This is a genomic window from Curtobacterium flaccumfaciens (genome assembly GCF_004361695.1).
GTDB classification, from domain to species: Bacteria; Actinomycetota; Actinomycetes; order Actinomycetales; family Microbacteriaceae; genus Curtobacterium; species Curtobacterium flaccumfaciens_B.
In genome coordinates this window covers 57,400-155,504 of the sequence record NZ_SNVW01000010.1, presented here as the reverse complement: position 1 = coordinate 155,504, position 98,105 = coordinate 57,400, and the positions used below count along the sequence as shown (strand labels likewise).

General features: G+C 71.3%; 105 protein-coding genes and 5 tRNA genes (1 of these 110 running past the window's edge). 76 read left to right on the top strand and 34 right to left on the bottom strand.

All coding sequences use genetic code 11. The annotated features are described in order from the left end of the window. Positions 1 to 163: 163 nt before the first annotated feature. Complete coding sequence (locus EDF64_RS14205) at positions 164 to 616, bottom strand: SufE family protein (RefSeq protein WP_133520626.1); 453 nt, start codon at positions 614 to 616, stop codon at positions 164 to 166. After that, entirely contained in the window at positions 613 to 1,518 is a 906-nt protein-coding gene (locus EDF64_RS14200; RefSeq protein WP_133520625.1) for a sulfurtransferase, read from the bottom strand. The genes EDF64_RS14205 and EDF64_RS14200 overlap by 4 nt, the downstream gene beginning before the upstream one ends. 215 nt (positions 1,519 to 1,733) lie before the next feature. Between EDF64_RS14200 and zapE the strand changes: the two genes are divergently transcribed. The 17 genes from zapE to EDF64_RS14120 all read left to right on the top strand — a co-directional run bounded on the left by zapE (position 1,734) and on the right by EDF64_RS14120 (position 14,873). After that, entirely contained in the window at positions 1,734 to 2,684 is a 951-nt protein-coding gene (zapE, locus tag EDF64_RS14195) for a cell division protein ZapE (protein WP_133520636.1), read from the top strand. Positions 2,685 to 2,861: 177 nt separating this feature from the next. Beyond that, positions 2,862 to 4,136: an ammonium transporter gene (locus tag EDF64_RS14190; protein ID WP_133520624.1), complete on the top strand. Its 1,275-nt coding sequence runs from the start codon at positions 2,862 to 2,864 to the stop codon at positions 4,134 to 4,136. A 285-nt stretch (positions 4,137 to 4,421) separates the two neighbouring features. Beyond that, positions 4,422 to 5,483: a DUF6177 family protein gene (locus EDF64_RS14185; RefSeq protein ID WP_133520623.1), complete on the top strand. Its 1,062-nt coding sequence runs from the start codon at positions 4,422 to 4,424 to the stop codon at positions 5,481 to 5,483. Continuing rightward, the gene (locus EDF64_RS14180) at positions 5,480 to 5,836 is read left to right on the top strand and encodes a hypothetical protein (protein ID WP_133520622.1); all 357 of its coding nucleotides are present in this window, start codon (positions 5,480 to 5,482) and stop codon (positions 5,834 to 5,836) included. The genes EDF64_RS14185 and EDF64_RS14180 overlap by 4 nt, the downstream gene beginning before the upstream one ends. Before the next feature lie 45 nt (positions 5,837 to 5,881). Next, positions 5,882 to 6,241: a DUF6507 family protein gene (locus EDF64_RS14175; RefSeq protein ID WP_133520621.1), complete on the top strand. Its 360-nt coding sequence runs from the start codon at positions 5,882 to 5,884 to the stop codon at positions 6,239 to 6,241. Then, positions 6,238 to 8,355, top strand: coding sequence for a DNA/RNA non-specific endonuclease (locus EDF64_RS14170; RefSeq protein ID WP_133520620.1), 2,118 nt, complete (start codon positions 6,238 to 6,240; stop codon positions 8,353 to 8,355). The genes EDF64_RS14175 and EDF64_RS14170 overlap by 4 nt, the downstream gene beginning before the upstream one ends. Further along, positions 8,352 to 9,191, top strand: a complete 840-nt coding sequence (locus EDF64_RS14165) for a hypothetical protein (RefSeq protein ID WP_133520619.1) — start codon at positions 8,352 to 8,354, stop codon at positions 9,189 to 9,191. The genes EDF64_RS14170 and EDF64_RS14165 overlap by 4 nt, the downstream gene beginning before the upstream one ends. 301 nt (positions 9,192 to 9,492) lie before the next feature. Continuing rightward, positions 9,493 to 9,783: a hypothetical protein gene (locus EDF64_RS14160; RefSeq protein WP_133520618.1), complete on the top strand. Its 291-nt coding sequence runs from the start codon at positions 9,493 to 9,495 to the stop codon at positions 9,781 to 9,783. A gap of 2 nt (positions 9,784 to 9,785) precedes the next feature. After that, entirely contained in the window at positions 9,786 to 10,274 is a 489-nt protein-coding gene (locus EDF64_RS14155) for a hypothetical protein (protein WP_133520617.1), read from the top strand. A gap of 407 nt (positions 10,275 to 10,681) precedes the next feature. After that, entirely contained in the window at positions 10,682 to 11,560 is an 879-nt protein-coding gene (locus tag EDF64_RS14150) for a hypothetical protein (RefSeq protein WP_133520616.1), read from the top strand. A 225-nt stretch (positions 11,561 to 11,785) separates the two neighbouring features. Next, complete coding sequence (locus EDF64_RS14145; RefSeq protein ID WP_133520615.1) at positions 11,786 to 12,064, top strand: RNase A-like domain-containing protein; 279 nt, start codon at positions 11,786 to 11,788, stop codon at positions 12,062 to 12,064. A 3-nt stretch (positions 12,065 to 12,067) separates the two neighbouring features. After that, a complete protein-coding gene (locus EDF64_RS14140) occupies positions 12,068 to 12,415 on the top strand; it encodes a hypothetical protein (protein WP_133520614.1) in 348 nt (115 codons plus the stop codon). Positions 12,416 to 12,449: 34 nt separating this feature from the next. Then, on the top strand, positions 12,450 to 12,641 hold the full coding sequence (locus tag EDF64_RS18285) for a hypothetical protein (RefSeq protein ID WP_166645746.1): 192 nt from the start codon (positions 12,450 to 12,452) through the stop codon (positions 12,639 to 12,641). A gap of 200 nt (positions 12,642 to 12,841) precedes the next feature. Further along, positions 12,842 to 13,351, top strand: coding sequence for a hypothetical protein (locus EDF64_RS14135; protein ID WP_133520613.1), 510 nt, complete (start codon positions 12,842 to 12,844; stop codon positions 13,349 to 13,351). Positions 13,352 to 13,364: 13 nt separating this feature from the next. Next, positions 13,365 to 14,198, top strand: coding sequence for a hypothetical protein (locus EDF64_RS14130; protein WP_133520612.1), 834 nt, complete (start codon positions 13,365 to 13,367; stop codon positions 14,196 to 14,198). A gap of 80 nt (positions 14,199 to 14,278) precedes the next feature. After that, positions 14,279 to 14,524, top strand: a complete 246-nt coding sequence (locus EDF64_RS14125; RefSeq protein WP_133520611.1) for a hypothetical protein — start codon at positions 14,279 to 14,281, stop codon at positions 14,522 to 14,524. 1 nt (position 14,525) lies between these two features. Then, positions 14,526 to 14,873, top strand: coding sequence for a hypothetical protein (locus tag EDF64_RS14120; protein ID WP_133520610.1), 348 nt, complete (start codon positions 14,526 to 14,528; stop codon positions 14,871 to 14,873). 183 nt (positions 14,874 to 15,056) lie between these two features. Here EDF64_RS14120 and EDF64_RS14115 read toward each other — a convergent pair whose 3' ends face one another. Continuing rightward, positions 15,057 to 15,584 (bottom strand): hypothetical protein, encoded by a 528-nt coding sequence (locus EDF64_RS14115; protein ID WP_133520609.1) that lies wholly within the window; start codon positions 15,582 to 15,584, stop codon positions 15,057 to 15,059. Positions 15,585 to 15,627: 43 nt separating this feature from the next. On the opposite strand from EDF64_RS14115, the gene EDF64_RS14110 reads away from it, so the two are divergent. Further along, a complete protein-coding gene (locus EDF64_RS14110) occupies positions 15,628 to 16,284 on the top strand; it encodes a tyrosine-protein phosphatase (protein WP_133520608.1) in 657 nt (218 codons plus the stop codon). Positions 16,285 to 16,403: 119 nt separating this feature from the next. Here the strand turns inward: EDF64_RS14110 and EDF64_RS14105 are convergent, their stop codons facing one another. After that, complete coding sequence (locus EDF64_RS14105; RefSeq protein WP_133520607.1) at positions 16,404 to 17,375, bottom strand: aldo/keto reductase; 972 nt, start codon at positions 17,373 to 17,375, stop codon at positions 16,404 to 16,406. A gap of 100 nt (positions 17,376 to 17,475) precedes the next feature. Here EDF64_RS14105 and EDF64_RS14100 point away from each other — a divergent pair, with 100 nt between their 5' ends. Further along, entirely contained in the window at positions 17,476 to 17,919 is a 444-nt protein-coding gene (locus EDF64_RS14100) for a ChaB family protein (protein WP_133520606.1), read from the top strand. 52 nt (positions 17,920 to 17,971) lie between these two features. Next, positions 17,972 to 18,937 carry a beta-ketoacyl-ACP synthase 3 gene (locus EDF64_RS14095; protein ID WP_133520605.1) on the top strand — a complete coding sequence of 322 codons (966 nt, stop codon included), beginning with the start codon at positions 17,972 to 17,974 and terminating at the stop codon, positions 18,935 to 18,937. 120 nt (positions 18,938 to 19,057) lie between these two features. Here the strand turns inward: EDF64_RS14095 and EDF64_RS14090 are convergent, their stop codons facing one another. The 6 genes from EDF64_RS14090 to EDF64_RS14065 form a co-directional block, all read right to left on the bottom strand. Next, positions 19,058 to 19,975: a hypothetical protein gene (locus EDF64_RS14090; RefSeq protein WP_208108914.1), complete on the bottom strand. Its 918-nt coding sequence runs from the start codon at positions 19,973 to 19,975 to the stop codon at positions 19,058 to 19,060. 72 nt (positions 19,976 to 20,047) lie between these two features. Next, on the bottom strand, positions 20,048 to 20,998 hold the full coding sequence (locus tag EDF64_RS14085; protein ID WP_133520604.1) for a hypothetical protein: 951 nt from the start codon (positions 20,996 to 20,998) through the stop codon (positions 20,048 to 20,050). Between the two features lie 400 nt (positions 20,999 to 21,398). Beyond that, positions 21,399 to 21,767 (bottom strand): flagellar assembly protein FliW, encoded by a 369-nt coding sequence (locus EDF64_RS14080; protein ID WP_133520603.1) that lies wholly within the window; start codon positions 21,765 to 21,767, stop codon positions 21,399 to 21,401. Next, complete coding sequence (gene flgL / locus EDF64_RS14075) at positions 21,764 to 22,645, bottom strand: flagellar hook-associated protein FlgL (RefSeq protein ID WP_133520602.1); 882 nt, start codon at positions 22,643 to 22,645, stop codon at positions 21,764 to 21,766. Before flgL ends, EDF64_RS14080 begins: the two co-directional genes overlap by 4 nt. A gap of 2 nt (positions 22,646 to 22,647) precedes the next feature. Continuing rightward, positions 22,648 to 24,069 carry a flagellar hook-associated protein FlgK gene (gene flgK, locus EDF64_RS14070; RefSeq protein WP_133520601.1) on the bottom strand — a complete coding sequence of 474 codons (1,422 nt, stop codon included), beginning with the start codon at positions 24,067 to 24,069 and terminating at the stop codon, positions 22,648 to 22,650. A 2-nt stretch (positions 24,070 to 24,071) separates the two neighbouring features. Further along, on the bottom strand, positions 24,072 to 24,557 hold the full coding sequence (locus EDF64_RS14065; RefSeq protein WP_133520600.1) for a flagellar protein FlgN: 486 nt from the start codon (positions 24,555 to 24,557) through the stop codon (positions 24,072 to 24,074). Positions 24,558 to 24,981: 424 nt separating this feature from the next. On the opposite strand from EDF64_RS14065, the gene EDF64_RS14060 reads away from it, so the two are divergent. The 14 genes from EDF64_RS14060 to EDF64_RS13995 all read left to right on the top strand — a co-directional run bounded on the left by EDF64_RS14060 (position 24,982) and on the right by EDF64_RS13995 (position 36,500). After that, the gene (locus tag EDF64_RS14060; protein WP_133520599.1) at positions 24,982 to 25,797 is read left to right on the top strand and encodes a sigma-70 family RNA polymerase sigma factor; all 816 of its coding nucleotides are present in this window, start codon (positions 24,982 to 24,984) and stop codon (positions 25,795 to 25,797) included. Positions 25,798 to 25,940: 143 nt separating this feature from the next. After that, positions 25,941 to 26,780, top strand: a complete 840-nt coding sequence (locus tag EDF64_RS14055) for a flagellin (protein WP_070418828.1) — start codon at positions 25,941 to 25,943, stop codon at positions 26,778 to 26,780. A gap of 93 nt (positions 26,781 to 26,873) precedes the next feature. Beyond that, positions 26,874 to 28,271 carry a flagellar filament capping protein FliD gene (fliD, locus tag EDF64_RS14050; RefSeq protein WP_133520598.1) on the top strand — a complete coding sequence of 466 codons (1,398 nt, stop codon included), beginning with the start codon at positions 26,874 to 26,876 and terminating at the stop codon, positions 28,269 to 28,271. 11 nt (positions 28,272 to 28,282) lie between these two features. Then, entirely contained in the window at positions 28,283 to 28,759 is a 477-nt protein-coding gene (gene fliS / locus EDF64_RS14045; protein WP_133520597.1) for a flagellar export chaperone FliS, read from the top strand. After that, entirely contained in the window at positions 28,749 to 29,060 is a 312-nt protein-coding gene (locus EDF64_RS14040) for a hypothetical protein (RefSeq protein ID WP_133520596.1), read from the top strand. The genes fliS and EDF64_RS14040 overlap by 11 nt, the downstream gene beginning before the upstream one ends. A 471-nt stretch (positions 29,061 to 29,531) precedes the next feature. After that, on the top strand, positions 29,532 to 29,876 hold the full coding sequence (locus EDF64_RS14035; protein WP_133520595.1) for a flagellar basal body rod protein FlgB: 345 nt from the start codon (positions 29,532 to 29,534) through the stop codon (positions 29,874 to 29,876). Beyond that, complete coding sequence (locus tag EDF64_RS14030) at positions 29,873 to 30,268, top strand: flagellar basal body rod protein FlgC (RefSeq protein ID WP_070418832.1); 396 nt, start codon at positions 29,873 to 29,875, stop codon at positions 30,266 to 30,268. Before EDF64_RS14035 ends, EDF64_RS14030 begins: the two co-directional genes overlap by 4 nt. Then, the gene (gene fliE, locus EDF64_RS14025; RefSeq protein WP_133520594.1) at positions 30,268 to 30,624 is read left to right on the top strand and encodes a flagellar hook-basal body complex protein FliE; all 357 of its coding nucleotides are present in this window, start codon (positions 30,268 to 30,270) and stop codon (positions 30,622 to 30,624) included. The genes EDF64_RS14030 and fliE overlap by 1 nt, the downstream gene beginning before the upstream one ends. After that, a complete protein-coding gene (fliF, locus tag EDF64_RS14020; RefSeq protein ID WP_133520593.1) occupies positions 30,624 to 32,309 on the top strand; it encodes a flagellar basal-body MS-ring/collar protein FliF in 1,686 nt (561 codons plus the stop codon). The genes fliE and fliF overlap by 1 nt, the downstream gene beginning before the upstream one ends. Further along, positions 32,306 to 33,352 (top strand): flagellar motor switch protein FliG, encoded by a 1,047-nt coding sequence (fliG, locus tag EDF64_RS14015; RefSeq protein WP_133520592.1) that lies wholly within the window; start codon positions 32,306 to 32,308, stop codon positions 33,350 to 33,352. The genes fliF and fliG overlap by 4 nt, the downstream gene beginning before the upstream one ends. Beyond that, entirely contained in the window at positions 33,345 to 34,016 is a 672-nt protein-coding gene (locus EDF64_RS14010; protein ID WP_133520591.1) for a hypothetical protein, read from the top strand. The genes fliG and EDF64_RS14010 overlap by 8 nt, the downstream gene beginning before the upstream one ends. Then, a complete protein-coding gene (locus tag EDF64_RS14005; protein WP_133520590.1) occupies positions 34,013 to 35,365 on the top strand; it encodes a FliI/YscN family ATPase in 1,353 nt (450 codons plus the stop codon). Before EDF64_RS14010 ends, EDF64_RS14005 begins: the two co-directional genes overlap by 4 nt. Then, the gene (locus EDF64_RS14000) at positions 35,365 to 35,796 is read left to right on the top strand and encodes a flagellar export protein FliJ (RefSeq protein WP_133520589.1); all 432 of its coding nucleotides are present in this window, start codon (positions 35,365 to 35,367) and stop codon (positions 35,794 to 35,796) included. The genes EDF64_RS14005 and EDF64_RS14000 overlap by 1 nt, the downstream gene beginning before the upstream one ends. After that, entirely contained in the window at positions 35,793 to 36,500 is a 708-nt protein-coding gene (locus EDF64_RS13995; protein ID WP_133520588.1) for a C40 family peptidase, read from the top strand. The genes EDF64_RS14000 and EDF64_RS13995 overlap by 4 nt, the downstream gene beginning before the upstream one ends. Before the next feature lie 328 nt (positions 36,501 to 36,828). Here the strand turns inward: EDF64_RS13995 and EDF64_RS13990 are convergent, their stop codons facing one another. Next, positions 36,829 to 37,338, bottom strand: coding sequence for a hypothetical protein (locus EDF64_RS13990; RefSeq protein ID WP_166645745.1), 510 nt, complete (start codon positions 37,336 to 37,338; stop codon positions 36,829 to 36,831). Here EDF64_RS13990 and EDF64_RS13985 point away from each other — a divergent pair. From EDF64_RS13985 to EDF64_RS13935, 12 genes are all read left to right on the top strand, one after another. Next, a complete protein-coding gene (locus tag EDF64_RS13985) occupies positions 37,325 to 38,296 on the top strand; it encodes a flagellar hook-length control protein FliK (protein ID WP_166645744.1) in 972 nt (323 codons plus the stop codon). The genes EDF64_RS13990 and EDF64_RS13985 overlap by 14 nt on opposite strands. Positions 38,297 to 38,352: 56 nt before the next feature. Beyond that, complete coding sequence (locus EDF64_RS13980; RefSeq protein WP_133520585.1) at positions 38,353 to 38,796, top strand: flagellar hook assembly protein FlgD; 444 nt, start codon at positions 38,353 to 38,355, stop codon at positions 38,794 to 38,796. Between the two features lie 80 nt (positions 38,797 to 38,876). Continuing rightward, a complete protein-coding gene (locus EDF64_RS13975; protein ID WP_133520584.1) occupies positions 38,877 to 40,052 on the top strand; it encodes a flagellar hook protein FlgE in 1,176 nt (391 codons plus the stop codon). Positions 40,053 to 40,163: 111 nt separating this feature from the next. Further along, positions 40,164 to 40,883, top strand: a complete 720-nt coding sequence (locus EDF64_RS13970; protein ID WP_133520583.1) for a VIT1/CCC1 transporter family protein — start codon at positions 40,164 to 40,166, stop codon at positions 40,881 to 40,883. Position 40,884: 1 nt separating this feature from the next. Next, entirely contained in the window at positions 40,885 to 41,568 is a 684-nt protein-coding gene (locus EDF64_RS13965; protein ID WP_133520582.1) for a response regulator transcription factor, read from the top strand. A 14-nt stretch (positions 41,569 to 41,582) separates the two neighbouring features. Continuing rightward, positions 41,583 to 42,929, top strand: coding sequence for a sensor histidine kinase (locus EDF64_RS13960; protein WP_166645743.1), 1,347 nt, complete (start codon positions 41,583 to 41,585; stop codon positions 42,927 to 42,929). Between the two features lie 127 nt (positions 42,930 to 43,056). Continuing rightward, positions 43,057 to 44,520 carry a ferredoxin reductase family protein gene (locus EDF64_RS13955; protein ID WP_243736397.1) on the top strand — a complete coding sequence of 488 codons (1,464 nt, stop codon included), beginning with the start codon at positions 43,057 to 43,059 and terminating at the stop codon, positions 44,518 to 44,520. Further along, positions 44,517 to 45,041 carry an FMN-binding protein gene (locus EDF64_RS13950; RefSeq protein WP_133520580.1) on the top strand — a complete coding sequence of 175 codons (525 nt, stop codon included), beginning with the start codon at positions 44,517 to 44,519 and terminating at the stop codon, positions 45,039 to 45,041. Before EDF64_RS13955 ends, EDF64_RS13950 begins: the two co-directional genes overlap by 4 nt. A 20-nt stretch (positions 45,042 to 45,061) precedes the next feature. After that, the gene (locus tag EDF64_RS13945; RefSeq protein ID WP_133520579.1) at positions 45,062 to 45,769 is read left to right on the top strand and encodes an FAD:protein FMN transferase; all 708 of its coding nucleotides are present in this window, start codon (positions 45,062 to 45,064) and stop codon (positions 45,767 to 45,769) included. Between the two features lie 163 nt (positions 45,770 to 45,932). Next, the gene (locus EDF64_RS18280; RefSeq protein ID WP_166645739.1) at positions 45,933 to 46,070 is read left to right on the top strand and encodes a hypothetical protein; all 138 of its coding nucleotides are present in this window, start codon (positions 45,933 to 45,935) and stop codon (positions 46,068 to 46,070) included. Further along, a complete protein-coding gene (locus tag EDF64_RS13940; RefSeq protein ID WP_133520578.1) occupies positions 46,067 to 46,999 on the top strand; it encodes an HAD family hydrolase in 933 nt (310 codons plus the stop codon). Before EDF64_RS18280 ends, EDF64_RS13940 begins: the two co-directional genes overlap by 4 nt. A gap of 19 nt (positions 47,000 to 47,018) precedes the next feature. Next, positions 47,019 to 47,513 (top strand): DUF1269 domain-containing protein, encoded by a 495-nt coding sequence (locus EDF64_RS13935; protein WP_133520577.1) that lies wholly within the window; start codon positions 47,019 to 47,021, stop codon positions 47,511 to 47,513. Between the two features lie 94 nt (positions 47,514 to 47,607). Here EDF64_RS13935 and EDF64_RS13925 read toward each other — a convergent pair whose 3' ends face one another. Both EDF64_RS13925 and mtnN read right to left on the bottom strand, forming a co-directional pair. Continuing rightward, positions 47,608 to 48,459, bottom strand: a complete 852-nt coding sequence (locus tag EDF64_RS13925; RefSeq protein WP_133520576.1) for an SDR family NAD(P)-dependent oxidoreductase — start codon at positions 48,457 to 48,459, stop codon at positions 47,608 to 47,610. Positions 48,460 to 48,528: 69 nt separating this feature from the next. Beyond that, positions 48,529 to 49,242 (bottom strand): 5'-methylthioadenosine/S-adenosylhomocysteine nucleosidase, encoded by a 714-nt coding sequence (gene mtnN / locus EDF64_RS13920; RefSeq protein WP_133520575.1) that lies wholly within the window; start codon positions 49,240 to 49,242, stop codon positions 48,529 to 48,531. A gap of 101 nt (positions 49,243 to 49,343) precedes the next feature. On the opposite strand from mtnN, the gene EDF64_RS13915 reads away from it, so the two are divergent. Then, complete coding sequence (locus tag EDF64_RS13915) at positions 49,344 to 49,898, top strand: DoxX family protein (protein WP_133520574.1); 555 nt, start codon at positions 49,344 to 49,346, stop codon at positions 49,896 to 49,898. A 68-nt stretch (positions 49,899 to 49,966) separates the two neighbouring features. Here the strand turns inward: EDF64_RS13915 and EDF64_RS13910 are convergent, their stop codons facing one another. The 6 genes from EDF64_RS13910 to EDF64_RS13885 form a co-directional block, all read right to left on the bottom strand. Continuing rightward, complete coding sequence (locus EDF64_RS13910; protein ID WP_133520573.1) at positions 49,967 to 51,547, bottom strand: Na+/H+ antiporter; 1,581 nt, start codon at positions 51,545 to 51,547, stop codon at positions 49,967 to 49,969. A 277-nt stretch (positions 51,548 to 51,824) separates the two neighbouring features. Further along, complete coding sequence (locus EDF64_RS13905; protein ID WP_208108912.1) at positions 51,825 to 53,393, bottom strand: helix-turn-helix domain-containing protein; 1,569 nt, start codon at positions 53,391 to 53,393, stop codon at positions 51,825 to 51,827. Between the two features lie 118 nt (positions 53,394 to 53,511). Further along, complete coding sequence (locus EDF64_RS13900; protein ID WP_133520572.1) at positions 53,512 to 54,333, bottom strand: anti-sigma factor; 822 nt, start codon at positions 54,331 to 54,333, stop codon at positions 53,512 to 53,514. Next, positions 54,330 to 54,875, bottom strand: a complete 546-nt coding sequence (locus tag EDF64_RS13895; protein WP_243736396.1) for an RNA polymerase sigma factor — start codon at positions 54,873 to 54,875, stop codon at positions 54,330 to 54,332. Before EDF64_RS13895 ends, EDF64_RS13900 begins: the two co-directional genes overlap by 4 nt. 88 nt (positions 54,876 to 54,963) lie before the next feature. Continuing rightward, positions 54,964 to 55,602, bottom strand: a complete 639-nt coding sequence (locus tag EDF64_RS13890) for a class F sortase (RefSeq protein WP_133520570.1) — start codon at positions 55,600 to 55,602, stop codon at positions 54,964 to 54,966. A gap of 14 nt (positions 55,603 to 55,616) precedes the next feature. Further along, the gene (locus EDF64_RS13885; protein ID WP_133520569.1) at positions 55,617 to 56,480 is read right to left on the bottom strand and encodes a DUF4397 domain-containing protein; all 864 of its coding nucleotides are present in this window, start codon (positions 56,478 to 56,480) and stop codon (positions 55,617 to 55,619) included. Between the two features lie 256 nt (positions 56,481 to 56,736). Between EDF64_RS13885 and EDF64_RS13880 the strand changes: the two genes are divergently transcribed. From EDF64_RS13880 to csrA, 13 genes are all read left to right on the top strand, one after another. Further along, complete coding sequence (locus EDF64_RS13880) at positions 56,737 to 57,042, top strand: flagellar FlbD family protein (RefSeq protein WP_133520568.1); 306 nt, start codon at positions 56,737 to 56,739, stop codon at positions 57,040 to 57,042. A gap of 1 nt (position 57,043) precedes the next feature. Further along, positions 57,044 to 57,868, top strand: a complete 825-nt coding sequence (locus EDF64_RS13875; RefSeq protein WP_133520567.1) for a motility protein A — start codon at positions 57,044 to 57,046, stop codon at positions 57,866 to 57,868. A gap of 2 nt (positions 57,869 to 57,870) precedes the next feature. Beyond that, positions 57,871 to 58,800, top strand: coding sequence for an OmpA/MotB family protein (locus EDF64_RS13870; protein WP_133520566.1), 930 nt, complete (start codon positions 57,871 to 57,873; stop codon positions 58,798 to 58,800). A gap of 130 nt (positions 58,801 to 58,930) precedes the next feature. Beyond that, on the top strand, positions 58,931 to 59,809 hold the full coding sequence (locus EDF64_RS13865) for a flagellar motor switch protein FliM (protein ID WP_133520565.1): 879 nt from the start codon (positions 58,931 to 58,933) through the stop codon (positions 59,807 to 59,809). Then, complete coding sequence (gene fliN / locus EDF64_RS13860; protein WP_133520564.1) at positions 59,806 to 60,516, top strand: flagellar motor switch protein FliN; 711 nt, start codon at positions 59,806 to 59,808, stop codon at positions 60,514 to 60,516. Before EDF64_RS13865 ends, fliN begins: the two co-directional genes overlap by 4 nt. Positions 60,517 to 60,524: 8 nt before the next feature. Next, positions 60,525 to 61,058 carry a FliO/MopB family protein gene (locus tag EDF64_RS13855; protein ID WP_133520563.1) on the top strand — a complete coding sequence of 178 codons (534 nt, stop codon included), beginning with the start codon at positions 60,525 to 60,527 and terminating at the stop codon, positions 61,056 to 61,058. After that, the gene (gene fliP, locus EDF64_RS13850) at positions 61,055 to 61,891 is read left to right on the top strand and encodes a flagellar type III secretion system pore protein FliP (RefSeq protein WP_133520562.1); all 837 of its coding nucleotides are present in this window, start codon (positions 61,055 to 61,057) and stop codon (positions 61,889 to 61,891) included. The genes EDF64_RS13855 and fliP overlap by 4 nt, the downstream gene beginning before the upstream one ends. Before the next feature lie 24 nt (positions 61,892 to 61,915). Beyond that, positions 61,916 to 62,191: a flagellar biosynthesis protein FliQ gene (gene fliQ / locus EDF64_RS13845; protein WP_071291453.1), complete on the top strand. Its 276-nt coding sequence runs from the start codon at positions 61,916 to 61,918 to the stop codon at positions 62,189 to 62,191. Further along, positions 62,191 to 62,949 carry a flagellar biosynthetic protein FliR gene (locus EDF64_RS13840; protein WP_133520561.1) on the top strand — a complete coding sequence of 253 codons (759 nt, stop codon included), beginning with the start codon at positions 62,191 to 62,193 and terminating at the stop codon, positions 62,947 to 62,949. The genes fliQ and EDF64_RS13840 overlap by 1 nt, the downstream gene beginning before the upstream one ends. A gap of 4 nt (positions 62,950 to 62,953) precedes the next feature. After that, positions 62,954 to 64,180 carry an EscU/YscU/HrcU family type III secretion system export apparatus switch protein gene (locus EDF64_RS13835; RefSeq protein WP_133520560.1) on the top strand — a complete coding sequence of 409 codons (1,227 nt, stop codon included), beginning with the start codon at positions 62,954 to 62,956 and terminating at the stop codon, positions 64,178 to 64,180. Continuing rightward, positions 64,177 to 66,231 (top strand): flagellar biosynthesis protein FlhA, encoded by a 2,055-nt coding sequence (locus EDF64_RS13830; RefSeq protein WP_133520559.1) that lies wholly within the window; start codon positions 64,177 to 64,179, stop codon positions 66,229 to 66,231. The genes EDF64_RS13835 and EDF64_RS13830 overlap by 4 nt, the downstream gene beginning before the upstream one ends. After that, on the top strand, positions 66,206 to 67,126 hold the full coding sequence (locus EDF64_RS13825; protein ID WP_133520558.1) for a hypothetical protein: 921 nt from the start codon (positions 66,206 to 66,208) through the stop codon (positions 67,124 to 67,126). The genes EDF64_RS13830 and EDF64_RS13825 overlap by 26 nt, the downstream gene beginning before the upstream one ends. 4 nt (positions 67,127 to 67,130) lie before the next feature. Beyond that, positions 67,131 to 67,403, top strand: a complete 273-nt coding sequence (gene csrA, locus EDF64_RS13820; RefSeq protein ID WP_133520557.1) for a carbon storage regulator CsrA — start codon at positions 67,131 to 67,133, stop codon at positions 67,401 to 67,403. Between the two features lie 36 nt (positions 67,404 to 67,439). Here the strand turns inward: csrA and EDF64_RS13815 are convergent, their stop codons facing one another. Further along, on the bottom strand, positions 67,440 to 69,530 hold the full coding sequence (locus tag EDF64_RS13815) for an acyl-CoA dehydrogenase (protein WP_243736395.1): 2,091 nt from the start codon (positions 69,528 to 69,530) through the stop codon (positions 67,440 to 67,442). 213 nt (positions 69,531 to 69,743) lie between these two features. Here EDF64_RS13815 and EDF64_RS13810 point away from each other — a divergent pair, with 213 nt between their 5' ends. Then, on the top strand, positions 69,744 to 71,201 hold the full coding sequence (locus EDF64_RS13810) for a peptide MFS transporter (protein WP_133520556.1): 1,458 nt from the start codon (positions 69,744 to 69,746) through the stop codon (positions 71,199 to 71,201). Positions 71,202 to 71,355: 154 nt separating this feature from the next. On the opposite strand, the gene EDF64_RS13805 is transcribed toward EDF64_RS13810, so the two are convergent. From EDF64_RS13805 to EDF64_RS13785, 5 genes are all read right to left on the bottom strand, one after another. Next, a complete protein-coding gene (locus tag EDF64_RS13805; RefSeq protein WP_133520555.1) occupies positions 71,356 to 71,658 on the bottom strand; it encodes a hypothetical protein in 303 nt (100 codons plus the stop codon). A gap of 551 nt (positions 71,659 to 72,209) precedes the next feature. After that, positions 72,210 to 75,575: an ATP-binding protein gene (locus EDF64_RS13800; RefSeq protein ID WP_133520554.1), complete on the bottom strand. Its 3,366-nt coding sequence runs from the start codon at positions 75,573 to 75,575 to the stop codon at positions 72,210 to 72,212. After that, positions 75,572 to 76,435: a DUF4194 domain-containing protein gene (locus EDF64_RS13795; RefSeq protein ID WP_133520553.1), complete on the bottom strand. Its 864-nt coding sequence runs from the start codon at positions 76,433 to 76,435 to the stop codon at positions 75,572 to 75,574. Before EDF64_RS13795 ends, EDF64_RS13800 begins: the two co-directional genes overlap by 4 nt. Further along, the gene (locus EDF64_RS13790) at positions 76,432 to 77,991 is read right to left on the bottom strand and encodes a DUF3375 domain-containing protein (RefSeq protein ID WP_133520552.1); all 1,560 of its coding nucleotides are present in this window, start codon (positions 77,989 to 77,991) and stop codon (positions 76,432 to 76,434) included. Before EDF64_RS13790 ends, EDF64_RS13795 begins: the two co-directional genes overlap by 4 nt. A gap of 98 nt (positions 77,992 to 78,089) precedes the next feature. Continuing rightward, positions 78,090 to 78,162: transfer RNA gene (locus EDF64_RS13785), tRNA-Val, on the bottom strand. Between the two features lie 246 nt (positions 78,163 to 78,408). Between EDF64_RS13785 and EDF64_RS13780 the strand changes: the two genes are divergently transcribed. The 5 genes from EDF64_RS13780 (at position 78,409) to EDF64_RS13760 (ending at position 81,012) form a co-directional block, all read left to right on the top strand. Further along, positions 78,409 to 78,480, top strand: a tRNA-Gly gene (locus tag EDF64_RS13780). Between the two features lie 82 nt (positions 78,481 to 78,562). Beyond that, positions 78,563 to 78,636, top strand: a tRNA-Cys gene (locus tag EDF64_RS13775). 48 nt (positions 78,637 to 78,684) lie between these two features. After that, positions 78,685 to 78,759 (top strand) — tRNA-Val (locus tag EDF64_RS13770). Positions 78,760 to 79,020: 261 nt separating this feature from the next. After that, a complete protein-coding gene (locus EDF64_RS13765) occupies positions 79,021 to 79,617 on the top strand; it encodes a GNAT family N-acetyltransferase (RefSeq protein WP_133520551.1) in 597 nt (198 codons plus the stop codon). 114 nt (positions 79,618 to 79,731) lie between these two features. After that, complete coding sequence (locus EDF64_RS13760) at positions 79,732 to 81,012, top strand: ice-binding family protein (RefSeq protein ID WP_133520550.1); 1,281 nt, start codon at positions 79,732 to 79,734, stop codon at positions 81,010 to 81,012. Positions 81,013 to 81,130: 118 nt separating this feature from the next. Here EDF64_RS13760 and EDF64_RS13755 read toward each other — a convergent pair whose 3' ends face one another. The 5 genes from EDF64_RS13755 to EDF64_RS13735 all read right to left on the bottom strand — a co-directional run bounded on the left by EDF64_RS13755 (position 81,131) and on the right by EDF64_RS13735 (position 84,359). Next, on the bottom strand, positions 81,131 to 81,526 hold the full coding sequence (locus EDF64_RS13755; protein ID WP_243736394.1) for a VOC family protein: 396 nt from the start codon (positions 81,524 to 81,526) through the stop codon (positions 81,131 to 81,133). 145 nt (positions 81,527 to 81,671) lie between these two features. Further along, complete coding sequence (locus EDF64_RS13750) at positions 81,672 to 81,914, bottom strand: hypothetical protein (protein ID WP_133520548.1); 243 nt, start codon at positions 81,912 to 81,914, stop codon at positions 81,672 to 81,674. A 235-nt stretch (positions 81,915 to 82,149) separates the two neighbouring features. After that, on the bottom strand, positions 82,150 to 83,241 hold the full coding sequence (locus EDF64_RS13745) for a fatty acid desaturase family protein (RefSeq protein WP_133520547.1): 1,092 nt from the start codon (positions 83,239 to 83,241) through the stop codon (positions 82,150 to 82,152). Between the two features lie 129 nt (positions 83,242 to 83,370). Then, positions 83,371 to 84,084, bottom strand: coding sequence for a GAF and ANTAR domain-containing protein (locus EDF64_RS13740; RefSeq protein ID WP_133520546.1), 714 nt, complete (start codon positions 84,082 to 84,084; stop codon positions 83,371 to 83,373). 59 nt (positions 84,085 to 84,143) lie between these two features. Next, positions 84,144 to 84,359 carry a hypothetical protein gene (locus EDF64_RS13735; protein ID WP_133520545.1) on the bottom strand — a complete coding sequence of 72 codons (216 nt, stop codon included), beginning with the start codon at positions 84,357 to 84,359 and terminating at the stop codon, positions 84,144 to 84,146. Between the two features lie 89 nt (positions 84,360 to 84,448). Between EDF64_RS13735 and EDF64_RS13730 the strand changes: the two genes are divergently transcribed. Continuing rightward, positions 84,449 to 84,520, top strand: a tRNA-Gly gene (locus EDF64_RS13730). Positions 84,521 to 84,796: 276 nt separating this feature from the next. Here the strand turns inward: EDF64_RS13730 and EDF64_RS13725 are convergent. From EDF64_RS13725 to EDF64_RS13715, 3 genes are read right to left on the bottom strand one after another with little or no spacing between them, the layout of a single operon-like run. Next, positions 84,797 to 85,054 carry a DUF6510 family protein gene (locus tag EDF64_RS13725; RefSeq protein ID WP_133520544.1) on the bottom strand — a complete coding sequence of 86 codons (258 nt, stop codon included), beginning with the start codon at positions 85,052 to 85,054 and terminating at the stop codon, positions 84,797 to 84,799. Continuing rightward, positions 85,054 to 85,839, bottom strand: a complete 786-nt coding sequence (locus EDF64_RS13720; RefSeq protein ID WP_133520543.1) for an FAD-binding oxidoreductase — start codon at positions 85,837 to 85,839, stop codon at positions 85,054 to 85,056. Before EDF64_RS13720 ends, EDF64_RS13725 begins: the two co-directional genes overlap by 1 nt. Further along, positions 85,836 to 86,429, bottom strand: a complete 594-nt coding sequence (locus EDF64_RS13715) for a molybdopterin-dependent oxidoreductase (protein ID WP_133520542.1) — start codon at positions 86,427 to 86,429, stop codon at positions 85,836 to 85,838. The genes EDF64_RS13720 and EDF64_RS13715 overlap by 4 nt, the downstream gene beginning before the upstream one ends. A 244-nt stretch (positions 86,430 to 86,673) precedes the next feature. Here EDF64_RS13715 and EDF64_RS13710 point away from each other — a divergent pair, with 244 nt between their 5' ends. The 9 genes from EDF64_RS13710 (at position 86,674) to phoA (ending at position 97,981) form a co-directional block, all read left to right on the top strand. Then, complete coding sequence (locus EDF64_RS13710) at positions 86,674 to 88,275, top strand: ABC transporter substrate-binding protein (RefSeq protein ID WP_133520541.1); 1,602 nt, start codon at positions 86,674 to 86,676, stop codon at positions 88,273 to 88,275. Then, entirely contained in the window at positions 88,272 to 89,294 is a 1,023-nt protein-coding gene (locus EDF64_RS13705; protein WP_133520540.1) for an ABC transporter permease, read from the top strand. The genes EDF64_RS13710 and EDF64_RS13705 overlap by 4 nt, the downstream gene beginning before the upstream one ends. Next, complete coding sequence (locus EDF64_RS13700) at positions 89,291 to 90,169, top strand: ABC transporter permease (RefSeq protein WP_133520539.1); 879 nt, start codon at positions 89,291 to 89,293, stop codon at positions 90,167 to 90,169. The genes EDF64_RS13705 and EDF64_RS13700 overlap by 4 nt, the downstream gene beginning before the upstream one ends. After that, positions 90,166 to 91,953 carry a dipeptide ABC transporter ATP-binding protein gene (locus EDF64_RS13695; protein ID WP_133520538.1) on the top strand — a complete coding sequence of 596 codons (1,788 nt, stop codon included), beginning with the start codon at positions 90,166 to 90,168 and terminating at the stop codon, positions 91,951 to 91,953. Before EDF64_RS13700 ends, EDF64_RS13695 begins: the two co-directional genes overlap by 4 nt. Beyond that, the gene (locus EDF64_RS13690) at positions 91,950 to 94,037 is read left to right on the top strand and encodes a CocE/NonD family hydrolase (protein ID WP_133520537.1); all 2,088 of its coding nucleotides are present in this window, start codon (positions 91,950 to 91,952) and stop codon (positions 94,035 to 94,037) included. The genes EDF64_RS13695 and EDF64_RS13690 overlap by 4 nt, the downstream gene beginning before the upstream one ends. A gap of 122 nt (positions 94,038 to 94,159) precedes the next feature. Then, positions 94,160 to 94,798, top strand: coding sequence for a TetR/AcrR family transcriptional regulator (locus EDF64_RS13685; protein WP_243736393.1), 639 nt, complete (start codon positions 94,160 to 94,162; stop codon positions 94,796 to 94,798). A gap of 29 nt (positions 94,799 to 94,827) precedes the next feature. Continuing rightward, complete coding sequence (locus tag EDF64_RS13680; protein WP_133520536.1) at positions 94,828 to 95,241, top strand: SIP domain-containing protein; 414 nt, start codon at positions 94,828 to 94,830, stop codon at positions 95,239 to 95,241. A 138-nt stretch (positions 95,242 to 95,379) separates the two neighbouring features. Next, positions 95,380 to 95,892, top strand: a complete 513-nt coding sequence (locus tag EDF64_RS13675) for a Dps family protein (protein ID WP_243736392.1) — start codon at positions 95,380 to 95,382, stop codon at positions 95,890 to 95,892. Between the two features lie 403 nt (positions 95,893 to 96,295). Then, entirely contained in the window at positions 96,296 to 97,981 is a 1,686-nt protein-coding gene (gene phoA / locus EDF64_RS13670; protein ID WP_133520535.1) for an alkaline phosphatase, read from the top strand. A gap of 45 nt (positions 97,982 to 98,026) precedes the next feature. On the opposite strand, the gene EDF64_RS13665 is transcribed toward phoA, so the two are convergent. Next, on the bottom strand, positions 98,027 to 98,105 hold the final stretch of the coding sequence (locus tag EDF64_RS13665; RefSeq protein ID WP_133520534.1) for a response regulator. 581 nt of this gene lie beyond the right edge of the window; only the last 79 of its 660 coding nucleotides appear in the window; its start codon lies off the right edge, out of view; the stop codon is at positions 98,027 to 98,029.

Sequence of the window (98,105 nt, the reverse complement as noted above, 5' to 3'; positions counted from 1 at the left end):
GCCCCCCGGCGCGGCCTCCCGCGGGCGAGCCCGGGCGGGCCTTCCCCGGGGTTTCCGGGGGGGGGCCCCCCGGGGGGCCCCCCCCCCCCCCCCCGCCCCCCCCCCCGGCGGGGGGGGGGGGGCCCCGCGCCCCCCCCGCCTCCAGGCCGTCGAGCGGTTGCGTCTACGCGACCGCGGCCTGCAGCTTGACCTGTCGCTGGACCCGGCCGAGCATGCCGACCATCCCGCGGATCCGCAGCGGGCTGACCGCCTCGGACAGTCCGAGCGTCAACGGGTAGTCGGCCGGTACGGCGAGCACCTGCTCGACGGTCAGGCCGGACAGGCCCTGCGCCAGGATCGACGCGAAGCCCCGGGTCGTCGGCGCCTCGCGCGGGGCCGTCGCGTGCATGCGGACGACGTCGTCGGGGTCGCCGTCGTCGCCCACCGTCACCGTGATGAAGACGGGGGACTGGCACTCCTCGACGCGTTCGAGTTCGTCCTCGTGCCCCTGCAGTCGTTCGGGCAGTGCCGGGAGCTCGTTCGAGAACTCGAGGAGGAGCTGCAGCCGGTCCTGCTGGGACAGCTCGAGGAAGTCGTCGCGGATCTCGGCGAGGGGCTGGGGGAGTGCGTCGGTCATCGGTTCGGCAGCGTACCCGGCTCGGTGCCGACGGCGATCGGGACGCGGACGGCGCTGCCCCACTCGGTCCACGAGCCGTCGTAGTTGCGGACGTTCTCGTATCCGAGCAGGTGCTGCAGGACGAACCAGGTGTGGCTCGACCGCTCGCCGATGCGGCAGTAGGCGATGACCTCGTCGGCGTCGCCGATGCCGGCGCCGTCGCGGTAGATCGCGTCGAGCTCCTCGCGGGACCGGAAGGTGCCGTCGGGCGCGGCGGCCGTCGCCCAGGGGATGTTGACCGCGGTGGGGACGTGTCCGGCGCGCAGGGCGCCCTCTTCCGGGTAGTCCGGCGCGGTGGTCCGCTCGCCGCTGTACTCGGGCGCGCTGCGGACGTCGATGAGGGGCTTGCCGAGGTGCGCGAGGACGTCGTCCTTGTAGGCGCGGATCTCGGTGTCGATGCGGTCCACGATCGGGTACTCGACCGGCGTGACCGGCGTGGCGTCGGTGGTGATGGCGCGGTCCTCGGCGATCCACTTCGCCCGGCCGCCGTCGAGCAGACGGACGTCCTCGTGGCCGAACAGCGAGAAGACCCACAGGGTGTACGCGGCCCACCAGTTGTTCTTGTCGCCGTAGATCACCACGGTGGTCTCGCGGCCGATGCCCTTGCTGCCGAGCAACGCTGCGAAGGCCTCGCCGTCGACGTAGTCGCGCAGCACCGGGTCGTTGAGGTCGGTGTGCCAGTCGATCTTCACGGCACCGGGGACGTGTCCGGTCTCGTAGAGCAGGACGTCCTCGTCGGACTCGACCACGACCAGGTCGGGGGTGTCGGCGTCCAGCTGGTCCTGCAGCCACTCGGTGGAGACGAGGCGCTCGGGGTGGGCGTAAGCGGTGAACTTCTCGGACGGGTCGACCGGTGCGGTCATGGTGGGGTACCTCCAGGGTGCGGGCGACGTGCTCCGACGGATCGTCGGTGCGGCACCGGGACTAGGATCGGTCGTCGGTGCCTCTGGGCAACGGTACGCGGACGTCCCGTCGCCTCCTGCAACGTGACACCGCACGACATGCTTCCCGGAGGGCCTCGCAGTTGCCACAGCCAGCTCGTCTCGTCGACCGTGACCCGCAGGTCACCCCGCAGCAGATGGCGGCGTCGCTGGTCCCGCCGCCCCAGTTCGCGGACGCGTCGTTCAGCTCGTACCGGCCGGACCCGGACTACCCGTCGCAGGCCTCGGTGCGTGACGCGGTCGAGGCGTTCGTCGCCGCCGGACCGACCGAGGCGCCCCGCCGCGGGCTGTTCGGGCGCCGCAAGCAGGCGAGCGAGCCGGCCGCCACGTCCGGCGTCTACCTCGACGGCGGCTTCGGCGTCGGCAAGACCCACCTGCTCGCTGCCGCGTACCACGCCGCCACCGGCCGGAAGACGTTCGGCACCTTCATCGAGTACACGGCGCTCGTCGGGGCCCTCGGCTTCCAGGGCACCGTCGAGCTGCTCCGGGGCACCGCGCTCGTCTGCATCGACGAGTTCGAACTCGACGACCCGGGCGACACGATGGTGATGACCCGGCTCATCAAGGAGCTGTCCGAGTCCGGCACCCGCTTCGCCGCGACGTCGAACACCCCGCCGGGGGCCCTCGGCGAGGGACGCTTCGCCGCGCAGGACTTCCTCCGCGAGATCCAGGCGATGTCCGACCGGTTCGACACCCTGCGCATCGACGGCCTCGACTACCGCCGCCGCGCGGTCGACGAGTCGGCCCGGGTGGTGTCCGACGTGCCGGGTTCGCTGCCGTCGGGCACCGTCACGCTCGACGACTTCCGCACCGTGGTCGAGCACCTCGGCTCCGTGCACCCCTCGAAGTACGTCGCGATGGTCGAAGGGCTCGACGCCGTGGGACTGACCGACGTGCAGGCGTTCACCGACCAGACCGACGCGCTCCGCTGGGTGGCGCTCGTCGACCGGCTGTACGACGCCCAGGTCAGGATCGTGGCGTCCGGCACCCCGCTGGACCAGGTCTACCCGGAGTCGATGCTGGGCGGCGGGTACCGGAAGAAGTACCTCCGCGCCGCCAGCCGCGTCGTCGCGCTGTCCCGTGCCTGATCGTCTGCACGCCCCTCGTTCAGGGGACTGACCGGGGTACGAAACACGACGTTTACACGGAGCGCCCTCGCGTTACACCCGCGAAACACTTCGTGCTCCCTCGTGAAACCTCACGTCGCCAGACTCGTCACACCCGAAGCGGTCCAAGAGCCGTTGGTGCAATCGAGAGGTGAACAGATGCTTGATCAGGGCAACACGACGTTCGTGTTGGTCATGGCGGCGCTGGTGTTGTTCATGACACCCGGCCTGGCCTTCTTCTACGGCGGTCTGGTGAAGGCCAAGTCCGTCATCAGCATGATGATGATGTCCTTCGGGGCGATCGCCCTGGTGAGCGTCCTCTGGGTGCTCTACGGCTACGCGATCGCCTTCGCCAACCACGGTGACGGCACGGCGGTCTCCGGTGTCGTCGGCTTCTTCAGCATCGACTGGAACCAGATCGGCCTCGGCCAGGCGTTCGAGGAGGCCAAGGCCTCCACGATCAACGCCGCGTACCCCTCGATGGCGTTCGTCGGCTTCCAGGCCACCTTCGCGATCATCACGGTCGCGCTCATCTCCGGCGCCATCGCCGACCGCGCCAAGTTCGGCGCCTGGATGGTCTTCGCGGGCATCTGGGTCACCGTCGTCTACTTCCCGGTCGCCTCGTGGGTCTTCAACCTGACTTCGGGTTGGGCCGCCACGTGGGGCGTCATCGACTTCGCCGGTGGCACCGCGGTGCACATCAACGCCGGTGCAGCGGGTCTCGCCCTGGCGATCGTCCTCGGCAAGCGCGTCGGCTTCGCGAAGGGTGCGCACAAGCCGCACAACCCGCCCTTCGTCCTGCTCGGTGCCGCGATCCTCTGGTTCGGCTGGTTCGGCTTCAACGCCGGGTCCGAGGGTGCTGCTGACGGCATCGCCGCGATCGCCTGGGTGAACACGCTCGCCGCCCCGGCCGCCGCGATCCTCGGGTGGCTGCTCGTCGAGAAGCTCAAGGACGGCAAGGCCACCTCGATCGGTGCCGCCTCGGGTGCCGTCACCGGCCTCGTCGCGATCACCCCGGCCTGCGCCACCCTGACCCCGGGCTGGGGCATCCTGCTCGGCTTCATCGCGGGCATCATCTGCTGCTTCGCGATCGACTGGAAGTACCGCCTCGGCTTCGACGACTCGCTCGACGTCGTCGGCGTGCACCTAGTCGGCGGCATCGTCGGCACGCTGTACCTCGGCTTCTTCGCCAACGACACCGGCCTGATCTACTCCGGTTCGTTCGCCCAGCTCGGCAAGCAGGCCGCTGCTGCCGGTGCGGTCGGCGCCTACTCGTTCGTCCTCGCGTTCATCATCGGCATGATCATCGAGAAGACGATGGGCTTCCGCGTCAAGACCGAGGACGAGGTCGCCGGCATCGACACCGCCGTCCACGGTGAAGAGGGCTACGTCCTGTACGAGGACCGCGACGAGACCCCGGTCTCCGTCCGCTAGCACCAGCACCACCCGTCCGACGGGCCCCGCGCAGACAGCAGCGCGGGGCCCGTCGTCGTGCCGGGAGGGTTCCGTCGGACGCGTTGGCGGGGTGTGGGGCGGACTCGGGGTGTGGGGCGGACTCGGAACGACATCACCGACGTCGTGCGACATCGGAAGAGTCGCTCGTTCACGTCCGCAGAGGTCCGCGCGCGCAAGCAACGACGAGACCGCGGTCGTGCGACAACGACGCTGTCGTGCTGAGTCCGCGTCCGCCGGGCGGCCGGTGCCCGGTAGGGTTCCGGCGTGGACGACGTCACCCTCGCGCACCCGCTCGTCGACGCCGTCGGGCCCGGCTTCGTCGTCTCGGAGACCGACGCCGCGATCGTGTCGTTCTCCTCCGCCCGCATGGGCCTGGTCCTCGAGACACGGGCCGCCGACCTCGCCTTCGTGCTGCTCACCCCGCCCACGAGCCGCCTCACCCCGGCGATGCTCGCGATGCTCCGGCGCACGAGCAGCGCGTGGGTCGTCCGCGAGGGCGACCGCTACCGCGCCGCCGGTTCCGCCGAGGTCGTCGACGACGTCGCGACCGCGATGCTCGCCCCGCAGGCCTCGCCGCGCACCACCCGGCTCGGCGCCGACGAGGTCCCCTGGGTCGAGCTGATCGTGTCCGTCCACCACCCCGCCACCGAGCAGGCCGGCATCGGTCGCACCGCGGAGCTCCTGCTCGAGGGACTCGCCGGCAGCGCGCCGACCGCCTGGGGCACGGTCGAGCCGGCCACGCTCGCCTGGAGCGTCGGTGCCGTCACCGACTTCGCCCGCGGCCGCGCGCCCCGTCCGACCCGGCTCGTCGCCGTCGCCCCGGTCGGCGGCGGGTTCGCCGCGGTGCAGCTCCGCATCGAACGGTCCGCGACGGGCGTCACCGAGGAGACACGGTTGGCACTGCCACGGCCGGGAGGCACGGTGCCGGTCCCCGGGAACGACTCGCCTCCGGTGGACGGTCCGGTCGTCGACGTCCTGGCCGACCTCGCTCGTCGACAGCGAGTGCTGCTCGCGACGGCGTGGCGGTCAGGCGGGCACCCGGATGCGACCCTCGCCGCTCGGCAGCGCGGCATGCCCGTCCCCCTCGGAGCGGTCGTCGGGGCCGCCGCCGTGCGGGACCTCGGCGTCGACGTCGGTACGTTGCCGGTGGGTGCATCCACGGTCGGTCCGCCGCGCGTGCCGTCGCTGCTGCTCGACTTCGCGCCGCCGACCGCAGGGCTGACCGGGGGCGCCGAGGTGGAGGCTCGCTGGCGGCGGCTGGCCGAGCTCGGCACCGCGCTCGGCCCCCGTGCCGTCGAGCTGCTGGGATTCGGGGCGGAACGATGAGCGCCGAGTGGACGATCCTCAGCGCCGACCACGTGGACGCTGCAGCCGTGCTCACCGGTGCGGCCGCGGTCGACCCGGCGATCGGCATCCGCCAGCTCTGGGCGGGCGATGCGCTGCAGCTCGTGTCGGACGGTGGGGCGGTGCTCCTCACGCTCTTCCAGTCCCGCCGGCTCGACAGTGCCACCGATGCCGAACGGTTGCTCGGCCGGCCGTTGTCGGTGGCGGGTGATCGGCTATGGTGGACCGAGGTCCACGCGGCCGCGCAACCCCCGTTCCGGGGGACGGCCGAGCGGATCGTGCGCAGCATCGCGGACGCCGCCGGGGGAACGGCGGAGTCCCGAGCCGCGCAGTGACCACGCGATCACACTGACCGAACGGGACGACCACCAGGGGGAGCCATGGGGAACGGCTGGCAGATCGAGCCCGCGGGCGTGCAGACGACGCTCACCGACACCGAGACCGCGGCGACGAACCTGTCGACCGCGTTCGACGGTCTCGCCGACGCGCACGCCACGCTCACGACCGCGGTCGGGGACGACCAGGCGGTCGCCGGTGCCGTCGCCGCGCTCATCGAGAGCCACTCGGCCCTCCTACAGCGCGTGGGCAACCACATCACGGCCGGTCTGGCCGGTGCTGCCAGCGCGACCCTGGCCTACTACCACGGTGACGAGGAGATGGCCGCGACGGCGCAGACCAACGCGATCCGTGCCTCCAGTACCGGCGATTTCTCGGCCTTCGACCTGGACGGTGACCAGTGAGCGGCCAGTGCCGCGCCGACGGCCTGATCGACCCGGACGCGATCCCCGGCGCGAACATCGACGCCGCGCAGGTCGAGACCGCCGGCACGGCGTTCTCGACGTCGGCCACCGACGTCGAGACGCGCGGCGGCGAGGTGAAGACCGCATGGGCGAAGCTCGGTAGCAGCTACACGACGCCGGACTCGGCCGACCTGCTCGCGGTCATGGACGGCGTCGAGACCGACACCGCTTCGCTCGCCGCGACCCTGCAGAAGGCGTCGACGTTCATCGGCGACTACGCGACCGCCGTCGCGCCCATCGCGAAACGGCTCGTCGAGCTGAAGGCCGAGGCCGCGACGTTCGTCGAGAAGGCGCTCAAGGGCAAGACGGTCGGCCCGTGGGACCCGGAGCACCCGGCCAACCAGGGCATCGTCGGGCTCGTCGAGAACTTCGGCCAGGTGCTCGACGACGTGCACCTGCCGTGGGACCAGTACACGCCGTACGTCGACGAGAACAACGAGCTGCTCACCAAGGTCGCCGCGCAGGAGACGAAGCTCTCCGCCGCCTCCGCCGAGTGCGTCAACGCGATCAACGGGCTCCGCACCGACATGTGCCTCGCGCCGGTGCAGGCGGTCGACTACACGGCAGCGGTCAAGGCGAACGAACCGATGCCGTGGGGGAGCACCGGGCGGGGCGACCAGTCGTGCCAAGAATCGTTCGACTCCGGCGTCTACGACGCCGCGAAGGGCACCGTCGAGGGACTCGGCGGGCTGATCGGGTACAACTCGCAGACCGGCGAGTGGGGTGACGGCGACTGGGCGGCGCAGTCCTGGAAGGGCTTCGCGGAGTCCCTCGGGCTGATCGTCCTGATGGGCAGCCCGCCGCTCCTCATCGCCGCAGCGCTGCCGAAGGGCGTCCTGCCGGACGTCGTCGGGGACACCGCCCGCAGCATCATGGACCAGCAGAAGACCCTCGTCGAGGGCTTCGTCGGGTCGCCGGAGGACTGGCGGGACGACCCGGCCCACGCCGCCGGTGGTGCCGCGTTCAACATCGGCACGCTGTTCATCCCCGGCGCGGGCGAGGTCGGCGCCGGGGCGAAGGTCGCGGCGCTCGGGTCGCGGCTCGCGGTGCTCGGGGCGGACGGCAGCAAGCTCGCGCTCATCGGGTCCAAGGTCGCGGCTGCCGGTACCACGATCGTGCGCGTCGGGGATGCGCTGTCGAGCCTGCCGGGCAAGGCGTTGTCGGGGGTCTCGGACCTGCTGGCGCGGGGGCGTGGCGGGTTCGCGGATGCGCTCCGGGGGCTCGGGGACAAGATCCCCACCGTGAAGGTCAGCGTCGAGCACGCCATGGCGACGCCGGACGGGTTCGGCGTTGGGGTCGGGCGCCCGCACATCGAGGTGGGGAACCCGGGGTCGGGTGGGCACTGGTTGCACTCGGTGGCGGATCGGGTGGATGGCACCAATGGACACGGAGTGGACCCGGAACCGCTCGGGCAAGCATCGCACGGGCACACCTCGACCGATGTCGGACCGCTCGGAACCGATCGTCCGGGGCGGGACGGGGCCGGCTGGCACCGTCTGCCGGTCGACCCCGATCAACCCGTCAAGCGCCTGGCCTTCGACGATCCGGCGCTCAAGCGTGCGAACCTCGAACCGAACACCCGCTACGAGTTGACGGACCGACGCGCTGTCTACATCACGGACGAGTACGGCCGCCCGAGTCGTTTCGAAGCGATGATCGACCGCAACTACCCGCTCAGCGAGCGCGTGCGGGACGCTGATGAGCAGCGGCTGGCTGGCGGTCCGGACCGACTCGCCGAAGACCATGGCGGGCACCTGCTGTCGGCCGGCCATGGCGGTTCACCGTACGGAGTGAATCTCACCCCGGAACACGGCCGAAGTGTCAATCTGGGAGCAGTCCGGAGGGTGGAGAACTCCATCTCCAAGATGCTGCGGGAAGATCCGAACACCTCGGTGTACCTGAGCCGCGAGATACAGTATGTTGGTCGCGCTGATCGTGGGTCGATATTCTTGATCCACTGGGGACGGGACGGTGTCGAGCACCTGCAACAAGTCCGCGTCACGAACCACGTCTCGCATGAGGCGGCAACAAGGGCCGGAGGCCTCGCCGATTGAGTTCTGTATCTGACGTCATCGACCAACAGAATGCGCTCGCGATCCTCACGTTCGACCGGCTGGGATCAGGGTGGCAGCGTTCGACGAGTGTCTTCGTCAGTCTCGGCGTGACTGCGCGGATCGAGCGGGCCGTCGACACTGGTGTTGCAGTCATTCACACCCCTCCCGCTGACCTCGCGGAATTCGAGGCGTGGAGTCGTCTGCGCGAAGTCATGGCCGAGCCAGAACAGGGTGCCTGGTTCACAGGGCGCCTGCGCCTCGATTCAAGTGGTGCTTACCAGTTCGAGTTCTCCTGGGACGACGAGCCCCGATGGCCACTGCTGATCGACATCGATGGACAGCTCGTGGACTCATTGCCGGTGGAGAACTCGGAATTGCGAGAAGACATGGTGATGCATCCGCGGCCGGCGGCTACGACACCACCATGGCTCGTCGAGCGTCTCGGCGCATCTCCGCTGCACTTCTCCGACAGGTGGGACGCCCGACTCGAGCCGCTCGGGAGCAGCCCGAACTGGTCGATCGTCCGGGAAATGGTCCGTGACACGATCCAGCTGCTCGGCGATGATCGAGATGCCGTACTGGAACGTGATGTGATCACCGAAGCGGTTTACAGTGAGCTGCTGGCATCGACACGGGTGAGTCAGATGATGCGCTTACTCCGAGATGCAGCGGCAGCTGGTGTGGTCGACGAGCCGGCGCAGCTGAATTCGGACGAGGGTGGCCCGTCGCGGGACGCGATCAGCAACGACCAAGCTTTCCATCGCAACGTCGTCGTGCTGCTGTCGCTCATCGACCAGCTCGCGGACCAGGAGATCGCGAACGTCGTGAAGTCTTGAGGAGAGCTCCGGGACCACTCCTTCTGGTACGACATCAGGAATTGGTCGCCTGAGAAACTTGCTGTCAAGGACCGCGGCGAGATCCTGAGCACTGTCAAGCAGACACGTCGGCAAATCGAGGCCATCGATCAACTCGGAGGCGGTGAGCCTGACTGCATTGTGACGGACGAGCGCTTTGCCGCACTTCTCGACGATGCCGTCGATCATGCGAACCTCGACCGGGATGTAGGGGATCAAATCGCTGCCCGACGGGCGGATCCCGGAGTACGAGGTGCCGAATCAAGTACATCCGACTCACCCGTTGAAGCTCGATGACTTCAGCATTGTCGATGGGCCCCCGGCTGTCACCGAGGTGAAGGGCAACTACGGCTGGTTGCAAAGCCTGTCGCCGGCCCGGAAGGCAGAGATGATCGAGGGATGGGCCAAGTCGGCCATGGCCAAACTTAACGCGCTTGAGGACCCAAACGTGCAGTTGCGATGGGTATTCACTCGGGATCCGGATATCGCAGCAGAATTCGCCCACGCGATTCGACGACTGAGGAATGTATCGGTAGAATACATCGAGATGCCTCGCGATTTCAAGGGATGGTAAGCGTGCAGACCAATGTCACCGACTGGTACCTCGTGGCAGACTGGGATGCAAGGCCCGAGTCTGCGGACGTGGTCGCTGCTCGTCTGGTTGAGACTTCCGCCGCGATCAAAGTTGCGCTGCCTGTGTTCGATGGAATGTGGACGTTCCACGATCGGAACATCGATAGTGCAGATGAGAGGTCATGGTCGGGACTCGTCGCTTCGTCGCCGTACAAAGTCGACGGCGTTGCGGAACCGGCGCGGGGATTCACGCTTTCATTGGCTTCAGCGATTCCGGGTGGGTCAATGCTGCATGCATCGGTAACGGCTGGTGCGACGTTCCAGACCATCATCAACAAACCGAACGAGTTCGTCGTAGACTTTCGTGCTCGCCGCTTCGGTGAGGCGGTAGAAATCGATCTGCCGATACCCGCGGACGAACGGTTCCGAGACCTTGGCATGAGGATCAAAGATATCTGGGATGCCTCGGATCTCCGCATCGAGTTCGGCTGAATTAGACGGTACCGCCCAGGTCGTTGTGAAGCGATGATCGATCGCCACTATCCGCTCAGCGTGCGCGACGCTGATGAGCAGCGGCTGGCTGGCGGTCCGGACCGACTTGCCGAAGGCCATGGCGGGCGCCTGCTGTCGGCCGGCCATGGCGGTTCACCGTACGGAGTGAAGACCACTCCGGAACACGGCGAAGTGTCAATCTGGGAGCAGTCTGGAGGGCGGAGAACTGCATCTCCGAGATGCTGCGAGAAGATCCGAACACGGTTGGGTGGGCGGGTGTTCCTCAAGGAATTCGCGAACGCAGTCGTAACTCACGTGTTTCGGCCGTCGGCTTAGCGGCATTCATCGAGGCATCGATAGCAACGACTTCTTAAGTTTTTCGACACGGAGGCCGATTCTTGGGATCGATGGAAGCTGAACTCGCTGCGCAGAATGAAGTAGCTGCGCTGACGATGCGAACGCTTGGTGAAGGTTGGGCGACCTGTCATGACGTTTTCGTCGAGGTCGCGAACACCCAGCAGCTCAACGGCATTCTTTCGACTTTTGACGGTCAGTCTGTGCAGCGTCCCACGCCCGCAATCGAGCTCTACGGTGCTTGGTCGCGGCTTCGCGGCGTCATGGCCGGTGCCGACCGTGGAGCATGGTTGACGGGTCACTTGAAGGTGTCGAGCGACGGTCGGTACAGCATGGATTTCGAGTGGGATGAGCGCCCTGTCTGGCCGAGCAGTGTGGGTACGGGCGGGGCAGTTCAGCAGGGCCGAGACATCGAGCGCTCCGCGTTGCTTGCTGATCTCCTTCGGTACCCGCGAATTCCGGAGATGACGCCGCGATGGCTCGAGGAATTGCAGTCCCTGCCGGCTCCGGAATTCCGAGACGCCGTGTGGCCGAGCGCGATGCTGAAGATGCAGGAGAATTCCGACTGGATGGTCATCGCTGAAGGCGTGAAGCGGCTTCTACGTGAAGCGATCCTCGACGATGAACTCGACCTGCTGGATGACGATGAGGTTGCTGATGGCCTCCTCCAGGACGTCTTGAACCAAGTCGATGCGGGCCGGCTTCGATCCATCGTGTCGGTGATTCCGAGCGAGGGAACCACTCAAGATCACGTGTGGAGTGGAATCGACCCTTCTGTCAACGCGGGCCAGGCACTGATTGAGTATCCGCAGCTATCACCGCAGATCGCCCAATTCCGCGACGCGCTCGAGGGGCTGGTCGGGTTCGAGCGCAGCGTGGTGCGTTTGCCCGGCGTCGATGGGGATCGCTCACCGGGGGTGGATCGTGACTGAAGACCGGCAGCAGATCCTCGCGCCCGACATCGCGCCCGATGACGCGCATGCCACGGCGGAGCGTCTTCGCAAGAGGTTCCGAGACCGCCGGTTCGCTCCACGAAGCACGTGGAGTCGCAGTCCCCGCTGACTTGCTCGGTCCGGGCTTCGTAGCGACGCCGTACGGTTCCGAGCTCCCCGGGTACAACCCGCTGTGATGCTTCATCGATCATGGGTAAAGACCCAATGCCGAAGAACGGTCACGGCGCGTTCCGGCTGACTGTCGACGATCTCAATAGAGTTCTCGGTGAGACGCTCGATGCGAACAAGGGCTCCGTGGACGGGTGGTTGGCGGGACCCGACAAGGTTAGAGCGTTCAACGCGACGTTCCGGTACCCGATTGGTCGGTACTACCTCCATGAAGTCGTGGATAGCCGCAGGGTCACAGTGATCCTCAGACGCGACACCTCTGCACCGCAGGGCTTCTTCACCAAGACCGCATTTCCAACGCCTCCGCAGGTGTGATAGATGCCTGGCATCGACGATCTGGGTACAGTAGAACTTCGTCGGACCTTTCCTGCGCTTTCGTCTCTTCTCCCTGCAATCTTCTACCCAACCTGGGAGATGGACTATCGTGATGCTTCTGAAGCATTCGATGATGCTCTTGAAGGATTTTCTGTGCAGTCCGCAACTGATGTACGAGCAGAGACCGACTCAGTACTCAGTACCGACATGGACGATGCGGCCGTGTCGGCTCTCATCCTCAAGCTGAACGCCAGCGTCGACCCGATGACCCACACCGGGTTGGGCGGGCGAGCGTTCCTCAAGGAATTCGCGAACGCAGTCGTAACTCACGTGTTCCGACCGTCGGTCTAGCGACATCCGTTTCGGCCGCGGTAACAACAACTGCTTGCGTTCGCTCCCGGGGGACCAGCCGGTCACCGGACACGGCGAACTGCAGTCTGACCACGCCACCGCGACGTGGGAACTGGTGAAGCGCAACAATGCCGGGAAGGCCGAGCAGCAGTACTTTACGGGTATCCAACAAGCTGGTGACGGCATGGTCCCCGAGCTGGTCATCCGCACCGAACACGGCCGATAGACCGCGCTCGACGGCTTCCGCGTCGAGGCCGGTCAACGAGTCTTCATGGACACGACGGGCGACTACCCGATTTCATGAAGGAAGATCAATGACTGATTCAGTTCCGTTCGGTGGTGAGCAGCACAGTTCGCTCGACTCGCCGCCGACTACGATGTACTGGTCGTGGAATGCCGGCCTCTACCGGATGGGTTTGCAGGATGGTGAGCAGCGTCATCGACGTTTCGGGTTGGCAGATGAAAGTGCAGTGGGCGGCGCGGCAGCAGTCCGCTGACGAGATCGCGGATCTCGCATCGCAGAGTCGCGATCGGTTCGTCCGAGCGTTCCCGGAGTTCGAGGGAGCTTGGAAGGTGAGCAGCGAGGTCGGCTCGGTCGACTACAGGGACAGCGGAGCGCCCGAACTCGTGCGATCGAGCGTGCTGCGTGTCGACGGTGAGCCGGATCCGGCTCGGGGGGTCAGCTTCTTGTTGCTCTCGCCAGTGGTTGACGGCACCTATGCGGCCATCCGCGTGCGTGCCGGTGCCACACATCAAACGCGACGGGTGGCACCGAACTCGGTCTCAGTGGACTTTTCTTCCGAGGAATTCGGCGAGCCGGTGACCCAGAGCACGTCGGATCCGAGTTTCGAAGCATTCGTTGACCTCGCAAAGTCCCTCCAGGTGCTCTGGGAGGCAGAGGGCATCAAGGTTGCCGACCGTGCGCCTGAGGACTGAAAGGTCGAACTCAGTGGAAGATCTGCACGGCTTGCAGAATCGCCTTGCGATCTTGACCTTCGACCGCATGCCGAGAGGGTGGTCGCGCGCGACTTCAGTCTTTGTGAACCTTGGTGTCTCGTCGCGACTGCAGCGCGCGGTGCTCACCACGAGCGGGATGACTTTCGGCCCTCCCGCCGACCTGGCGGAGTGGCAAGCCTGGAACGATCTTCGAGCCTTCATGTCTGAAGCGGACCACGGCGCTTGGTTCACGGGGCGACTCCAGGTCGAGAGCTCCGGAGCCTATCGGTTCGATTTCGACTGGGAAACTGAGCCGCAGTGGCCGGTCCAGGTCGACCTCGATGGCAGCATCCTGCAATCTGAGCGCGTCGAGACCACGCAGCTTCGCGAAGATCTCAAGCAGTACCCGCGGGATGCCACGACCACGCCGGAGTGGCTCGTCCAGCGCCTCGCAGCCAATCCGCTTTGTTTCGTGGATGCTTGGCAGCCAGTGCTCGCGCCGCTCGCGAGCAGCGAGAACTGGATGATCGTTCGAGACATGATCCGCGACGCCATCCAGGCTGGTAGCGATGACGACGGTGTTGCAGTGGAAGCAGATCAAGTTGCTGAGGTCGTCTCCAGCGAACTCGTCGGCTCGACGTATGTCGGGCAGGTCTCGCGCCTCTGTCGTGAGGCGTCCGAGGGCGGACTGATCGAGTTCCGACCGGGGTCGACTGCGGATGCAGCGGAGCCAACGAGCGCGGCGCTCGACGATGACGAGGTCGTCCGGGTCAATGTCGAGGCCCTGATGCGTCCGCTCGTAGCTCTTGCCAGGCAAGAACTCCTCAACGCGCAGTCGGCATCCTGATCAGCGGACGGCTGAGCTTCGGGTGTGAACGCCGAGCCCGACGGGACGGATTCCGTCTCCCTGGGGACGATCTCAACCGATTGATCGGCCGCACCCTGGAGAGCCGAGCCGACGAGATCTCGAACTGGTTGAACATGGAGCCCAAGCCCAAGCCCAAGCCCAAGATCGTCACCATCAACGGGACGTTCGATCAGGTGATCGGACGGCGGTTCAGGGATTGGGTCTTCACAGACGAGGAGCAGATGTGGATGCAGTTGTTGTGGGACAAGAACAGTCCAGGCGGTTTTGTGGTCCGGACCGCGTACCCGACACGTCTCGGAGGGTGACATGACTGGATTGACCGAGATCGGGTACGAAAACTACTCCGAGGCTATTCCTCTCCTCGGGGGCTTCCTGGAGAACCTCTACCAATACTGGTGGGATGACTACTCGTCCGTTGCCGACTACGTCGACTTCTACATCGACGGGTTCAGCCGCGAAGAGCTTGCTGGCATGTCGAAGGAGTTCGTTTCGCTGGAGGCTGACGGCGCCGGGGACCGGGAGGTAGACGCATTTCTTCGTCGGATGAACGCGAACTACCGCCTTGGTTCTGGGTCAGGTCGGGCGTTGTTGCGCGAAGTCGGCAAGCGAGTAGAGGAGCTCGCCGACGGCGCGGTTCCAAAGGTCTTCGACTGAATGGTGAGCACTCGGACTCGACCGAGTTCCGAACACGACCTCCCCTTCGTACTCGCGACGTTCTCAGGCATTGAGCTGAACGTTGCCATCACGGCGCTCGGACGGTCACGGGGGCGGCGAGGAGCGCTACCGCCCTCCGCGTGAGCGCCGGGACGACAGGGCCACGCCAGTTCCGAGATGAGGTCACCGTTGGCGGTGCACGTAAGCCCATCGGTTCGCGAATGATCCACGGACCTCGGTCAGCAGCCGCCGCGCGAGGGCAATGCCGTCGTACCCGAAACACTGGATCGTGATTCCTGGGTTCCCGAACACGACACTGCTCGCCACGTTCATGTCGCCGGCGAGGGCAACTGCTCCACACTGGCCGCACGTGAACACCGGTTCTGGGCCGGACATCCAGTCGCCGAGGTGCGAGATGTCCTCGTCGGCGATTTCGCTGTCGCACTGCCAGCAGCGCGGACCTTCCATGTCGCTGACCGCGTCCCACATCGAGTCCTCGACGGAGCAGAGGATCGCGCCTGACGGTGCGCTGCTCCACGTCGACTCACGGAACGAGTCCGCGTGCGCACCGAGGGTATCCGGCCCGTTTGCGGACGCCGATCGGACGCTCCAGCCGGACGCGCGGAGCCAATCGTTCACGTCGGCGGCCATTCGTCGCTGATCACGCTCGGCGATGTCGAGGGCGACGATGAGTTCGGTGTGTTCACTCATGGTTCGATCCTCGCAGACGGCTCGTTCCCGGCAGAGTGGAAGCATGACCTCGACGACGAGCATCCTCACCAACCTCCGCCCCGTCGGCGGTACCGCCCTCCAGGCCGACCACCCCCGCACCGTGTACCGGGCGAACACCGAACCGGTGGGGCCGGACGCCTACCCGCCCGGTCTCGCCGCGGTGATCGACCTCCGCCGGGTCGACGAGACCGCCGCCGTGCCGCATCCGCTCGCGGCATCGCCTGGCTACCGAGGTGTCCCGATGTTCGATCCGTCGTCGGGGCTCGAGTCGGCCGCCGAGGCGATCACCCTCGAGGACCAGTACATCGACTGGCTCGACCGGCACCGCACCGGGATCGCCGAAGCACTCCGCGCCGTCGCTGCCACCGACGGTGACGTGCTGGTCTGCTGCTCGGCCGGGAAGGACCGCACCGGGATCGTCAGCGCGCTGCTCGCACGGCACTGGGCAGCCGACATCGACGCGATCGGCGAGGACTACGCCATGAGCGCCGAGCGGCTCGTCGACCGCTTCGCACGGGAACGCGCGGCGAGCGCCGACCCCGAGGCCACCGCGATCGCGCAACGGTGCGTTCCGGAGATCATGACCACGGTCATCGACCACGTCGAGCGTCGCTGGGGTTCGGTCGACGCCTACCTGCGGGCGATCGGCCTGCAGGACGACGAGATCGCGCGCCTCTGATCGCGACGTTGGTCGCGTTCTGGACGTGACCACGCACTGGAGGCGCGGTGCGGGTCCGACCCGCACCGCGCCTCCAGGCAGATGGTCGCGTCAGCGACCCGTTGGTTCCGTCGGCGACGTCACCAGGCGTAGTCCTCCGGCGAGGTCTTGTGCCCCGGGAAGATCTCGTCGAGCCGGTCCAGCGCACGCTGGTCGAGGCGGATGTCGACGGCGCGGACCGCGGACTCCCACTGCTCCATCGTGCGCGGGCCGGTGATCGGCGCGGTGACGCCGGGCTGGTGCAGCAGCCACGCGAGGGCGAGCTCGCCGGGAGTGGGGCCGAGCTCCTTCGCGAAGGACTCGTACGCGGTGAGCTGGTCACGGTGCGAGTCGACGTACTCGGCGCTGCGGCCCGAGAGGCGACGCGAGCCGTTCTCGGTCTTCTCGATCACGCCACCGAGGAGCCCACCCTGCAGGGGGGACCACGGGATCACGCCGAGTCCGTACTCGCGGGCGGCGGGCAAGACCTCGCGCTCGATGTCGCGGACGACGAGGTTGTAGATCGACTGCTCACTGACGAGGCCGAGCGTGTGGCGGCGCTTCGCGGCCTCCTGCGCCTGGGCGATGTGCCAGCCGGCGAAGTTCGACGAACCGACGTAGAGCACCTTGCCCTGCTGCACGGCGACGTCGATGGCCTGCCAGATCTCGTCCCACGGGGTCGCACGGTCGACGTGGTGGAACTGGTACAGGTCGATGTGGTCCGTCTGCAGGCGCTGCAGGCTGGCGTCGAGGGCCTGGCGGATGTTGAACGCGCTGAGTTTGCCGCCGTTCGGCCAGTCGATCATGTCGCCGTAGACCTTCGTCGCGAGGACCGTCTTCTCGCGACGGCCGCCGCCCTTGGCGAACCAGCGGCCGATGATCTCCTCGGTGGCACCCTTGCCCACCGAGCCGCCGTAGCCGTTGGCGGTGTCGAAGAAGTTCACGCCGAGCTCGTGCGCCCGGTCCATGATCGCGTGCGAGTCGTCCTCGCTGGTCTCCGGTCCGAAGTTCATCGTGCCGAGCACTGCGCGAGAGACCGACAGCCCTGTCCGTCCGAGGTGTGTGTAGTCCATGGCTTCGGTCTACTCGTGACGCGCTGGGGGAACCAGGCCCTGTGAGTACCGGTCGGGGCGGGGGGAGTAGTCAGGATGCGTCACTCGAGAGGAGCCAGCCATGCCAGCGAAGGACGAGATCCCGAGCACCCTGCAGCGGTCGCCGGAGCACGCGCAGGAGATCTTCGAGAAGGCGCTCGACTCGGCGAACGAGTCGTACGGGCCGGGCGAGCGGGCGCACCGGACTGCGTTCGCCGCTGTGAAGCACGAGTACGAGAAGGTCGGTGACCACTGGGAGGAGAAGGAGTCCTCCCGGCCGTCCGACGCCGGGGCTGCGGGGTCGGGTTCGCGGTCGTCGGGTTCGGGTTCGTCGGGGTCGGGTTCGTCGGGTTCGCGTTCTTCGGGGAAGACCGCGGGCGGCGTCGACGCGAACGCCTCGAAGGCGCACCTGATGGAGATCGCGAAGCGCCTCGACGTCAGCGGCCGGTCGAGGATGAACAAGGGCGAACTGGTCGAGGCGATCGGGAAGGCGAACGACCGGGCCACGGCTGCCGCTCGGAAGTGACGTATGCCGCGCCGCGCATGACCGCGTCGCGAGGCGGAGTAGCGTGCGGAGGATGAACACCCCAGCACTCCGTGGCAGCCGGATCCTCGGGTTCGGCCACCACCAACCCGCCAAGGTCCTCACCAACGACGAGCTGTCGACGATGGTCGACACGAACGACGAGTGGATCCGCACCCGCACCGGCATCGAGACCCGGCACATCGCCGGACCGGACGACACCGTCACGTCGATGGCGATCGAGGCCGGCCGCAACGCCCTGGCCGACGCCGGTGTCGACCCGTCTGAGGTCGGTCTCGTCATCGTCGCTTCCACCACCCACCAGGACCGCGCCCCGTACACGGCCGGTCGGGTCGCCGCGGCGCTCGGGCTCTCCGCTCGCACGGCGCCGATCGACATCAACACCGCGTGCTCCGGTTTCGAGTACGCCCTGGGGCTCGCGGACCAGTCCGTCCGGATGGGGTCTGCCGACGTCGCGCTCGTGATCGGGTCGGAGGTCCTGTCGAGCATCGCCGACTGGACCGACCGCTCGACCTGCGTCCTGGTCGGGGACGGTGCGGGCGCGGCCGTGGTCGGGGTCTCCGAGACGCCGGAGATCGGGCCGATCTCGTGGGGGAGCGTGCCGCACCTGCTCGACGCCGTACGGGTCGAGGGTGATCCGGGCCACTTCAACCAGGAGGGTCGCTCGATCTACCGCTGGGCCATCACCGAGGCGGAGGGGCACGCCCGTGCCGTCGTGGAGGCCGCGGGGCTCACGCTCGACGACATCGAGGTGTTCGCGTTCCACCAGGCGAACCTGCGGATCATCGAGCCGCTCGTCACGGCCCTCGGAGGCGAGTCGAAGTTCGTCGTGCGGGACGTGGTCGAGTCCGGCAACACCTCGGCTGCGAGCGTCCCCCTGGGGTTGTCGAAGGCGTGGGCACGGGGCGATCTGCCCGAGGGTGTGCCGGCGCTGCTGTTCGGGTTCGGTGGGGGCTTCGCCCATGCCGGGCAGGTGGTGACGACGCCGGTGCGTCGCTGACGCGTTGGTCGCGAGTGGCCGTCGGACTGGAGGCGCGGTGCCAGCTGGCCCCCCGCCTCCAGTCCGTCACGGTGGCGGTCCGCAGGCTCGCTCGCGGTCCGTCTGGTCGCTGGCGGGCCGTCAGCTGCTCTCGCCGGAGCGGTCCGGGGTGTCGGCCCAGAGGTCCTCGCGACCCTTGCGACGGGTGAGCGCACGGCGCTCCTTCGGGGCCTTCGCCGACTTGACGGCCTTCGGCTGCTTCGGCTGCTTCGGGTCCTTGGCGTCCTTGGGCTCGAGCACGATCGGGAACTGCGCCGGCGGCATCCCGAAGCCCGTGCGGGACGCCTGGATCACCTTGCGGCCGAGCGCGTGGTTGCCGAGACCGCCCACGGCGGCACCGATGCCGAACGGGAGGGCCCGACCGACGATCGTCGTGCCCTGACGAGCGGCGAAGCGCTTGATGAACTGGTCGCGGACCTGGCCGCCGATGCCCGTCACCACCTGCTTCGGCAACGACGAGGTCACCATCTCGCCCCAGAAGGCCGTGCGCACCTGACCGCCCGCGATCTGGCCGGCGAGCTGGTTGATGAGCTGCGTGCCCGGGGTACCGAGGATCATCGCCATCACGAGCATGCGGGCGCGCTCCGGGTCCTCGAGCGCGATGCCGTGCACCTCGGTGACGGACTGTGCGAAGAGCGCCGTCGTCTCGAGGAAGCCGAGAGTCTCCACGCCGCTCAGCCCCAGCGCCGCGGCCATGCCGACGCCCGGGATCACGGCGCTGGCGCCGACTGCGGCTCCGCCGCCGGTCACCGCCGTCAGGTACTGGCGTTCGAGGATCTGGATGATCTCCACGGGAGTGGAGTCGGGGTGCCGTCGACGGAGGCTCCGGACGTGCGCGACCACGACCGGGCGCTGGACGCTGAGCACGCGGTCGAGCATCTTCACCCACCCAGCGGGCTGCTCCGACACGGGCACCCGTGCGCTGGGATCGTCGGATCGGGACGTGACGTCGGAGACCGGCAAGGGCACGATCGCCTGGTCCTTCTGCTGTCGGGCCATGAGGACGACGGTACGCCGCGCGGATGGGAGCGGCGTCGGATCGCGTCCCCCGGCTGCCGCGGCCGATGCGGCTCATCGGCACGGCACACCCGCGCGCACGAGTACCGTCCGGACGCGTTCGGGGTCCATCAGGTCCGACCAGCTGAGGCGGACGACGAAGCGGACCTCGGGGAAGGAGCGGATGTAGTCCTCGCGCCGTTTTTCCTGCCAGTGGGCCTCGGCGGTCGATCGGTCGGGGTCGTCCGAGTACTTCGATCTGCCGTCGACCTCGACCACGACACCCTGCGCGGGGAACCAGAAGTCGACGATCGCGGTCCGCTCGCCGTGCCGGGCGAACACGTGCTGCTGCTCGGGCTCGGGAGCGCCGACCTGCCGGAAGCGGACGCGGCACACCGACTCCGCCGGTGACTCCGACAGCGCCGACCCCATCCCGATCGCCAGCGCCGCCTTCGCGTGCCCCTTCCGCCACCGGGTTTCGAGCTCGGTCGCGAGCATGTCCGGGAGCAGACGGCGGTGGTGCAGCGCTGCGTCGATCATCGGCACGACGTCGAGGAGGGGCGCGGCGGCCGCGACGTCGACGAGGGTCTGCACGAGTGATGTGGTCGTCGCCCCACACAGGTCGATCGTCCTCGTCGGCGGGAGTCCGGACCAGCGGTCGCCGATCTCGTCCGGGAGCCCGCTCGCGTGGACGTGGAGGAAGGCGGACGTCCCCGTCCGATCGCGACGCGGATCACTGACCTCGACTTTCGCAGGCGGTGTCCCGACGAACGGGAGTCCGTGGACGGCGGCGGCTGATCGATGTGAGATCACGATCGGCGGTCGGATCGAGGGGGCGGTCGCACGGACGAGCAGGAGGTGGCGGTGTTCGGGGTGCAACCCCTCGAGGTGCGCCGGCTCGACCAGGACCCCCGGGCGGATCGCTGCGAGGTCGCCGCGGCGCACGCGGCGTTGCAAGGAGCGGCGTTCGGCGCTCGGGTAGTCGCCCGTGCGGATCAGCGGGATGGTGAGGACGCGTTCGTGCATGCAGCAACGATGGATCGCCGGGCGCTGGTGCCGAGCGGACGGAGGCCGATCTGTGGAGAACGAGCCGCGCCTCCAGGCTGTGGAGGGGTGAGTGCGTGCGCAAGGTGCGACGGCGTTGGTGTCGTACGACATCGACTGTGTCGTTCGGCGTCGGCGTCGGCGTCAGCGGTGCGGGGAGCGGGCGAGCCGGGCGTGGCGACGCCCGCGCTTCGTGCGCGCGTGCAACCTGCGACAACGGTGACGTCGTACGACTGCGGGTCTGTCGGTGGTGCGCGTGTGCAACTGTTGCGGACGCGGGACTGCGACATGAGTGATGTCGTACGACGTCGAGCGTGTCGTTCCGCGTCAACCTTTGGGGCCGGCGTGGCGGCCGGCGGGCGGGGCAGCGCGCGCGCGGCGCTCAGCGCCGGGCGAGCTCCGCGCGCAGGGGGAGGTCCTGGTCCTCCAGGATGAGCTGGGCACCGGCGGCGGTGCGGGCGTTGACGACGATCGGCGCGAGCAGGTTCACCGTCGTGCCGGACGCACCGGGGTTGGCGACGACGAGGAGCATCGCGTCCGCGGGGTCCGTCAGCGCGAGGCCGGCGGCCTGCTCGTCGGTGAGCTCCGGCGCGTACGACGGGAGGTGCACCGCGGCGTCGAGCACGAACAAGCGCGAGGAACCCCCGACGAGGGTGAACAGGCCCTCGGCGCCGTCCACCGGGGTCAGCGTGAAGACCGGTGCGGGGGAGAGGCCGAACGGGGGGACGGCGAAGGTCAGGTCGATGCTCATCGGAGGTAGTCCATCAGGGTCGGCTGCAGGACCTTCGCGGTGACGGCGAGGGCTGCCTGGTAGTTGGTCTGCTGCACCTGCAGGTCGAGGACGGCCTTGGCGAGGTCCTTGTCCTCGATGCCGGCGCGTCGGTTCTCCAGCGAGACGGTCGCGGTCTTCAGCGAGTCCTGGGCGGCGAGGGCGGCGGCGTGCCGCACACCGACGTCGGCCTGGGCGCCGCGCACGGTGGTGATCGCCGCGTCGACGTCGGTGATCTTGGCGTTCACGTTCACACCGCTCTGCAGGTCGCTGACGATGGAGTCGATCATCCCGAAGACCGAGCCGGCGCCGGAGCCGAAGACGTCGGCCCCGGAGGTGTCGACGCGCACGGTGGTGCCGTCGCCGATGCGCCGGGTGACGTCGGTGCCCGAGGGCGCCCAGCCGGTCGCGGGGTCGTACGGGGTGCCCGAGGTGGAGGACCCGGCGAAGACCGAGCGGGTGCCGTAGGTGGTGTTCGCGCGGGACTCGAGGTCGGTCTTCAGCGACTGGAACTGCGTGATGAATGCGTCGCGGTCGGTGTCGCTCATGGTGCCGCTGTTCGCCGCCCGCACGGTGAGGTCCCGCACGCTGTTGAGCACCGAGTACACGCTCGACAGGGTGCTGTCGGTCGTGGCGAGCCAGCCGACGGCGTCGTTCGCGTTGCGCGTGTACTGCGCGGCGGCGGCCTGCTCCTTGCGGACCTGCATCGACGACACGGTCCCGACCGGGTCGTCCGAGGGGCGCTGGATGTTCTTCAGGGTGGTGGCCTGCTCGGTGAGCTGGGCGACCTTCGCGGCCCCGGCCTGCAGCCGCGCCGACGCGGCCGCCATCGACATCTGGGTGGTCACACGGGTGATCACGGTCAGCCCCTCCCGACGAGTCCGACGCGGTTGATGATGGTGTCGAGCATCTCGTCGACGGCGGTCAGGACGCGCGCCGCGCCCTGGTACGCGTGCTGGTAGCTCAGCAGGTTGACGTTCTCCTCGTCGAGGTCGACGCCGGCGCCGGACTGCTGCTGGGACCGCGCGTTGGTCAGCGCCAGTCCGGTGAGTGTCGATTCCGACGCGGCCGACCGGGAGGCAGTGCCCACCCCCGCCACGAACGTCGCCCAGGCGCGGTCTGCGCCGTCGGACGCCGTGCCGAGTCGCGAGAGTGCGTCACTGAACGAGTCGTCCAGCTGGCCCGCCGCGTTCCGCGTCGCCAGGCCGCTGCCGTCCGTCGGGACGACCGTCAGGCCCTGCGCCGCGGGGACGCCGGCGGTGAGGGCGAAGAAGGCGTTCCCGGTGGTGCCGGCGGGCGTCGTGCCGGTCGCGTGCACGGCGTTGACCGCGGTCGCGAGCTTCGTCGTCACCTGGTCGTACGAGACCGAGGCCTCGGCGAGGGCACCGCCGGTGCCGTTCGCGGTCGCCGGTGCGAGGAGCGAGAGGTTGCCGCCGATCGTGCCGCCGGACATCGACACCGCACCGGCGGTGCCCGAGGTCCACGTCAGCGTGACGGGAGCGCCGTCGGCCAGCCGTGCGCCGCCGCCGAGCACGACGGAGCGCGCGTCGGAGCCCTGCACGATGGCGTTGCCGCCGATGAGGACGTCGACGGTGCCGTCGCTGTTCGCGCGGACCGTGCCGCCGGCGAGGGTCGCGATCTGCTCGGTGAGCTGGTCGCGCTGGTCGAGGAGCTCGTTCGCGTTGCCGCCCGAGGCGAGCGTCGTCCGGATCCGGCCGTTGAGGTCGGCGACCTGGGTGGCGGCGGCGTTGAGCTGCTGCACCTGACCCTGCACGGTGCTGTGCACGGAGGACCACTGGGCGTCGACGGCCTTCGAGCCGGTCGCGAGCGCGCTGGCGACCGTCTTCGCGGCGCCGATCACCGCGCTGGCGGCTCCGGGGTCGTCGGGGTGGGTCGAGAGTTCGCTCCACGACGACCAGAACGCGTCGAGCTTCGCCGAGAGGCCGTCGTCACCCGGTTCGTTCAGGCCGTTCTCGAGTGCCGACAGGGCGGTCGCGCGGGCATCGGCGTAGGCCGAGGACCCGGCGGCGACGCGCACGCCGGCGTCGAGGGTGAGGGACGCCAGACGGGCGATGCCGTCGACCGAGACGCCCTGGCCGGCGAGGGCTGCGGTGCCGCGCATGAAGCCGGTCTGCGCGGCCGGGATCGAGGACTGCGTGACGCGCTGCCGCGTGTACCCGGCGGTGCCGGCGTTCGCGATGTTCTGCCCCGTGACGTCGATGCCGGCGCGGGCTGCGGCGAGCCCGGAGTACGCGGTGGCGAGGGAGCCGAAGGTGCTGACCACGGTTACAGCGTCCCCTCGAAGAGCCGCGCGCCGTCCGAGCCGGAGCCCGAGGTGCCGGTGGCGTCGTACGTCGCGGCGCCGGTGACCGAGCCGGCGAGGGTCTCCTCGGTCGCCTGCGCGGCAGTGCGGAGGAAGCGGTCGTTCTCGTCGCGGAGGGCACCGATCTGCGTGGTCAGCTCGATCATCGCGGTGAGGTGCGCCGCGAGGATCTCGCCCCAGGGGCCGTTCGGCGCGGCGGCGACGACGTCACGCAGGGGAGCGTCGGCGGGGACGCCCCACTCCTCGGCGACCTCGGCGCTCGACGCGGCACGTTCGAGACCGGCGCTGCGGAGACGCTCGAGGACCTGCTCGACCTCGCGGCTGGCGTGGGACACCCAGCGGGAGCGCCCGGCGGCGAGCAGCAGCTGCTCCTCCTCGAGCTTGAAGGTGAGCAGCTCGAGCAGTTCGCGTTCGCGCCAGAGCACGGCGGACAGTTGGTTCACGCTCATCAGCTCCTCCCGTGGGGGTGTGTGTCGGTCATCCTGCGGACACCGGGACCTATCGGCGCGGGTCTGCCGGGCGTAAGTGCGGGATCCCGCAAGCCGGCCGACGGAAACGAGCCGCGCCTCCCGGCAATGACCCAAGACGGGGGACAAGAACGACCGTTCCCGACCCGGGGTCCCCCAAAATGACGACCGCGAAACGGACCGCACACCCCCGCACTGGGGACGGATGTGCACGCGTACAGGGCTTTGCCAGCCGATACATTCGAACCGCACCCCGGGGGACACCCCGAGGCCGCGTCTCAGGGGCGCGGAGCGCACCACCCGGAGGGACCCGGGTGGTTCTTCGGCGTACACACCGGCCAACCGAGGCCGGCGTCAGCCGTGCCCACGGACGGGGCAGTCATGCCGGGATGACCAGGGGAACAACATGGACCGCACCGAACGCAACGCGATGATCGTGGAGCACCTGCCGCTCGTCGGCTACATCGTCGCCGACGTCCGCGCACGTGCCACGCACCTCGACCGTGACGACCTCGCGGCCGTCGGGTCGCTCGCCCTCGTGGCGGCGGCCGAGGCCTTCGACCCCGACCTCGGAGTCCCGTTCGGCGCCTACGCCCGCACCCGCATCACCGGCGCCATCGCCGACGACATGCGCTCCGCCGACTGGGCCTCCCGCGGCACCCGGAAGCGGATCCGCGAGACCCTCGCCACGCAGGAGGCACTGTCGGCCCGGCTCGGCCGCAGCGTCCGCGTCGAGGAGATCGCCGACGCGATGGGGGTCGACCGCCAGACCGCCGCCGACGCGATGACCGACGCGGCGCGCACCGTCAGCCCCCTCGACGAGACCGTGCACGACACGCTCGCCGCCGAACTCCCGCTCCCCGGCGAGGACCTGCTCGAGGCCGAGAAGCGTCGCTACCTGCGTGCCGCCGTGCACGCGCTCCCCGAGCGGATGCGCTTCATCGTCGAGAACGTGTACTTCGGCGACCGGTCCGTGACCGAGGTGGCGGCCGAGCTCGGCATCACCCACTCGGCCGTCTCGCAGCAGCGGTCCGAGGCGATGCGCCTGCTCCGCGACGGCCTCGCGGCGCACTACGGCGACGAGGGCGCGGCCGTCGAGCCCGCCTCGCGCACCACCGCCGCACGCCGGAGCGCGTACCTGGCGCGGGTCGCCGCGAACGCCACCGCGGGCGTCGCACGGGCCGTGCACGACGTCGCCGCCCCCGTGGTCGCGGCGAGCTGAGACCTCGACGGGGCCGCTCGCGCTCGTCGCGTCCGGAAAAACCTCGTCGAACCCCTAACGGCTCCGGCCAACCGGTCGAGAGTCACCCATGTCAGCCCACGGACGGGCCGACGCAAGACCCAGATTTCACGGAGGAAACCACCATGGGTATGTCCATCAACACCAACCTCTCGGCACTCAACACGTACCGGAACCTCAACTCGACGCAGAACGACCTGTCGAAGTCCCTCGAGAAGCTCTCGTCGGGTCTCCGCATCAACCGTGCTGCCGACGACGCGGCCGGTCTGTCGATCTCCGAGGGGCTGAAGTCCCAGGTCGGTGGCCTCACGGTCGCCGCCCGCAACGCGCAGGACGGCATCTCCGTCGTGCAGACCGCTGAAGGTGGCCTCACCGAGACCCACTCGATCCTCCAGCGCATGCGCGACCTGGCCGTCCAGGCCGGTAACGACTCGAACAACGCGGATTCCCGCACGGCGATCTCCACCGAGGTCACCGAGCTGTCCAAGGAGCTCACCCGCATCTCGCAGTCGACCAACTTCAACGGCATCAACCTGCTCGACGGCTCCGCCGGCACCGCAGGCGTCCTGAAGTTCCAGGTCGGCGCCAACGGCGACGCGGCGAGCCAGATCGACGTCGACCTGTCGGGTGCGAACGTCAGCACGGTGGCGACCGCCGTCACCGGGCTCGACTTCACCACCGCCACCGGCGCGCAGACCGCGATCACGACGATCGACGCGCAGATCAAGAGCGTCTCGACCGCCCGTTCCAACATCGGTGCCATCCAGAACCGCTTCGACCACGCCATCAACGTGACGAACGTGGCCAAGGAGAACCTCACCGCTGCCGGTTCGCGCATCACCGACGTCGACATGGCGGAGGAGATGGTCAAGTACACGCGCGACAACATCCTCAGCCAGGCCGGCACGTCGATGCTCGCGCAGGCGAACCAGAGCACGCAGGGCGTGCTCTCGCTCCTGCGCTAGCACCCCTGACGCCGCCGCCCGGGACCGTTCAGGCGTCCTGGTCGGCGGCGTCACCCACACCCGACCACCACCACCGACGGCAGGGAGCCCTCGATGTCGTCCGTGTCATCGGCCAGCAGCCTCGCGATCGACGGCCTCGTCAGCGGCCTCAAGACGACCGACCTCATCAACTCGCTGATGAGCGTCGAAGGCGTCCCGCAGACGCTCCTCAAGAACAAGCTCACGAGCACCAACTCGTTCATCTCGTCACTGCAGACGATCAACGGGCTGGTGCAGGCGCTCGCCACGAAGGCGAAGGACGCCGCGAAGGCGACCTCACTCGACGTGTTCGCCGCCACGAGCTCCTCGACCGCGGTCACCGCGGTGACCGGCGCGAACGCCACAGCGGGCTCGATCACGTTCTCGGTCGGTTCGACCGCGTCGGCCCAGGTCGGCGTCACCGCCGCGATGTCCACGTGGTCCGCTGCCGCCGAGCCGCTCACCCTCGTCGGAGCCGACGGCACGAAGACCACCGTCACGCCGGCGTCCGGGTCCCTCGACGACACGGTGTCCGCGATCAACAAGTCCGGTGCGGGCGTCACGGCGACGAAGGTCGCCGCCGGGACCGACACCGACGGCACGAAGCTCTACCGCCTGCAGCTCACGTCCGCGAAGACCGGTGCGGCCGGCGCCTTCCAGGTGTACCGGGGGACCGGCGACCAGGTGACCGCCGGCACGGCCACGAACGTCCTCACCGAGGTGGGCGCGGCCGTGGTCGGGCAGGCGAAGGACGCCAGCGTCACGCTCTGGGCCGGCACCGCCGCCGAGCAGACCGTGACCAGCGCGACGAACACGTTCACCGACCTCGTCCCCGGGCTCACCGTCACGGTGACGAAGCCGACGACCGAGGCCGTCACCGTCGGCGTCGCGCAGGACACCACCAAGGCGCAGGCCGTGGCGTCCGGGCTCGTCGACGCGATGAACGCCGTCACCGCCTACTACGGGTCGAACACCGCGGTCACGAGCACCACGAGCCCGACCACCGGGACGACGAGCACCACCGCGGGTGTGCTGTCCGGCGACGGCACCACCCGCGACGTGGTCCAGCGCCTGACGAGCACGATGTCCGCCCCCGTCGGTGGGAAGTCCCCGTCGTCGATCGGCATCGCCATCACCAAGGACGGCGACTTCACCTTCGACGCCGACGTCTTCCAGAAGGCCCTCGCCACCGACCCCGAGGGCACGCAGGCGATGCTCTCCGGCGTCGCCGCGAACGTCGGTGCCGCCGCGACCGCCGCGTCGGACAAGTACGACGGCTCCATCACGACGAGCATCACCGGGCAGCAGGCCGTCGCGAAGGACCTCAACACCCAGATCGACAGCTGGACGGACCGGCTCACCGCCCGACGCGCATCGCTGCAGACGCTCTACTCGTCGCTCGAGACCAGCCTCAGCAAACTCCAGTCCCAGTCGAGCTGGCTCGCCAGCCAGCTCGCGTCGACCTCGAGCTGACGGGAACGACCGTGAACGCCTTCGACCTCCAGGCCGCCGCCTTCCGGCAGGCCGCGCAGCCGCGCACCGTCACCGACCAGCGCCGCGCCCAGTACACCAACGAGGCCGTGCTCTCCGCGACGCCCGCACAGCTCGTGACGATGCTCTACGACCGGCTGCTGCTCGACCTGCACCGCGCCGAGGCCGCGCAGACCACCGCCGACTGGGACGCCGCCCGCGAGCAGCTCCTGCACGCGCAGGCGATCGTCGGTGAGCTGTCCTCCACGCTCCGCATCGACGCGTGGGACGGCGGCGAGGGACTGCTGGCGATCTACAACTACGCCTCGACCTCGCTGATCACCGCCAACGTGCACCGTGACGTGCAGGCCACCCGCGACTGCATCCGGATCCTCGAACCGTTGCGGCAGTCGTGGCACGAGGCCGCTGCGGCACTGCCGGCGGTCACCGCCGCCGAGCGTCCGGTGGGCGGTGCGCTCGGTGTCGCCTGAGCCGTCCGGGGACCTCGTCGCGGACCGTGCGCGCTGGGAGGCCGTGCTGGACCAGCTCGAGCTCGACGCCGGGCAGACGGCCGATCCCGCGACGGCGGCGGGGTGGTCGGAGCCGAGCGGGCTGGGACCGATCCCGCGCGAGCTGGTGGGGCGTGCCTCCAGGCTGCTCGCCGCGCAGCGGGACCGCATCGCGGCGCTCGAGGCGGGACGGCGTTCGGCGGGGGAGCACCTCGGGGCGCTCCGTGCGGTGGACGCGACGCGGGAGCCGCGCGGGTCCGTGTACCTCGACGCGTCCGCCTGACGCGGGCGCGCTGCGGCGGGCCGCTGGGGCTGGGGCTGGGGCGGAGGCTGGGGCGCTCGGTGCGTGGCGGTGCGCCGCGTGTGCAGGGAGCGACTGCGTCGATGTCGTACGACGTCGGTGTTGTCGCAGGAGCGCGGCTGCAACGGTGCGCGTGAGCAAGGAGCGACTCCGTCGATGTCGTACGACGTCGGTGTTGTCGTAGGAGCGCGGCGGCAACGGTGCGCGTGTGCAAGGAGCGACTGCGTCGATGTCGTACGACGTCGACTGTGTCGTTCTCCGTCGGCGTTCCCGCTGCGGGCCGCACGCGCCCCGCGCGCACCCGCCCCCCGTTCGGGGCGACGCCTAACGCGCCCCACGGCCCGGCCGACAGCGCACCACGAGCATGGATCGCTCACCAGTTCGGCCACGGATCGGCCACCGCCATTCGGCGACATCGACAGGGGATGTCGCACACCGAGGGGACGGTCCACCGTGTTCGATTCCGTGACGTCGGCAGCGCTGCAGAGTGCGCTCGACGGGCTCTCCATGCGCCAGAGCGTGATCGCGAACAACGTCGCGAACATCAACACGCCGAACTACCACGCCGAGAAGGTCCAGTTCGAGGACGCCCTCGCGAAGTCGATCGTCGACGGCAGCGGCAGCACCACGCCGACCGTGGCGCGTAGCCTCGAGCCGACGAACACGAACGGGAACAACGTCAACCTCGACGAGGAGACGCTCTCGAACGTCGACACCGTGCTCCGCTACCAGTTCGCGTCGCAGGCGATGAACTCCGAGCTGACCAGCGTCCGCGCGGCGATGCGGACCACCTCGTGACGACCTTCGACGCGATCGGCATCGCGAGCACCGGCATGACCGTGCACCGCAAGTGGCTCGACGCGGTGTCGGACAACATCGCCAACGTCAACACGGTGAAGTCGATGGACGACAGCGCCTTCCAGGCCCGCTACGTCGAGGTGCAGGAGGGCAACGGCGTCTCCGGCGCCTACGTCAAGGGCGCCGCGTTCGGCAGCGCCGCCGGCCGTGTGACCTACGACCCGGACAACCCGCTCGCGAACGCCGAGGGCTACGTCCGCATGCCGGACATCGACCTCGGGACGCAGATGGCGGACCTCATCATGGCCCAGCGCGGCTACCAGGCGAACGCCGCCGTGGTCGACCGCGCCAAGACCGCCTACGAGGCGGCACTGCAGATCGGGAAGAACTGATGCCCATCGACGCCGTCAACGGTGTGACCACCAACGCGATGACGAACGCGCTCACCTCGGTGTCCGGCACGTCGAGCGACGTCGGCACGAGCGCGACGAGCAGCACCGGCGCGACGACCGGCACCGGCGCGACCGGTGACGGCTTCGCCGCGTCGCTCGGCAACGCCGTCGACGGCCTCCAGCAGCTGCAGAGCGACTCGAAGACGCTCGCGCTCAAGGCCGTCACCGGCAACCTCGACGACATCCACGACGCGACGATCGCCTCGACGCGTGCACAGGTCACCCTCGAGCTCGTCGCCGCCGTCCGCAACAAGGGCGTCGACGCCTTCAACGAGATCATGAGGATGCAGGCCTGATGCCCGTCGCCGTCAAGGACCTGTTCGGTCGTCTCGCCGCCTACGTCAAGGGCTTCAGCGCCGCCCAGCGCACCATCGCCATCCTCGTCATCGCCGCGCTCGTCCTCGGCGGCATCGCCCTCGCGAGCTGGCTCGGCAAGGCGTCGTACGCGCCGCTGTTCACCGGCCTCGCCGCGACCGACGCCGCGAGCGTCACCGACCAGCTGCAGACCGACGGGGTGCCGTTCCAGCTCACCGACGGCGGCGCGACGATCCTCGTGCCGCAGGGCTCCGTGTACTCGGAGCGCCTCAAGGCCGCGTCGAACGGGCTGCCGTCGTCGAACGAGGGCGGGTACTCGCTCCTCGACAAGATGGGCGTGACGAGCTCCGAGTTCCAGCAGGACGTCACGTACAAGCGCGCGATGGAGGGCGAGCTCGCCAAGACCATCGGCGCGATGGACGGCGTGCAGACCGCCACCGTGCAGCTCGCGATCCCGGAGAAGACGGTGTTCGTCTCCGAGGAGAAGGACCCGACCGCGTCGGTGTTCATCGCCACGAAGAACGGCGCGGAGCTGAGCACCGACCAGGTCCAGGCGATCGTGCACCTGACGAGCGCGGCCGTCGAGGGCATGCAGCCGACCGACGTCTCCGTCGTCGACGCGAAGGGGCAGACCCTGTCCGCCGTCGGCACCGGCGCGACGGGCAGCGGCGCCGACCAGGCGGCCGACTACGACGCGGCGACGAGCAAGAAGGTGCAGGACCTGCTCGACACCACGCTCGGCGTCGGGAACGCGAGCGTCGTGGTGTCCGCGACCATGAACCAGAACTCCGGCACCCGGACGTCCGAGTCCTACACGTCGCCGACGACCGGCCCGGTGGCGCTCAACGAGTCGTCCTCGACCGAGCAGTACGGCTCCGGCTCCGCCGCCGGCAAGGGCGCCACCGGGGTCCTCGGCCCCGACAACATCGCCGTCCCGAGCGGGACGAACGGGACGAACGGCACCGCGAGCGGCACCGGCGACGGCGGCTACACGAACGAGTCGGCGACGAAGAACAACGCCGTCGACCACACCACCGAGACCACGCAGCTGCCCGCCGGCGGGCTCGACCGGCAGACGATCTCGGTCGCGTTGAACGCGAAGGCCGACGCGGTGCAGAACGCGAACCTGCAGAGCATCAACGACCTGGTGTCCGCTGCCGCGGGCGTCGACGCCGCCCGCGGCGACCAGGTCCGCGTCGCGACGATGGACTTCGACACCAGCGCCGCCGACCGTGCGACGAAGGCGCTCGAGGAGCAGCAGAAGGCCGACCAGCAGGAGTCGCTGTGGTCGTCGATCCGCACCGCCGGCATCGTCCTCGGCGCCCTGCTCGCACTCATCGCGATCATGGTCGTCCTGGTCCGCCGCAGCCGGAAGCAGGAGCGCGAGGCCGTCGACCTCGGCGAGCTCGACGCCTTCGCCGGCGAGACCTTCCAGCTGCCCCTGGCGGTCGACGGGGCCGACGACCGTGCCACGCTCGGCGCCGGGGACGCACCGACCGTGGCGCTGCCGAGCATCCCGCACGACGACGCCCCGACCGAGGTCCTCACCACTGAGGAGATCTCGGCCGAGCGTCGCCGCCAGGACATCTCCGCCCTGGCCGAGCGGGACCCGAAGCGCACCGCCGAGCTCCTCCGCGGGCTCCTCGACGACCGGGCGAGCGTGTGAGCGCCCTGACCCCGGCGCCCGCCGCCGGCAACGCCGACCGACCGCTCAGCGGTGCCCAGAAGGTCGCGCTCATCCTCATGCAGATGGAGACCGAGCGTGCGGCCGAGGTGATGAAGCAGTTCACAGAGATCGAGGCGGAGGAGATCTCCGCCGAGATCGTCCGGATGCGTCGCGTCGAGGACACCGTCGTCGACCGCACCCTCACCGAGTTCCACCGGATGACCCTGAGCGGCCGGCTGCAGAAGCGCGGCGGCAAGGAGACCGCGCTCGGGCTCCTCGAGGCCTCCTTCGGGGCCGAGCGCGCCGCGGGCGTGATGGACCGTCTGGCCTCGAACCTGGCGGGGCAGTCGTTCGACTTCCTCGACGACGCCGAGCCCGGGCAGGTCATCACCCTGCTCGAGGGCGAGCTGCCGCAGACCATCGCCCTCGTGCTCGCCCACCTCAAGCCCGCCCAGGCCAGCGCCGTCCTCGCCGGCGTCGACGAGCGGGTGCGCACCGACGTCGCGCAGGCGTTCGCGACCATGGGCAGCGCAACCCCGGAAGCGGTCGGGATCGTCGCCGGGGTGCTCCGGCAGCGTGCCGGCGCAGTGGTGTCCCCGCGCGAGAGCGTCGAGGTCGTCGGCGGCATCGCGCCCCTGGTCGAGATCATCAACCGCTCCGACGTCGCCACCGAGAAGGCCGTGCTCGACGGCCTCGAAGCGCGCGACCCGGAGCTCGCCGAGGACATCCGCTCGCGCATGCTCACCTTCGAGGACATCGTGAAGCTCGAGTCCCGCGACATCCAGCAGGTCCTGCGCGGCATCGACTCGAAGCTCCTCGCGACCGCCATGAAGGGCGCCGCCGCTCCGGTGGTCGAGACGATCCGCGCGAACGTCTCCGAGCGCAACCGCGAACTCCTCGACGACGAGCTGCTGGCGATGGGCCCGGTCCGCGTCTCGCAGGTCGAGGAGGCGCGCGCCGAGGTCGTCCGCTCCGTCCGGGAGCTCGAGGCGCAGGGCGTCATCACGGTCCACCGCGCCGAGGAGGACGAGCTCGTTGACTGAGTCCACCAGCGCCGGCACCGCCACCGTCCAGCGCGTCGCGTTCCCCGTCATCGAGCGCACCGGTACGCAGACGCGGAGCACCAGCGCCGACGTCCGCGGACACGCCGCCGGGTACGCCGCCGGCCTCCGCGCCGCGCAGGCCGAGACGGACGCCCTGCGCGCCCGGCTCGAGGCCGAGCACGCCGCCCGCGTCGCCTCGATGCAGGCCGACACCGCGCGCCGCATCGCCGTGCTGGACGCGGCCACGAACGCGATGCTCTCCCAGGTGACGCCGGTCCTGGAAGCCGCAGAGCAGTCCGTCGCGGCCGCCGCCCTCGACCTGGCGGAAGCCGTCGTCGGGTACTCGATCCGTGCCTCCAGGCCGTCCGACGCAGCGACCGCCGGACCGGCGGACGCCCACAGCCTGGAGGCGCGGGGTGCGTCCGGCGCGGAGGCGACCGTCATGCGGGCACTCGCGTCCGTCGATCGGACGGTCGCCGTCGCGATCCGGCTGAGCGTCGGCGACGCGGCCCGCGTGGCCGCCCTGGACCTGCCCGTCCCGGTGGTCGCCGACCCGACCCTGTCGGACGGCGACGCCGTCGTGGACCTGCCGGACGGCCTGCTCGACGCCCGCATCGCCACCGCGCTCGACCGCGCCCGCACCGCCCTGGGGGTCACCTCGTGACCGCCACGCTGCTCCGGCCCCGTGGGCTCGACGACGCGCTCCGCCGTTCGGCGCCGCAGCGCGTCGGCGTCGTCACGAGCGCCGTCGGACTCGGACTCACCATCGCCGGGCTCGACGCCCGTGTCGGCGAGGTCGTGACGGTCGGCGCCGAGGACGGACCGCAGACCGCCGTCGAGGTCGTCGCGACCGACGTCACCGGCGTCCGCTGCATGCCCCTCGGTCGCCTCACCGGCGTCACCGCGGGAACGCCCGCGCGGCCGACCGGACGCCCCGTGCTCGTGCCGACCGGCTCCGGGCTGTTCGGCCGGGTGCTCGACGGACTCGGACGGCCGATCGACGACCGTGGGCCGCTCGCGGGCGCCAGCGGTGAGCCCGTCGAGTGGGTGCCGCTCGACCACGAGACGCCGAACGCCATGGCGCGGACCCGGATCGACACGCCGCTGCAGCTCGGGGTCCGGGTGCTCGACACCCTGACCACGGTCGGCCGGGGGCAGCGCATGGGCCTGTTCGCCGGCTCCGGCGTCGGCAAGTCCTCGCTGCTGTCGATGATCGCGCGGGGGAGCGATGCCGCCGTCAACGTGATCGCCCTGGTGGGGGAGCGCGGCCGCGAGGTGCGCGAGTTCCTCGAGGACGACCTCGGCGCCGAGGGACTCGCCCGCTCGATCGTCGTGGTGTCCACCTCGGACGAGCCCGCGCTGATGCGCCTGCGTGCCGCGTTCGTCGCCACCCGCATCGCGGAGTCGTTCCGCGACGCCGGCCAGGACGTCGTCCTCATTATGGACTCGCTCACCCGCGTCGCGATGGCGCAGCGGGAGATCGGGCTGTCCGTCGGCGAGCCGCCCGCCACCCGTGGGTACCCGCCGTCGACGTTCTCGGTGCTCGCCGGACTGCTCGAGCGCGCCGGGACCGACCGGGTCGGCAGCATCACCGGCCTGTACACCGTGCTCGTCGACGGTGACGACCACAACGAACCGATCGCCGACGCCGCCCGCAGCATCCTCGACGGACACGTCGTGCTCGACCGGAAGCTCGCGATCACCGGGCACTTCCCCTCGGTCGACGCGCTCGGGTCGGTGTCCCGCGTGGCCTCGAAGGTGACGACCCCAGGCCAGCGCGCTGCTGCGACGACGCTCCGGAAGGTGATGGCCGCGCGGAAGGCCGCGCAGGACCTGCTCGACGTCGGCGCGTACCAGCGCGGCACGAACCCGCTCGTCGACGCCGCCGTGGACCACCAGGACGCGATCGACGCGTTCCTCCGGCAGGGCATGGACGAGCGTGCGACGGCCCCGGCGTCGTGGCACGCCCTCGACGCGCTCGTCGGGACCCTCGGTCGCGGAGGGGTCGCCTGATGGCCCGCCGCTTCCCGCTCGCCGGGCTCCTGCGCCTGCGGCACACCGAACAGGACCGTGCCGCCGCTGCCCTCGCCACCGCGAACGAACGGGTCCGCGACGCCGCCGACGCCCGGATCGCGGCACGGCGCAGCCTCGCCGACGCCGAGGGGACGCAGCCGATCCAGGACGCCGCCACCCTCAGCGCCGTCGCCGCCGCACGTGCGGCCACCCGCGGCATGCTCGAGGAACTCGACGCCGTCGTCCGCTCCCGCCGCTCCGACGCCGACCAGGCGCAGGACGTGTACAACGGCGCCCGACGCTCGGCCCTCGGGCTCGAGAAGCTCGAGGCGCAGCACGTCGAGCAGCAGACCGCCGAGGAGCTCCGCACCGAACAGAACGCCCTCGACGAGGTCGCGGCCCGACGCCGCGCGGAAGGTGGTGCCCGATGAGCGTGGACGCCGTGCTGTCCCGGATCTCCGAGATCCGGACCCAGATCGACGCACTCCGCACCGGCACGACCGCTGCGGTGTCACAGTCCTCGACCGCGTCGTCCGGAGCCGACACCGCGACGTCGAGCGCGTTCGCGGACGCCCTCGCCACCGCGACCGGCTCGACCGCCGCGACCCCGGCGGCCTCGTCCACCCCGGCCACCTCGGTCGACGCCGGCGCCGGCACCCTCGCGACCGGGAGCGGTGCCACCGGCTCGGACGTCGTCGCGGACGCGAAGAAGTACCTCGGCGTGCCCTACGTCTTCGGTGGCACGACGACCGCCGGCATGGACTGCTCCGGCCTCGTCCAGACGGTGTTCAAGGACCTCGGGGTCACGATGCCCCGGGTGGTGCCGGACCAGGCGAAGATGGGCGTCGAGGTGGGCTCGCTCAAGGACGCGCAGCCGGGCGACCTGATCATCCCGAAGGGCGAGGGGCACGTCGTCATCTACGTCGGCGACGGCAAGGTGCTGCACGCGCCGCGACCGGGCAAGGACGTCCGGATCGTCGACAACTGGTACAAGGACTCGGACATCGCCACGATCCGGCGCATCGTCCCGGCGCAGGCAGCGCCCACCGCCGCGACGGCCGTGCGCGCCCCCGGCTCCACCGACCTGCAGACCGCGGCGCTGATGTCGCTGATGAACTCCGGGAGCGCCGCATGAGCGTGACGATCGCCACTCCGATGCCCGCCGCGCCCGCGGTGCCGAAGGCGTCGGGCGGGCCGGCCCAGCGCGGGAGCGCCGACTCGTTCGGTGCCGCCCTGGCCGCGGCCGCGCCCGCTGCGCCCGAGCGCCGCGACGCGCCCGACCGCCGCGACGCGCCCGACCGCCGCGACATGCCCGACCGCCGCGACGCGCCGGACCGCCGCGACATGCCCGACCGCCGCGACGCGCCGGACCGCCGCGACGCCGGTCGCCGTGCCGGTCGGGACGCCGGCGAGATCGCACTCCGGGACCGTTCGGTCCGCGACCGTGCCGCCGAAGTGCGATCTCACCGAGGGGGTCGCGCGTCGGACGCTGCCGGGAGCGCCGACGCGTCGGACGCGTCCGGCGCGAACGAGTCGGCGGCGGCTGCGGGTGCCGTGAGCGCCGGTGCCGTGGTGATCGACCCGGCGACGAGTCCGCCGGCATCCGGGACGACCGGGATCAGCGCGACGAACGGCGCCGGGGCGGACAGCGCGGCGACCGCGGCGGCAGCGGCGGCGGCTTCCGTGGTGGATGCCCTGTCCGCAGCCACGTCCGTCGGATCGGCCCCCGCGACGGCGGCCGACGCCCTGGCGGCCGGGGCATCGGCACCGCTGCCGACCGCGTCGGCCTCGACGACGAGCACGTCGGCTTCGACGACGGGCACGACGACGAGCACGACGGGCGCGACGGGCGCGACGACGAGCACGTCGGCCACGGCCACAGCCCAGGCAGCGATGGCGAACGCCGCGCGCACCGGGACGGACGCGTCGGCCACGAGCACCGCGGTACCGAGCACAGGCATGGGCACGGGCACGGGCGCCACGCCTACCGTCACGGCACCCGCCTCGGCGACGGCCCCGACGACGGCACCCGCCGCCGCGCACGCCACGGCGTCCACCACCACCGCGCCGGCCGCGACACCTGCGGCCGCCTCGGCGACGGTGACGACTCCGACGACGACGCCCGACGCCAGCGCCACGCCCGACACCAGCGCCACGCCCGGCGCCACCACGGCCGGCGCCACCACGACCGGCACCCCCGTGGTCCTGACCACCGCCGCCGCCCGCGCCGACGCCGCCCCCACCACGTCGAGCACGACGCCGACCAGCACCGCGAGCACCTCCGCGACCGCGGCCGCAGCGGCGGGCGTCGCAGGCGCGAGCGGGCAGTCGGACGCGACCACGGGGAGCGGAGCCCAGACCGGCCACGGGAACGACGGGGGTCGAGCAGGGCAGGGCGATCCGGGCCTCCAGGCCGTCACCGCACCGCGCAGTGCCGAGACGCCCTTCGCCGTCCCGACCACGTCCGCGACGGCGGCATCCGCACCCGTCTCCGGGGCGGCCACCGCGAACGCTCCGGCGCCCCTCGCCCAGCAGCTGAGCCGCCCCGTGTTCACCTTGGCGCAGGCCGGTCCGGGGGAGCACGTCGTCACCGTCCAGCTGACGCCGGACGCGCTCGGCCCGGTCACGGTCCGTGCCCACGTGACGGCCCACGGGATGCACGTGGAGCTGTTCGCGGCCTCTGACGCGGGTCGTGACGCGGTGCGTCAGGTCCTGCCGGACCTGCGCCGCGACGCCGCGGGCACCGGCCTGTCGACGACCCTCGACCTGTCCTCGCAGAACCAGCCGGACACCCGCTCCGGTCACGACGACCGGCCCGCCCCGGCGGCGCCCCGCGTCGACCCCGGCCTGGAGGCGCGGCTCACCCCGCGTGCACCCGGCACCGCCCACACGCCCACCGTCCGCAGCGTCGGACTCGACGTCCTCGCCTGAGCGACGACACCTCGCACCGGCGACACCTCGCACCGGCGAGACCGAAGGGAACGACCATGCCGATCGACGGCATCACCGGCACCGTGGACCAGGCCGCCCAGGCCGCGGCCCTCGCCGCGAACAGCGCCTCGCAGAAGTCCCAGACCATGGACTCCGAGGTCTTCATGAAGCTGCTCGTGACGCAGCTGCGCAACCAGGACCCGTCCTCGCCGATGGACACCAACCAGATGATCAGCCAGCAGACGCAGCTCGCGATGATGGAGCAGATGACGAACCAGACCACGACGGCGAACGAGAACTTCTCGCTGCAGATGCGGATCGCCGCCGCCAACCTGGTCGGCAAGCAGGTCACCTACACCGACGCCGTCAGCGGGAAGTCGATCACCGGCACCGCCTCGGCCGTGTCCTACGCGAACAGCGTCCCCACGGTCACCGTGAACGGGAAGGAGGTCGCTCTCGACGTGATCTCCGGCATCACCACCACCGCTCCGGCGGCCTGACCCGTTCCGTTCCCCGTTCCTCGCTCCTCCTCCTTCATCTTCTTCTTCCTGCTCTTCCTGCCTCTCCGAAAGGACGCACCATGCTCCGCTCGCTCTACTCCGGGATCTCCGGCCTCCGCTCGCACCAGCAGATGCTCGACGTCACCGGCAACAACATCGCCAACGTCAACACCGTCGGCTTCAAGTCGTCGTCGACGGTCTTCCAGGACACCCTGTCGCAGATGACCCAGGGTGCCGGCGGACCGCAGACCGGCATCGGCGGCACCAACCCGGCGCAGATCGGCCTCGGCGTGCAGGTCGCCGGCGTCTCCACGAACTTCGCGCAGGGCTCCGCCCAGGCCACCGGCAAGGCGACGGACCTGATGATCTCCGGCGACGGGTTCTTCGTCACCCGCCTCGGCAACGACACCGTCTACTCCCGCGCCGGAGCCTTCGACTTCGACGCCGACGGCCGCCTGGTCTCCGCCGACGGCAAGATCGTGCAGGGCTACCCGGCCACGAACGGCGTCGTGAACGAGAACGGCCAGCTCGGCGACGTCGTGCTCCCGCTCGACGCCGCGGCCCCCGCTGTCCGGACCACCACCGCCGGGGTCACCGGCAACCTGCCGTCGGAGACCGCCGTCGGTGCCGTCATCACCCGCGACGCGACCGTCTACGACGCCTCCGGCGCGAAGCACACCATGTCCCTCGCCTACACGCGCACCGCCGCCGGCTGGGACGTCGAGGCGACCGACGGGCAGGGCACGAAGGCGACCTCGTCCCTCGCCTTCGGTGCGGACGGCAAGCTGACCGCCGGCGGGACCGTGACCGTCGGGAACATCGCCGTCGACATGACCCAGCTCACCGGCTTCGCGACGCTCAACACGGCGTCGATCGCGTCGCAGAACGGCAGCTCGGCCGGGTCCCTGCAGGGGTACTCGATCTCGAAGGACGGCACCGTCGTCGGTACCTTCTCGAACGGCGCCTCGCTCGCCATCGGCCGGATCGCCCTCGCCACCTTCGCCAACCCGGCAGGCCTCGAGAAGACCGGTGCGTCGGGCTACCGTGCGACCGCGAACTCGGGCAACGCCTCGGTCGGCGCGCCGGGCTCGCCCGGGGTCGGCCAGCTCGCCTCGGGCACGCTCGAGATGTCGAACGTGGACCTGTCGCAGGAGTTCACCAACCTGATCGTGGCGCAGCGCGGGTTCCAGGCGAACGCGCGCATCATCACGACCTCGGACGAGGTGCTGCAGGAGCTGACGAACCTGAAGCGGTAGGTCCGCATCGTGTACCGGGGTGCTCTCGCGAACCTGCGGGGGCACCCCGTCGACCCGCATCGTTCGAGATCTCACACGAACAGGCGGACCCGGGCATGGTTCGCTGAGACCATGAGCACCTCGGAGCCGCATGCGGGCGAAGCACACACCGGTGACCTCGCGGCACGCTTGAACTGGCTCCGCGCCGGAGTCCTCGGTGCGAACGACGGGATCGTGTCGACCGCGTCGATCGTCGTGGGCGTCGCCGGCGCATCGTCCTCGGTCCCGGCGATCGCGACGGCCGGCATCGCGGCGCTCGTCGGCGGTGCCGTGTCGATGGCACTGGGGGAGTACGTGTCGGTGAGCAGTCAGAAGGACAGCCAGCGATCGCTCATCGAGAAGGAACGTCGCGAACTGGCGGACGACCCGGTCGCCGAGCTCGAGGAGCTCACCCAGCTGTGGCAGGGCCGTGGTCTCCGCCGGTCCACGGCCGAACGAGTGGCGTCCGAACTGACCGAGCGCGATGCACTCGCCGCCCACCTGAGCACCGAGCTCGGGATCGACGAGGACGAGGTGGTCAGCCCGTGGCACGCCGCGTTCGCGTCGGCGGCCGCGTTCTCGATCGGTGCCGTCCTGCCGCTGCTCGCGATCCTGCTCTCGCCCGAGGCGGTCCGGGTCCCCGTGACCTTCGTCGTCGTGCTCGTCGCACTCGCCCTGACCGGGGCGACGGGGGCCCGGATCGGCGGGGGTTCGGTGCCGCGAGCCACCGCCCGCGTGGTCGTCGGCGGAGCCCTGGCCCTCGCGGCCACCTTCCTCATCGGGTCCCTGCTCGGCACGAGCGGGGTGGTCTGAGGTGGCGAACATCCTGGTGGTCGAGGACGATCCGGAGATGGGTGCCCTCGTCGAGCGCGGTCTGACCGGCGAGGGGCACGCGGTCACGGTCGTCGGGGACGGCGTCGCCGCACTCGTCCAGGCTCGTTCGCAGTCGTTCGACGCCGCAGCGATCGACGTCATGCTGCCCGAGATGACCGGCTTCGAGGTCTGCCGACGGCTCCGTGAGATGGGGTCGGACTTCCCGGTGATCCTGGTCACCGCACGCGACGCCGTCGACGACCGGGTGTTCGGGTTGGACTCGGGGGCCGACGACTACCTGACCAAACCGTTCGCGATCGCCGAACTCAACGCGCGGATCCGGGCGCACCTGCGACGTCGTGCCGCCGGTGGGACGACCGTCGTGGAAGCCGGCGCGGTGCGGCTCGACACCGTGACCGTGCGCGCGTCGGTGCACGGACGGGACCTGCCGTTGAGTGTCAAGGAGTTCTCGCTCCTGCGGTTCCTCATGCAAGGGGCGCCCGACGCGCGCACCCGGACCGAGGTGCTCGAGGAGGTCTGGGGGAGTGCCGAGCACTTCGACCCGACCATCGTCGACCAGTACGTCAGCTACGTGCGCAAGAAGCTGCAGGCGTCGGACGCCGACATCGCGATCCGCACCGTGCGCGGTGTCGGGTACGCGCTCGAGGTCGTCCCGACGAGATGAGGTTCCTGCGTCGCTTGTCGATCCGCGCGCGGATCACCCTCGGGAGCCTGCTCGTCGGCGCCGTCGTGCTCTCCGGGGTCGCGGTCGTGCTCCACGTCCAGATCGAACGAGCGACGCTCGCGACCGACGAGTCCCTCGCGGCCGCCGACGCAGCGCCGTTCGTCTCCGACCTCCGGCACAACCCCGACGAACCGCCCGACCGGCCCGCCGAGGGTGTCCTCATCGGGATCCGCTCGGCCTCCGGCGACTGGGTCGTCGACTCCCTGCCCCGGGACGTCCGTGCCGTGCTGCCGTCCTCGGTCCCCGACGACGGCGTCACGCTGCGGTTGCGCACCGGCCACCGCGTCGTGACGGTCGTCGCGGAGCCGGTCGAGAACGACGCTGGGTCGTTCGTCGTCTGGGCTGCGCACGACGGACGGGCCGGACAGGAGACGGTGGCCCGGGTCGACCGGTCCCTGGTCGTCGGCACGGTCCTGGCACTGCTCGCCTTCGCGGCGACCGCCTGGCTGTTGTCGACGCTCGCCCTCCGTCCGGTCGGGCGGATGCGCCGGATCGCCGAGCGCCTCAGCGCCGGGAACGGTGGCGGCCATCTGCCCGTCGGCGCGTCCGACGACGAGCTCGCGGCCCTCGCCCGGACGCTCAACACGTTCATCGACCGGCAACGCGAGAACGCCGAGCGCGAGCGGCGGATGGTCTCGGACGCCAGCCATGAGCTCCGCACGCCGCTCGCCGCACTCACCGCCCGACTCGAACTGGCACACCGCTCGTCGGGCGACGCCGTCGCACTCGAGCGCGAGCTCCGCGCCGCCGAGGGCGATGCGGCACGGCTGGTCGCGCTGGCGGACACCCTCCTCGAACTCAGCCGGCTGGACGAGGCGGAGCGTGTTCCGTCGACGTCGGCCGCTGCGCTCGTCACGGAACTCATGGGGTCGATCGACCGCGCTCGCGCCATGACACACGTCGGGGCGCGCGACATCGACTTCGCCGTCGACCTGACGGCGCCGGAGGAGCACTACGGACTCGACCCCGCGGCGTTCGCGCGGGTCGTCGACAACCTCGTCGCCAACGCGATCGCCGCGGGGGAGGACGGCGGGGTGGTCCGGGTCACGCTCGAGCAGTCCGCCGACGGTCGACTCGACCTGTGCGTCGTCGACGACGGACCCGGTGTCCCGGACGACTTCATCCCGCGCGCCTTCGACCGCTTCACCCGGGCCGACAGCGCCCGACGTGCCGTCCTCGGCGGGAGCGGGCTCGGACTCGCGCTCGTCCGCGGCATCGCCGAACGCGCGGGTGGTGTGGCGGACCTCTCCAACGCGTCGGGCGGCGGCGCCATCGCCACGGTCAGCATTCCCGCGCGCTGACGTCGGTCCGCGTCCACTCCGATCACTCGAGGTCTCGAACGAACAGCATGCGTCGTTCCGGGTCCGTCCACAGGCCGGCTCCTGATGCTGTGAGTCACCCGATCACATGCTGGAGAGGAACGAGACGATGATCGACACCGCTCGCCCCACCCGCCCGCTGCCGACACAACCCAGTGACGGGCGCCGGCGCGGGCACGTCCCACCGGCCGAGTCCCTCGCCGACGCGGCCCGCCGCCGTCGCCGAGCCGGACGCCGCCGCAACGCCGTCACCGACCTGCTCGGGATCCTGGCCTGGGTCTCGGCAGCCGTGGCTGTCATGCTGTGGCTCGTGTCGCCCGGATCGCACACGGTCGTCGGCATCGGCGGCTGGCTCACCGACGCCGGAATCGTCGCCGGACTCGTCGCGACCGACCTCGTGCTCGTCATGCTCGTGCTCGCCGCGCGCGTGCCGCTCATCGACCGGACCTTCGGCCAGGACAACGCCATCGCGGTGCACCGGTCACTCGGGAAGCCCGTGCTGTACCTGCTGCTCGCGCACGGCGCGCTGCTCACGCTGGGCTACGGCGCATCGGCGGGGACCGGCCCGATCGCCGAGACGATCGCGCTCTTCTCCACGCCGGACATGCCGCTGGCCTACCTCGGACTCGGGCTGTTCGTCGCCGTGGTCGTCTCGTCGCTGGTCGCCGTGCGGCGTCGGCTGCCGTACGAGGCGTGGCACGTCATCCACCTGCTCAGCTACGCCGCGGTGCTCGTCGCGTTGCCCCACATGCTCAGCGTCGGCAGCGTCCTCGCGCAGGGAACCTGGCAGCGTGTCTACTGGATCGGCCTGTACGTCGTGTCGCTCGGACTGATCGCGGTGTACCGCTTCGCGATGCCGATCGTGGTGACCTTCCGCCACCGGATCCGCGTGGTCGGAGTGGAGCCGATCGCACCTGGTGTGGTGTCGATCCACCTCGCCGGACGTGACCTCGACCGTCTGGGCGCCCGCGGAGGACAGTACGGCGTCTGGCGGTTCTGGACCGCGAAGACGTGGTGGCACGCGCACCCGGTGTCGTTCTCGGCCGTCCCCGGCCGCGGTCGTGCGCGGATCACCGTCCGCGACCTCGGCGCAGGGTCCGCACGACTCGGACGCATCACACCCGGAGCGTTCGTGTCCCTCGAAGGTCCGTACGGCTTGTTCACCAGCCGCGCCCGCACCGCCCCGTACCTCGCGCTCGTCGCCTCCGGCATCGGGATCACACCCGTTCGTTCGCTGCTCGAGGACACCGATCTGCGACCTGGCGAGGCAACCGTGCTCCTGCGCGGGACCGACGCCGACCAGCAGTACCTGTGGCACGAGACGGGCGCCCTCGCCGAGTCGACCGGCAGCGTGCTGTACACGATGGTCGGCCACCGAGCGCGGTCCCGCGAGAGCTGGATGACCGAGCGGGACGTCCAGCGCGGGGTCAGCCTCCGATCCGTGTTCCCGAGGCTGCTCGAGTCGGACCTGTACGTCTGCGGGCCCCGTGCATGGTCCGACCTCGTCGTCCGCGAAGCACGGCTCGCCGGTGTGCCCGAGCACCAGATCCACCAGGAACGGTTCGAGTCATGAGGCCACGCGTCGTCACCGGCGGCATCGTTTCGTCGATCGCCGTCCTCGTCATCGGGTGGCAGCTCGGTGGGCAGCCCGCGGTCACGGCCCCGGCGCAGCAGCGCACGACGTCGGATTCCGGAACGAGCGGCACCGGCACCGGCACGAGCGGGAGCGGGTCGACCGGCACCGGGTCGACCGGCGGGCCCAGCACCGGCAGCACCGGGTCCGGCACGGGCGGGAGCTCGGCCGGTGGGTCCACCACCTCCGGTACCTTCGCCGGTGACACGACCCAGACCCAGTACGGTCCGGTGCAGGTCCAGATCACCGTCGCGAACGGGACGATCACCGACGTCACGGCGCTCCAGCTGACCGACCAGGGCGGTCGTTCCGTCCAGATCAGCCAGCAGGCGGCCCCGATCCTCCGCCAGGAGGCGCTGCAAGCGCAGTCCGCACAGATCCAGTCCGTCAGCGGTGCGACCTTCACCAGTCAGGGCTACACGACGTCGCTCCAGTCCGCGATCGACAAGGCCGGGCTGTGAGGGTTCGGACGTTCGAGACGATGGGCACCGTCGTCAGCCTCCGGGGAGCGACCCCGGAGGCTGCCGACGAGGTCCGTACCGTGTTCGCAGGCTACGACCACCGGTACAGCCTGTACGACCCGGCGTCGGTGATGAGTCGCGTCGCCGCCGGCTCGCTCCGCCTGTCCGACACCCCGGCGCCGGTCCGCGACGTGTACGCGCTCGCGCTCGACTGGCGTGAACGGACCGGCGGCGCCTTCACCCCGCACCGGCCGGACGGCGTCATCGACCTGTCCGGAGTCGTGAAGGCCCTGGCCATCCGCGATGCCGGAGCCGTCCTCGACGACGTCTCCGCCGACTGGATGATCAGCGCGGGAGGCGATGTGCTCGTCAGGGGTCACCACCGCGACGACGAACCGTGGAGCGTCGGGATCGTCGACCCGGTCCGCCGCGACACGGTCGTCGGCATCGTCCACCTCGACGCGCCCGGCCGTGCCGTCGCGACGTCGGGGACCGCCGAGCGCGGTGAACACATCTGGCGGCGCTCGGCGCCGGCATTCGTGCAGGCGAGCGTCATCGCGGACGACATCGTCACGGCGGACGTGCTCGCGACCGCGGTCGTCGCCGGCGACGCGGACGACCTCCGCAGGCTCACGAACGACGCGGGGGTCGATGTGCTCGCGTTCGCGGCCGACGGGACGGTGTGGGCGACGCCGGGTGCCAGGGCGCACGTGCGAGTCGTCGCGTGATGTGCTCCCTGCGTCGGGGGACTTCCTCACGGTCGTCGCGCCGGGCGACAGCGCACCGTCCGATCTCACCCGCTCGGGGTGGCCCGTCCCGGCCGCTGATCGCCGAGCATCGCCGCAGGGCCACGTGCACGGGGTGCGGGCTCCGCGACCGAGGAGGACAGCGATGCCCAAGGACAAGCCGAACATCCTGGTGATCTGGGGCGACGACATCGGGATCACGAACCTGAGCGCGTACAGCGACGGACTGATGGGGTGCCGGACGCCGAACACCGACCGGGAGCACGGAGGCTGCTCGGCATGACAGAGCTCCCTTCCTGGCGCGACGGGCGGGCCCGTGACGCGATCCTGCAGTACGTGGCCGACGTCACCGGCGGCCCCGACCCGCTGGCCCCGGCCGAGCGGGTCGCCGTGTTCGACAACGACGGCACGCTGTGGACCGAGAAGCCCGTCCCGACCCAGCTGCAGTGGCTCGTCGCGCAGTGGGCCCAGGCCGCCCGGACCGACCCGTCGCTCGCCGCGATCCAGCCGTACGCGGCCGCCGCGGCCGGCGACCTGGCCTGGATCGGTGGAGCGATCGACCGCCACACCGCCGGTGACGACAGAGATCTCGGCCTGCTCTTCGCAGCGGTCACGCGCGTCACGGCCGGTCTCAGCGTCGAGCGCTACGCCGAGATGGTCGCGGACTTCTACGCGTCGAGCACCCACCCGGCGCTCGGTGTGCCCTACGCCGAGACCGTGTACCAGCCCATGGTCGAACTGGTCGACCTGCTGCACCGGAACGACTTCGCCTGCTACGTCGTCTCGGCGGGGGAGCGGGACTTCATGCGCTCGACGATCTTCGACGCCTTCGGCATCCCTCCGGAGCGCGTCGTCGGCACCGCGTTCGGCCTGGAGTACGTCGACGGCGAGGTCCGGTACGGCAACGCGCTGGCGTTCTTCGACGACGGCCCCGAGAAACCGGTCCGGATCTGGTCGCGCATCGGGCAACGTCCGGCGATCGCGGTCGGGAACTCCGACGGCGACCGCGAGATGCTCGAGTACGCACGGCCGGGGGCGTCCGGGCTGCGGCTGACCGTCCACCACGACGACGACACCGGACGCGGCGACGCCCCGTACGACAAGGGAGCAGAGCGGCTCCTCGGCGAAGCGGCCGAGCGGGAGGTCGTCGTCGTGAGCGTGCGGGACGACTGGGACCGGGTGTTCCCCGGCGCATCTCCGGCCGGCGCCTGACCGAGGGGACGACGACGCCATGTCGGAACTCATCATCATCGCGTTCGACGACGAAGCACGTGCCCTCGCGGCCTACGAGGGGGTGCAGCTCCTGCAGGACCGCACGGTCGTGGAGCTCGGCGGGCTCGCCCTCGTCCGGGTCGACGAGCGTGGACACCTGCACGTCGAGACCCCGGGCAGATCCGCCGAGCTCGGGGTCCGCGCCGCGTCGAGCGCGGTCTTCGGCACCGTGCTCGGTGCGCTGTTCCTGATGCCGTTCCTCGGCTTGGCCGTCGGCGGGGTGATCGGTGCGCTCTTCGCCGGGCTCGACCGCACGACGATCGACGCCGGGTTCCGCGAACGGGTGGCCGCGGTCCTGGCGCCGGGACGCTCGGCGGTCGTCGCGTACGCCACGGCTATGCGGGACGACGACTTCCGGCGGGCGCTCGACAGGTTCGGCGGCACGGTGGTGCAGACGACGCTCACGCCCGACGACGAGCGCGCCATCGCCCACGAACTCACCGAGCTGCGGTAGGGCGAGCCAGCAAGCCAGCAAGCCAGCAAGCCAGCAAGCCAGCGAGCCAGCAAGCCAGCAAGCCAGCAAGCCAGCGAGTCAGCCCTGCTGCCCGTCAGGCCTGCGGCGCGTCGAGGTCGAGGTGCTCCGACAGCTCCGGGTACGCCCGCGCCTGCGCGACGAGCAGCTCGCCCTTGCGGACCACGCCCCCGACGCTGTCGGCCCCGGCGACGAACCGCACCGGCGGCGCGTCCAACTCGGTCACGGCGAGGAGGGCCCGGGCGAGCTTCGCGGGGTCGCCCGACTGCCGTCCCTCCATGCCGCGGAAGAACTCCCGGGTCTGCGCCGAGGCCTCCGCGTAGTCGGGCACCGCGACGTCGCCCCAGAAGGTCGAATCGCCCTCGGCCAGCAGGTCGGTGCGGAAGAACCCGGGCTCGACCACGGTGGCGTGCAGGCCGAACGGTGCGATCTCGTCGTGGAGCGCCTCCATCCAGCCCTCGAGCGCGAACTTCGACGCCGCGTACGCGCTGCCGCCCGCACCGGCGACGATCCCGGCCGTCGAGCTGATGCTGACGACGTGCCCGGAGCGCTGCCGCCGCATGACGGGCAGGACCGCTCGGGTGACGTTCAGCGCGCCGAAGAAGTTCGTCTCGACCTGCGTTCGGAACTGCGCCGCGGAGACCTCCTCGAAGTACCCGGCCTGGAAGCTGCCGGCGTTGTTGACGAGCACGTCGATGCGGCCGAAGCGCTCGACCGCCGCGTCGACCGCGGCACGGGCGGCGGCCTCGTCGGTGACGTCGAGGGCGACGGGGAGGAGCGCTTCGTGGGACCCGACCGCGGCGACCACCCGGTCGGGGTTCCGGGCGGTGGCGACGACGTGGTGGCCGGCCTCGAGCGCGGCGCGGACGAAGTCGACGCCCATCCCGCGACTGGTGCCGGTGATGAGGAAGGTCCTGGGATCGGTCATGCGCCCATCGAACCGCGAAGGCGTCCGACCTGCGAGGTGCGCTCCAGACGGGTCACGTCAGAACCCCCGTCAGCGCGCGATCCCGAGCACCACGTCCCGCACCACCCGCGCCGCGCGGCCCGCAGCGCCGTCGAGGTGCTCACGGAACTCGTCGCCGTCCGGCGCGCACAGGTCGCTGATGGCCCGCACTGACACGAACGGCATGTCGTGCACGTGTGCGAACTGCGCGATCGCCGCCGACTCCATGTCGACTGCGGCGACGGTGGGGAACGCGTCGCGGAGCAGCCGCGCCCGGCCCTCGGTCACGAAGACCTCGCTCGACCCGATCGTGGCGGACCGCAGGCGGTACCCGGCGTCCGAGCCGAGCGCCAGGTCGACCAGTCGCTCGTCGGGCGCGTAGCCCGTCGGCATGCCCGGCACCTGGCCCAGCGCGTACCCGAACGTCGTGGCGTCCGCGTTGAGGTTGACGTACCGGTCGCCGACCACGACGTCGCCGATCTCGATGCCGTGCATGAGGCCGCCCGCCGTCCCGACGTTGACCACCGGTACGCCGGCGCCGAAGTCGTGGAAGCAGTGCGCGACGGCGGCCGTGGCGTTCGTGAAGCCGATGCCGCTGCGGCGGACGGCGACCGTCGCGCCGCCGATGTCGAGGAGGTGGTGCGCGTCGTGTCCGCCCACCGGACCGTCGAGCGCCGGGACGCCGCCGAAGAGGTCCGCGAACGCCGCGACCTCTTCGCTCATGGCGGCGATGACGACCGCGATCGGAGGATGTTGGGGCTGCACCGATCGATCCTCGCACGTCGGCGGAGCACGGCGTACCGTCTGCGGCACCGCGCCCGTCCACGACGACGGGCACCCCGGACCCGGACGACCTGGAGGACCACATGAACTCGCGACACACCACCGCTTCGGTCACCGCGAAGACGCTGCTCCGCATCGCGCTGGGCGCCGTGCTCGTCTCGCACGGCTCACAGAAGCTCTTCGGCGCGTTCGGCGGCGGCGGCATCGAGGGCACCGCCCAGGGCATGCAGGCGATGGGCTTCCGGCCGGCCCGTCGGAACGCCGTCCTCGCCGGCATCGGCGAGGCGGGTTCCGGTGCTGCCCTGGCACTCGGCCTGGCCACGCCGATCGCCGGCGCCGGAGCGGCGACGACCATGGGGGTCGCCTCCAGCGTGCACACCCCGAACGGGTTCTTCAACGCGGACGGCGGTCTCGAGTTCCCGGCGTTCCTCGGCTTCTCGGCTGCGATGTTCGCGCTCGGCGGCCCCGGCCCGGTGTCCCTCGACCACGCCACGCGCCACGTGTTCGACCGGCCGTGGCTGCGGGTGCTCGCCCTGGCCGCGGTCCCGGTCGCGATCGCGGTCCAGGTGTCGCAGCGTCGGAAGGCCCTCGCCGCGGACGCGACCGCACCCGACGCGGCCACACCCGAGGACGCGTAGCGACCGCACCCGACGCGCCCGAAAGCGCATAGGGACCGCACCCGACGGCGACCCCGCGCCCGGCCCGCTCAGACCGGCGTCGACCCGTCCAACCGCGCCTCCTCCGCGTCGTACCCCGCGCGCACCTGCCGCAGCACCAGGTCGTCGATCTCGTCGGCGTCCCGCAGCCGCAGCAGCGTGGCGGCCTTGTGCTGCACGAGCGCGAGCTCGAGGGCGACCGCACTGTCGTGCCGCTGCAGCGCCGGGTGGTCGTCGTCCTCTTCCTCGCGCGCCTGGATGACGTCGAGGTGCGCCTCGTAGTCCTTCCGCACCCGCTCGACGGTGGCACGGTCGGCGCCGGTGGACCGCGCGAGCCGGGGGAGGGCGTCGAGCGCCTCCTGGATCGCGGTCCGTTCGGCGTACCGCCGTTCCTCGCCGACGGACTCGTCCTCGGGAAGCGCGGCGTACCTCAGCACAGCCGGCAGCACGAGCGCCTGGCCGACGATCGTCACGACGACGACCCCGGCGGTGACGAAGACGATGAGGTCGCGGTCCGGGAACGCGGCACCCGACTCCAGCGTGCGCGGCACGGCGACCGCCATCGCGAGGGACACGGCGCCGCGGAACCCGGCGAAGCCGCTCACGAGCCGGTCGCGGTGGCCCTCCCGCGGCGCACCGCCGGTCCGTCGGGTGACCAGCCAGACCGCGCCCCCGGCCGCGTTGAGGAACGCGAACCGCACGAGCACGAGCGCGACGGCCACCGCGGCGATGATCCCGGTGGCGCGCAGCAGCTCCGACGCGTCGAGGGCGCGTGCCGCGACCATCGCCTCGATTCCGACGAGCACGAACAGGGACCCGTTCAGCAGGAACGTCAGGAAGGACCAGAACGCCCGGACCTGCTGCCGGGTCTCGGCACGGTCGAGCTTCGGCGCGACCTGGCTGACCACGATCCCGGCCGCGACCACCGCCAACACCCCGGACGCGCCGATGGCCTCGGCGGCGAGGAACGCGGCGAACGGCACGAGCAGCGTCACCATGTTCTCGAGCACCACGGTGTCGACCCGACGGAGGACGAGCGTGCCGAGCCACGCCGCGGCGAGCCCGGCCGCGACCCCGCCGAGGTAGGACAGCACGAGCATGCCGGACACGCCCCAGAAGGTGAGCTCCTGCGTGCCGACGGTCACCGCGACGGCGATCCCGTAGACGACGAGCGTGGTGCCGTCGTTCACCAGGCTCTCCGCCCGGAGCACGGTGACGTTCCGCCGCGGGAGCATCTTCGTGAGCACCCCGACGGCCGTCGCGTCGGTCGGCGCGACCGCGGCGCCGAGCACCCAAGCCGGCCCCCACGGCAGTCCGAGCAGGTGGAGCAGCACCGCGACCGCGCCGGCGGTCACGACGACGAGCAGGGTCCCCATCAGCACGATGCCCCGGAGGTTCTTGCGGATCTCCCGCAGCGACGTCGTGAGGCTCTCCCAGTACAGCAGCGCGGGCAGGAAGAGCAGCAGGACGGCGTCGGCGGGCAGCTGCACGTGCGTGAACTCCGGCACGAGCGCCAGCCCGGCCCCGATCACCAGCAGCAGCACCGGCGGCGCGACCCGGATGCGGTCGGCGATCCCCGCCGTCACGGCGATGGCGAGGCCGAGCACGACCACCAGTTCAGGTCCCAGCACACGCACTCCTCGTTCGGCCGACACTCCAGTCAACGCGCCGTGCGCTGTGCGCGCCCACCCGGTCGCGTCCTGCGGACCGGTGGCGAGCCCGAGACGGTACCGACGACGGCCTGGAGGCGCGGTGCGGGCTGGCACCGCGCCTCCAGGCCGTCAGTTGGGCGCGTCGAGAGCGCACGACGCGTCACGCGCATTCCGCCCAGCGGGCGGAACCGGCCGGTCGCCGGCGTCGAGCGTGACGAACCCTGCCCGCTCGGGTGCTTGGGCGGCGGGGTGCGCCTCAGTCGTGGAACGTCTCGATGGACGCGCCGAGCGAGTTGAGGCGCTCCTGCAGCTGCTCGTAGCCGCGGGCGATGATGCCCACGTTACGGAGGACGCTCTCGCCCTTCGCCGCGAGCATCGCCAGCAGGATCACGACCGCGGGCCGGAGGGCCGGCGGGCAGCTCACCTCGGCACCGGAGAAGTGCGTCGGACCGGTCACGTCGAGGCGGTGCGGGTCGCGGAGCGTGACGCTCGCACCGAGGCGGGTGAGGTCGAGCAGGTGGATCGCCCGGCCCTCGTAGACCCAGTCGTGCACGAGCGTGGTGCCCTCGGCCATCGCGGCGATGACGACGAAGAACGGCAGGTTGTCGATGTTGAGACCCGGGAACGGCATCGCGTGGATCTTGTCGATCGGGGCGTGCAGCTCGGACGGGTGCACCGTGATGTCGACCAGGCGGGTGCGGCGGTTGGCGGCGGGGTACTCCTCGGACACGTCGAACCGCAGGCCCATCTCGGCGAGGGTCGCGAGCTCGATCTCGAGGAACTCGATCGGCGCGCGGGTGACGGTGAGCGTCGACGCGGTGACGATCCCCGCGGTGAGGAGGCTCATCGCCTCGACCGGGTCCTCGCTCGGCCAGTAGTCCACGACCTCGTCGATGCGGCTCTTGCCGGTGATCCGGAGGGTGGTCGTGCCGATGCCCTCGATGCGCACCCCGAGCAGCTCGAGGAAGAAGCAGAGGTCCTGCACCATGTAGTTGGGGCTGGCGTTCCGGATGACGGTCTCGCCGTCGCGGGCGGCCGCGGCGAGGATGGCGTTCTCGGTCACGGTGTCGCCGCGCTCGGTGAGGACGACGGACTTCGTCGGGACGGCGGTGTTCGCGACGCCGACCTCGTACCAGCCGGAGGTCGCCTCGACGTCGACGCCGAAGGGCCGCAGGGCGATGAGGTGCGGTTCGACCGTGCGCGTGCCGAGGTCGCAGCCGCCGGCGTAGGGCAGGCGGAAGGACTCGTACCGGCCACTGAGCGGGCCGAGGAACATGAGGACGCTGCGGGTGCGGCGGGCGGCGTCGGCGTCGATGGCATCGAGGCGGAGGTCGGCAGGGGCGACGATCTCGAGGGTCTCGCCGTCCTCCGACCAGGTGACGGTCGCGCCGAGGCTGCGGAGCACGTCGATGATCCGGTCGACCTCGACGATGCGTGCGACCCGGTGCAGACGCGTGACGCCGCGGTTGAGGAGCGAGGCGCAGAGGAGCGCCACGGCGGCGTTCTTGCTCGAGTTAACCGCGATGGAGCCGCTGAGCTTCCGGCCGCCCTGCACGCGCAGGTGTGCACGCTGCGGTGCTCCGCCGATCGAGACGATCTGCTGGTCGAGGGCGTCACTGATGCGGGTGAGCATCTCGAGGGACAGGTTCTGCCCGCCCTGCTCGATGCGGTTGATCGCGCTCTGGCTGGTGCCGACCCGTTCGGCGAGTTGCGCCTGGGTCATGCTGCGTCCCTTGCGGGCGCCCCGGATGAGGGCGCCGACCTCGCGGAGGGGTGCCGTCGTGGCGGTGACGGCGGGACTGACGACGGTGGTGGTGTCGGACATGGCGTCACGCTAACACGCTGGTGAGATAAAGCAGCGGTGCGGATCACCCGATTCACCGGCTTTGCAGGTTGAATACGTCGTATCTGAGAATTCGGGGGACGCGAGGGACCCGCGAGGGTCAGGGCCGTGACAGGGTCCCGCGCACGATCGAGTCGCCGGAGTGCGTCGGATCGCCGTCGTCCGCCTCGGCCGACACGTCGACCACCGGGAAGGCCGCGGTGTCCATCGCCGCCGGCACCGTGAAGCGGCCGCGGTCACCGTCGAGGAAGCCGACGCTCACCAGGCCCTTGAGGTCGGCACGCATCATCCAGACCTCGCGGAGGCCGCCGGCCTCCGGTTCGTCACGAGCACCGCGGAGGTCGACGACGAGGGTGGTGCGACCGTCGCGGTCGCGTTCGAGCTCGGCGGTGCCGCTCGAGCCCTTCCACGACGGCAGGGCGTCGAGCTGGGCGCTGGCCAGCACGGTCTCGGAGCCGCCGCGGGGGAGTCCGGGCACGACGCCGGTCACGACGCCGATGCCGACCAGGACCGCCAGCACGCCGACGCCGGAGAGCACGGCGGCGAGGACGCGACGACGGTTGCGGGGCCGGTTGCGGTCGGCGCTGCGGGGGCGGTCCTGGTCGCTGCCGCGCGGCCGGCTGCGGTGGGGCGCGGTGTCCGCGCGCGGTTGCGTCGGCGCCGCAGGACGCCGAGTGTCGACGGCGTCGACCGGCGCCCGCTCGGTGTCGGCGATCTCCGCCGCGATCCGGTCCCACACCCGCTCCGGCGGCGCGGTCAGCCCGACGTCCGCAGACGACCGGGTCACCGCCGCGACGCGCTGCAGTGCCGCGACCTCGTCGCGGCAGAGCTGGCAGGACGCCAGGTGCGCGGCGACGTCGTTGTCCGCCACCTCGTCGGAGACCGCGAGCATCGCCAGGGTCTCGTCGTCGACGTGCTTCATTCGATCACCTCCAAGCGTGTTCGGAGCCGAGCCAGACTTCGGTGGATGTGACTCTTGACGGTGCCGAGGGGCAGGTCGAGTCGTTCGGCGATCTCACGATGGCTGAGGTCGTCGTAGAACGCCAGTCGCATGACGCGCCGCGGGACCTCGCCGAGCCGGTCGAGCTCCCCGGCGACGAGTGCCAGCTCGGCGATGTCGAAGGCCGGTTCCGGCGCTGCCGTGGTCTCCTCGACGACGTCGGGGTCGGCGGCGCTGGCGTGCCGACGGCGTTCGTTCAGGGCGTCCGCGATGCAGTTCCGGGTGATCCCGACGAGCCAGGCGCCGAGCGGGGCCCGCGATGGGTCGTAGCTGGCGCTCCGTTGCCAGGCCTTCACGAACACCTGCTGGGTGACGTCCTCGGCGGCGGCGGGCTCCGCCAGCGCACGGAGGGCGAGGGAGTAGACGAGCGACGACCACCGGTCGTACACCGCGCGGAGGGCGTGCTCGCTGCCGGCGCTGAACGCGTCGGAGAGTTCGCCGTCGTCCGGGAGGGTGGTCGTCACGTCGTCCTGTCGCTGCTGCGGTCCTCGTCGACCACACCCTGATCGTACGGCTCGGTCCGGCGTGTCGCCCATGGTCGTCCCGGTCTCCTCACGCCGGGTCGGCGGTGATGACGAGGTTGCTCTCGTAGTGGTGGGTGGTGGTGTCGAACGCGCCGCCGCAGGTGACGAGCACCAGCTGTCGCGGTCCGTCGTCGCGGAACACCGAGGCCCAGGGCAGCCCCTGCTTCTCGAGCATGCTGACCGAGGTGATCCGCCACCGGGTCCCGGCCCCCGCACTGTCGGTGAGGGTCACGGTCGTGCCGTCCGGCACGTCCTGCAGGTGGGCGAACGGTCCGGTGCCGTAGCCGACCGCGTCGACGTGCGCCGCGATCACGACGGTGCCATCCGGCGAGGACGGTGCGGCGCCGAACCGGTACCAGCCGGCGACGGCCGGGTCCGGGGGGAGCGCCATCGCGCCCGCGTCGTCGACGCCCTCGGGGCGGACGGCGGCCGAGACGCCGGCCCAGTCCACGTCGATCCGCGTCGGCGCCGCGAGCTGCCGGACGGGCGGGAGCGTCGCCGCGGCCTGCGGCACCGCGGTGGAGAACGCGGACGGCACCGGGGTCGGCGTCGCCGTGGGGGCGAGCGAGGGGTGCCCGCCGGGGGTGGGGGTCCCGGCCGGCGAGCACCCGGTCAGTGCGGCGAGGGCCGCCGCGGCGACGACGAGCGTCGTCGCGGCGGACCGCACCGTCCGGAGCGTGTTCAGCGCCCCGAGTCCTCGCGCTCGGCGGACGCCGTCAGGTGGTGGCGGCGGAGCACCACGGCGCCGACGGCCACGGCTGCGGCGATCGCTGCCGCGGCGATCCCGGCCGCACCGCCGGCGAGCGGCGCGGTGTTCGTCGCGACGAGTCCGGCGTTGCCCGCCGGGACGCCGTTCGGGGTCCCACCGAGGCCCTCGATCGTCTGCGTGGCGAGGGCGAGGTTGCCGTCGTCGAGGCTGCCCCACGCGTACACGATGGTGTCGGCGCCGGCCGTCACCGCGACGTCCGCCGGGCCGATCACCGGGTCGGTGGTGCCGGTCGCCGCGACCGCGGCAGAGACGGTGCCGGCAGGCAGCACGAGCGCCTGCTCGTCCGGGTTGGCGAGGTTCGAGACCACGGCCTTGCCCCCGGCGAGGACGTCGACGGCGGGTGCCGCTGCGACGTGCCGGACGATCAGACGCCCCTGGCCGGCGGGGACCGCCGACGTGTCGTTCGTGAAGAGCGTGGCGGTGGGCGAACCGTCCGTCTTGTCATGGGCAACCGCGGTGTAGTTCGCGCCGCCGTCGAGCGTCACGTCCACCGGGCCGATGATCGGCTTCGAGGCGTCCGCGGCGTCGGACGCCGTGATCGCGAGCTGGTGGGCACCGGCCGGCACCATCATCGGGCCGGCGAGGGAGCCCGGCGTGAAGTCGTCGAGGGCGCGCTTGCCGTCGAGGTACACGTCGACGGTGACGGCGGGCACGGCGTGCAGGACGGAGAGCGTGGCGTCGCCGGTGGCGGCGGTCGCAGCGGTCGCGGGCATCACGGCCGCAGCCGCGGCGAGCAGGACGCCGGCACTGAGGCCGGTGGCGATGGTCTTGCGCATGGTTGGTCTCCTTCTCCCACGACGTCGTCGTCGACGTCGTACCCCCACTACCGGCCGGGGACCCCGATCGGATGCACCCCGACGTGACGGATTCCGGCGCGCCACGACGGGCGGCCACGACGGGCGGCCACGAACGGCACCCCGGCAGCCGCTAACGGCATCCGCACGGCCGCCGATAGTCCTCCGTGCAGGCCCACGGACGGGCCGCATCCCGCCCCACGGACGGCGGCGGGACGATCGAGAACCAGGACGGGCCATGATCGTCGTCACACGACTCAACGGCAGCGGATTCGCTGTCAACCCGGACCTCGTGGAGCGCATCCAGGAGACGCCGGACACGACCCTCATCATGGTCGACGGCGCGAAGTACATCGTGCGCGAGTCCATGGCCGAGGTCATCGACCGGATCGCCGCGTACCGCGCCCGGATCGTCACCATCGCGTACGGGTCGGAGCCGCGGAACGCCACCGGCCCGCAGCCCACCCTGGCGGCCGTCGCCCCGATCCACGGGCGAGCGACCGGCGCCGACCGCGCACCCCGCACGCAGGACGGGGGCCGCTGAGATGGACATCGCGACGATCATCGGGATCCTGCTGGCCTTCGGCGCCCTCTTCGGCATGGTCGAGATGGAGCACGTCGAGCTCGCCGGCCTGTTCCTCCCCGCGCCGATGCTGCTCGTGTTCGGCGCCACCATCGGCTGCGGCATCGCGAGCACCACGCTGAAGGACGCGATCGCCAGCTTCAAGGCCGTCCCGAAGGCGTTCACCGGCAAGGTCACCCCGCCCCAGGCGGTCATCGACGACGTGGTCGGGCTCGCCGAGACCGCCCGGGCGAACGGCCTGCTCGCGCTCGAGCAGGAGGCCGACAAGCACGACGACCCGTTCATGAAGAAGGCGCTGCAGAACATCGCGGACGGAACCGACGGCGACGAGCTGCGGATCCTGCTCGAGGACGAGATCGAGTCGAACGCGGCCCCGGTGCGGAGTGCGAGTGCGTTCTTCATGGGTCTCGGCGGTTTCGCCCCGACCGTCGGCATCATCGGCACCGTGGTGTCGCTGACCCACGTGCTCGCGAACCTCGGCAAGCCGGACGAGCTCGGGCCCCTCATCGCGAGCGCCTTCGTCGCGACCCTCTGGGGGCTCCTCACCGCCAACTTCATGTGGCTGCCCATCGGCGGCAAGCTCCGGAAGCTCGCGCAGCTCGAGGCCGACCGGCAGACGCTCCTGATGGAGGGGCTCCTCGCCGTGCAGGCCGGCAGCCAGCCGCGACTCCTCGGTGAGCGCCTCACCGCGATGGTGCCGCCGTCGGCCCGGGGCGATGCCAAGGGCGGCAAGGCGAAGGCCGGCAAGGGCGACGCCGGACTCGACGACCAGCAGCTGGCGGCCTGACGATGAGCGCCAACCCCCGCGGCCGCGGCCGCGGTCGTGCGAAGAAGTCCCACGACGACGCCGAGCACCCCGACGAGCGCTGGATGGCGTCCTACATGGACATGATCACGGTGCTGATGTGCATGTTCCTGGTGCTCTTCGCGATGTCGACGGTCGACCAGCAGAAGTACATCCAGCTGAAGAACTCGCTCGCGACCGGCTTCGGCGAGGTGAAGTCGCAGAAGGTCGACACCGCGTCCGGCACGGTCGTCACGAAGGACGAGGTGAAGGACGGCTCCGGCTACTCGGTCGACAAGTCCCAGGCGGACCACTCCACCGCCTCGTCCGGCACGAAGGACACCAACGTCGACCCGGCGTCGACCGTGGTTCCGACGACCGCGACCAAGGCGGACCTCGCCGCGGCGCAGAAGGAGCTCGACGACCTCAAGGCGATCGAAGCGGCCATCAAGGGCAACCTCGACAAGGCCGGGCAGACCGCGAACGTGCAGTTCACGGTCGACGCCCGCGGCCTCACGGTGCGGCTGATCGGCAGCGAGACGTACTTCACGACGAACAGCGCGGACCTGTCCGACCAGGCGAAGCGGATCATGGACGCGATCGCGCCGGTGCTCCGGACGAGCAGCCACGACGTCAGCGTCGAGGGCCACGCCGACCAGCGGAACTCGACCGCGCCGTACGCGACGAACTGGGAGCTCAGCGCCGCGCGGGCGACGGGCGTGCTGCGGGACCTCGTCGAGCGGGGCGGGATGCCGGCGGAGCACGTCCAGAGCGTCGGGTTCGGGTCGAGCCGGCCCCTCGCGAAGGGCGGGACGGACGCCGACCTCACCCTGAACCGCCGCGTCGACATCGTGGTGCTGTCGAACCAGGACCAGGACGTCAGCGCGCTCATGCCGGCACTCGCGAAGGCGCAGGACGGAGCACGCCAGGGCTGACGCCCGACCGACATCGACACCACCACCGATACTGACACCGACTTGGGACACGACCGCGGCCTCCCCAGAAGTGGGCACAGCGGGGGCACGGCACTGACGGGTCCGGCACGGCGGACCGATAGACGCACCCGTGACCGAGACCCTGCCAGCGCCCGAGGTGTACGACTTCGCGCGCCCGTCGACGCTCGCCCGCGAGCACGCCCGGGTCCTCGAGCTCGCCTTCGAGACCTTCGCGCGCCAGTGGGGCACCCAGCTGACCGCGAAGGTCCGCGCGGTGAGCCAGGTCACGTGCGAGCAGGTACAGATGACGACGTACGACGAGTACGCGGCGTCGCTACCCGCGCTCACCGGCATGGTGCTGCTCCCGATCGCGGACGTGATCCCGAAGGGCGTGCTGCAGGTCCCGCTCGACGCCGCCCTGACCTGGGTCTCGCACGCGCTCGGCGCCTCGAAGCCGCTGCCGACGCCGGACCGCACCTTCACCCCCATCGAGCAGGCCCTCGTCCGTCGCATCGTCGAGGACGCCCTCGACGACCTCCGCTACTCGTTCGGCGGGCTCCTCGCGCACGACGTCACGGTCGGCGGCTTCCAGTTCAACTCGCAGTTCGCCCAGGCCGCCCAGAAGGGCGACCTGATGATCGTCGCCTCGTTCACGATCCGCGTCGGTGACCGGGTCTCACCGGGGACGCTCGCGCTGCCCGCCGACGCCGTGCTGCCGCAGCTCGGCGAGGCCGCCACCCACGTGTCGCCCGCCGACGCCCGCGCCCTGCTCGACGCGCAGCTCGCCGGGGTGCCGGTCGGCGTCAGCCTCCGCTTCGCGTCGGCGCCGGTCCTGCCCTCGCAGGTCCTCCGGCTCGCCGTCGGCGACGTCCTGCCGCTGCCGCACCCGCAGCACCGTCCCCTCACCATCACGGTCGACGGCGAGCCCGTCGGCACGGCCGCGGTCGGCGCGAACGGCTCGCGCCTCGCCGGCATCGTCGTCACCACCACATCGGAGCCCAGCGCATGACCGTCACCACCACCCTCCACACGCAGGCGGCCGAGTCCCTCGTCGCGCAGCTCCCGACGGCCGCTCCGTTGACGGCGGTGCTCCAGCCTGGAGGCGCGACTCCCGTCGCCCTCGAAGCGGCCGGTGACGCGGTGGTCGCGTCGTTCGTCGGCGGCCTGTCGGCCGACCTGGTGCTCGTGCTCACCGACCTCGAGTCCGTCGCGGCCGCGGGCGGCACCGAACACGGGATCGTCGACGTCACCGACGTCCTCCGTCCGTCGCTCGAGGCCGCCGCGGGCGTGCTCGGCGTCGGGGTCCTCGGCGACGCCCGCCGCGAGTCGGCGTCGGCGCTCCTGGCGGACCCGGACACCGTGGTGTTCGAGCTCACGGCCGGCGGCGTCCCCGGCGGCTGGTTCGCGCTGCGCGTCCGCGAGAACGGCACCGTGTCGGCACCGGCCACCCCCGCGGCGACCATCCCGACCGGCAACCTCGGGCGCATCAACAACGTCGAGATGACCCTGACCGTCGAGATCGGCCGCACCCGGATGTCCGTCCGCGACGTCCTCGGCATGGAACCGGGCGCCGTCGTCGAGCTCGACCGCAGCGCCGGCGCCCCCGCCGACGTGCTCCTCAACGGCCGGCTCATCGCGCACGGCGAGGTCGTCGTTGTCGACCAGGACTACGCGGTGCGGATCACGAAGATCCTCGACGTCGCCGAATCCGTCTGAGCCCCGCCGTGGACACGCTCGTCATCGCCCTCCGCGTCGCGCTCTCGCTCGGCGTCGTGCTCGCCCTCATGTGGGTGCTGCACCGACGCATGGCGAAGGGCCAGTTCGGCGCGGGCAGGGCGAAGGGACGCCGTTCGGCCTCGGTCGAGGTCGTCGCCCGACAGGGCATCGGCGGCAAGGCGAGCGTCGTCGTGGTCGACGTCGAGGGGGAGCGCCTCGTGCTCGGTGTCTCCGAGCACGGCGTCGCCCTGCTCACCAGCGGGCAGGCGCCAGCGCCCGAGCTGACCATCGTGACCGGCCCCGTCCAGCTGCCGGTGCGTCCGACACCGTCGGCCGAGCAGTTCCGTCAGGAACTCGCACAGCAGACGGCGGCCGAGCCGCGCCTCCCGGCCGACGCGGCGGAGCCGCTGCCCATGCGCCCGCGGAACCGCCGCTCGCAGCGCACCGCCGTGCCCACCTCGGCGCAGCTGCAGGGCTCGATCCTGTCGGCCGAGACCTGGCGGCAGGCCGCCGCCGCGCTCCGGAACCGGCGGGCCGGGTGACCGCCGCGACGTCGCACCGGCTGGCGCGCTCCGGACGGGTCGTCGCACTCGTCCTGCTCGGGCTCGTCGCGGTCGCCGGGTTCCTCATGCTCACCGCGACCGGGGCGCACGCCGCCGGGGTCGTCCAGCCGACCGCTCCCGCCTCCCCGACGCCGCCGGCGAACGGCGACTTCAGCGTCAGCGTGAACGGCCCGGACGGCACGCCGTCGTCGGCGGTCGTGACCCTCATCGGGATCACGCTCCTGAGCGTCGCTCCGGCGCTCCTGCTCATGATGACGTCGTTCACGAAGATCTTCGTCGTGCTCGCGATGACCCGGAACGCGCTCGGCCTGCAGTCCATCCCGCCGAACCAGGTCATCGCCGGCCTCGCGCTGTTCCTGTCGCTGTTCGTGATGGCGCCGGTCCTCGGGCACATCAACGACGACGCCCTGCAGCCCTACCTCGCCGGGCACATCGACTTCGCGAAGGCCGTCGAGGTCGGCACGAAGCCGCTCCGCACGTTCATGCTGCACCAGACGCGCGAGGAGGACGTCGCCCTCATCACCCGCGCCGCCGGGCAGGGCAACCCGAAGACGATGGCCGACGTGCCGATGACGACCGTGATCCCCGCGTTCGTGATCTCCGAGCTGCGGAGCGCGTTCATCATCGGGTTCGTCATCTTCATCCCGTTCCTCGTCATCGACCTCGTCGTCTCCGCCGCGCTCATGTCGATGGGCATGATGATGCTCCCGCCGGTGATGATCTCGCTGCCGTTCAAAATCCTGCTGTTCGTCCTCGTCGACGGGTGGGGCCTCATCATCAAGTCGCTCATCGAGAGCTACCACGTTGTCTAGCGCCGTCGCGTCAGGGGGACTCGCATGAACCAGCAGGCCGTCATCGACCTCGTGCTGCAGGCGCTCCTCGTGTCGGCGAAGCTCGCGGCCCCCGTCCTCGTCACCTCGCTCGTCGTGGGCTTCGCGATCTCGCTGTTCCAGTCGGTCACGCAGATCCAGGAGGTCACGCTCTCGTTCGTGCCGAAGGCCGTCGCCGTCGCGATCGCGCTGGTCGTCTGCGGCAACTGGATGATCTCGGAGATGGTCGCGTTCACCCACGTCGCCTTCGACATGATCCCGAAGCTGCTCGGGGCCGGCTGATGGACCTCGTGATCAACGGCGACCGCCTCGAGGCGACGATGCTCGCCGGCGTCCGGCTCGTCGCGTTCTTCGTCATCGCGCCGCCGTTCTCGTACCGTGCGTTCCCCGGCACCGTGAAGGTGATCCTCGGCATCGGCCTGGCGATCGGCGTCGCCCCGAAGGTCGCCGACGGCTACCACTCGCTCGACACCGGGCCGTTCCTGCTCGCCCTCGTCACACAGCTCGTCGTCGGGCTCGCCCTCGGCTTCCTGGTGTTCCTGGTCTTCGCGGCCGTGCAGTCCGCCGGTGCCCTCATCGACCTGTTCGGCGGCTTCACCCTGGCGCAGGCGTTCGACCCGCAGTCGCAGGTGAACGGCGCGCAGTTCACCCGGCTGTTCCAGATGGCGTCGCTCGCGCTGCTGTTCGCCTCGGGCGGCTACCAGCTCATCGTCGGCGGACTCGTCCGGTCGTTCGACGCGGTGCCGCTCACCGGCACGTTCGAGCTCGGCGGCATGGCGTCGCTCCTCGTCACCGCGCTGTCGCAGATGTTCCTCGCCACCCTGCAGATCGCCGGACCGCTCGTCGTCGTGCTCTTCCTCGCCGACGTCGGCCTCGGCCTGCTCACCCGCGTCGCACCGGCCCTCAACGCCTTCCAGATGGGATTCCCGATCAAGATCGGCCTGACCGTCGTCTTCGCCGGCGCGCTCTTCATGGCCCTGCCGTCCGTCGTGTCGTCGCTGACCGGCGACGCGGTGGCCGCGATCACGGGACGGGGGTGACCCGGTGTCCGACAGCGGAGAACGGTCCGAACAGGCCACCCAGAAACGGATGCGCGAGGTCCACCAGAAGGGCCAGATCGGGCGTTCGCAGGACCTCGGCGCGTGGATCGGCATCGCCGCAGCGGCCGTGATGATGCCCGCCGCGGTGGGCAACGCCGCCGCCGCCGGGTCCGACCAGCTCCGGGCCGTGCAGCGCGTCATCGCCGACCCCACGATCGGCACGATGAACGAGGTCTTCCACGATGCCCTCGGGTCGATCGGCGCCACGCTCGGCCCGATGCTCGGCGTCGTCCTGGTCGCGGTCGTCGCGGCGGCGGTGGCGCAGGGCGGGGTGCACTTCCGGAAGATGGCGCCGCAGCCGGACCACTTCGACCCGATCGCCGGCCTGAAGCGCGTCTTCGGTACCCAGGCGCTCTGGAACGGCCTCAAGGCCCTGCTCAAGACCGTGGTCGTCGGCCTCGTGCTCTGGTTCGCGGTGCAGGCGCTCGTGCCGGTCCTCATGACGAGCGGGTCGCTGCCGCTCTCCGCCGTGCTCGACGCCGCCGCGGCGGGCACCGGCACCCTGATGCGCGCCGCGATCGCCGCCGGGCTCGTCCTCGCCGCGCTCGACGTGCTCGTCGTCATCCGCCGGAACCGGAAGCGCACCATGATGACCAAGCGCGAGGTCAAGGACGAGAACAAGCACAGCGAGGGCGACCCGCTCGTGAAGTCCCAGCGCCGGTCCCGCCAGCTCGCGATGAGCCGGAACCGCATGGTGCAGGCCATCGGCACGGCCGACGTCGTGATGACCAACCCGACGCACTACGCCGTCGCGCTCAAGTACGAGCCGGGCAAGTCCGCGCCGCGGGTCGTCGCGAAGGGCGCCGGGCCGGTCGCGAGCATGATCCGCGACCGCGCCGAACAGGAGCGCGTGCCGATCGTCCGCGACGTCCCGCTCACCCGGGCGCTGCACGCGACGTGCGAGCTCGGGCAGGAGGTGCCCGTCGACCTCTACACGCCCGTGGCCCGGGTGCTGTCGTTCGTGATGGCGCTCAAGGCGCGGGGAGCGGCGGCCGGCACGCACGCACCGCCGCGGCCGACCACGCCCGACGAGGTCGCCGCGGTCATCGACCCGGCCACGCTCAGCGGGGACCTCCGTCCCCGCAAACTCCGCACGCAACGCACCGAACCCGCACCGCCCACCGCGTCCGCACCGACACCGTCCGCACCGACCCAGGGAGTCCCCGCATGAACCGCAAGGACCTGCCGAAGCTCGCCGTCCCGGTCTTCATCGTCGGCATCATCCTGCTGCTGATCCTGCCGGTGCCGTCGTTCCTGCTCGACTTCCTGATCATCTGCAACATCCTGCTGGCGCTCGTGATCCTCCTCACGACGCTGTTCGTGAAGAAGCCACTCGACTTCTCGGTGTTCCCGTCACTGCTCCTCGTCGCGACCCTGTTCCGGCTCGGGCTCAACGTCGCGTCGACCCGGCTCGTCCTCGGCGAGGGCTTCGCCGGCGACGTCATCCAGGCGTTCGGGCACGTCGCGGTCTCCGGCTCGATCATCATCGGCGCGGTCATCTTCCTCATCCTCATCGTCATCCAGTTCGTCGTCGTGACGAAGGGCGCCGAGCGCGTCGCCGAGGTCGGGGCCCGCTTCACCCTCGACGCGATGCCCGGCAAGCAGATGGCCATCGACGCGGACCTCAACGCCGGCCTCATCACCGACGAGCAGGCGAAGGAACGCCGTGCGTCGGTGTCCGCCGAGGCCGACTTCTACGGCGCGATGGACGGTGCGTCGAAGTTCGTCAAGGGCGACGCGATCGCCGGCATCCTCATCATCGTCATCAACCTGGTCGGCGGCATCGCGATCGGCATGCTCCAGAACGGGCTGAGCGTCACCGACGCCCTGTCGAAGTACGGCATCCTGACGATCGGCGACGGCCTCGTCACCCAGATCCCGGCGCTCCTGATGGCGGTGTCCACGGGCATGATCGTGACCCGGTCGGGCGCCGAGTCCGAGATGGGCTCGTCGGCCGCGAACCAGCTCGGGCAGTCCAAGAACGCGCTGATGATCGCCGGAGTGGCCGCGATCGCGATGGGCTTCATCCCGGGCATGCCGATCCTGCCGTTCCTGCTGGTCGGCGCCACGCTGCTGTTCACCGGCTGGCGCATCGGCCAGAACGCGACCCGTGCCGCAGCCGCGACCGCCGAGCAGGAGGCGCTGGCCGCCGCCGCGCCGACCGCGGACACCCCCGAGGACCTCATCGAGCAGATGCGGGTGCACGCCCTCGAGATCCTGCTCGCTCCGGACCTCGTCGACATGGTGTCGGGGTCCTCCGACGACCTGCTCGGCCGCGTGCGCGCACTCCGCCGGAAGATCGCGATCGACATGGGCGTCGTCGTGCCGCCCGTCCGCACCCGCGACAGCATCGAGCTCCCGCCGTCGACCTACGCCATCCGGATCGCCGGCGTCGAGGCCGGCCGCGGCACCGCCCCGTCGCGCAGCGTCCTCGCACTCGGCGACCACCTCGAGGGACTGCCGGGGGAGACGACCGTCGAACCGGTGTTCGGCCTCGCCGGCAAGTGGGTGCCCGCCGAGCTCCGGCACGCCGCCGAGATGACCGGCGCCACCGTCATCGACCGTGTCTCCGTGCTCGTCACGCACCTGCAGGCGATCATCGGCGACAACGCCGCGCGGCTCCTCACCCGCGAGGACGTCAAGGTCCTCACCGAGGGCGTCAAGCAGGTCAACCCCGCGGCAGTCGAGGAGCTGATCCCCGGCATGCTGTCCCTCGCCGAGCTCCAGCGTGTCCTGCAGGGGCTCCTCGCCGAGCGGGTCCCGATCAACGACCTCGGTCGGATCTGCGAGGCGCTCACGCTCCGCGCGAAGGTGTCGACCGACCCCGAGGGACTCGTCGAGGCCGCCCGCGCCTCGCTCGGCCCTGCGCTGCCCGCCCGGTACCTCGACGCCGGCACGCTCCGGGTCATCATGATCGACCCCCTGCTCGAGCAGTCGATGCTCGAGGGCCTCCGACCGTCCGAGCAGGGCACCCAGATCGTGCTCGACGCGCACCGCATCGAACAGGTCCTCGGCTCCCTCCGCGACGCCGTCCGCGCCGTCGAGGACCAGGGGATCTCCGCCGTCCTGGTGTGCGCCCCCCAGCTCCGCCCGGCCGTGCACCGCATGGTCTCCGCGCAGTCCAACGGCCTGCCGGTGCTCTCCTACCAGGAGGCCACCGCCGCGGGCTCCACCATCGAGACCGTGGGAGTGGTCCGTGCCGCCGACCCGATTGCAGCGTAACGGCGCCACGCTCGACGAGGTCCGCGACGCCGTCCGGGCCGAGTTCGGCGCGGGTGCCCGCATCGTCGCCGCCGAGCGCGTCACCACGCCGGGCATCGGCGGCCTGTTCCGCAAGGCGCACGTCGAGGCGACCGTCGAGGTCCCCGCACCCGACGAGGTCCCGACCGCGCGGGTCGCCATCGCGGACGGCGTCGTCAAGCGCGTCGGCATCGCGGCGCTCCTCGCCGACGCCGAGGAGGCCGAGGCGCGCATCGCCGGCGGCGACGGCACCGCGACGACGCGCGCCGACGCGTTCGCGTCGGTGCTCGACGGCTTCGTGGCGGACGGGATCACGGGGAGCGCCCCGCGCCCGACCGGACCGGTCGCCGAGGCGGGACGGCCCGCGGATGCCGTGTCGCGCCTCCAGGACGCCATCCTGCCTGGAGGCGCGGATCGCCTCCGCGACGAGCGCCCGGACCCACGCGTGGCGGCTCCGACCGCCCCCGTCGCGTCCGCACCGTCGGTGCGGTCCGCCGACGGCGACCTCGTGCTGCTGGTCGGCCGCCCCAACGACGTCGACGCGGCCGCGGGGATCTTCGCGACGCGGTACGCGCTCCGACCCACCGACGCAGCCGACCGGCGGAGCGGGATCCTCGCCCGCGCCGAGGGGGTGCGCGACGGGTACGCGCTCCTGGCGGTCTCGGCGTGGGACGACGCGGCCACCGTCGCGGGCCTCGCACCGGACCAGGTGTGGGTCGTCGTGGACGTCGGGCGGAAGCCGTCGGACTCCGCGGCGATGCTGTCCGCGGTCGCCGGACGGGCCGGCGTGGCCGGGGTCGTGGCCATCGGGGCGGGGGAGACCGCCACGCCGGAGTCGGTCCACCTGCTGGGGGTGCCCGTCCTGTCGCTAGGCTGAACGGGTGCTGGTACTCACGCGGAAGGTCGGCGAGCGGATCCTCGTCGGTGACGACATCGTCATCACGGTGCTCGACAGCCGCGGGGACGGCGTCCGCATCGGCATCGACGCACCGCGCGGGGTGAAGATCCAGCGCGAAGAGGTCGTGCGGGCCGTCACCGAGGCGAACGCGTCGGCGTCCGCGACGGCTGCGGACGACGACGCCGAGGCGCGGTTGCGCAAGGCGCTCGGTTCGCCCGGGGCCGACGGGGCCGACGGGGTCGCCCCGCAGGACTGAGCCGCCCCGCAGGACCGAGCCGCCCCGCACGACCGCTCAGGGGCGGGGCTTCTTCTCCTGCTCCGGGAGGCGTCCGGCGGCTGCCTCGGCGGCGAACCACGCCCGTGCCTCGTCCTGCCGCGCCTGCTCGTCGCCGAGCGCGATCGGCGCGCGGACGTGCCCGGGCTCGTAGCCGAACGAGTCGAGCAGCTGCGGGATGACCGGGCGCACCCGGGCGACGAGCCGGTCGATGTAGGCCGACACCGCACGCGCGCGCTGCGCGGTGATGCGGCCGTGCAGCAGGTACCAGTCGAGGTGCTGCTCGAGCAGACCGAGTGCGAACAGGTCGCGCAGCCAGACCAGCACGCGGCGGGTGTCGCCCTCGGGGACCTCGTCGATCGCCTCGGTGAAGGCGTCCCACTGCATGAGCTCGGCGTGCGCCTTCGCGGCCTCGATGAGCTCGTGCTGGGAACGGTTGAGCAGGAGTGCTCCGCGCGCGCGGTCCTTGCCGGCGGAGGCGAGACGCATCCCGATCTCGGTGACCATCGTGTCGACACGGCCGGCGAGCAGGTCCCGCTGCGTCCGGGCGTCCTGCAGGTCGGTCACCGAGGCCGCGAGCGAACCGCGGTCGGCGACCGTCTGCCCGATCCGGCGGAGTCCGGTGGCATCGGCGAGCTTCGAGGCGGCCTGTGCCGCGACGAACTTCGCGGTGGACGCCGGGTCCTTCGGCGCCTTCGCGCGGAAGTCGGTGAGGAGCCGCTTGCCGACGAGCTGCAGCAGCACGGTGTTGTCGCCCTCGAAGGTCACGTAGACGTCGAGGTCCGCTCGGAGGCCGGTGAGCCGGTTCTCGGCGAGGAAGCCGGCGCCGCCGCAGGCCTCACGGGCCTCCTGCAGGGTGTCGAGGGCCGACCAGGTCGACATCGACTTGAACGCCGCCGCCTGGGTCTCGAGGTCCTCGCGGCGCTGCGGGGTGTCCTCGCGACCGCTGAACACGTCGTCGAACGTGCGGAGGAGCTTCTCGTGCGCGAACGACTGCGCGAACACGGTGGCGAGCCGGGGGATCAGTCGGCGCTGGTGCCGGCCGTAGTCGAGCAGGACGCCCTCGGTGCCGTCGCCGGTGGGGAACTGGCGGCGCTGCGCGGCGTACGTGAGCGCGATCTGCAGCCCGATCTTCTGCGCCACCACCGCGGCGCCGTCGAGGGACACGCGGCCCTGCACGAGGGTGCCGAGCATGGTGAAGAACCGGCGACCGGGCGAGGCGATCGGGGACGAGTACGTGCCGTCCTCGGCGACGTCGCCGTAGCGGTTCAGCAGGTTCGTGCGGGGGACCCGGACGTGGTCGAACCAGAGCCGACCGTTGTCGATGCCGTTGAGGCCGCCCTTGACGCCGTCGTCCTCGCCGCCGACGCCGGGCAGGAACGCGCCCGCGTCGTCGCGCAGCGGGACGTAGAACGCGTGGACGCCGTGGTCGACGCCGTCGGTCACGAGCTTCGCGAACACGACGGCGGCCCGGCCGTGCAGCGCCGCGTTGCCGATGTAGTCCTTCCACGCACCGCGGAACGGCGTGTGCACGACGAACTCCTCGGTCGTCGGGTCGTACGTCGCCGTGGTGGCGATGCTCTGGACGTCCGAGCCGTGCCCGGTCTCCGTCATCGCGAAGCAGCCGGGGACGTCGAACGAGACGATGCCGGGCAGGAACTCGCGGTGGTTCCGCTCGGTGCCGAGGTGGTGCACGGCCGAGCCGAACAGGCCCCACTGCACGCCGGCCTTGATCTGCATCGAGGGGTCGGCGGTGACGAGCTCCTCGAACGCGGCGAGGTTGCCGCCGTGGTTGCTCTGGCCGCCGAACTCCGCCGGGTACGGGCGCTGGATCGCGCCGGCGTCGACGAGGACCCGCAGCTGGTCGAGCGTGCGGGCACGGTGCTCGGGGACGGGCTGGCCCTCGATCTTGTGCAGTGCCGGGTCGAGCGCGAGCCGGCGCGAGATCCGGCGGTCCTCGGCCCAGCGTCCGAGCAGCAGCTCGGCGAGCAGGTCGACGTCGATCCGGACGTCGGTGTCCGTCCCACCCGTCGGCGTGCCTGCGGCGGGGTCGCCGGCGGCGTCGGCCTTCGGCGTGTTCGTGCTGTGGACGGGTGCGGTGTCGACCATGGGCGGAGCCTTCCTGAACTGCGGTGTCCGGTGTTGCAGAAGCCACGCTACCGACGGCGCTGCGAGCCGCCCGAACGCGGTCCGGCCCGCACAAGCCGCCGTGCTCTCGCACGCCGACCGGTGGTGGGAACCCTCCAAAGACGCGCGCTGGCGATTCGTGAGAGAGATTCGACGATTGGGCACGGGTCTGGCCCGAGGGGCAGACTGTCGGGCATGTCAGGCACCACCGCACCACCGGAACGCAAGCGAACCTTCTTCGGGCAGCCGTTCGAACTGTCCACACCGTTCGCGGTCGAGCTCTGGGAGCGGTTCTCGTTCTACGGGATGCAGGGCATCGTCCTCATCTACATGTACTACACGGTCTCCCAGGGCGGCCTGGGGATCGACAAGGGCATCGCCAGCGGCATCATGGGCGCGTACGGCGGCGCCGTGTACCTCTTCACGATCATCGGCGCGTGGATCGCCGACCGGCTGATCGGTGCCGACCGCACCCTGTTCGGCAGCGCGATCGTCGTCATGCTCGGCCACATCGCCCTCGCGCTCATCCCCGGCGTCGCCGGGGTCGGCGTCGGCCTGGTGCTCATCGCGCTCGGCTCCGGCGGGCTGAAGGCCACCGCGACCACCATCGTCGGCGGCCTCTACAGCCGCGATGACCCGCGCCGCGACGCCGGCTTCTCGCTCTACTACCTCGGCGTGAACCTCGGGGCGTTCTTCGGGCCGCTGCTCACCGGACTGCTCCAGACGTCGCTCGGCTTCCACTACGGCTTCGGCCTGGCCGCGGTCGGCATGGCCGCCGGTCTCGTGCAGTACGCGATCCGCCGTCGGAAGCTCCCCGAGTCGGTGCGCCACGTCGCCAACCCCGTCGACCGTCGCCGGCTCCCGCTCATCGGCGTGCTCGTCGTCGTGGCGCTCGTCGTCATCCTCGTCGCCGTGCTGACCGGGCTGCTCAACGTCGGGAACCTGCCGACCGTGGTGGTCTCGATCGTGATCCTGGCGACCATCGGCTACTTCGTGGTGATCCTGACGAGCGGCATCACCGCGCAGGAACGCTCGCGGGTCCTCGCGTTCATCCCGCTCTTCATCGGCAGCGCCGTGTTCTGGTCGCTCTACCAGCAGCAGTTCACCGTCGTCACCGTCTACTCCGACGAGCGGCTCAACCGGTCGCTGTTCGGCTGGGACATGCCGGTCTCGTGGGTCCAGTCGATCAACCCCGTGTTCATCATCGTGCTCTCCGGGGTCTTCGCCGCCATCTGGACGAAGCTCGGCCCGCGCCAGCCCTCCACCCCGACGAAGTTCGCCTTCGGCACCGGCATCATGGGCGTCGCGTTCCTGCTGTTCCTGCCGTTCGTGAACAGCGGCGAGAACGGCACGCCGCTCCTCGCCCTCGTCGGCATCCTGCTCGTCTTCACGATCGCGGAGCTCCTGCTCTCGCCCGTGGGGCAGTCGGTCGCGACGAAGCTGGCGCCGCCGAAGTTCCAGACGCAGATGGTCGCGCTGTTCTTCCTGTCGGTGTCGCTCGGCACCGCGGTGACCGGCGTCCTGTCGCGGTACTACGACCCGGCCGACGAGGCGCCGTACTTCACGATCCTCGGGCTCGTCGCCGTGGCGGTCGGCGTCGTCCTGCTCGTCCTGGTCAAGCCGGTGCTGAAGCTCATGCGCGGCATCCGGTAACCTGAGGACAGCCACACCGGCCCCGTCACCAAGGAGTCACCAATGCTCGAACTCATCGCAGGCATCATCATCGGCATCGGCGTGCTCGGGGGCGTCGGCATGTGCATGGCCGTCGCCGCGATGATGAAGAGCGGCTCGGAAGAGTACTAGGCCGCTACTCGGCCCCTGCCGGCTCGACCGGCACCAACTGACGACTCAGGACGGTCGCGCGCTCGAAGGGGCCGCGGCCGTCCTTCGTGTACACGGGTTCCTCGAAGGCGACCGTCCACGACAGGGGCTCGCCGACGCCCGGGTAGCCCACGAGCTGGTTGCCGCCCGGCGCGACGATGACGCCGATCGGATCGCCCGCCCAGCGTTCGCCGCCGCGGTCCGTCTCGACGACCCGCACGAGCGCACCGATGCCGAGGCCGGGGCGGTCGTCGGGCTGGGGGCTGGGGGAGCGGCGGCGTCCGAACACGCCCTCACCGTAGCGTGCGCGCCCGCGTGCGCAGCTCGAGTCTCGCGAGATCGCACTTTCGCGGCGCACTCCCGGGCCGTTCCGTGACGGATTGCGATCTCGGCGGTCCCGCGCGCGGCCCGCGCGCCGCCGCGCGGGCGGGACGCGCCGCGCGCGGTACGAGGAGCGGGCGCAACGCGCCGCTTCGGAGTGTCGAGCGTGACGAATAGTGCTCGCTCGGGCGCGGGGGTCGAACCGGGGACGCCACCGGCCGGGAGGCGCGGGGCGGGCTGGCACCGCGCCTCCAGGCCCGCAGATGCGGCGCCGAGGGGGCGGGACGTGCCCGCGCGGGCAGGACGCGCGTCGAGATCGCACTTTCGCGCGGCAGCCCCCGGCCGCTCCACCACGAAGTGCGATCTCGGCGGCCCGCGCGGCGCGACGCGGCGTCGCGCGGCGCCGAAGGGGCGGGACGCGCCGCGTGCGGCACGCCGAGCGGGCGCAACGCGCCGCCGGCGGGCGCCGAGCGTGACGAATAGGGCCCGGCCGGCGGGCGCCAGCGCACGCCCGCGGCGTCAGGCGCGCGCGATCTCGGTGATCGACGAGTGGCCGGTGTCCGGGTGTTTCCGCATCGACAGCAGCCGCTCCATCGACGGTTCGAGCGCCGTGACCTTGTCGAGCGGCGCACTCACCACGAGCTGGAACCCGAGCCGGAGCCACGCCGTGACCGCACGACCCGCGAACTCCGAGTCCGCCTTGATGAACGCCTCGTCGAGGAACACCGGCGCGAACCGGGGCCGCGGACGGGTCTCGTCGCCGAGCTGGTAGCGGAGCGCCGCGCCGACGATGAACGCCACGAGCTCCTGCGTCTCGCCACCGGACTTGTCGCCGAGGGACGAGTACACGCCGAGGTCGTTGCCGTCGGTGTCGTACCGGACGGCGGTGATCTCCATGTGCCGGCGGACGTCGAGCACGGCGTCGCGCTGTGTGGTCCGCCCACGGGTCGCGTCGGCGTCCGGGCGGATGACGGCCATGAAGCGCCGGAGCCGGCGGAACCGGGTCTCGAGCACGTCGTCGGTCAGTTCGGTCTCGACCGAGGCGGACAGGGCGCGGAGCTCCCGGCGGAACTGCGTGACGTCCTCACGCGTGACGCGGCGGATCTGGATCTTCAGCCGGTCGCGGTTCGCGCCGAAGGGCAGTTCGCGGAGGATCTCGTTGACGGGTTCGAGGCGTTCCTCGATCTCGACGACGGCACGGTCGAACGCCCCGGCGAGCGGGACGAGGTCCTCGCCGCTCCACTGCGACAGCCGGCGACGCCACTCGCTGCGGCGGGCGTGCAGGCCGGTGGCGACGATCTGGTCGAGGATCGCGTGGTAGTCCGGGTACGAGGCGACCCCGGTGCCGAGGTTCGGGTCGGGCCAGGCGTCCTGGTAGCGCTGGAACGTCAGCGTGAGCGCGGTCGAGGCCGACGCGGCACCGTCGAGCGCCTGCGAGAGCCGTTCCTCGAGGCGTCGCCGGAGCCGTCGCGTGGCGTCGTCGAAGCCGTCGATGCCGTCCGGGGCGCCGACCTCCTCGAACGTCTCGGCGAGCAGCCGCTCCTGCGCAGCGTCCGGAAGCGACTCCGGGGTGTCGTCGAAGCGCGAGAGGATCTCGGCCGCGGCGTCCTGACCGTCGACCAGGACGGCGTGGCGGTCGTCGAGGCGCGCGACGGTGAGCCGTGCACCCGAGCGGCGGTCCGCTGCCTCGTCGAGCGCCTTCCGGAGCCGGGCGACGGACTCGCGCAGCGTGCGGAGGCCGTCGTCGGCGGCGAGCAGCGCGTGCCGTTCCTGGTCGAGGCGGGCGAGCGAGGACTCCAGGCCGTCGACGTCGATCGCCTGCCACGTGGCGTCCACCACGTGCTGGTGCGCGGCGCGGAGGGTGTCGAGCGCCGCGAGGTCCTGCGCGACGTCGGTGCGTCGGGCCTCGAGCGTGGCGAGGTCCTGCGCGATCGACGCCAGCTCCTGCTCGACCGAGGCCACGCGGGCTTCGTTCGTGAAGCCGATGACGTTGGCCTGCCGGCGGTCGCCGTGCGCACCACGTCGGCCGTCGCGGAGCTGGCCGGACTCGGTCACACGCCGGCCGCCGCGACCGAGTTCGTCCGCAGACGAGACGCAGCGGGCGTCGGTGCGGTCGGACTCGATCCGTTCCCGCACCCAGGTGCTGAACGGCGACGACTTGATCGCGAGCTTGCCGGACACCATCGACGGGTCGCCGTCGAGGTCTATGTGCGGTCCGGTCGGCACCCCCTCGAACTGGATGCGGACCGGCAGCCGGAGCGCGTCGATCGCCTCGCTGAAGGCGGCGAGGCGGTCCTGGTCGACGAGCAGCGTCCGGGCGACGGGCGCGAGGACGGACTCGATCGCGGTGCGCCAGCGCTCCTCACCGGGCAGGACGTCGAGGAGCTCCGCGACGAACGGCAGCGAGTCCGGGTCGATGCCGGCGGCGCGGGCCATCTGCAGCCGGGCCTCGTGCATGGGCAGCGGCATGGCGCCCTGCCGGTGCTCGAGCGACTGCCGTTCCTGGCGCAGGGAGCGTTCGCGGTCGAGGAGCGGGTACTCCTCACGCGTGAGGGCGTCGCGGCGGTCGTCCAGGTCGGAACGCGAAGCAGCGTACGTCCCGAGGAACTCGTGTGCGGTGCGCTGGAGCGCGGTGAACGACTGCTCCGAGGACACGGGCGACCCGAGGACCGCGGTGCGCTCCTCGAAGACGGTGCGGGTGCGGACGACGGCGTCGCGCTCCCGGGTCAGCCGCTCGATCCGGTCCTCGAGCTGGCCGAGCGCGTTGCCGCCCTGGTCGCGGAGGCGTGCCTCGGCGTCACGCAGCTCGACCTCGACGGCGGCGTGCCGGGCTTCGGCAGCGGCGACCTCGGCGCGTGAGGCCGTGCGCTCCCGTCCGTTGCGGTCGACCTCGGCGTCGAGCAGGGCCCGCTTCCGCGACGCCGTCCAGTGCGCGAACGGCGACACCTCGGCGCCGGTCGCGATGCCGTCCAGGGCTTCGGCGGCCGCCGTGGCGCGGGCGATCTCGTCGTGCAGCTCGACGATGGGCGAGAGGATGCGGACCTTGCGCTCCTCGGTGTCCATCGCCTCGTACGCCTCGTCGAGCGCGGAGAAGTGCGCGAGGGCGCGGTCGGCTGCCTCGTACGTGCCGGGGGTCTCGAGCACGAGCGACTTGTAGAGCGCGTCGACCGTCGGCAGGTGCTGCCCGGCCTGGATGCGAGCGAGCAGGCGCATCGCCCGGTTCCCGCCCCCGGAGTCGCCGATGCCGAGCCGCGTCTGCAGCGTGTACGCGAGCTCCTGGTAGGTGTCGCGGATGACGAGCCCGGGCACGCGGCCGGTGAGCTCGAGGTGGTGGAAGCGGGACGGCACGAACTCCTCGAGCCGTCGCAGGTCGAACGTGTCGTCGACCGTCGCCATCGTCATCTGGATGTCGCCGACGCCCCGCGCACGCTTCGGCACGATGTACGCCCGCAGCACCGTGAAGCGGCGCTCGTCGTCGTTCCGGAACGTCACCGCCGCGGCGCCCCACGTCGTCTGGTCGTCGCCGCGCAGGTTCACGTCGCGCAGCGCGCCGGACTCCGGGTCGCGCCGCGTGTCCACCTTGCCGCGCAGGTAGGTCAGCAGGTTCCGCTGGTCGGCGCTCCGCGCACGCCCGGTGGTCGCGTCGTTCGAGGCGCCGTTGAAGGGCACGTCGGACGGCATCATCACGGCCAGGTAGGCGTCCATGAGCGTCGACTTGCCGGTGCCGGACGCGCCCGAGATCAGGGTCGCGGTGCCGGAGAGCTCGACCTGGCGGTGGCCGTGGAAGCCACCCCAGTTCACGACCTGCATCGACTCGGCCCGCCACTGCGCGACGGTGTCGAAGAGCGCGGCCATGCCGTAGGCGTCGGTCACGGTGTCGGTCATGCGTCCGTCTCGCCTTCGTCGTCGGTGTCGGTCTCGTCGGCCTGGAGGCGCGGGTCGTCCCCGTCGATCGGCGCACCGCCCGGGGTGGTCGCGTCCTCGTCCGTGGTCGGCTCGTCGTCCGTGGTCGGCTCGTCGTCCGCGGTCGCGTCGTCGGTGGTCGCGTCGTCGGTCGTCGCGTCCGGTCGCGAGGCGTTCGTCCGCAGCCACGTGTCGAGTTCGAGCAGCCGCTCGAGGGGGAGCAGCACCTCGACGACGCTCGCCACCCGGAAGCGGTCCGGGTCGGTCGTCTTCAGCAGGATGCGTGCGGTGACGAGACGCTCGATCGCCTTGGCCACACGGCCCTCGTCGCGCGTGCGGTCCGTGGCGGTCGCGGGGCGGAACCCGGCGACGTGCCCGAGGATCTCGGAGCGGTCGACGACGACCTGGTCCGGACCCGGACGGGTGTCCGCACGCAGGCGCATCCGCAGGTAGACGAGGACGATCGTCTCCTCGCGCGTGTACGGCACGTCGCGGAGCAGCGTCGGGAACCCACGGCGCTGGCTCTCCGATCGGGCCTGGCGCTTCCAGGCGACCTCGCGGTCACGGTCGACGTGGAGTTCGAGGAACAGGTCGTTGAGGCGCGAGCGCAGTTGGTACTCCGCGTCGAGCACCGCCCGCCACTCGTCGGCGTGCGTGCGGGCGCTCACGTACGAGTTGCGGAGGAGCGCCACGAGGGCACGGCGCTGCCGGTCGTCGAGGCGGCCCTCGTCGCCCTCGAAGAGGGCGAAGCTCGTCTCGTCACGGTCGTCGTCCTGCAGGACGGTCGTGGGGTCCTCGAAGGGGACGGTCTCGTCCACCGGTGCCGGCGTCGTGTCGCTCACCGTGCCTCCTGTCCGTTGTGGTCGTCGTTCGTGTCGGGGGTGGCCGCTCGGCGCTCGTCACCGAGCACGGCGGTCGGCATCCGGAAGGCGACCGCGCTGCCGTCGGGCCGGACCGTGTGGTGCAGGGCGACGGTCGCGGCGGCCTCGAAGTCCTCGTGCCCCGTGAGGAGGTGTGCCAGGCCGAAGAGCTCGACCGGACGGCGCTGCTCGGGCGGCAGGCCGTGGAAGGCGTCGACGCTCGTGTCCGTCTCGGCGAAGCGGAGGGCGGCGCGGAGCTCGGTGAGGAGCGGCCCACCGTGGCGGCGGAGGGTGTCGACGTCGAGGTCCTCGAAGACGTCGTCGTCCGGCTCCTCGATGGGCGGCGGCACGGACTCCGCGTCGGGGTCGTAGAAGCGCTCGCGGAGGGTGCCGACCTCGGCCGTCGCGGGCAGCAGGCCGAGCGGGAGCCGGTCGCGCGCGGACCCCTCGTCCATCCACGTCGCCAGCCCGCGGTTGATCGACCGGATGACGGCGTCGAGCTCGCGGTCGCGGACGACGTCGTGTGCCACGATCTGGTCGCGGAGCGTCGCCGTGAGCTGCCGCCGCTGGGCGAGGACGTCCTCGATGCCCTGGCGGAGGATGCTCACCGTGTTCCGGAACGCCCGGCGTTCGGCAGACCCGAGGGAGTCGGCGAACGGGTGGGCGAGGATCGTGGCGATGTCGTCCCGGAGCCGCAGGAGCAGGGCGTCGTCGCGGAGCAGCTCGAACGCACCCTCGAAGGCACGACCCTCGGGCGTCGCCTCCATCAGGTTGTCGGTTCGGGCGAGGTAGTCGTCGAGGATCTCGCCGATCGGGCGCACCTCTTGGCGGAAGTCCTCGACGATGGAGCGGTGCATCGTCGCCACCGCCTCCTCGACGCGCTTGAAGTCGCTCGGGAGCTGCCGGATGAGGTCGGAGATGTTCGTGTAGCCGTCGCGCATCCGGGCGTCGTCCACGGTGTCCACGTCGCCCTGTTCGAGGCGCTCCCGCTCGGCCTGGAGCTCGGCGATCTGGGCGTCGATGCGCCGGATCTGCACGTCGGGGTCGGGCTCGGCGCGGGCTGCCCACCGGTGCACGGCGTCGACGATCATCGCCAGCCGGCTCTCGCTGATGAGCGCACGGTCAGAGGAGAGGGCGTCGACGAGGGACAGCGCCTCGAGCGCGTGGCTCGTCAGGGAGTACTGCTCGTCGCCGTCGGGGGAGTTCGAGCGGACGAGCCACTGCGCGGCCACCCACTCGCGGCAGAGGGCACGGCCGTTGGGTCGGGCGTCCGGCTCGCCGGGCTGACCGGGCTGCCTGGGCTGTTCGTTCTGGGCGTGCTCGCTCGCGGGCACGCGTGCGCCCGTGGCCTGCAGGCGTGCGACGTGCTCCTCGACCTGCAGGTGCATCCGGTCGGCGGGGACGTACTGCACGTCGCGGTCGAACACCGTGCGGAAGACCGCGAGGACGGTGGCGCTCGTGGGGCGGGACATCAGCCGCAGGGTCGGACGGTCGAGGACCGCTCGGACCCGTGCGAACTCGAGGTCGACGTCGGTCATGGGCCCCTTCGTCCGGTCGGGTCGGCTGCTTCGTGTTCGTGTCCTGCGACACACATGACGAGAGCCCGACGCTGCTGCGTCGGGCTCTCGGTGAAGGGTGGGCGATACCAGACTCGAACTGATGACCTCTTCGGTGTGAACGAAGCGCGCTACCAACTGCGCCAATCGCCCCAAGCACTTGCGTGCGGATCGATAGTAGCGGATGTGGCGAGGTGGATCGAACACGGCGCGCCTCCCGGGTGTGGCGAGACCGCCCGATGCCCCGACTGACGCGCATCACGGTGGCTCGATCCGCATGAACACGGGGGACACGCCCGGTGAACGGGAACGATTTTGGCGGAACGGCGCGGGTTCGTATAGAGTTTACGACGTCGCCGCGAGAGCGGGGGCAGACGGACGTGACTGTGGTCACGTCTTGCGGATGTGGCGCAGTGGTAGCGCATCACCTTGCCAAGGTGAGGGTCGCGAGTTCGAATCTCGTCATCCGCTCGAGTGTGGGGCTCCTCGGAGTCCCGCGACTCACCAGAGGGTATCCCACCGTTCGGGTACTCACGGAGACGTGAACCTCGATGGTGGGGTGGCCGAGAGGCTAGGCAGCGGCCTGCAAAGCCGTCCACGCGGGTTCGAATCCCGTCCCCACCTCCAGTTCCACCCTCCAAGCCCCTGCACGGACTCCGGTCCAGACGGGGACCTGGGCGATTGGCGCAGCGGTAGCGCGCTTCCCTGACACGGAAGAGGTCACTGGTTCGATCCCAGTATCGCCCACCACGGAAAGCCCCCGGCAGGACCACCAGGTCCGGTCGGGGGCCTTCGTCGTTCGCGGCCAGGCACGCCGAGCGGCGCGACTCCGGATCGCGCGGCACTCCCGCGCCCCGCACATCGCACAACGAAAGCTCGTCCGAACCACGTGATCGCGCGGCTCGGACGGGCTTTCGTTGTGCGCGGGCCACCCGAGCCGCGCCGCGCGCCACGACCGTGGACGTCGCGGGGCAGTGACATCGGGCGGCGCCGGTGGCAGGATGACCGCGCATGGTGACCTCGCACGTGATCAAGCCCCTGACACCGGAGACGTTCCCCGCGTGGCAAGCCCTCGCCGCGAAGCACAACGGCGTGTGGGGTGGCTGCTGGTGTTCGTACTTCCACGGTGACACCGCCGACACCGTGAAGCGCGAGCACGACGGTCCGACGTTCAAGGAGCGCCTGATCGGCGAGGGTGTCGCGCACGCCGCACTCGTGTTCGACGGCGACGACGCGATCGCCTGGTGCCAGTACGGCAGTCCCGTCGAGCTCCCGAACATCTACCACCGCAAGCAGTACGACGCGGGGGAGTCCCGTCCGGCGCCGTGGCGGATCACCTGCTTCTTCGTCGACCGTGACCACCGGCGCTCCGGGGTCGCGTACGAGGCACTCGACGGCGCACTCGACCTCATCGGCCGGGCGGGCGGTGGCGAGGTGGTCTCGTTCCCGAACGAGCTGACCCCGGGCAAGCGGACGTCGTCGTCGTTCCTGCACAACGGCACGCGGGCCATGTTCGAGCGGGCGGGCTTCACGTTCGAGCGCCACATCGGGAAGAGCAAGACGGTCATGCGCACAACGGTGCTCCCGGTACCCCCCGAAGCGGGGTGACTTCCGGGCAGGACCGGTGGAACGGACGCCGAGGGCGCATACTGCGAAGACCGGAGATCATGTCAGCGTCGTCGACGCGGACATCGTGCCTCTCCCGCTCAGACAGGTGCCGCCATGGCAACGTCCCCGTTCCTCCGCTCCGTGATGACGGGATGTGCCGGGCTCGGCCTCGCCGCGTCGCTCGTCCTGCTCTCGACGTCGGGGGCCTCGGCCGCGACGGTGATCGACGGTCCCGTGGGGCTCGGCACCGCGGCGACCTACGGCGTCCTCGGCGCGAGCGCGGTCACGAACACCGGTCCGTCGGTGGTGAACGGTGACGTCGGGGTCTCACCCGGCACCGCGATCACCGGATTCGGCGCGCCGTCGCCCGGCGTGGTGAACGGCGTCGTGCACCAGACCGACGCCGCCGCGGCGCAGGCCCAGCGCGACACGACCACGGCCTACGACGTGGCCGCGTCCCTCACCCCGACCCGCTCCGGCCTCAGCCAGCTGAACGGCCTGTCGCTGACCCCGGGCGTGTACTCGGGCGGCGCACTGTCGCTGGCGAACACCGGCGCGCTGACCCTCGCCGGCACCGCTGACTCGGTGTGGGTGTTCCAGGCCGCGTCGACGCTGACGATCGGCTCCGGGACCCGCATCACGATCACCGGTGGCGCGAGCTCGTGCAACGTGTTCTGGCAGGTGGGCAGCTCCGCCACGATCGGCACGGGTGCCCGGTTCCAGGGCACGGTCCTGGCGCAGCGATCGGTGACCGCCACCACGGGTGCCACGGTCGTCGGTCGGCTGCTGGCCCGGACGGGCGCCGTCACGCTCGACACGAACACCATCACCGCCTCGTCCGGCTGCCCCGCCGCGGGGACGCCGTCCGAGTCGCCCGCCCCGACGATCACCTCGGGGGCACCGACCCCCGCGACCGCCGGGCAGCCGTACTCGTTCACGGTCACCGCGAGCGGCACGCCGTCGCCGACCTTCACGGCCACCGGGCTGCCGGCCGGCCTCGTGCTGAACGGGACCACCGGCGTCATCTCGGGGACCCCCACCACGCCCGGTTCCTCGACGGTGACGATCACCGCGACGAACGGGGTCACGCCGGACACCACCACGAGCGTGACGATCACGGTGCGGCCGGCGGCCCCGGTCGCCACCCCGACTCCGACCGCTTCGGCTGCACCGGTCGCTCCGGCCACGACACCCGCGGGCAACGGGGTGCCGACCGCCGTCGCCGCCAGCGGTGACGACCGGAACGCCGGCGGCGAGCTCGCCTACACGGGATCCGACCCCGCGCTGCCGCTCGGGATCGCCGGTGCGCTGCTCGCTGCGGGCGTCGCCCTCACCGTGATCGTCCGCCGTCGCCGACTCGGCGACCGCACGGAACGCACCACCCGCACACGCTGACCATGACAGCGGCCCGGACGAGCGCCTGGACAGGCGCCCGGCCCGGGGACCGGATGGGCGCCCGAGCCAGGACCGACGCCCGCACGAACGCCCGCACGCCCGCACGCCCGAACGCGCGCTACTCCGGCGACGTCCCGGCGTCCTCGGGCTCGCTGAGGACGCTCAGCACGTTGCCGGACGGGTCCCGGAACCAGGCGATCAGCGGGCCGCCCCGCCGGTTGATGCCCCGTTCGTCGGTCATGCCCTCGTAGTGCTCGAACACGACACCGCGGCCGGCGAGCTCGTCGACCTCGGCCTCGATGTCCGACACCGGCAGGTTCAGCACGGTGAAGGACGCGGGTTCGTGGGCGTCGCCCTTCGGGTAGACCAGGACCGGGTGCCCGTCACCGACGTGCAGCAGGAGCATGCCGTGGTCCTCGGAGGTCTCGAAGCCGAGCACCTCCTCGTAGAAGCGGCGGGCTTCGGGGACGTCGCGGACGGAGAACCCGCTGAAGGCGTTCCGGGTGTCGATCACGGTGCACACTCCTCGCACGAGACCACGCGGTCCCGTCATCGCCCCCATCGTCCTCCGTCCGGGCGGACAGCGGAAGGGCGGACAGCGAGAGGGCGGACAGCGGAAGAGCCGCCGTCAGCGGATTGCCCGTCGGAGCCGACGACCCTCAGTACCCGCGGGCCTGCTCGATCTCCCACCGGATCCACGCGTCGAGCTGCGACTTCGCACTCTCGAGACTCGTGTGCACGCCGGCCAGGTCCCCGTCACCGAAGCGGACCACGTACCGGGACTCGAGCGTCACACTGCCCATCACCTCGACACCGGAGACCGCCTGCCAGGTCCACGGGTCGACCTCGACCCACCGCACCTGTTCGGTGAGGGACGGTCCGGTTCGGGGGAGGGACGTCATGGGTACTTCCGGTCGGCTTCGGACGAGAGAATCGTTCCGGCGGCCGGGGGCTCGGGTCACCTGTCGCAGACGGTAGTCCGCTCCGGCTGGGTGCGTCGCGGCTTGGTGAGCACGCGCGGTCCGCAGCGTGGTCGCGGTGGCGAGCCGCGCCTCCAGGCCGCCGTGGTGGCGACCGCCTGGAGGCGCGGCGCACGGCCGACGGGCCGGCCCACCCCCGCAGCCCTCCCGCAGCGGGTCAGCGGAATCGCTCGACCATCGGGCACGCGAACGGATCGCTCGCGGCGAGCCCGACCTCGTTGAGGTAGCGCACCACGATCGCGTAGGAGCGCACGAGCGTGGTCTCGGTGTACGGCACGCCCTGCTCGTCGCAGTACCGGCGCACGATGACCCGGGCGGCACGGAGGTTCGGCCGGGCCATGCTCGGGAACAGGTGGTGTTCGACCTGGTGGTTCAGGCCGCCCATGAAGAACTCGACCCACCGTCCACCGCTGATGTCGCGGGACGTCAGCACCTGGCGGGAGAAGAAGTCGACGCGCTGTCCGGGCTCGATGATCGGCATGCCCTTGTGGTTCGGGGCGAAGGCGATGCCCATGCAGAAGCCGAACACCGCGAGCTGCACGCCGAGGAACGCGAACGCCAGCCCCAGCGGCAGGAGCCAGAACACCGCGCCGAGGTAGAGGGCGAACCGGCCGAAGAAGACCGATCCCTCGGCCCATCGGTGCTTGACGGGGCCGCGGCTCGTGTAGGTGCGGATCGACTGCCAGTGCAGGTTCGCGCCCTCGACCAGCAGCATCGGGAAGAACGCGTACCCCTGCACACGGACCAGCACGTGCAGGAACCCGGTACGGCGTGCGGCGTCCTCGGGGCGGAACGAGATGGCGTCGAACGAGATGTCCGGGTCCTTGCCGACCGTGTTCGGGTTGGCGTGGTGCCGGGTGTGCTTGTTCGTCCACCAGGCGTAGCTCACCCCGGTGAGGAACGTGCCGACGTACCGTGCCGCTCGGTCGTTCCAGTGGTGCGATGCGAACACCTGGCGGTGCGCCGCCTCGTGCGAGAGGAACGCGAACTGGGTGAACAGGAGGCCGAGCATGCCGGCCACGACGAGTTGCCACCACGAGCCGCCGAGCACGGCGAACGCACCCACGGTGACCGCCAGCAGGGCGGTGAGTGCCCCGACGAGTCCCCAGTACCAGCCGGTGCGGGGCCGGAGGAGCCCGGCGCCCCGGACCTGCACGAGCAGGGCGGAGTAGGTGGAGGTCGTGTCGGAGCGGCCGGACCGCGGGACGGTCCTCTGGAATCCCGTCGGCACGACGGTGTCGTCGCTCATGGTGCACTCCCGGTTCGAGCAGGGGTGCGGCACCGTTCCGGGCGTCGCACGCGTCGTTGCGGATACCGAGGTCCGGGGTTCCGTGCTGGTCACGCTACGCGCGCACGGCTGTGCCGATCGAGGCACCGTTCAGGGAATGGTGACCCGTCGTTCGATGACAGCGCGCGCGAGGTCGGCGAGCAGCATCTGGTGGCCGCGGGCGTAGCGCCGCAGCAGGCCGAACGCCTCGTCCGTGCTGATGTGGTGCGTGTGCGACACGAACCCCTTCGCCTGCTCGATGACGACGCGGCTGTCGAGCGCGCGCTGGAGCTGGCGCTGCGTCGTGGTGGCGTGCTCGAGGGTGCGCTGCTGCAGGATGCTGATCGTCGCGACGTCCGTGAGCGCCTGCGCTGCCAGGGCGTCCTGCGTGTTGAGCGTTCCCTCGGACTCGCGGAACAGGTTGAGCGAACCGAGCGTGGTGTCGCGCAGCCGCATCGGTATCGCGTGCACCGACGCGTAGCCGGACGCGGCCGAGGCCTCGGCGAAGGCGGGCCAGCGGCGCGTCATCTCGGCGGGGTCGCGGACGGAGACCGGGCGGCCGGTGGCGACGCACTCGACGCAGGGGCCCTCGCCGGCGTCGAGCTGGAGCAGCCCGAGGAGACCGGATCGTTCACTGGTCGACGCGAGCACCTCGAGGTCGCCGTCGCTGTTGACGAGCAGGATGCCGGCGGCCGATGCGTCGAAGAGGTCGACCGCGCCGTCGACGAGGTTCTGCAGCACCTCGACCACGTCGTAGTCGTCGACGAGCGTGTCGGTCAGCGCGACGAACGCTTCGATGAGCCGGTGTTCCCGCGTGGGTGCCATGGTGCGTCCACCCTAGGCGGCTACGGGCCCGTCGGCGGGGGCCCGCTCCGCCTCCGCGTTCACGGTGTGTCCACTGGTCGGTAGATCGCGATCGGGGGCGCCTGGTCGTCGCCGTCGGCGTGGCTCTCGCCGCTCGACAGCCAGGTGCGGCCCTCGTGCTCGATCGTCGTCGGCAGGTCGCCGTGCACGAGGATGCGCACCGCGGGGTCGTCGCCGTCGATGAGGTCGACGCCGTGGGCTTCGGTTCCGCCGGGGTTGTCGTGCACGTAGCTCATGGTCCGATCGAACTCCGGCGGGCTGGGACACGCCCGGTTCCGGACGGATCACGCTGCGCGGGGTGCTTGCAGGTAGAGTGTCCACGTACGCGGATGTGGCGCAGTGGTAGCGCATCACCTTGCCAAGGTGAGGGTCGCGAGTTCGAATCTCGTCATCCGCTCGGAACGAAGCAGAAGGCCCCGGTCGAGAGACCAGGGCCTTCTGTCGTATCCAGGAGAGCGTGAGCGGGGGTGTCCGGCGTGCGCAGGCTTCGGGTACCCGCGCCCGCCGGACGCGCGGGCTACCGTGCCCACTCGAGGGCGCCGGGTGGGTGGCCCGGCGTCGTCCCCGGGTGAGCATCCGGAGCGGACGGGGGATCGGACTGGTCACTTCGGAGACCTTGCGGGAAACCGCAACGATCCCGCACGATCCCCGCCGCCGTGCGCATCGAGCCCGGTCAGGCCGGCGGTGCGGCGACCGCTCGTGCGCCGGGCAGCCCCACCCAGCGCCGCTCCGGGGTGTCGACCAGGGTGACGAGGACGGTGTCGCAGTCGCGGCAGCGTGCCACCGCGCCCATCGCCGTGGCGTACACGCGGGTGACCGCGAGGACACCGAGCGACCCGCACCCGCTGCACCGCAGGACCGCCAGGGTCGGGTCCGGGCCGAGGACCTCGGTGAGCGGACCGGCCAGGGCGTTGCCGTCGAGGGTGGTCATCAGCTGCCTCCGAACCGTTCGGCGCGCACGTCGGTGGTGTCGTGCCCGAGTTCGCCGAGCCACCGCAGGACCTGCTCCACGAACGGCGTCGACCCGCACACGTAGACGAGGGCGCCGGCGTCGGGCGGGAAGACCGCGGCCGCGAGCGACTCCTTCGTCAGCCGTCCGGCCGGCACCGCGGAGCCCGCCGGGGCCGTGCGGCTGTAGACGTGGGTGATCTCGACCCCGGCCGCCTCGGCGCGGGCGAGTTCGGGGCGGAAGAAGACGTCGTCCGGGGTCCGGACGGCGTAGAGCAACCGGAACGGGGCCGCGTCGCCGGCGTCGGCGTGCGCTCCGGCGATCGCGGCGAGCGGGACGATGCCCGATCCGCCGGCGATGAGCTGCACCGCTCGGTCCGTCGCGCCGGGGTGCCACACGAACCAGCCGCCGAGGGGGCCGTGCACCTCGAGGGCGTCACCGACCTCGACCGCGTCGACGAGGAACGGCGAGACCTCGCCGCCCTCGACCCGGTCGACCGCGAGCAGCACCGAGGTGCCGTCGCCGGACGAGGCGATCGAGTACGAGCGCGATGCTTGGTAGCCGTCCTCGGCGGTGAGCCGCAGGTCGAGGTGCTGCCCGGGGTCGTTGCCCGGCCAGGTCGGCACGTCGAGGACGAGTCGGCGCGCGTTCGGGGTCTCCGTCGAGACCGACGCGACCGTCGCGGGGTGCCAGGCCGGCCGCCTGCGGGACCGGGCGGGCGTGGCCGGGGCGAGCCGTGCCTCCAGGCCGGTGTCCGGGACCGTCACCAGTACCGCTCTTCCTTCCACGGATCGCCGTGCAGGTTGTAGCCCGCGTTCTCCCAGAACCCCGGCTCGTCGTCGGACTGCATGACGATCCCGCGCACCCACTTGGCGCTCTTCCAGAAGTACAGGTGCGGGACGAGCAGTCGGGCCGGGCCGCCGTGCTCGGGCGTCAGCGGTTCGCCGTCGGCCTCGAACGCGATCCACGACTGCCCGTCGAGGAGCTCGTCGAGCGGGACGTTGGTCGTGTAGCCGCCGTAGCTGTGCACCATGCAGTAGTCGAGCGAGGTCTCGACGTCGGCGAACAGGCGGTCGAGGGGCACGCCGCGCCACGGCATGTCGAGCTTCGTCCAGTGGGTGACGCAGTGGATGTCGACGTGCACGTCCTCGACGCCGAGCGCGTGCACCTCGTCCCACGTCCACTGGTGGACGCCCGACTCGGTCGTGATGGAGAACGCCCACTCGGTGGGCTCGATCTCGGGGGTGGCACCGGCCGAGAGCACGGGCCAGTCGCGGACCAGGGTCTGCCCGGGCGGGATGCGGGCGTCGTCGCGGTCGTCGCGGCGACCGCCGAACCCGCGCGTGAACGTGGCCATCGGTGCTCCTTCGTCGGCACGGACGGGTGCCCGTGGTCCGATCCTGCCGCGTCGGGGGAGCGTCGGGCGAGCGCCCGTGTAACGGCTTGGTAAACGTTCCGCCGCCGCGCCGGTGCCGACCGATCCGCGTCGGGCTGCGGATCGGCGTGTCCCAGCGGCACCCGGGCGACGCGTCACGGGGCTTGGGGTGGGCGCAGAAGCCCTCTATCGTTCACCGGAACGATTACAGGAGGGGCCACCCCGAATGCAGCCCATCGTCCCCGAACCCCGGAACGCCCGCGGCCCGAGCCGCCGAGCGCTCCTCACCGGCGCCGCCGGACTGGCCGGCCTCGGCCTGCTCACCCTCACCGGGTGCAGCTCCGGCGCGTCCGCCGGCACCACGACCCTGCCGGAGGCCGCGGCCACCGGCGCCACCCGTCGCGGCGGCCGCCTGCGGATCGCGCGCCCGGCCGCCTCGGCCGCCGAGACGCTCGACTCGGCCAGCTCGCTGTCCGCCTACGAGTACCTCGGCGCGCTCTACAACCGGCTCGTCAAGCTCGACCAGCAGGGCCGGACGATCCCGGACCTCGCCGAGGAGTGGACGGCGAACGACGACGGCACCGAGTGGACGTTCCGGCTCCGGAAGGGCGTCCGCTTCCACGACGGCTCCCGCTTCACGGCCGACGACGCGATCGCCAGCATCCGGCACATCCTCGACGAGAAGACCGGCAGCCCGCAGGCCGGCGTGCTCGGCGAGGTCATGGACGCGCAGTCGATGACCGCGGTCGACCCGTACACGCTCCGCTTCGCGCTGACGAAGCCGAACGCCGAGTTCCCGTCGCTCCTGACGGCGTACCAGTGCTACATCGTGCCGGCCGGCGCCATCGCGGACATCGGGAAGACGGGCATCGGCACCGGGCCGTTCAGACTGTCCTCGTTCACCCCGGCCGGTGCCGGCAGCGTCGAGGCGTTCGACGACCACTTCGCCGGCCGGCCGGTGCTCGACGGCATCGACTTCTACTCGATCCAGGACACCACCGCGCGGGTGAACGCCCTGCTCGCGGGGCAGATCGACCTCATCTCGCAGACGAACCTCGACTTCGCGACGGCCCGGGTCGTCGCGGCGTCCGACCGAGCGACCATCGCGCGGTCGAAGAACGCGCAGTGGTACACGATCCCGATGCTCGCGACGTCCGAGGAGTTCCGCGACCCGCGGGTGCGCCAGGCGATGAAGCTCGCCTACGACCCGCGGAAGATCGTTGACACGGCCCTGCAGGGCACCGGGTCGGCCGGCTGGGACAACCCCGTGCCGCCGCAGCTCGCCGCGTTCGTCGACGACCACCGCGAGTACGACCCGGACAAGGCGAAGGCGCTCCTCAAGGCCGCCGGGCGCGAGGACTTCCGGACCGCGATCTACACGTCGTCGTACGAGTCCGTGTTCACCCCGATGGCCGTCGCCTACCGCGACGCGGTCGCCGACGCGGGCATCACCCTCACCGTGAAGAACGCGAGCTCGGACTCGTACTACACGCAGATCTGGATGCAGAAGCCGCTCATGGTGAGCTACTGGTTCACCGGGCGCCCGATCGACCAGCTGCTCAACCAGATCTTCCGCTCCGGCTCGTCCTACAACGAGAGCGCCTGGTCGAACGAGACCTTCGACGGGCTGCTCGACGACGCCCGCGCCGAGATGGACGACGCCAAGCGCCTGACGTACTACCAGGACGCCCAGCGGCTCATCGTCGCGGACGGCGCCGACATGACCCCGATGTTCGGGGACCGCCTGGTCGGGCTGTCCCGCGACGTCGTGAACTACTCGGAGTACGGCTTCGAGTTCGACTACCTCCGGATCGGACTGCGCCGATGAACGTCCTCGTCCCCGTCCTCCGCCGGCTCGGCATCGCCGTCCTCACGGTGGTGCTCGCCTCGCTGTTCGTCTTCCTCGCCGTGCAGGCGCTGCCCGGCGACGTCGCGCAGCAGCTGCTCGGGCAGAACGCCACGCCGGACGCCGTCAAGCAGCTCCGCGAGTCGCTCGGCCTCGACCAGAACGTGTGGCTCCGGTACCTGCAGTGGCTCGGTGGCGCCGTGCACGGCGACTTCGGCACCTCGCTGGTCAGCGGGGAGCCCGTCGCCCCGACGCTCTTCACCGCGTTCCGGAACAGCATGCTCATCGCCGTCCCCGCGATGGTCGTCGGGGTCACGGTCTCCCTCACGCTCGGGGTCGTCGCGGGCGTCCGTCGTGGCCGTCCGTCCGACCGCGTGATATCGATCGTCAGCCTCGTGGTGATGAGCGTGCCGGAGTTCATGGTCGCGACCGTGCTCGTACTGCTCTTCGCGATCGGCCTGCCGCTGTTCCCCGCCGTCGTGCTGCGGGGGAGCGACGCCACCGTCGCGGAGCTCCTGCCGACGATCTGGCTGCCGATCATCGTGCTGACCCTCGCGATGGCTGCCTACATCGTCCGCACCGCCCGCTCCTCGACGATCGACGTGATGGCGTCGGAGTTCGTCACCACCGCGGAGCTCAAGGGCCTGACCATGCGGCGCGTGGTGTGGAAGCACGCGGTGCCGAGCGCCCTGCTGCCGACGCTCAACGTCGTCGCGCTGAACGTGGCCTGGCTGCTCGGCGGCGTGGTCGTCGTCGAGAACGTCTTCAACTACCCGGGGATGGGCAAGCTCATGCTCGAGTCCGTCTTCAACCGCGACCTGCCGACGATCGAGGCCATCGCGCTCCTCAGCGCCGTCGTCTACGTCGTGTGCAACCTGGCGGCGGACCTCGTCGCCCTCGCGCTCGACCCGAAGCTGCGGACCCGCCAGCGCCGTCAGCGGACCCGGGGCCGGACGCGCCCCGGCACCCCCGCCCGCACCTCCCGGAAGGCAGCAGCATGACCGCGACCACCCCGCGCCCCCGCGCCGTGCTCGGTACGGTCGTCGCGCCCCTCAGGGGTTCGACCGCGCTGAGCATCGGCCTCGGCCTCATCGCCCTGCACCTGGTGCTCGCCGTGCTCGCCCCGGTGATCGCCGGCCACGACCCGGTCGCGACGAACAGCGCCGACGTGCTCGCCGGGCCGACCTGGACGCACTGGCTCGGCACCGACCAGTACGGCCGAGACATCCTGTCCCGGACGCTCAACGGCGGCCGGTACGCCCTGCTCGTGACCTTCCTCGCGACGACGATCGCGGTCGCGGTCGGGACGTTCCTCGGCGCCGTCACGGCGTACGCGGACAACTGGTTCGACGAGGTCGTCATGCGGATCGTGGACGCGCTGCTCAGCGTGCCGTCGATCCTGGCGCTGCTCGTCGTGGTGACGGTGTTCGACGCCGGCCTCTGGGTCATCGTGCTCGCGGTCACGATCGTCTACGCCCCCGCGGTCACCCGGGTGGTCCGGGGCGCCGCGCGGAGCGTGATCACGCAGGACTACGTCACCGCTGCCCGGGCCCGCGGTGAACGCCCCTTGTCGATCGTGTTCCGCGAGATCCTGCCGAACGTGCTCGACGTCGTGCTGGTCGAGTACGCGATGCGCGCCTCGTGGATCGTGCTGCTCGTGGCGTCGCTGTCCTTCCTCGGCTTCGGGGCGAACCCGCCGACGCCGGACTGGGGCCTCATGGTGCAGGAGAACCGCACCGCCCTGACCGTCGTGCCGCTCGGCACGCTGGCGCCGATCGTGGCGCTCGCGACCCTGGTCGTCGGTCTCAACCTCGCGGCCGACGGCCTGAGCAAGTCGCTCGGCGTCGACCGGGCCAAGCAGGGAGTCAGCGCATGACGCACACCGACACCGGGACGGCCACGGCCGCCACGGCCACCGCACCGGACCCCGTCGTCAGCGTCCACGACCTCGCGATCTCGTACGCCGCGGGGCGCCGCACCGTCCCCGTCGTGCGCGGCGTGTCCTTCACCATCGACCAGGGCCGCACCCTCGGTCTGGTGGGGGAGTCCGGCAGCGGCAAGTCCACGGTCGCCCGGACGGTGCTCGCGCACCTGCGCGCCGGGTCCACGATCGAGCGGGGCACGGTCCGCGTGGACGGCGCCGACGTGTTCGCGCTCTCGCCGGCCGGCCGACGAGCCCTGCGCGGCGGTACCGCGTCCGTCGTGGCGCAGAACGCCGGACAGGCGCTCACCCCGTCGATGCGCGTCGGCGAGCAGATCCGCGAGGCCCTCCGCGCCCACGGTGAACCCGACGGCCCGGAGCGGGTCGCGGAACTCGTCCGGCTCGTCCGCCTGCCCGACCCCGACGCGATCGTGCGGCGGTACCCGCACCAGCTCTCCGGCGGCCAGCAGCAGCGCGTCGCGATCGCGATGGCCGTCGCCGCCCGCCCCCGCGTGCTCGTCCTCGACGAGCCCACCACGGCGCTCGACGTGGTCACCCAGGCCGCCGTCCTCGACCTCATCGCCGACCTCGGTCGCGAACTCGGCATGGCCGTGCTGCTCGTCAGCCACGACCTCGGCGTGGTCTCCGCGATGGCGGACGAGATCGCCGTCATGCACGACGGCGAGGTCGTCGAGCACGCCGCCACCGCGGCGCTCTTCGCCGCGCCGCAGCACGAGTACACGCGTGCCCTGTTGGCCGCGGTGCCGGACGGGCGACGGCCGGGAGGCACGGATCACCCGCTCGGGTCGGTGACCGTCTCGGAGACGCTCGCCGCCAGATCGACCGGCACCGCGCCTCCCGTCCCGCACGTCCGTCCCGTGGTGACCGCCGAGGACCTGGTGATCCGGTACGGCCGCGGCCTGCCGGCCGCCGTCGACGGCGTGTCCTTCACGATCGCGCCGCGGGAGACGCTCGCCGTCGTCGGCGAGTCCGGCAGCGGCAAGTCGACGCTCGCGACGGCCCTGGCCGGCCTGGTGCCGGCGGAGTCCGGCACGTTCACGTTCGACGACGGCACCACGAGCGGCGACCTGCGCGAGCCGATCGCAGCGCGTTCCGCGGATCTGCGCCGCGCGGTGCAGCTCGTGTTCCAGAACGCCGACACGTCGCTCAACCCGCGCCGCACCGTCGGGGCGGCGATCGCACGGCCGCTCCGGCTCTTCACCGGCAGCACGTCGCGCGAGCGGGTCGGCGAGCTCCTGACACAGGTCGGCCTCGGCCCGGACTTCGCGACCCGGCTGCCGGCGCAGCTGTCCGGCGGCCAGCGCCAGCGCGTCGGGATCGCCCGGGCTCTCGCGGCCGAACCCCGGCTCGTCGTCGCGGACGAGATCACGACGGCGCTCGACGTGCAGGTGCAGGCCGGCATCCTGTCGCTCCTCGCCGACCTGCAGCGCGAGCGCGGACTGAGCTGCCTGTTCATCAGCCACGACCTCGCCGTCGTGCGCGGCGTCGCCGACCGGGTCGCCGTGATGACGGGCGGGCAGATCGTCGAGATCGGCCCCACCGAGCGCGTGTTCGGCGGACCGAACCACCCGTACACGTCGACGCTCCTCGCGGCGACGCTCGAGCCCGGCAGCACCGTGCTGCCCGACGTCGGCGACGGGGTCCCGCGCTGGCGACACGCCGAGGGTTGGACTGACCGCGGCGACGGACACCACACCCTGAACTGGGAGGACGCATGACCGGCCACACCGCCATCGGGACCGACCCGGCGCTGCCCGACGGCGGCCACACCGCCCTCGGGATCGACCCGGCGTTGCCGGAGGGCGTGACCGTCCGCGACGAGTGGATCCCGATGCCCGACGGCGTCCGGCTGCACACCCGGATCTGGGCGCCGGCGACGGCGGCACCGGACGCGCCGGTCCCCGTGCTCCTCGAGTACCTGCCGTACCGGCTCGACGACTGGACGGCGCCGCGCGACTCCGAGCGGCACCCCTGGTACGCCGCACACGGCTACGCCTCGGTCCGGGTGGACATCCGCGGGACCGGGTCGTCCGACGGGTCCTTCGACGACGAGTACAGCGAGCAGGAACTCCGCGACGGCGAGGCCGTGATCGCCTGGCTCGCCGAGCAGGAGTGGTCCACCGGCGCCGTCGGCATGTTCGGCATCTCCTGGGGCGGGTTCAACGCCCTGCAGCTCGCCGCCCGCGCACCGGCGGCGCTCAAGGCGATCGTGACCGTCTGCTCGACCGACGACCGGTACGACAACGACGTGCACTACGTCGGCGGCGCCGTGCTCGGCATCGACATGGCGGCGTGGGGCGCGACGATGTTCGCGTTCAACTCGCGGCCGCCCCGCCCCGAGGTCGTCGGGTCGTCGTGGGTGTCGCAGTGGCGCGCGCGACTGGAGTCGAACCGACCGATGACGCCGGTGTGGCTGTCGCACCAGGAGCGCGACGACTACTGGCGGCACGGCAGCGCCGCCGAGGACTACGACGGCATCGGCGCCGCGGTGCTCGCCGTCGGCGGCTGGGCGGACCCCTACCGCGACGCCGTCCTGCGGCTGGTGGCGAACGTGCACGCTCCGGTGAAGGGGATCGTCGGGCCGTGGTCGCACCAGTACCCGGACCGCGGCCTCGCGCCCGGGCCGTCGATCGGCTTCCTGCAGGAGACCCTGCGGTGGTGGGACCGGTGGCTGCGCGGGGTCGACACCGGGGTCGAGCAGGACCCCGCCCTCCGTGCCTGGATCAACGAGGGCGAACCGCCCGCCACGTACTACCCGGAGCGTCGTGGGCGGTGGGTCGGCGCCGAGGCGTGGCCGTCCACCGCGACCCACGACCGCGTCGTCGCGCTGTCGGACCTGCGCGGTGGCGCGGACGGGCCGGTCGTGGTGCGGTCGCCGCAGCACACGGGTGCCGACGCCGGACGGTTCTTCCCGTTCGGCAACGCCACCGACCTACCCCCGGACCAGCGCGCCGAGGACGGTCGCTCGGTCTGCTTCGACCTGCCGCTCGACGAACCGGTCGACGTGCTCGGCAACGTCCTGGTGCACCTCGCCGTGACGAGCGACCAGCCCCGCGCCACGGTCACCGTGCGGCTCTGCGACGTCGCGCCGGACGGCTCCTCGACGCTCGTCACGCGGGGGGTCCTGAACGCCGCGAAGCGCAACGGCACGGACGGCAACGTGCCGCTCGAGCCGGGGGTGCCCGCCGAGCTGCCGGTCAGGCTCGTGTCGACCGGCCACCGGTTCGCCGCCGGGCACCGGCTCCGCGTCGCCGTGTCGACGTCGTACTGGCCCTGGGTCTGGCCGCACGGCACCGCCGCGACCGTGACGATCGATCCCGCCGTTTCGTCGGTGTCGCTGCCGGTCTGGACCCGCGACACCGACGACGGGGTGCGCTTCGACGAGCCGCAGCGGTCGACGCCACTGGCGATCGAGCGTGTGGCGCCGACCGAGACCCTCCCGCAGCGGACCGTCACGCACGACGTCGAGACGGGGGAGTGGACGCTCGACGTCGACCCCGGCTACGGCGGCGGACGGGTGTACCCGGACGGGCTGGTCTTCACCGAGGACGCCCGCGAGACGTACCGGATCCGGCAGGACGACCCGACGTCGGCGCGGGCGTCGTCGCGGTGGTCGATCGGGCTGTCCAAGCCGGAGTGGCAGGCGCGGCTCGAGACGACGTCCGAGCTGACCGCCGACGCCGGGGCCTTCCACGTGGTGAACACGGTGCGGGCGTGGGCGCGGGACGGCGGAGCGGACGCGCCGGAGACGCTCGTCGCCGAGCACACGTTCGTCGACGACGTGCCGAGGACCTCGGCGTGAGGGGTCCCGGTGACGGCCCCGGTGGGGGCGCCGGCCCTGGCGGCGCTGGCCCAGGCGTGGGCCCCGGCGGCGCTGGCCCCGGCGGCGGCTCGGAGGGTGGCCGCCGGGCCGCGACGGCCGGCGTGACCCGCCCGCGGCAGCGGCCCGAGGTCCGGCGGGCGATGATCGTCGACGCCGCTCGTGCCGTCATCGTCCGACAGGGGGTGGGCGCGACGGGGCTCCGCGACATCGCGTCGGCGGCGGACGTCTCCGTCGGCACGGTGACGTACCACTTCGGCAGCGTCGCTGAGATCCTCAACGAGGTCGTCGTCCTTGAGACCGAACGCTTCTACGGGGCGATCGTCGCGGCGGTCGACGCCGAGCCCGACCCCGTCACCGCGCTCCGGATGCTCGTCGCGCCCCTCTTCGGCGACACCGAGCAGGTCCGGCAGCACTGGCGGATCTGGTCCGACTACTGGACCGCCGTCGCGCGACGGCCCGAGGTCGCGGCCGAGTACGCCGAGCGCATCCGCGTGTGGGAGGCCTGTCTCGTCCGGGTCGTCCGCCGCGGGACGGAGTCCGGTGTCTTCACGCCCGCCGAGGCACCCGAGGTCGTCGCGCTCAAGCTCGCGGCCTACAGCGACGGCGTCGCGACGCAGATCGCCCAGGGGGTGCCCGCGCTGACGAACACGGTCGCGCTGCGCTGGATGTGGACGTTCCTGGCGCACGAACTCGGTGTGTCGGCTGCGCGTATCGGGGGAACGTCGCCCGACCCCTTGTGATGAGGTAAGGCTTCCCTTACCGTTGCAGCATGGCACGGACCCGGCGACAGCCCAGCGAACGCATCCTCCTCGCCGGTGGCGTCGACGACCTGCCCGAGATCACCCGCATGCTCGAAGACCTGCCCGAGAACGCCTACGGCCAGGTCTTCGTCGAGGTCGCCCTCGACGAGCAGGTCCGTGCGCTCCCGGCGCCGCCGCGTGTCACCGTGACCTGGCTGGTCCGGAGTGCCCGCGAGTCCGCCGTCGCACCGCTGGTCTTCGCCGACCACGGCGAGGCCCTGGCCACCGCCGTCACCGGGTGGGCGTCCGAGTGGTGCGTCGCCGACTGCGAGCCCCGCACCACCGTCTGGATCGGGTGCCCCGACAGCCCCTGGGTCGAGCGGGCCCGCTCGGTCGTGCAGATCGAGCTCACCGACGCGGGGTTCGACACCCTCGTCGGCTGACCCCGCACCGCGGGTAAGGTCAGCCTCTGCTTCCTTGCGGCATACAAAAGAACCGGGCACTGTTGTCACCATCGGTTGCACGCCGCCGGCCAGGACAGGTCCAGCGGGTCGGTGTAGCCACGAGGTAGGAGGAAGCACATGACCACGCAGAGCACCACCACGCAGTCCAGCACCACGACCACCACGTCGCCGTTCTCGACGACGCCGGAGCTCGCCGCCGGGGTGGCACAGTTCCTGGCCCCCGTCGTCATCGACCTCGAGGCACTCGTCGTCAACGGCAAGCAGGCGCACTGGCACGTCCGCGGCCGCAACTTCGTCGGCGTGCACGAGCTCCTCGACACGATCGTCGACCACGCCCAGGAGTGGGCCGACCTCGCCGCGGAGCGCATCGTCGCCCTCGGCCTGCCGGTCGACTCGCGCATCTCCACCGTCGCGGCGAACACCACCATCCCGCCGCTGTCGGAGGGCTTCCAGAACTCCGACGTGACCATCACCGAGGTCATCGCCGAGATCGACGCCGCACTGCTGCAGGTCCGCCGTGCCGTGGAGGGCCTCGACGAGGTCGACCTCAACTCGCAGGACGTCGTCATCGAGATCGAGCGCGGCCTGACCAAGGACCGCTGGTTCCTGCAGGCGCACCTCGCGGCCTGAGTCGCGACCACCGAACGGACGGGAGGCGCGGTGCCAGCTGGCACCGCGCCTCCCGTCCGTCTGTGCGTGGCCGCCTGTCGGGCCGTTGCGTGCGCGTGATGGCGACACCGTCGTCGTCGTCGTCGTCCGACAGCAGCCTTGTCGCAACCCGGCGTCTGCAACCGTTGCGTGCGCGTGACGGCGACACCGTCGTCGTCGTCCGACAGCAGCGTTGTCGCAACCCGGCGTCTGCAACGACGCCCGCACGCCGCCGCTGGCGCCCGCTGACGCCCGCACGCCGCACCCGCCAGCGGCCGGCGTCCGCCGTTCACGCGCCCGCCCCCTCCGGTTCACCCGCCTGTACCCCCGCACAGCCATCCTCGGATGGCACCCGTTCGGGGGCACACACGAGGGAGACCACGCAATGCAGCACACTCCGCAGCGCCGCCGCCGTGCCGCGCTCGCACTCGGCGCCGCACTCATCGCCGGCGCCATCGCCCTGCCGGGCACGGCCGCGGCCGTCGGGCAGCTCGCACTGAACCAGCACGGCGGCGCCCAGCGCGCAGCCGGCGACCAGACCCAGGCCGTCCGCAAGGCGATCAAGAACGCCAACGCGAAGAACGTCATCCTGCTCATCGGCGACGGGATGGGCGACTCCGAGATCACGATCGCCCGCAACTACCAGTACGGGGCCGCCGGGCGCCTGCCGGGCCTCGACGCCCTGCCGCTGACCGGCTCGTACACGACGTACTCGCTCACGAAGGACGGCGCGAACAAGGGCAAGCCGGACTACGTCACCGACTCCGCGGCCTCGGGCAGCGCGTGGGCGACCGGCACGAAGACCTACGACGGCGCCATCTCGGTCGACATCGACGGGAAGCCGCAGCAGACGCTCCTCGAGCTCGCGAAGGCGAACGGCCTCCGCACCGGCGACGTCTCGACCGCCGAGATCCAGGACGCCACCCCGGCCGTGCAGGTCGCCCACGTCGGCTCCCGCTCCTGCTACGGTCCGGACACCGCGGCCTGCGGTACGGACGCGCTGCAGAACGGCGGGCTCGGGTCGATCAGCGAGCAGCTGCTGAACGCCCGCCCGGACGTCACCCTCGGCGGCGGTTCGGCCAGCTTCCAGCAGACCGCGAAGGCCGGGCAGTACGCCGGCGACACGCTCTTCGACCAGGCCGAGCAGCGCGGGTACCAGGTGGTGTCCGACGCCGCCGGTCTGCAGGGCGTCCGGAAGGCCGACCAGCGGCAGCCGCTCCTCGGGCTCTTCACGCCGGGCAACTTCCCGACCCGCTACGCACCGACCACCGCGACGGTGGGCGGCGCCGACCAGGCTCCAGTGACCTGCACGCCGAACCCGGCGCGACTCGACACCGGGCTGTCGCTGGCCTCGCTGACGAACAAGTCGATCACCCTGCTCGACCGTGGCAAGAACGGCAAGGGCTTCTTCCTGCAGGTCGAGGGCGCCAGCATCGACAAGCAGGACCACGCCGCCGACGCCTGCGGCCAGATCGGCGAGACGATCGACTTCGACGAGGCCGTGCAGGCCGCGCTCGCCTTCGCCAAGAAGGACGGCAACACGCTCGTCATCGCGACCGCCGACCACGCGCACTCGAGCCAGATCGTCGACAACACGCCGCCGACCTCGCTCTCCACGGCCCTCGTCACCGCCGACGGCGCGACGATGAAGGTCTCCTACGGCACCTCGGGCGCCGGCGCCTCGCAGCAGCACACCGGCACCCAGGTCCGGATCGCCGGGTTCGGCCCCGGCGCTGCGAACGTCGTCGGCCTGACCGACCAGACGGACACGTTCTTCACGATGTCCGAGGCACTGCGCCTCAACGGCGACCTCGCCGCCCTGAGCCGCAGCGCCCGCGTCGACCTGTCCGTCGGGTCGCCGCGTCCGGGGCAGCGCGTCACGGTGACCGGTTCCAAGTTCGCCGGTGACCGCCAGGTCCGGGTGCAGGTCGGGTCGACCGACCTCGGCACAGTGGACGTCATCGACGGCACCGCGTCGGTGCAGTGGAAGGCCGTCGCCGGCACCGCCACGGTGACCGTCACGGGCGTGCAGTCCGGCAAGCAGGCCGCGAAGCAGGTCCGCGTCCGCTAGCCACCAACGGGCGCACGACACCGTGTCCGGCCTGGTCACCCCCGCTCAGGAGGGGGAGACCAGGCCGGTCTCGTACGCCAGCACGACGGCGTGCACGCGGTCCCGCAGCTGCAGCTTCGCCAGG

Excerpts from the sequence above, each read along its gene's own strand:
- EDF64_RS13680 (WP_133520536.1), top strand. The coding sequence starts at position 94,828 with ATGGCACGGACCCGGCGACAGCCCAGCGAACGCATCCTCCTCGCCGGT.
- EDF64_RS14090 (WP_208108914.1), bottom strand. The coding sequence starts at position 19,975 with ATGGCCCGACAGCAGAAGGACCAGGCGATCGTGCCCTTGCCGGTCTCC.
- phoA (WP_133520535.1), top strand. The coding sequence starts at position 96,296 with ATGCAGCACACTCCGCAGCGCCGCCGCCGTGCCGCGCTCGCACTCGGC.
- EDF64_RS13885 (WP_133520569.1), bottom strand. The coding sequence starts at position 56,480 with ATGCGCAAGACCATCGCCACCGGCCTCAGTGCCGGCGTCCTGCTCGCC.
- EDF64_RS14140 (WP_133520614.1), top strand. The coding sequence starts at position 12,068 with ATGCCTGGCATCGACGATCTGGGTACAGTAGAACTTCGTCGGACCTTT.
- EDF64_RS13740 (WP_133520546.1), bottom strand. The coding sequence starts at position 84,084 with ATGGCACCCACGCGGGAACACCGGCTCATCGAAGCGTTCGTCGCGCTG.
- EDF64_RS13760 (WP_133520550.1), top strand. The coding sequence starts at position 79,732 with ATGGCAACGTCCCCGTTCCTCCGCTCCGTGATGACGGGATGTGCCGGG.
- EDF64_RS13715 (WP_133520542.1), bottom strand. The coding sequence starts at position 86,429 with ATGGCCACGTTCACGCGCGGGTTCGGCGGTCGCCGCGACGACCGCGAC.
- EDF64_RS14055 (WP_070418828.1), top strand. The coding sequence starts at position 25,941 with ATGGGTATGTCCATCAACACCAACCTCTCGGCACTCAACACGTACCGG.
- EDF64_RS13695 (WP_133520538.1), top strand. The coding sequence starts at position 90,166 with ATGACGCACACCGACACCGGGACGGCCACGGCCGCCACGGCCACCGCA.
- EDF64_RS13985 (WP_166645744.1), top strand. The coding sequence starts at position 37,325 with ATGGGCACGGGCACGGGCGCCACGCCTACCGTCACGGCACCCGCCTCG.
- EDF64_RS13905 (WP_208108912.1), bottom strand. The coding sequence starts at position 53,393 with ATGTCCGACACCACCACCGTCGTCAGTCCCGCCGTCACCGCCACGACG.
- zapE (WP_133520636.1), top strand. The coding sequence starts at position 1,734 with ATGGCGGCGTCGCTGGTCCCGCCGCCCCAGTTCGCGGACGCGTCGTTC.
- EDF64_RS14200 (WP_133520625.1), bottom strand. The coding sequence starts at position 1,518 with ATGACCGCACCGGTCGACCCGTCCGAGAAGTTCACCGCTTACGCCCAC.
- EDF64_RS14120 (WP_133520610.1), top strand. The coding sequence starts at position 14,526 with ATGACTGGATTGACCGAGATCGGGTACGAAAACTACTCCGAGGCTATT.
- EDF64_RS13725 (WP_133520544.1), bottom strand. The coding sequence starts at position 85,054 with ATGACCACCCTCGACGGCAACGCCCTGGCCGGTCCGCTCACCGAGGTC.
- EDF64_RS13975 (WP_133520584.1), top strand. The coding sequence starts at position 38,877 with ATGCTCCGCTCGCTCTACTCCGGGATCTCCGGCCTCCGCTCGCACCAG.
- EDF64_RS13950 (WP_133520580.1), top strand. The coding sequence starts at position 44,517 with ATGAGGCCACGCGTCGTCACCGGCGGCATCGTTTCGTCGATCGCCGTC.
- EDF64_RS13800 (WP_133520554.1), bottom strand. The coding sequence starts at position 75,575 with ATGACCGACACCGTGACCGACGCCTACGGCATGGCCGCGCTCTTCGAC.
- EDF64_RS14180 (WP_133520622.1), top strand. The coding sequence starts at position 5,480 with ATGAGCGCCGAGTGGACGATCCTCAGCGCCGACCACGTGGACGCTGCA.
- EDF64_RS13830 (WP_133520559.1), top strand. The coding sequence starts at position 64,177 with ATGAACCGCAAGGACCTGCCGAAGCTCGCCGTCCCGGTCTTCATCGTC.
- EDF64_RS13705 (WP_133520540.1), top strand. The coding sequence starts at position 88,272 with ATGAACGTCCTCGTCCCCGTCCTCCGCCGGCTCGGCATCGCCGTCCTC.
- EDF64_RS13880 (WP_133520568.1), top strand. The coding sequence starts at position 56,737 with ATGATCGTCGTCACACGACTCAACGGCAGCGGATTCGCTGTCAACCCG.
- EDF64_RS13940 (WP_133520578.1), top strand. The coding sequence starts at position 46,067 with ATGACAGAGCTCCCTTCCTGGCGCGACGGGCGGGCCCGTGACGCGATC.
- EDF64_RS14110 (WP_133520608.1), top strand. The coding sequence starts at position 15,628 with ATGACCTCGACGACGAGCATCCTCACCAACCTCCGCCCCGTCGGCGGT.
- EDF64_RS13870 (WP_133520566.1), top strand. The coding sequence starts at position 57,871 with ATGAGCGCCAACCCCCGCGGCCGCGGCCGCGGTCGTGCGAAGAAGTCC.
- EDF64_RS14105 (WP_133520607.1), bottom strand. The coding sequence starts at position 17,375 with ATGGACTACACACACCTCGGACGGACAGGGCTGTCGGTCTCTCGCGCA.
- EDF64_RS13810 (WP_133520556.1), top strand. The coding sequence starts at position 69,744 with ATGTCAGGCACCACCGCACCACCGGAACGCAAGCGAACCTTCTTCGGG.
- fliE (WP_133520594.1), top strand. The coding sequence starts at position 30,268 with ATGCCCATCGACGCCGTCAACGGTGTGACCACCAACGCGATGACGAAC.
- EDF64_RS13915 (WP_133520574.1), top strand. The coding sequence starts at position 49,344 with ATGAACTCGCGACACACCACCGCTTCGGTCACCGCGAAGACGCTGCTC.
- EDF64_RS13970 (WP_133520583.1), top strand. The coding sequence starts at position 40,164 with ATGAGCACCTCGGAGCCGCATGCGGGCGAAGCACACACCGGTGACCTC.
- fliQ (WP_071291453.1), top strand. The coding sequence starts at position 61,916 with ATGAACCAGCAGGCCGTCATCGACCTCGTGCTGCAGGCGCTCCTCGTG.
- EDF64_RS14100 (WP_133520606.1), top strand. The coding sequence starts at position 17,476 with ATGCCAGCGAAGGACGAGATCCCGAGCACCCTGCAGCGGTCGCCGGAG.
- EDF64_RS14190 (WP_133520624.1), top strand. The coding sequence starts at position 2,862 with ATGCTTGATCAGGGCAACACGACGTTCGTGTTGGTCATGGCGGCGCTG.
- EDF64_RS14080 (WP_133520603.1), bottom strand. The coding sequence starts at position 21,767 with ATGAGCATCGACCTGACCTTCGCCGTCCCCCCGTTCGGCCTCTCCCCC.
- EDF64_RS13690 (WP_133520537.1), top strand. The coding sequence starts at position 91,950 with ATGACCGGCCACACCGCCATCGGGACCGACCCGGCGCTGCCCGACGGC.
- fliD (WP_133520598.1), top strand. The coding sequence starts at position 26,874 with ATGTCGTCCGTGTCATCGGCCAGCAGCCTCGCGATCGACGGCCTCGTC.
- EDF64_RS13815 (WP_243736395.1), bottom strand. The coding sequence starts at position 69,530 with ATGGTCGACACCGCACCCGTCCACAGCACGAACACGCCGAAGGCCGAC.
- EDF64_RS14095 (WP_133520605.1), top strand. The coding sequence starts at position 17,972 with ATGAACACCCCAGCACTCCGTGGCAGCCGGATCCTCGGGTTCGGCCAC.
- EDF64_RS13790 (WP_133520552.1), bottom strand. The coding sequence starts at position 77,991 with ATGACCGACGTCGACCTCGAGTTCGCACGGGTCCGAGCGGTCCTCGAC.
- fliN (WP_133520564.1), top strand. The coding sequence starts at position 59,806 with ATGACCGTCACCACCACCCTCCACACGCAGGCGGCCGAGTCCCTCGTC.
- EDF64_RS14175 (WP_133520621.1), top strand. The coding sequence starts at position 5,882 with ATGGGGAACGGCTGGCAGATCGAGCCCGCGGGCGTGCAGACGACGCTC.
- EDF64_RS13675 (WP_243736392.1), top strand. The coding sequence starts at position 95,380 with ATGACCACGCAGAGCACCACCACGCAGTCCAGCACCACGACCACCACG.
- EDF64_RS14085 (WP_133520604.1), bottom strand. The coding sequence starts at position 20,998 with ATGCACGAACGCGTCCTCACCATCCCGCTGATCCGCACGGGCGACTAC.
- EDF64_RS13745 (WP_133520547.1), bottom strand. The coding sequence starts at position 83,241 with ATGAGCGACGACACCGTCGTGCCGACGGGATTCCAGAGGACCGTCCCG.
- EDF64_RS13945 (WP_133520579.1), top strand. The coding sequence starts at position 45,062 with ATGGGCACCGTCGTCAGCCTCCGGGGAGCGACCCCGGAGGCTGCCGAC.
- EDF64_RS13700 (WP_133520539.1), top strand. The coding sequence starts at position 89,291 with ATGACCGCGACCACCCCGCGCCCCCGCGCCGTGCTCGGTACGGTCGTC.
- EDF64_RS14115 (WP_133520609.1), bottom strand. The coding sequence starts at position 15,584 with ATGAGTGAACACACCGAACTCATCGTCGCCCTCGACATCGCCGAGCGT.
- EDF64_RS13875 (WP_133520567.1), top strand. The coding sequence starts at position 57,044 with ATGGACATCGCGACGATCATCGGGATCCTGCTGGCCTTCGGCGCCCTC.
- EDF64_RS14065 (WP_133520600.1), bottom strand. The coding sequence starts at position 24,557 with ATGAGCGTGAACCAACTGTCCGCCGTGCTCTGGCGCGAACGCGAACTG.
- EDF64_RS14145 (WP_133520615.1), top strand. The coding sequence starts at position 11,786 with ATGCCGAAGAACGGTCACGGCGCGTTCCGGCTGACTGTCGACGATCTC.
- EDF64_RS13955 (WP_243736397.1), top strand. The coding sequence starts at position 43,057 with ATGATCGACACCGCTCGCCCCACCCGCCCGCTGCCGACACAACCCAGT.
- EDF64_RS13765 (WP_133520551.1), top strand. The coding sequence starts at position 79,021 with ATGGTGACCTCGCACGTGATCAAGCCCCTGACACCGGAGACGTTCCCC.
- EDF64_RS14150 (WP_133520616.1), top strand. The coding sequence starts at position 10,682 with ATGGAAGCTGAACTCGCTGCGCAGAATGAAGTAGCTGCGCTGACGATG.
- EDF64_RS13925 (WP_133520576.1), bottom strand. The coding sequence starts at position 48,459 with ATGACCGATCCCAGGACCTTCCTCATCACCGGCACCAGTCGCGGGATG.
- EDF64_RS14000 (WP_133520589.1), top strand. The coding sequence starts at position 35,365 with ATGGCCCGCCGCTTCCCGCTCGCCGGGCTCCTGCGCCTGCGGCACACC.
- EDF64_RS13840 (WP_133520561.1), top strand. The coding sequence starts at position 62,191 with ATGGACCTCGTGATCAACGGCGACCGCCTCGAGGCGACGATGCTCGCC.
- fliF (WP_133520593.1), top strand. The coding sequence starts at position 30,624 with ATGCCCGTCGCCGTCAAGGACCTGTTCGGTCGTCTCGCCGCCTACGTC.
- EDF64_RS13900 (WP_133520572.1), bottom strand. The coding sequence starts at position 54,333 with ATGAAGCACGTCGACGACGAGACCCTGGCGATGCTCGCGGTCTCCGAC.
- EDF64_RS14205 (WP_133520626.1), bottom strand. The coding sequence starts at position 616 with ATGACCGACGCACTCCCCCAGCCCCTCGCCGAGATCCGCGACGACTTC.
- EDF64_RS13735 (WP_133520545.1), bottom strand. The coding sequence starts at position 84,359 with ATGAGCTACGTGCACGACAACCCCGGCGGAACCGAAGCCCACGGCGTC.
- EDF64_RS13935 (WP_133520577.1), top strand. The coding sequence starts at position 47,019 with ATGTCGGAACTCATCATCATCGCGTTCGACGACGAAGCACGTGCCCTC.
- EDF64_RS14060 (WP_133520599.1), top strand. The coding sequence starts at position 24,982 with ATGGACCGCACCGAACGCAACGCGATGATCGTGGAGCACCTGCCGCTC.
- EDF64_RS13750 (WP_133520548.1), bottom strand. The coding sequence starts at position 81,914 with ATGACGTCCCTCCCCCGAACCGGACCGTCCCTCACCGAACAGGTGCGG.
- EDF64_RS13710 (WP_133520541.1), top strand. The coding sequence starts at position 86,674 with ATGCAGCCCATCGTCCCCGAACCCCGGAACGCCCGCGGCCCGAGCCGC.
- EDF64_RS13995 (WP_133520588.1), top strand. The coding sequence starts at position 35,793 with ATGAGCGTGGACGCCGTGCTGTCCCGGATCTCCGAGATCCGGACCCAG.
- EDF64_RS13980 (WP_133520585.1), top strand. The coding sequence starts at position 38,353 with ATGCCGATCGACGGCATCACCGGCACCGTGGACCAGGCCGCCCAGGCC.
- EDF64_RS18280 (WP_166645739.1), top strand. The coding sequence starts at position 45,933 with ATGCCCAAGGACAAGCCGAACATCCTGGTGATCTGGGGCGACGACATC.